The sequence below is a fragment of the Chitinophaga sp. CF118 genome (assembly GCF_900112615.1).
Classification (GTDB): domain Bacteria; phylum Bacteroidota; class Bacteroidia; order Chitinophagales; family Chitinophagaceae; genus Chitinophaga.
Genome location: NZ_FOMK01000014.1, coordinates 1 through 115343, shown reverse-complemented (window position 1 = coordinate 115343; position 115343 = coordinate 1). Strand labels below are relative to the sequence as shown.

At 40.5% G+C, this 115343-nt stretch carries 94 protein-coding genes and 1 tRNA gene (1 of these 95 running past the window's edge); 30 read left to right on the top strand and 65 right to left on the bottom strand.

Going from position 1 to position 115343, the window contains the following annotated elements; all coding sequences use genetic code 11:
- The 6 genes from BM176_RS30430 to BM176_RS30405 all read right to left on the bottom strand — a co-directional run.
- Positions 1-480 carry the 5' end (the start) of an outer membrane beta-barrel family protein gene (locus tag BM176_RS30430; protein ID WP_090108181.1) on the bottom strand. The gene continues 2331 nt to the left of window position 1, outside the view, so only the first 480 of its 2811 coding nucleotides appear in the window; it begins with the start codon at positions 478-480; its stop codon lies off the left edge, out of view.
- Positions 481-617: 137 nt separating this feature from the next.
- Positions 618-1070: a hypothetical protein gene (locus BM176_RS30425; RefSeq protein ID WP_090108180.1), complete on the bottom strand. Its 453-nt coding sequence runs from the start codon at positions 1068-1070 to the stop codon at positions 618-620.
- The gene (locus BM176_RS30420; RefSeq protein WP_090108179.1) at positions 1045-2223 is read right to left on the bottom strand and encodes a DUF4221 family protein; all 1179 of its coding nucleotides are present in this window, start codon (positions 2221-2223) and stop codon (positions 1045-1047) included. Before BM176_RS30420 ends, BM176_RS30425 begins: the two co-directional genes overlap by 26 nt.
- 84 nt (positions 2224-2307) lie before the next feature.
- Positions 2308-2514 carry a hypothetical protein gene (locus tag BM176_RS30415; RefSeq protein WP_090108178.1) on the bottom strand — a complete coding sequence of 69 codons (207 nt, stop codon included), beginning with the start codon at positions 2512-2514 and terminating at the stop codon, positions 2308-2310.
- Between the two features lie 456 nt (positions 2515-2970).
- Complete coding sequence (locus tag BM176_RS30410; protein WP_090108177.1) at positions 2971-3936, bottom strand: SRPBCC domain-containing protein; 966 nt, start codon at positions 3934-3936, stop codon at positions 2971-2973.
- The gene (locus BM176_RS30405; RefSeq protein WP_090108176.1) at positions 3933-4253 is read right to left on the bottom strand and encodes an ArsR/SmtB family transcription factor; all 321 of its coding nucleotides are present in this window, start codon (positions 4251-4253) and stop codon (positions 3933-3935) included. Before BM176_RS30405 ends, BM176_RS30410 begins: the two co-directional genes overlap by 4 nt.
- Before the next feature lie 141 nt (positions 4254-4394).
- Here BM176_RS30405 and BM176_RS30400 point away from each other — a divergent pair, with 141 nt between their 5' ends.
- Complete coding sequence (locus BM176_RS30400) at positions 4395-5231, top strand: sulfurtransferase (RefSeq protein ID WP_090108175.1); 837 nt, start codon at positions 4395-4397, stop codon at positions 5229-5231.
- Between the two features lie 69 nt (positions 5232-5300).
- On the opposite strand, the gene BM176_RS30395 is transcribed toward BM176_RS30400, so the two are convergent.
- Entirely contained in the window at positions 5301-5639 is a 339-nt protein-coding gene (locus tag BM176_RS30395) for a YegP family protein (RefSeq protein WP_090108174.1), read from the bottom strand.
- Positions 5640-5934: 295 nt separating this feature from the next.
- Between BM176_RS30395 and abc-f the strand changes: the two genes are divergently transcribed.
- A complete protein-coding gene (abc-f, locus tag BM176_RS30390; protein ID WP_090108173.1) occupies positions 5935-7521 on the top strand; it encodes a ribosomal protection-like ABC-F family protein in 1587 nt (528 codons plus the stop codon).
- Between the two features lie 18 nt (positions 7522-7539).
- Here the strand turns inward: abc-f and BM176_RS30385 are convergent, their stop codons facing one another.
- Positions 7540-9081, bottom strand: a complete 1542-nt coding sequence (locus BM176_RS30385) for a serine hydrolase domain-containing protein (protein ID WP_090108172.1) — start codon at positions 9079-9081, stop codon at positions 7540-7542.
- Positions 9082-9372: 291 nt separating this feature from the next.
- On the opposite strand from BM176_RS30385, the gene BM176_RS30380 reads away from it, so the two are divergent.
- Entirely contained in the window at positions 9373-10122 is a 750-nt protein-coding gene (locus BM176_RS30380) for a hypothetical protein (protein ID WP_090108171.1), read from the top strand.
- Positions 10123-10200: 78 nt separating this feature from the next.
- On the opposite strand, the gene BM176_RS30375 is transcribed toward BM176_RS30380, so the two are convergent.
- The gene (locus BM176_RS30375; protein ID WP_090108170.1) at positions 10201-10887 is read right to left on the bottom strand and encodes a DUF4397 domain-containing protein; all 687 of its coding nucleotides are present in this window, start codon (positions 10885-10887) and stop codon (positions 10201-10203) included.
- 64 nt (positions 10888-10951) lie between these two features.
- Positions 10952-11401, bottom strand: a complete 450-nt coding sequence (locus tag BM176_RS30370) for a DUF2141 domain-containing protein (RefSeq protein WP_177230596.1) — start codon at positions 11399-11401, stop codon at positions 10952-10954.
- A gap of 239 nt (positions 11402-11640) precedes the next feature.
- Between BM176_RS30370 and BM176_RS30365 the strand changes: the two genes are divergently transcribed.
- The 4 genes from BM176_RS30365 to BM176_RS30350 all read left to right on the top strand — a co-directional run bounded on the left by BM176_RS30365 (position 11641) and on the right by BM176_RS30350 (position 14423).
- Positions 11641-12522, top strand: a complete 882-nt coding sequence (locus BM176_RS30365; protein ID WP_255373617.1) for a helix-turn-helix transcriptional regulator — start codon at positions 11641-11643, stop codon at positions 12520-12522.
- Between the two features lie 80 nt (positions 12523-12602).
- Positions 12603-13010, top strand: coding sequence for a DinB family protein (locus BM176_RS30360; protein ID WP_090108168.1), 408 nt, complete (start codon positions 12603-12605; stop codon positions 13008-13010).
- Positions 13011-13030: 20 nt separating this feature from the next.
- The gene (locus BM176_RS30355; protein WP_090108167.1) at positions 13031-13321 is read left to right on the top strand and encodes a DUF1330 domain-containing protein; all 291 of its coding nucleotides are present in this window, start codon (positions 13031-13033) and stop codon (positions 13319-13321) included.
- A gap of 202 nt (positions 13322-13523) precedes the next feature.
- A complete protein-coding gene (locus tag BM176_RS30350; RefSeq protein WP_218162313.1) occupies positions 13524-14423 on the top strand; it encodes an NAD(P)-dependent oxidoreductase in 900 nt (299 codons plus the stop codon).
- Between the two features lie 47 nt (positions 14424-14470).
- Here BM176_RS30350 and BM176_RS30345 read toward each other — a convergent pair whose 3' ends face one another.
- The 5 genes from BM176_RS30345 to BM176_RS30325 form a co-directional block, all read right to left on the bottom strand.
- Positions 14471-14854: a winged helix-turn-helix transcriptional regulator gene (locus BM176_RS30345; RefSeq protein ID WP_090108165.1), complete on the bottom strand. Its 384-nt coding sequence runs from the start codon at positions 14852-14854 to the stop codon at positions 14471-14473.
- Between the two features lie 129 nt (positions 14855-14983).
- Entirely contained in the window at positions 14984-15862 is an 879-nt protein-coding gene (locus BM176_RS30340; RefSeq protein WP_090108164.1) for an NmrA family NAD(P)-binding protein, read from the bottom strand.
- 107 nt (positions 15863-15969) lie between these two features.
- On the bottom strand, positions 15970-16884 hold the full coding sequence (locus tag BM176_RS30335) for a helix-turn-helix domain-containing protein (protein WP_090108163.1): 915 nt from the start codon (positions 16882-16884) through the stop codon (positions 15970-15972).
- 107 nt (positions 16885-16991) lie between these two features.
- Positions 16992-18926 (bottom strand): T9SS type A sorting domain-containing protein, encoded by a 1935-nt coding sequence (locus BM176_RS30330; RefSeq protein ID WP_090108162.1) that lies wholly within the window; start codon positions 18924-18926, stop codon positions 16992-16994.
- A 342-nt stretch (positions 18927-19268) separates the two neighbouring features.
- Positions 19269-21260: a T9SS type B sorting domain-containing protein gene (locus BM176_RS30325; protein ID WP_177230595.1), complete on the bottom strand. Its 1992-nt coding sequence runs from the start codon at positions 21258-21260 to the stop codon at positions 19269-19271.
- A gap of 186 nt (positions 21261-21446) precedes the next feature.
- Here BM176_RS30325 and BM176_RS30320 point away from each other — a divergent pair.
- Positions 21447-21531 (top strand) — tRNA-Ser (locus BM176_RS30320).
- Positions 21532-22348: 817 nt separating this feature from the next.
- Here BM176_RS30320 and BM176_RS30310 read toward each other — a convergent pair.
- On the bottom strand, positions 22349-22924 hold the full coding sequence (locus BM176_RS30310) for a DUF6273 domain-containing protein (protein ID WP_090108159.1): 576 nt from the start codon (positions 22922-22924) through the stop codon (positions 22349-22351).
- A gap of 652 nt (positions 22925-23576) precedes the next feature.
- Between BM176_RS30310 and BM176_RS30305 the strand changes: the two genes are divergently transcribed.
- Both BM176_RS30305 and BM176_RS30300 read left to right on the top strand, forming a co-directional pair.
- Complete coding sequence (locus BM176_RS30305) at positions 23577-24023, top strand: Lrp/AsnC family transcriptional regulator (protein ID WP_090108158.1); 447 nt, start codon at positions 23577-23579, stop codon at positions 24021-24023.
- Position 24024: 1 nt separating this feature from the next.
- On the top strand, positions 24025-24450 hold the full coding sequence (locus BM176_RS30300; RefSeq protein ID WP_090108157.1) for a hypothetical protein: 426 nt from the start codon (positions 24025-24027) through the stop codon (positions 24448-24450).
- A gap of 607 nt (positions 24451-25057) precedes the next feature.
- Here BM176_RS30300 and BM176_RS30290 read toward each other — a convergent pair.
- The 5 genes from BM176_RS30290 to thiD all read right to left on the bottom strand — a co-directional run bounded on the left by BM176_RS30290 (position 25058) and on the right by thiD (position 28627).
- Entirely contained in the window at positions 25058-25420 is a 363-nt protein-coding gene (locus tag BM176_RS30290; protein WP_090108155.1) for a DoxX-like family protein, read from the bottom strand.
- Positions 25421-25460: 40 nt separating this feature from the next.
- On the bottom strand, positions 25461-25934 hold the full coding sequence (locus BM176_RS30285; protein WP_177230594.1) for a DinB family protein: 474 nt from the start codon (positions 25932-25934) through the stop codon (positions 25461-25463).
- Positions 25935-26005: 71 nt separating this feature from the next.
- Positions 26006-26839, bottom strand: coding sequence for a nuclear transport factor 2 family protein (locus BM176_RS30280; protein WP_218162312.1), 834 nt, complete (start codon positions 26837-26839; stop codon positions 26006-26008).
- 94 nt (positions 26840-26933) lie between these two features.
- Positions 26934-27797 carry a helix-turn-helix domain-containing protein gene (locus tag BM176_RS30275; RefSeq protein ID WP_090108153.1) on the bottom strand — a complete coding sequence of 288 codons (864 nt, stop codon included), beginning with the start codon at positions 27795-27797 and terminating at the stop codon, positions 26934-26936.
- Complete coding sequence (gene thiD / locus BM176_RS30270; RefSeq protein ID WP_090108152.1) at positions 27794-28627, bottom strand: bifunctional hydroxymethylpyrimidine kinase/phosphomethylpyrimidine kinase; 834 nt, start codon at positions 28625-28627, stop codon at positions 27794-27796. The genes BM176_RS30275 and thiD overlap by 4 nt, the downstream gene beginning before the upstream one ends.
- A gap of 167 nt (positions 28628-28794) precedes the next feature.
- Here thiD and BM176_RS30265 point away from each other — a divergent pair, with 167 nt between their 5' ends.
- The gene (locus BM176_RS30265; RefSeq protein WP_090108151.1) at positions 28795-29271 is read left to right on the top strand and encodes a MarR family winged helix-turn-helix transcriptional regulator; all 477 of its coding nucleotides are present in this window, start codon (positions 28795-28797) and stop codon (positions 29269-29271) included.
- A gap of 1 nt (position 29272) precedes the next feature.
- Positions 29273-29755, top strand: a complete 483-nt coding sequence (locus tag BM176_RS30260) for a GNAT family N-acetyltransferase (protein WP_090108150.1) — start codon at positions 29273-29275, stop codon at positions 29753-29755.
- Positions 29756-29759: 4 nt separating this feature from the next.
- Here the strand turns inward: BM176_RS30260 and BM176_RS30255 are convergent, their stop codons facing one another.
- Positions 29760-30215: a GNAT family N-acetyltransferase gene (locus tag BM176_RS30255; protein ID WP_090108149.1), complete on the bottom strand. Its 456-nt coding sequence runs from the start codon at positions 30213-30215 to the stop codon at positions 29760-29762.
- A gap of 121 nt (positions 30216-30336) precedes the next feature.
- On the opposite strand from BM176_RS30255, the gene BM176_RS30250 reads away from it, so the two are divergent.
- The 4 genes from BM176_RS30250 to BM176_RS30235 all read left to right on the top strand — a co-directional run bounded on the left by BM176_RS30250 (position 30337) and on the right by BM176_RS30235 (position 34610).
- Positions 30337-32556, top strand: a complete 2220-nt coding sequence (locus tag BM176_RS30250) for a GH92 family glycosyl hydrolase (protein WP_090108148.1) — start codon at positions 30337-30339, stop codon at positions 32554-32556.
- Positions 32557-32723: 167 nt separating this feature from the next.
- Complete coding sequence (locus BM176_RS30245; RefSeq protein WP_090108147.1) at positions 32724-33158, top strand: hypothetical protein; 435 nt, start codon at positions 32724-32726, stop codon at positions 33156-33158.
- A gap of 325 nt (positions 33159-33483) precedes the next feature.
- Positions 33484-33948, top strand: a complete 465-nt coding sequence (locus BM176_RS30240; RefSeq protein ID WP_090108146.1) for a GNAT family N-acetyltransferase — start codon at positions 33484-33486, stop codon at positions 33946-33948.
- A gap of 89 nt (positions 33949-34037) precedes the next feature.
- Positions 34038-34610 (top strand): DsbA family protein, encoded by a 573-nt coding sequence (locus tag BM176_RS30235; RefSeq protein WP_090108249.1) that lies wholly within the window; start codon positions 34038-34040, stop codon positions 34608-34610.
- 262 nt (positions 34611-34872) lie between these two features.
- Here the strand turns inward: BM176_RS30235 and BM176_RS30230 are convergent, their stop codons facing one another.
- From BM176_RS30230 to BM176_RS30200, 7 genes are all read right to left on the bottom strand, one after another.
- Complete coding sequence (locus BM176_RS30230) at positions 34873-36288, bottom strand: efflux transporter outer membrane subunit (RefSeq protein WP_090108145.1); 1416 nt, start codon at positions 36286-36288, stop codon at positions 34873-34875.
- 24 nt (positions 36289-36312) lie between these two features.
- Positions 36313-39465, bottom strand: coding sequence for an efflux RND transporter permease subunit (locus BM176_RS30225; protein WP_090108144.1), 3153 nt, complete (start codon positions 39463-39465; stop codon positions 36313-36315).
- Between the two features lie 116 nt (positions 39466-39581).
- Entirely contained in the window at positions 39582-40766 is a 1185-nt protein-coding gene (locus BM176_RS30220; RefSeq protein ID WP_255373616.1) for an efflux RND transporter periplasmic adaptor subunit, read from the bottom strand.
- Positions 40767-41096: 330 nt separating this feature from the next.
- Positions 41097-41978, bottom strand: a complete 882-nt coding sequence (locus tag BM176_RS30215) for a helix-turn-helix domain-containing protein (RefSeq protein WP_090108143.1) — start codon at positions 41976-41978, stop codon at positions 41097-41099.
- Between the two features lie 255 nt (positions 41979-42233).
- A complete protein-coding gene (locus BM176_RS30210) occupies positions 42234-42671 on the bottom strand; it encodes a MarR family winged helix-turn-helix transcriptional regulator (RefSeq protein ID WP_090108142.1) in 438 nt (145 codons plus the stop codon).
- A 298-nt stretch (positions 42672-42969) separates the two neighbouring features.
- A complete protein-coding gene (locus tag BM176_RS30205; protein ID WP_090108141.1) occupies positions 42970-43686 on the bottom strand; it encodes a LytR/AlgR family response regulator transcription factor in 717 nt (238 codons plus the stop codon).
- On the bottom strand, positions 43679-44746 hold the full coding sequence (locus BM176_RS30200; protein ID WP_177230593.1) for a sensor histidine kinase: 1068 nt from the start codon (positions 44744-44746) through the stop codon (positions 43679-43681). Before BM176_RS30200 ends, BM176_RS30205 begins: the two co-directional genes overlap by 8 nt.
- 212 nt (positions 44747-44958) lie before the next feature.
- Between BM176_RS30200 and BM176_RS30195 the strand changes: the two genes are divergently transcribed.
- Positions 44959-47169 (top strand): TonB-dependent receptor domain-containing protein, encoded by a 2211-nt coding sequence (locus tag BM176_RS30195; protein ID WP_090108139.1) that lies wholly within the window; start codon positions 44959-44961, stop codon positions 47167-47169.
- 62 nt (positions 47170-47231) lie between these two features.
- Here the strand turns inward: BM176_RS30195 and BM176_RS30190 are convergent, their stop codons facing one another.
- Positions 47232-49346: an endonuclease MutS2 gene (locus BM176_RS30190; protein ID WP_090108138.1), complete on the bottom strand. Its 2115-nt coding sequence runs from the start codon at positions 49344-49346 to the stop codon at positions 47232-47234.
- A 193-nt stretch (positions 49347-49539) separates the two neighbouring features.
- Between BM176_RS30190 and msrA the strand changes: the two genes are divergently transcribed.
- The 4 genes from msrA to BM176_RS30170 all read left to right on the top strand — a co-directional run bounded on the left by msrA (position 49540) and on the right by BM176_RS30170 (position 53321).
- Positions 49540-50187 (top strand): peptide-methionine (S)-S-oxide reductase MsrA, encoded by a 648-nt coding sequence (gene msrA / locus BM176_RS30185; RefSeq protein WP_090108137.1) that lies wholly within the window; start codon positions 49540-49542, stop codon positions 50185-50187.
- 135 nt (positions 50188-50322) lie between these two features.
- The gene (locus tag BM176_RS30180; protein WP_090108136.1) at positions 50323-51030 is read left to right on the top strand and encodes a hypothetical protein; all 708 of its coding nucleotides are present in this window, start codon (positions 50323-50325) and stop codon (positions 51028-51030) included.
- Between the two features lie 47 nt (positions 51031-51077).
- On the top strand, positions 51078-52139 hold the full coding sequence (locus BM176_RS30175; protein WP_090108135.1) for an SGNH/GDSL hydrolase family protein: 1062 nt from the start codon (positions 51078-51080) through the stop codon (positions 52137-52139).
- Between the two features lie 303 nt (positions 52140-52442).
- Positions 52443-53321, top strand: a complete 879-nt coding sequence (locus BM176_RS30170; RefSeq protein ID WP_090108134.1) for an AraC family transcriptional regulator — start codon at positions 52443-52445, stop codon at positions 53319-53321.
- 92 nt (positions 53322-53413) lie between these two features.
- Here the strand turns inward: BM176_RS30170 and BM176_RS30165 are convergent, their stop codons facing one another.
- The gene (locus tag BM176_RS30165; RefSeq protein WP_090108133.1) at positions 53414-53617 is read right to left on the bottom strand and encodes a hypothetical protein; all 204 of its coding nucleotides are present in this window, start codon (positions 53615-53617) and stop codon (positions 53414-53416) included.
- Positions 53618-53710: 93 nt separating this feature from the next.
- Between BM176_RS30165 and BM176_RS30160 the strand changes: the two genes are divergently transcribed.
- Positions 53711-54118, top strand: a complete 408-nt coding sequence (locus BM176_RS30160; protein ID WP_255373615.1) for a hypothetical protein — start codon at positions 53711-53713, stop codon at positions 54116-54118.
- A 138-nt stretch (positions 54119-54256) separates the two neighbouring features.
- Here BM176_RS30160 and BM176_RS30155 read toward each other — a convergent pair whose 3' ends face one another.
- The 5 genes from BM176_RS30155 to BM176_RS30135 all read right to left on the bottom strand — a co-directional run bounded on the left by BM176_RS30155 (position 54257) and on the right by BM176_RS30135 (position 61732).
- The gene (locus tag BM176_RS30155) at positions 54257-55273 is read right to left on the bottom strand and encodes a family 43 glycosylhydrolase (protein ID WP_090108132.1); all 1017 of its coding nucleotides are present in this window, start codon (positions 55271-55273) and stop codon (positions 54257-54259) included.
- 79 nt (positions 55274-55352) lie between these two features.
- Positions 55353-56876, bottom strand: a complete 1524-nt coding sequence (locus BM176_RS30150) for a SusD/RagB family nutrient-binding outer membrane lipoprotein (RefSeq protein ID WP_177230592.1) — start codon at positions 56874-56876, stop codon at positions 55353-55355.
- Positions 56877-56881: 5 nt separating this feature from the next.
- Complete coding sequence (locus BM176_RS30145) at positions 56882-60133, bottom strand: SusC/RagA family TonB-linked outer membrane protein (protein WP_090108130.1); 3252 nt, start codon at positions 60131-60133, stop codon at positions 56882-56884.
- A gap of 84 nt (positions 60134-60217) precedes the next feature.
- Positions 60218-61129, bottom strand: coding sequence for a FecR family protein (locus tag BM176_RS30140; RefSeq protein ID WP_090108129.1), 912 nt, complete (start codon positions 61127-61129; stop codon positions 60218-60220).
- 48 nt (positions 61130-61177) lie between these two features.
- A complete protein-coding gene (locus BM176_RS30135; protein WP_090108128.1) occupies positions 61178-61732 on the bottom strand; it encodes an RNA polymerase sigma-70 factor in 555 nt (184 codons plus the stop codon).
- 449 nt (positions 61733-62181) lie between these two features.
- Between BM176_RS30135 and BM176_RS30130 the strand changes: the two genes are divergently transcribed.
- Both BM176_RS30130 and BM176_RS32640 read left to right on the top strand, forming a co-directional pair.
- The gene (locus BM176_RS30130) at positions 62182-62940 is read left to right on the top strand and encodes a hypothetical protein (RefSeq protein WP_143097956.1); all 759 of its coding nucleotides are present in this window, start codon (positions 62182-62184) and stop codon (positions 62938-62940) included.
- Positions 62941-63167: 227 nt separating this feature from the next.
- Entirely contained in the window at positions 63168-63344 is a 177-nt protein-coding gene (locus tag BM176_RS32640; RefSeq protein ID WP_177230591.1) for a hypothetical protein, read from the top strand.
- A gap of 128 nt (positions 63345-63472) precedes the next feature.
- Here BM176_RS32640 and eutC read toward each other — a convergent pair whose 3' ends face one another.
- The 4 genes from eutC to BM176_RS30110 all read right to left on the bottom strand — a co-directional run bounded on the left by eutC (position 63473) and on the right by BM176_RS30110 (position 68350).
- Entirely contained in the window at positions 63473-64219 is a 747-nt protein-coding gene (gene eutC, locus BM176_RS30125) for an ethanolamine ammonia-lyase subunit EutC (RefSeq protein ID WP_090108126.1), read from the bottom strand.
- Between the two features lie 130 nt (positions 64220-64349).
- On the bottom strand, positions 64350-65726 hold the full coding sequence (locus BM176_RS30120; RefSeq protein ID WP_090108125.1) for an ethanolamine ammonia-lyase subunit EutB: 1377 nt from the start codon (positions 65724-65726) through the stop codon (positions 64350-64352).
- A gap of 214 nt (positions 65727-65940) precedes the next feature.
- Positions 65941-67257 carry an ethanolamine permease gene (gene eat / locus BM176_RS30115; protein WP_090108124.1) on the bottom strand — a complete coding sequence of 439 codons (1317 nt, stop codon included), beginning with the start codon at positions 67255-67257 and terminating at the stop codon, positions 65941-65943.
- 91 nt (positions 67258-67348) lie between these two features.
- Positions 67349-68350 (bottom strand): GlxA family transcriptional regulator, encoded by a 1002-nt coding sequence (locus BM176_RS30110; RefSeq protein WP_090108123.1) that lies wholly within the window; start codon positions 68348-68350, stop codon positions 67349-67351.
- A 129-nt stretch (positions 68351-68479) separates the two neighbouring features.
- Here BM176_RS30110 and BM176_RS30105 point away from each other — a divergent pair, with 129 nt between their 5' ends.
- On the top strand, positions 68480-68878 hold the full coding sequence (locus BM176_RS30105) for a VOC family protein (protein WP_090108122.1): 399 nt from the start codon (positions 68480-68482) through the stop codon (positions 68876-68878).
- Between the two features lie 129 nt (positions 68879-69007).
- Here BM176_RS30105 and BM176_RS30100 read toward each other — a convergent pair whose 3' ends face one another.
- Both BM176_RS30100 and BM176_RS30095 read right to left on the bottom strand, forming a co-directional pair.
- The gene (locus BM176_RS30100; protein WP_218162311.1) at positions 69008-70018 is read right to left on the bottom strand and encodes a hypothetical protein; all 1011 of its coding nucleotides are present in this window, start codon (positions 70016-70018) and stop codon (positions 69008-69010) included.
- Between the two features lie 72 nt (positions 70019-70090).
- A complete protein-coding gene (locus tag BM176_RS30095; protein ID WP_090108121.1) occupies positions 70091-70939 on the bottom strand; it encodes an isocitrate lyase/PEP mutase family protein in 849 nt (282 codons plus the stop codon).
- Positions 70940-71065: 126 nt separating this feature from the next.
- On the opposite strand from BM176_RS30095, the gene BM176_RS30090 reads away from it, so the two are divergent.
- Complete coding sequence (locus tag BM176_RS30090) at positions 71066-71881, top strand: acetolactate decarboxylase (RefSeq protein WP_090108120.1); 816 nt, start codon at positions 71066-71068, stop codon at positions 71879-71881.
- A 185-nt stretch (positions 71882-72066) separates the two neighbouring features.
- Here BM176_RS30090 and BM176_RS30085 read toward each other — a convergent pair whose 3' ends face one another.
- The 5 genes from BM176_RS30085 to BM176_RS30065 all read right to left on the bottom strand — a co-directional run bounded on the left by BM176_RS30085 (position 72067) and on the right by BM176_RS30065 (position 77741).
- Positions 72067-72432, bottom strand: a complete 366-nt coding sequence (locus tag BM176_RS30085; protein WP_090108119.1) for a DoxX family protein — start codon at positions 72430-72432, stop codon at positions 72067-72069.
- 188 nt (positions 72433-72620) lie between these two features.
- Positions 72621-74954 carry a T9SS type A sorting domain-containing protein gene (locus BM176_RS30080; protein WP_090108118.1) on the bottom strand — a complete coding sequence of 778 codons (2334 nt, stop codon included), beginning with the start codon at positions 74952-74954 and terminating at the stop codon, positions 72621-72623.
- A 557-nt stretch (positions 74955-75511) separates the two neighbouring features.
- Positions 75512-75829 carry a hypothetical protein gene (locus BM176_RS30075; protein ID WP_090108117.1) on the bottom strand — a complete coding sequence of 106 codons (318 nt, stop codon included), beginning with the start codon at positions 75827-75829 and terminating at the stop codon, positions 75512-75514.
- 49 nt (positions 75830-75878) lie between these two features.
- Positions 75879-76118, bottom strand: coding sequence for a putative antibiotic biosynthesis monooxygenase (locus BM176_RS30070; protein ID WP_090108116.1), 240 nt, complete (start codon positions 76116-76118; stop codon positions 75879-75881).
- Between the two features lie 177 nt (positions 76119-76295).
- Positions 76296-77741 (bottom strand): amino acid permease, encoded by a 1446-nt coding sequence (locus BM176_RS30065; protein WP_090108115.1) that lies wholly within the window; start codon positions 77739-77741, stop codon positions 76296-76298.
- Between the two features lie 463 nt (positions 77742-78204).
- On the opposite strand from BM176_RS30065, the gene BM176_RS30060 reads away from it, so the two are divergent.
- Both BM176_RS30060 and BM176_RS30055 read left to right on the top strand, forming a co-directional pair.
- Positions 78205-79467 (top strand): M57 family metalloprotease, encoded by a 1263-nt coding sequence (locus tag BM176_RS30060; protein WP_090108114.1) that lies wholly within the window; start codon positions 78205-78207, stop codon positions 79465-79467.
- Between the two features lie 415 nt (positions 79468-79882).
- Positions 79883-80890 (top strand): PDDEXK nuclease domain-containing protein, encoded by a 1008-nt coding sequence (locus tag BM176_RS30055; RefSeq protein ID WP_090108113.1) that lies wholly within the window; start codon positions 79883-79885, stop codon positions 80888-80890.
- A 223-nt stretch (positions 80891-81113) separates the two neighbouring features.
- Here the strand turns inward: BM176_RS30055 and BM176_RS30050 are convergent, their stop codons facing one another.
- Together BM176_RS30050 and BM176_RS30045 are read right to left on the bottom strand one after the other, a co-directional pair.
- Positions 81114-81569, bottom strand: a complete 456-nt coding sequence (locus BM176_RS30050) for a cold-shock protein (RefSeq protein ID WP_090108112.1) — start codon at positions 81567-81569, stop codon at positions 81114-81116.
- A gap of 194 nt (positions 81570-81763) precedes the next feature.
- Positions 81764-83932 carry a carbohydrate binding family 9 domain-containing protein gene (locus tag BM176_RS30045; RefSeq protein WP_255373614.1) on the bottom strand — a complete coding sequence of 723 codons (2169 nt, stop codon included), beginning with the start codon at positions 83930-83932 and terminating at the stop codon, positions 81764-81766.
- Positions 83933-84017: 85 nt separating this feature from the next.
- Here BM176_RS30045 and BM176_RS30040 point away from each other — a divergent pair, with 85 nt between their 5' ends.
- Together BM176_RS30040 and BM176_RS30035 are read left to right on the top strand one after the other, a co-directional pair.
- Positions 84018-84254, top strand: a complete 237-nt coding sequence (locus BM176_RS30040) for a VF530 family protein (protein ID WP_090108110.1) — start codon at positions 84018-84020, stop codon at positions 84252-84254.
- A 440-nt stretch (positions 84255-84694) separates the two neighbouring features.
- On the top strand, positions 84695-85903 hold the full coding sequence (locus tag BM176_RS30035; protein ID WP_090108109.1) for a multiheme c-type cytochrome: 1209 nt from the start codon (positions 84695-84697) through the stop codon (positions 85901-85903).
- A 1-nt stretch (position 85904) separates the two neighbouring features.
- Here the strand turns inward: BM176_RS30035 and BM176_RS30030 are convergent, their stop codons facing one another.
- The 16 genes from BM176_RS30030 to BM176_RS29955 form a co-directional block, all read right to left on the bottom strand.
- Positions 85905-87575 carry a cytochrome-c peroxidase gene (locus BM176_RS30030; RefSeq protein ID WP_218162310.1) on the bottom strand — a complete coding sequence of 557 codons (1671 nt, stop codon included), beginning with the start codon at positions 87573-87575 and terminating at the stop codon, positions 85905-85907.
- Complete coding sequence (locus BM176_RS30025) at positions 87572-89119, bottom strand: purple acid phosphatase family protein (protein WP_090108108.1); 1548 nt, start codon at positions 89117-89119, stop codon at positions 87572-87574. Before BM176_RS30025 ends, BM176_RS30030 begins: the two co-directional genes overlap by 4 nt.
- A gap of 420 nt (positions 89120-89539) precedes the next feature.
- Complete coding sequence (locus BM176_RS30020; RefSeq protein ID WP_090108107.1) at positions 89540-91549, bottom strand: aceric acid hydrolase; 2010 nt, start codon at positions 91547-91549, stop codon at positions 89540-89542.
- Positions 91533-93695, bottom strand: coding sequence for an alpha-L-rhamnosidase-related protein (locus tag BM176_RS30015; RefSeq protein ID WP_090108106.1), 2163 nt, complete (start codon positions 93693-93695; stop codon positions 91533-91535). Before BM176_RS30015 ends, BM176_RS30020 begins: the two co-directional genes overlap by 17 nt.
- Positions 93696-93697: 2 nt before the next feature.
- Entirely contained in the window at positions 93698-95590 is a 1893-nt protein-coding gene (locus BM176_RS30010) for a right-handed parallel beta-helix repeat-containing protein (protein ID WP_090108244.1), read from the bottom strand.
- A complete protein-coding gene (locus BM176_RS30005; protein ID WP_255373613.1) occupies positions 95587-96966 on the bottom strand; it encodes an alpha/beta hydrolase family protein in 1380 nt (459 codons plus the stop codon). Before BM176_RS30005 ends, BM176_RS30010 begins: the two co-directional genes overlap by 4 nt.
- 173 nt (positions 96967-97139) lie before the next feature.
- Positions 97140-99950, bottom strand: a complete 2811-nt coding sequence (locus tag BM176_RS30000) for a glycoside hydrolase family 2 protein (RefSeq protein ID WP_090108105.1) — start codon at positions 99948-99950, stop codon at positions 97140-97142.
- 232 nt (positions 99951-100182) lie between these two features.
- A complete protein-coding gene (locus BM176_RS29995) occupies positions 100183-100524 on the bottom strand; it encodes a hypothetical protein (RefSeq protein WP_090108104.1) in 342 nt (113 codons plus the stop codon).
- Positions 100517-102247, bottom strand: a complete 1731-nt coding sequence (locus BM176_RS29990; RefSeq protein ID WP_090108103.1) for a hypothetical protein — start codon at positions 102245-102247, stop codon at positions 100517-100519. Before BM176_RS29990 ends, BM176_RS29995 begins: the two co-directional genes overlap by 8 nt.
- A gap of 18 nt (positions 102248-102265) precedes the next feature.
- A complete protein-coding gene (locus BM176_RS29985; protein ID WP_090108102.1) occupies positions 102266-103501 on the bottom strand; it encodes a DUF1090 domain-containing protein in 1236 nt (411 codons plus the stop codon).
- 1 nt (position 103502) lies between these two features.
- Positions 103503-107099 (bottom strand): acetate and sugar kinases/Hsc70/actin family protein, encoded by a 3597-nt coding sequence (locus BM176_RS29980; RefSeq protein WP_090108101.1) that lies wholly within the window; start codon positions 107097-107099, stop codon positions 103503-103505.
- 10 nt (positions 107100-107109) lie between these two features.
- Entirely contained in the window at positions 107110-108618 is a 1509-nt protein-coding gene (locus BM176_RS29975; RefSeq protein ID WP_090108100.1) for an FtsZ/tubulin family protein, read from the bottom strand.
- Positions 108619-108636: 18 nt separating this feature from the next.
- A complete protein-coding gene (locus BM176_RS29970) occupies positions 108637-109008 on the bottom strand; it encodes a hypothetical protein (protein WP_090108099.1) in 372 nt (123 codons plus the stop codon).
- Between the two features lie 7 nt (positions 109009-109015).
- Positions 109016-110293, bottom strand: coding sequence for a hypothetical protein (locus BM176_RS29965; protein WP_090108098.1), 1278 nt, complete (start codon positions 110291-110293; stop codon positions 109016-109018).
- A gap of 308 nt (positions 110294-110601) precedes the next feature.
- A complete protein-coding gene (locus BM176_RS29960) occupies positions 110602-111612 on the bottom strand; it encodes an RNA ligase (ATP) (RefSeq protein WP_090108097.1) in 1011 nt (336 codons plus the stop codon).
- Positions 111613-111873: 261 nt separating this feature from the next.
- Positions 111874-114969, bottom strand: coding sequence for a TonB-dependent receptor (locus tag BM176_RS29955; RefSeq protein ID WP_218162309.1), 3096 nt, complete (start codon positions 114967-114969; stop codon positions 111874-111876).
- Positions 114970-115343 lie beyond the last annotated feature (374 nt).

The following is a 115343-nucleotide window of genomic DNA, read 5'->3' as shown; positions in this document are numbered from 1 at the left end:
CACCTGAATGCCAGGCATTTTTTTTAGCAGTTGCTCCACGCTAGCATTCGGCTGTGTTTTAAATGAACCGGCATTATATTGAATAGTATCTCCTATAAGTGTAACAGGTGGAGCTTCGGCAGTTACCTCTACTTCACGGAGCATCTTACTCCGGTCATGAAGTACGATGGCATTAAGGTTGATGTGAAGTGAGGTATCGCTGATAACAACAGGCCGGTTGGCATTATAATAGTTTACATGAGTTACAAGCACGCGATATTCCCCTCTGGTAATACCGGTAAGCTCAAAATTCCCCTTATTGTCCGTCATCGTAAAACTGACCAGCGAAGAATCTTTTTGTTTCAACAGAGTGATAGTGGCCGAAGCAACGGGTTCTCTGGCGATAGTATCAAACACAGTACCTTTGATGGAACCATTCTTTTGTGCGCGGACGGAGAGAGCTAAACAGCAAGCTATCAGTAGTAAGTAGTATTTTTGCATGGAGGTCTTTTATTTCATAAACTGCTTACGAAAGTAGTTCCGCCAATTGCAAAACCAGGTTAACAAGCCTTGCATTAATGTTAAGGAAAGTTAATAAACCTGTTATACTTATTTATTTTATCAGTATCGTTATATAGCTATTTACCACTTAGTAATTCTGTGAGTCCGTTACTGTCCGGACTCTGATAGGTAATATTAGTAATTCTATGGTTATGGACAGTTACAATCATAGGGTATATATCATTCTTTTTATCAGGATACTCAATAGTATTTGCGGTATCGAGCAACATTTTTCTGCTGGACATAATCTCATTACCCAATTTTATCTTCAGTAATTTAATGGATTGTATTCTTGTAAAGATATACCTGATACTATCTGAGTTTGCTATATTTTTTTTCACAAAAGCTTCTGCATGACTGATACAACCTTCACACCCCTGATTAGGAATGATTACATAATTTCCTGTAGAAAGCATATTAGCATCTAACGCATAAATACTTTTACGAAGAGATTCATTATTTTCTGAACAAGCACCCAGGATCAGAGCGCATAAAAATATCAGGCTATAGTTCAATTTTACATTGTACATACTGGGCAATATTTTGGTCTTTATTGTGCACATTCAAAAAATATATTCCATCTGCCGTAATAAAGAAATTATCTAATGCTAGTGCCTGGGGAAGAGAAGCCTCTCCAAGATATTTAAAGTCTTTATCAAAAGCTATCAGGCTGGCTTCTTTTTCCACCAATTTCCGGTTCACCATTTTATCTTCTGCCGGTGGCAATTCAAGTATTCTGTAATACCGGTTATGGTATTGATCATAAATTATATTGCGATAAGAAGGGGTACTGGTAAAGTATTGTAGAGCATACTCAGCATCTACCACTTTTTTATTGTTCTTTGCCAGGTTCATTGAATTGATACAGATCTTTTTCCGGGTACCTGCAGGAATTTCTTTTACCTGCCAGTTACTGTCAATTATCTGAAGATTATGATCAGCCGGCAGACTAAGCAATATTTTATTTGTTCGTTTATTATATGCCGTATAAGGTGTTCTCAGATGGGACCCACCCCAGTTGTTCTGCCAGTAGACCTTTGAATAAGGTATCCGGTTGCGGATATTACCTGCGGGAAGATGGATAATGGAACTGATAGTACGGCCAGCAGGATTTTCATTATCGCTCTCTCCTATCAGAAATCCAAAACCAATAACAGTATTGCCGATGAAAAAAACAGGCGATGTCGCACTAGCATATGGAGGAGCCGCATGACTCCGGTTGATACCCTTATTTATAAAAGTCAACCTTTTGTAGATAGAATCACTGGTTATAGAATAATACAAGAGTTCTGCTCCAGCATAAGTGTATAGAATCAGACTATCCGGAGAAGTATACCTGAAATAAGAGGTTTTTTTGTTAATCTTAATCTTGTGAACATTTTCCGGATATATGATATTTCGTGTAGGCTTAAGCAGATACTCCAGTAACCGGTTATTGTAATTATCAAATGTATATAATCGATTTTCTTTTTCATGATAATCAATAGGTGTTGTTATACCAAGCACCATCAAGCTATCGAGATAAAGGTTCAATGTATCCCCCATGTTTATAATAAGTGGGATAACGGAATCACTGGTAGATGCGCAGTTGGAATAAGGATTTACTGTTCCATTTTTACAGGAACTGAAACTGGTAATTATTATCCACAACAATAAAAAAATGAATACTGCTCTTCCTGGCATAAGCAAATAGGTGATACTTGTTTGGTTCGTGATAACTGAATAAACAGGGCAAACGCCCTATTTATTCAGTTATTTAATTGTCTTCTACTCTACATAATAAGTACAGTCAGTAACGTCCGGGTCAATGGCAGTCACACAATCATAGTGATAAACACCATTAACAACTGTGATTCTGCATTTTCCACGCAGACCATGATGATCGTCCGCACAAGCACTTCCTAAAGAAGTTCCAGATACAAAAAGAACAACTGCTGTAACAGCAATGCCAATGAAAACAAGGCTTTTTTTCATATTTATATAATTGAGGTGAAGGAAAAACAGGGTTTCAGTCAAACTAACATACTTTTTCCAATGTTTTGGTTGTCATGTTTGTCAAGTGGTTTTTATAGGTTAATTCTTATTAAAATATCAATACGCTATACAGGTTTCTAATGTTTTTCAGGTATGGAATATCTTTTAAATTATTTTGTTTGAAGCAAGTACACTTTCCGTCGCTAGGAATAAGCAAATTAATGGGCTAAATTTTGAATAGTATCAGAGTCTTCACAAAGGCAATATTACAAATGTATTTATACATTGTTTTCAAATGTAGATAAAAAAAATAATTTTCACAACATGTATTAATTTTCCTTTGTGCTATTCTTTTCAAGCTAGTGGTTTCATCAGGTAATAATCAAACTTACAACATTCAGCACCTGTTTTAATTCACAGGCACTGAATGTTGTAAGTTTGATTATCTGTCAGTATTTAGTCTTTCTTTTGGTAGTTAAGCATCCAGTTGATTCCAAATTTATCTGTAAAAGAGGCAAAGTATGCACCCCAAAACATGTCTTCCAAAGGCATGGTTATAACACCTCCTTTAGAAAGTGCATCAAATAATCTTTTGGTTTCCTCTCTTGATTCGGGCTCAAGGTTTATGTGCATATTGTTACCATGTTCCATTTTGAAACCCATGCTTTCAGGAGAATCAGTAGCCATCAATACATGACCTCCCATTATTTTTAGTTCAGCATGTATAATGAGTTTTTTGTCAGCATCACTCATTGGTGGCATTCCGGCAGGCATATCTATATCTCCGAATCTCTTTAAACCAACACCTGTAAATTCGCCATTAAAAACTTCTTTGTAAAAGTTGAATGCTTCTTCCGTATTTCCGGGAAAGTTTAAATAAGTTGTTACTCTTGCACCATTATTTGTTTTAAGTTCTTTGCGGATTTTAAACTGTGTGCTTAAATAATGATCAAGGTTACTCAAACCAGCAGTGAACCCTTCCTGGAAGCCCATCTTAATAATCGTTTCCATATCACTGTCTTTAGCAAAAGTGACTTCAACCTTTACAGTAGTGTCGTCGCCAGTTTGACTAAATTCCTTTCTCCAGTCCATAGCAGGGAAATCCCGGTTTTCATTACCATTTTCATCGCAAAACCGATCGGTACTGGTTATGGTCTTTAAAAGTTCAATCGTTTTGTAGTCTACTCTGCACCATGTTCTATCACCTTCGGGCCCTACCATACAATACAGCCAGAAACCACCTTCTCTGAAATCCATTGTTTTTGTCTCTGCCCTGTAAGGCTTAGGAGCCCACCATTGGTCAAGGATTTCACTTTCTGTCCATGCTTTCCATACATGATCCAATTGAGCGCCAAATGACCTTACAACAGTAAGTTTTCTCTTTTGCAAATCCTTTGTAAAGACTGCTTCTCTGTTTGTCATGATTTTTTATTTTTTAGGTTATCCAATAGATTGTCCAGCTGATTAAAGCGGTTTTCCCATAGTGTACGAAATTGCTCAACCCACGTATCCACCTCTTTCATCTTTTGAGCATTAAAATGATAATATATTTCCCTCCCGGTTTGCTTCTGTTCTAAAAGCTGGCACTCGGTAAGAATTTTAATGTGTTTGGATACAGCTTGCCTGCTGCTCCCAAAACGTTCAGCCAAAGCATTTGGAGTCATCGCCTGTAGGGCTAATAAGCTAAGAATCGCCCTACGCGTAGGGTCGGCAATAGCCTGGAATATATCTCGTCTCATTGGTTATGTATTAGCAACCGTTCAGTTGCAAATATATGCGCAACTAATCGGTTTCTCAAAATTTATTTTATTCGGGCTCAGCTAAAGATGATTGGCCGGGATTTAGCTTCTTTATATTTGAAGTAAATAAATCCAATTGTTATGTCACCACTTATTGAAATTACAGATCCGAAAATTTTTGATCCGGAAGTTATATTGATAGATGTACGTGCAGGAGCAGACGCGCACCAGCGCTATCTGGAAGGGCACCTGCCAAATGCAATTTATGCAACGCTTGATGCCGATCTGGCCAGTAAACCTGCTGATCCGGCTTACGGCGGAAGGCATCCGTTACCGTCTTTAGAAACCTTTGCTGCAACTTTAACTAAGTGGGGCGTTACACCCGATAGTCATGTAATTGTTTATGATGATAAATCTGCGGCAATGGGAGCAGCCCGTTTATGGTGGATGTTACATGCTATAGGCCATGAAAATGTGCAGGTATTAAACGGTGGATTAAAAGCCGCGACCGACGCCGACATTGAATTAAATACTGATGATTACCACCCTGAATCAACCTCAGCATATCCAGTTCCTGCTGAATATAAAGGCACCGCCGATATTGCCGAGGTTGATGCTGCTGCTAAAAGTAATGAGCAAATGGTTATTGATGTTCGCGAGAACGCCCGCTACCTTGGCCGGGTGGAACCACTCGATCTTATAGCAGGGCATATTCCTGGTGCGGATAATTTATTTTATGCCAAAAATCTGGATGAAGATGGTAAATATCTGCCGCCGGAACAACTTGCAGAGCTTTACCAGCATACTATTGGAGATATTAAACCGGAAGATGTAATTATACATTGCGGATCAGGGGTTACTGCATGTCATACATTGCTTGGCATGGCAAGTGCAGGTATTACGGAACCTAAGCTGTATGTTGGTTCCTGGAGTGAATGGTCCAGAAGAGATTTACCAATTGCCACTGAGAACAAATAATGGAAGGAGCCTGTGTTATCAATAACACAGGCTCCTTCCATTATTTATCCTCATTCATTATTCTTGAATTTAAGCAGTCGTATCGCTTATCGATGCATCCGGAGCATTCTTCTTTACAGAGGCAATCCCACCATCCCGACTGGATGAACCTCCATACATTTTACTGGTACCAATTATCTCGCCATTGGCTGTAGCTTTCAATACAAAATAGAACTTACCACTTGTTGACATCTTTTTCTCAAAGCTGTCAGAGTTTTGAGAATTCAGTTGTACAGATTCTATACCATTTGTACAATTGGCTTTAGTAGTATATCCTTCACTGGATAAGATAAGCTCATTATTCGCAGCTTCCAGTTTAAAATAATATTGATTATTCGCTTTGCTTTGGGTGAGAACAAATTGACTCATAATGTGGTGGATTTAGTTATTGAATATAATCAAAAATAATTGATTATCAATATTTTCACATTCCAACAACCCTTACTGGCAATTAGGCTGGCAGATAATTTATCCGGAATCTATGGATTTATAGATCAAAGACCTGCTAAATGACAGAATTTAAATTTTAATAACATTTTTTCTATCTTTGCCACGTAATCTAAATATTCATTAATTAATGTGAGATATAATTTCTTTCAGAAAAAATAAACAGAGCCAGATATAGAAGGCTCCTGTAATTTTTTACTCTCTACAGAAAGAAATTATGCTTATTCTACAAAGCGTTAATTACACGCATCCCAACAGAGATTTATTGTTTACTGATATAAATCTCATTATCAACAGGCAAGATAAAATTGCATTAATAGGCAATAACGGTATAGGGAAATCCACTCTTCTAAATATCTTAGCCGGAAAATTACATCCTTCAACCGGACTTGTAAAAACTGACCTGAGGCCTTATTATGTGCCACAGATTTTTGGCCAGTTTAATGACTATAGTATTGCTCAAGCCCTTCAGATTGAGGATAAACTAAACGCATTAAAAGAAATTCTCGATGGCAATGTAACAGATGCAAACCTTACATTGCTTGATGATGATTGGGCAATTGAAGAACGATGCAGAGAAGCCCTCACACACTGGAAGCTTGATGGATTGGATCTAACTCAAAAAATGGGAACACTTAGCGGTGGACAAAAAACAAGAGTTTTCCTTTCGGGAATCATTATCCATCGTCCTGAAATAGTTTTATTGGATGAACCAAGCAACCATTTGGATACACTCAGCAGAAGTATTCTTTATGATTATATAAAGTCCACTACAAATGCTTTAGTGGTGGTAAGCCATGACAGAACTTTATTAAATCTCCTTGATACCGTTTATGAACTCAGCAAGCGTGGTATAACTGTCTATGGGGGTAATTATGATTTCTACGTAGAACAGAAAATAGTTGAAAGTGATGCTTTAAATCAGGATTTAAAGAGCAAAGAAAAAGCACTCCGAAAAGCGAAAGAAACCGAAAGGGAATCTCTGGAACGACAGCAAAAACGGGATGCCCGTGGAAAGAAAAAACAAGAAAAGGCAGGGCTTCCTACCATTTCCATGAATACATTTAGAAACAATGCAGAAAAAAGTACTTCACGTCTGAAAGGCGTTCATACTGAAAAAGTGGATACCATTTCGCAAGAGCTGAATCAATTGCGAAAAGAGCTGCCCGATATGGACAAAATGAAGATGGATTTTGACAATTCCGGGCTTCATAAAGGAAAAATATTGATTACTGCAAAGGACGTTAATTTTGGATACGATGATCAATTGCTTTGGAAACATGCCCTGAATTTTCAAATCAGGAGTGGCGAACGTATTGCTGTTAAAGGCTTAAACGGTTCTGGTAAGACAACTTTAATAAAAATGATTTTAGGTGAGATCCATCCCCGATTGGGAACCATTGACAGAGTAAGTGTCAAAGCCGTTTACATTGATCAGGACTATTCATTAATTGACAATAAACTCAACGTTTATGAACAGGCACAACAATTTAATTCCGGGGCATTACAGGAACACGAAATAAAGATTCGCTTAAACCGGTTTTTGTTTATGAAAGCAGATTGGGACAAACCTTGTTCTGCGCTTAGTGGTGGAGAGAAAATGCGATTGATGCTTTGTATCTTAACGATAAGTAATCAAGCTCCTGATATAATCATATTGGATGAACCGACAAACAATCTTGATATTCAAAACCTGGAAATTTTAACCGCTGCAATTAATGAATATAAGGGAACGCTCCTGATAGTGTCTCACGATGAATATTTTTTGAAACAGACAAACGTGGAGCGTTCTATTACAACTTAAGTTTCCTGACGATTCCCCCTACTCCAACACATCTAAATGATACTCCTGTATCATTGGTGGGTTTTCGGGTGTTAGGGTAAAGCTTACTTTGATATTCGCCTTTTCGCCCTTTATAATAAAATAACCTCTCAACTGGTTTTCGGGCACTATATCGCTAATGCTCACTGTTTTACCAGCTTTAGCAAATGCTTCAGAGGTTGCGACTTTTAATTTATCTGGAAAGTAATCCATAAAAAAATTGTCGGCAAATATGCCACTTTCTTTGGCTTTGCTCCAGTCTGCAATTACTTTAAGGAGATCGTTCTTACGCTGGTCCAATATGGCAGAAGACGGCAGCTCCCTTGGTTTTATTCCCGATAAGGCAAGCAGTGTGTCAAGTGCCTGTAAATTGGGGTAGCTCGCACGGGCATAAGTTAAATTGGCGAACGATACTACACCCACTCCGTAATCCGGTAAAATGTTCCAGTTACTACCAAAGCCGGGCAAGCCGCCAGTATGACCTATGTAAACATGGTTATCACAATCCTTTGCCCAGCGCAGGCCATATGCATAAGCACTCACATTAGGACATGGACGACCGGTGGTTGTTTTAGCATTAGCCGATAAATAATTCAAGTCCCAGGGATACTGCATTTCACGGATGGAACTCCGTTTCACCGGACTATTTTCGGCATCATCCCGAGCAGGCCAGGCATCCATATGTACAGCGATATATCTGCTAAAATCCTCAATACTGGTAATAAGCCCTCCCATAGCACCATACGCGCCATCATGCAACAGAGGCTGCTCTACCCATTCATCGTTAAGCCAGCGATAACCGAGTGCCAGCTGCTCTTTGGGTACCTTAGTATATTCCCAATAGGTATGCGTCATTCCAAGCGGTTTCAGAATATTGTTGTTAATGTACTGTTCATAAGTTTCGCCCGACACTTTTTTAATGATATATCCCAATGTGGCAAAACCAAGATTGCTGTACTCATATACTGTACCTGGATTATTTGAAAAGGAAATACCTTTTTTGTAAAGGGCTATCAACTCATCATCACTAACAGCCAGCTGCCTGTCGCCCCAGGGGTTATCTTCAGGATAACCAGCGGTGTGGGTTAGCAGATTTCTTATGGTTATGGCCGTTGCATCTTTGGTTAAGTAATGTATATTTTTCATTTCGGGAATGTAGAGGTAGGCCGGGTCATCCAGCTTTAGCTTACCCTCATCGCGTAATTTCAATATAGCCATAGCGGTAAGGCTTTTCGTCATGGAAGCTATGCGAAAATCGGACCTGGAAGTAGCTGGAGTTTTAGCCTTAATATCCGTGTAGCCCAAACTACCGGTATGCACTAGCTTACCATCCACAATAATACCATAAACCAAACCCGGAAAATGGTTCTTTTCCGCATAATCTTTATAGATCCCATCAATCACGGGATAGGTAGCTTCGATCTTTTTTAACCTGTCGGGATCTGTGAATTTGGCAGGTTTGTAAATTTGAGCAAGTACTGTACCACAGCAAGCTGTTAATAATATAGAATAGATAAATTTATGGAGATTTTTTGAGATCATGCTGAATGTTATTAACGTCCTACATATATACGAAAAATTTCCCTGAACTGGAAGTTATTAAATAAGTGAGTTATTGATCATTATTCAAATTCAATTGGTATATCACCTATAATGCCAGCTTCTAAACCAGGATAACGAATACTTATAAGATACGATATCAACAGGTTAGAAAGTATCTAAAAATAATTTTTATCGTTCGATAGGAGTTTTCCGACATTCGCCGTCTTACTCATACGATACACAATAGTTTACCATTAAAATTAGTGTCCAAACTAAAAGCACAATTTAACCATGAAAAAAATTCTGATTACATTACTGACATGCACCTGCTTATTTTCCTGTACAAAAGATGACAACAACACCCCTGGTTCCGGGAATGAATCATACAAACCAGGTAATGTTATAACAACTGATGCACCTATCATGTATACTAAAAACGGTATAGTACACGATCAGACACTAATAAAGGATTATATAACGCGTATGGGGTTTATTTCATCATATTCATTTGATCAATCTGCTCCCTATGGAGGAACACTTTCATCATTTACGATGACTTTCACAGGTGATAAGAGTATATTATTAGGAAATACAAAGGCAGAAATTACAAGTAAAAATGATACGTTGATGATGATTGCAGCTGTAGAATCCTCCACTGATCAGATAGGTAAAAAATCGCTGACAGACTCTTTAATGGATCTGGTAAACAAGAACGGTGCCCGTGCAGAATGCCCCACTTATTACACCGCTCCATGTAGTTACAGGAAAAAATATCCTATGCTGATTGCTAATGGTAACTATTACATTCCTTATGTGATTGCGACTGTTTCAACAACTACTTCAACTCCTACCAGTTTTGGAGTTCCATATGTAAGTACCGTTTTCACTCATAAAGAAGGACAGATAATGCTTTTCAATGAGAATATAATAGCTGAGTTAGGAAAACAACTTTACGTAAAAGATGGTTCACTAACTTATATTGTTGACAGAGAGGATACGCTGGTAATTCAACGTGCACGTCAGCTCATGGTAAAACAATAATGAACAACTTTGTTAAGAATTTAGGTCACCCGCAAAAACGGGTGACCTTTTTTTGTTTCAAGGATTATGGTATAGTCTTTAATTATGCACGACCTCGTGAACACTGATGTTTGACGAAGACGATCCTATAATATAAATCGTATAAATTTTACCGGCTACCAAATCGGGTAGATCGAAAGTACCTACACTACTATTCAGTGCCGTATTTGAGATCTGTAAAGAAAGGGTACCGGGAGCAAAATCCTTATAGGTACTTTGTGTGTATCGGGTTATGTTTTCTACCAGATTGTCACCGTTGCCATTTTTAATTTTAATATTGGAAGGCGCACCCTCGCTTAGATGAACAAAGTTCACAGATGCTTTTCCGCTTCCCGGAGATGAAAGATCGTCCTGAAAATATTTAATTTTTGCATCTCCCCCCTCACCTATCAGATAAACCGTATAACTCAGTGTTCTCACGAGAAGAAGTTCTGCTGATTCATAAACTGAAGTAGATCCTTCATTTTTGAATTCGGCCACCAGCCTGCTACCCGCATTGGTGTTGATGTAATTGGACGACTCTGTAAAATTAAGACCACCGCTGACCAGTACAGTATTAGCAAGAGTGAAACTCTTAGCTATAGAATCAGGCGAGGCGTTCACTACTTTAACATTAACATACCCGTCTTCATCTATATCGTTTTTTTCGCAAGATGACATTAATGCGGCAAAGGCTAAAATCGCTGTTCCTGTTAACAGTTTCCCTGAAAATGATATTCTTCCCATTATAGTAATTTTAATTTTAAGAAATATAGGCCGGATAATGATCAGCAATCAAGGCGATCGCTGTTTACATATACTTTACTTTAATCCCGATTTTATTTTCAGTATTACTTTTTACTTCGATCTTAAAATCGTCGAATGATGGTTTTGACATTTTCGTCATATAGAAATTTGAAAAGCCAAATCCCTCTTTCGGTATTCCCAGCAGGTTCTTGTCAATATCACCACTTTTATTTTCATCATCCAGAAGTGTTATACCGTAGATACCCGATTCCAGTGTGCAGTTCAACACTAATGTTCCGTCAACAATATCTTTCTTTTCAAACAGCAATTTTTTATAGGGCTTCTGGTCATCATAACTCTTATTGTCTTTAAATACATTAAGAACGATCTGTCCTTTTACGGATTTGATACCAGTAACTGTTACCTGGGTGTTTTGAGCGAGAGCTGCAGATACATTCAGCATACAGAGCAAGCCAAACATGAGATTGGCATAAATGAAAATTATCTTTTTCATAATTGTACTTTTTAAAATTGAACATTCATTGAACGAAACGAAGGTAATTTTATGAAACATTGCGTCTTACACGAAACCTTATCAAACGGACAAAACAGCAAACGGAACGGCAATATTGGGTTTGAAGAGTTTCTGTCAGCTCAGGCGTAGAAGTTAGAGAGAGTTCCCTTGAAGGAGGTCCAATCAATATTACAATGTATATTTGTAGTGTAAAATATTGAACCTGAAAAAGGATGCCAATGAAAAAGGATGACGATAATTTATTTATGCTGGATGCGGATGTTCACATCCTTTATGAATCTGATTTTTACCGCATCCTGGATTTTAAATGCAAATGCAGGGAATGCGTAACGTCAAAGCCGGAGTACAGTAATTCTTTTACAGTGAGCTTTGTCAGAAAGGGGAATTTCGGCTTTAACGTATTCAGAAATTCATTTGATTCTTATACAGGCTGTATATTGATTACCAAACCCGGATATGAGCGAACCGTAACTCACGCTCATGCAATACCTGATGAATGCACAATTTTTGATTTTAAAAAGGAATTTTATGAAGAAATGATAAACCAATATGGCTTTCTTAAATTCTTTGATAATAACGACCTGCATTCTACATTGGTAAAAATAAGCGCTGAAACCGGGCTCCTCCACGATCTCATCATTGAAGGTTTGACAAGTAAAGAAAAAAACAAACTTCAAACGGACATCCTTGTTATGGATTTTGTAAAAACAGCATTCGGGAAGATAACAGACTATAAGCGCGATATTAAAATATCTGAAAAACTTAAACGGAACCACCTTGTTACCATCGAAAGGGCAAAGGAATATATTACAAAATCCTTTACAAATGACATATCACTCATGGAAATTTCAGAGTATTGCTTTGTTAGCCCATTTCATTTCAGTCGTATCTTTAAAACGTTTACAACATTTTCACCGCATCAGTTTCTCTTGAATACCAGATTGAAAAACGCAGAGATTCTTTTAAAAAACACTGCCCTACCCATTGTTGATATAGCTTTCGCTTCCGGATTTAACAGTATTGAACATTTTAGTGCGTCCTTTAAAAACAAGTTCAAAAGTGCCCCCTCCAATTTCAGAACTATAAATAGTGCAGATTGAAATTGATTGCTAAAATGAGCAGGATTTCTTAAGTCAATCATGTCCTGCCTCTTTAATTTTGTTTAAAATAAAAACAAGATATGAAAGAGAAATTATTAGCAACACTTGACAACTCAAAAAACTATACCATAGCTGTTGCAACGGCCATGCCTGATGATCGCTTTAAGGACAAATTAATTAATACCAGCTGGAGTTTCAATGAACTGTTATCCCATATTGCATATGGCATTTCCTGGTGGGAACGTAATTATATTGAGAAGGTCCAAACCGACTGGGATCCATTTCCCGCGGCTTCATCAAAGGCTCTTGCCCTCAGCCAGCTTAACCATTCCTTTGATTCGCTGAAAGACACTCTACAAAAGTTGGCACTTAATGATGATGTCATGTATGGTTTTAAAGCAACATTAGACCACATTACACATCACAGGGGACAAGCTGTATTATTCCTGAGAAATCTGGGCATTACTCCTCCAGAATACACCTATTAGAATCAATAAAAATCAGAAAAATGGATACTTACTATATTATCAGCTACGACATTAATGACATGGAAGACTTTCAACAATATCCGCCTCTTGCTCTTCCTTTAATAAATAAATATAAAGGAGAAGTCATCATTTCAGATTTGAAAGCTATTGCAGTAGAAGGCACTGCTAAAAAAATGAATGCTCTGGTTAAGTTCCCATCAATAGAATTGGCTTTAGCATGCTATAATGATGAAGAATATAAAGAAATAGCAAAAATCAGGTTCCGGTCAACAAGCAACTGTTCCATGATTCTAGCTGAAGCCTTAGTATAATTATAGGGAATTTTCTGACAAAGAAAGAGGGGGAAATTCATCTTAAATTTCCCCCTTTTGAGCCTTCAATATTTATTCCCTATTAAAAGTCAACAAGACATAGGGATAAATTTATCGCTTACCTGAATCTTTTATCCCGTATTGTTGGCGGATACTAAGGGAGCTAATTTGCAGCATCGTTCAAAACAAGTAAAAAAGAATTATGATGACTGCAACAACAAATAATCTTAGCGAAAAAGTAACGGTGATAGGCCTGGGTTCAATGGGCGCTGCGTTAGCCCGCGCATTCCTTCAGAAGGGATTTCAGGTAACAGTCTGGAACAGGGATCAGGCAAAAGCGGCTCCCCTTGTGGAGAAAGGCGCTCTGCTTGCCTCCGGTGCAGCTGCTGCTATTGAGGCCAGCCCGCTGTTGGTGATATGCGTATCAGACTACAAAGCAACAAAAAAAATATTCGAGACAGAGGAAGTGATAACTGCACTGCGGGGCCGCACCCTGGTACAGCTGAGCACTGGTACGCCCAAAGAAGCGCGCGACCTGAACACATGGGTACTCCAACAAGGATCTAACTGCCTCAACGGAGATATACTGGCCTGGCCTAAGCAGATCGGCACCGATGAAGCTACCATCACCATATCTGGCGACAGCAATATATTCAAACAGCATGAGGCAACATTGCATGCCCTGACTGGTACCCTGACTTATCTGGGTGGGGAACCCGGCGCTTCCGGAGCGCTCTTCTCTGCCGTGTTGGCATATCTGGCCGGTAACTGGATAGGCTTCTGTCATGGCGCGCTAATCTGTGAAAATGAAGGATTACGGGCAGATGAGCTTGGGCTGCTGATACAAAGTATTTCTCCAATCCTGGGGGCTGAATCAAAGCACATGGGCGAAGTGATCCAACACAATCGCTTTAGTGATCCGGAAAGCACGGTAAAAACAACAGGAGATGATCTTCAGTTACTGGTACAGCAAGCAGAAGAAGCAGGTATCAGCAAGGAACTGCCGAATTTCGCGGCCAACCTGTTCAAAAGAGCAATGGACGCCGGTTATGGCAAGGAAGAACATGCCGCTATTATAAAAGTCCTGAGGAAAACTGTCTGAAATGTAACGGTCAGACCCTGCCAATAACGGGGTCTGACTGTTTATATTTATGCATGCTTCTGCAATTCCGGGAGAAACTGGCAGGAATCTATTTTATTGCGATGAATATATTCCCTATGCTCGTTACCCCATTCCTCCAGAGTATTGATCACTGGCAGTACACTTTCGCCTACTTCAGTGAACCAGTATTCCACCCTGGCAGGTATCTCAGCGAACACTTTCTTGTAAATGATCCCATATTCCTCCAGCTCTTTGAGGTGCAGGTTGATGATCCTGGAATTCACCTCCTGCATTTCCCGGTGAATGGCACTCGGGCGCTTAATATCACGCTTTATACAGTCAATGATCCAGGCTTTCCATTTGCCACCTACCACTTTGATGGCTATTGCCAGTCCGCAATCCAGCATTTCAGGTATTTTCCTTTCGTACATAAGGGAACAATTTGAAGCAAAGATAAAGCTTGAAGGTTAACCGGGATTAGGGGAAAATTTTATCCCTATGCATTGACGAGGCTGCCCCCTTTTAGAAAACAGCCTCTTTGTACAAAGACAATCAACTTTTTAAAATGCGGCAGCAAATTCCTTTGCAAAATCTACCAGCTTTACTGTACCCATCGTAATTAGCTTATGCCTGTCATAATCCCCCCGCAATTCCCCGCTGTGAATACTAGCTCCCAATTCTATAATGTTAGTCATAAGATGGGCCGGCATTCCACTTTTTGTCAAAGCATCTTTCATTTGTTCATCACTAAATATTATCCATTTCAAATCCGGCTTACCAATAGCAGTTCCTAAAATATGAGCGACTTCGCTGCCTGTAAGGTCATCACTAACCACATAACGCAAGTTCCTCCCGGTAGCAGGTTTTTCTAATTCTTCTGCAGCCACAGCGGCAATATCGCTTGGCGCAACCATCACCATCTTATCATCGCCACCATAGTTTGCGCCAATAATGTCCTGCTCTTTGATCATATCAACAAAGCTGTACAGATTGTAATAAAAATAACCAGCGCGCAGATGGGTAATGCCCACGTCCGACAATTCGTTTAAAATACCTTCTACGTGGTGAGCTCCGAGAATGAACCCCGTACCTTTATCTAAATGTGCGCCGTAGCTGCTGAGATGAATCACACGTTTTATGCCCGACTGCCTGATGGCCTGCAGGTAGTTGCTACCTATTCTGCGATAATAAGCTACCTGATCTGTTTCAGAATAATTTGGTGGTACCATTGCAAAAACAGCATCGCATCCAGTAAAGGTAGACGTCAGAAAATCTGCATCATCCAGTGATCCGATAGCAGCGATAGCTCCCAGAGCTTCAATATCTTTTTGCTTTTCCGGCTTACTGCTGATCACCGTAACTGCATGCCCTTTTTGTATTAACTCCTTTGTCAATGGCTTGCCAATATTTCCTAAGGAACCTGTTACAATAACTTTCATAATTATTTTGTTTTTGTTTGCTGAACAAAGGTCCCTACTCCAGTATTTGTTCCTGTATCCTAATCTATTATTGTTGTAGCCATTTCTTTACTGATAAAGAATACTGATTAGTTGAAAGAATGCCTGAATTCCAAAGGTGAAAGGTTGGTTTTGCTTTTGAATAATTTACTAAAGGATTGCGAATGCTCAAACCCTAATTCATAGGCAATTTCACTTACTGATAAATCGGAGGTAGACAATTTTTCCTTCGCTTTTTCTATCAGTTTATCATGTATATGCTGTTGGGTGCTTTGCCCGGTCAATACTTTTAGCAATACACTTAAATAATTTGGAGATACATTTAATGCCTGGGCGATATATTGAACTGTGGGTAATCCAATTCTTGTTAAAGCATCGCTGTTGAAATATTCTGCGAGAATATCTTCCAGGCGAGTGAGGATGTTATGATTTGTAATTTTTCGGGTTATGAATTGGCGATGATAAAATCTTTCAGCATAAATCAGCAATAATTCAAGCTGGGCGATAATTACGTCCTGACTGAATTTATCAATATTTGAACAATACTCCTGTTCAATGTTTTGCATAATACTTGTAATTGTTGTTTCTTCTTTTTCCGAAAGATGCAAGGCTTCATTTACCGAATAACCGAAATATTCATATTGCTTTATTGTTTTAGCTAAAGGTGTATTCCATAAAAAATCCGGGTGGACGATCAACAGCCATCCCGAATGCTTTAACTCTTCATCAGCCTCAATTGAAAAAACCTGTCCGGGGGAGATGAAGATCATTAAACCTTCATCAAAATCATATTCCTGCTGACCGTATTTTATCTTGCCATTAAAATTTCTTTTAAGCGCGATGGAATAAAAATTATGAGTAAGAGGGTTTGGCTTGTCGCCTGGTAAACGTTTAATGTTTTCAAAATTGATTACGCTGACTAACGGATGCTCCGGCTTTTTCAAACCCATGAGCTGATGATATTCAGCTATAGTTTTAATCTTTTGAGGTTGTATTTTTTTCATTATTCTCTGAATTTACCGGAACAAAGATCTGTAAAGTAACAAAGAATTATTTAGTTAAATCTACCTTTATTGTAGCCAAATCCTGGTATGTTTGTAGCAACATCTTTTCATTTTACTATTAAACGACTGCTTATTGTGCTACCGTTAATAGTAATTTTTATTACGTACATACCCGACTTAAGGTTTGCAACATCAACAATAATATTATTTGTACCTGCCTGAGAGTTACTATTAGCAACTGATTTCACTTTCAGTCCTGCCATATCGTAAATATCAACTGCAACAGGAGATTCTTTATTCAAAGTGAACTTTAAGTTAGTGTAACTGCTAGCAGGATTAGGATACACTGAAATAGTGCTTTGAGGAGTAAATTTGTTGTCTATGACGCTCATTCCCGTTACCGAAATTGTTCCTTCACCCTGAACAGCGACTAAAGATGTTTGATAGTTGACAATGGCCGTTTTCAATGCTGTATTTACATCGGATAAAGCATCATCAACACTATTATTGAATGTCCATTTAAAATCACCTCCTTTAAGTCTACCAGCATAGGTTGTAACAATACTCTGTACGTCACCGGGTAAATCCGGATTTGATACATACATGGTTGGACTTATATCAAAATTAGTATAGGAGAATTCACCTCTTAAAGATTTAACTGTACCAGGAACCTGTTCATTTCTTGTGTTTACCAGATATGCATCAAATTGAGTTGCATTTTGTGTCTGATAAACAAGCCTTTCTGCATTTTCTACTTTATTGTTGAATGCTTTTGTCATACCGCCATCCTGATCAGAGAATGTACCTTCAGCGGTATATGCGCCGGTAATAGAATTGTAAGTATCAGTACCTTGTCCGGAAATCATCATAGGACGCTTACAATTTCTGAAGTGGTTTGCTTCAACAAATGCAGAGCTTTGGGTTGTATTACCGATACCATATTTTGAGACGCCATCGTAATAGTTGTTATAAACATGAGCAGTAACATAATGCAGGCGTGGGTTTCTGGAATCAACATGGTCAAACCAGTTGTGATGAAATGTTATATACAAAGTAGGAACTGTTTCTGTAGGTCCGCCACAGCCCATTGATTTGCCTGAATCCCAAAAATGATTGAATGATATAGTTATATTTGAAGAGTTGTATTTCATATCGATAGAGCCATCACCCTTCACCTGGTCGGCATCAGAACCTGGTGCACCGTAGAAGAAATCGTTATTATGTATCCAGATATTTGAATTATCGGTTTCCAGGGAAACTCCATCATCGCCATAGAGCATAATTCCAACATTTCTTATTTCAATGCTATTACATCTCTTCGTATAAAAACCATATCCATATGCAGTAGCATCGTCTCCTACACCTTCAAAAGTAATGTTTTCCAGTTTTCGTGTTGTATTGTTGAATCCGGTAAAGGAAATATAATTTCCGTCCTTTAACCCGGTAATCTGAGAATCTCTGATGAGGCCAATCATACGGATAATCAATGGTGTCTTGTCATAACCTTTCCCAAGAGCAGTTAGAATATTCATAAGTCCGGTAGCAACAGTAGTTTTTCCTTTACTATCCGTAATAACAGTAGAGGTAACAGTGTTTACTGTAGAAGCTGTTATGTAAATTATTTTCCTACCACTTTTAGGAGTACCGTTTGCATTGTATGCTCCCGGAACTATATTACCTGAAAAAGAAAAACCTTCGCGAACATGTGGCTTAATAGTAAGGGATTGAGTAGTTGTAGCCAAAGTGGTATTTTCAGATCCGGCAATTACTGGAACAACTTTTAATGTATAGTTTCCTGCGGCAAGACCTAAAACATCCGCACGAAAATAAGTGCCATAACTACGAACAAGCTGATTATCGATCTTCTGATTGACAACACCTCCTCCGGTGTAATAAATGTTGTAACTACCAGCTCCTGAAACCGGGGCCCACTTAACATAAGCAGATTCTAACCATCCACCTGTTTCATTAATGATTACCTGTGCCTTTGAATAAAAAACAATTAGCAACAATAGTGTAGAAAATAATATTCTTTTTTTCATAACTCATCAAGGATTAACTTATATTTTAATAATTCATTCATACCACTTACAGGCATGAACTAGCCACTAGCCGATATTAATCGACTTTAAGACAAGACAGTTGTGTAAATAAATTATTGTAGCGGAGAAATTATGGGTGAATGGCGTGCAAACAGCACGCGAATAGCAAATAGGGCAAACATAATTGTCAGTTTTAGGGTAATTATTAATTAGAATATATAACCGGAATTCAAATGCATATTAGCATTTCTGTATAAAATGAGGTGTTTTTTTTACGCAATCGTTGCCGGTGAGTAAATCATTTCTTTAATGAAGAAGAGATGGTGTTTATTGCGCATGAAATCATCTTACGAGCACTGTTGTACCTTTCCGGAACACCTTTTTACCTGTATCTTTTCTTGTATAATGTAACATCCACACGTAGGTACCAATGTCTGCCGGGTTGCCTTTTACGGTGCCGTCCCATTTTTTTGTCCAGTCGGTTGTTTCGAATACCAGCTGTCCCACACGATTATAAACCGCAAAATTGAGATCAATAGCTTTATATGCATTCAATGGATACAGGTAATCATTCATCCCATCTTTATTCGGTGAAAAGGCGGTCGGAACATCAATGTAACAGCTGGTAACAGCCATAATATGATGGTCTGCTGTATCCCGGCAATTGATATTATCTGTAACGATCAGGCGAATCAGGAAGTCCTGTTCCTTACGGACAGGGAAATATTGCTGGGGGGAGGCATCAGGGCTGCTGGTAGTATTTCCGTTACCATAGTCCCAGAACCAGGAAACAATGGAGCCGAAGCTCTTGTTTTGGGCAATGACAATATCCAGTGGGCAATAAGGACCTGGATCTACATCGAACATTGCTCCAAGGGTCTGTTCGAGATAAACATTTTTGGCAACAGTATCGGAACAAACACCGTTGGATACGACCAGTTGGATTTGTTTATCACCAAATGAGTTGTCATATATTTTAGTCAGGTTCTGCAGGGAGGATTTTTCACCGTCATCAAAGCTCCATTTCCAGGAGTTCACTTTATGTGCACCATCGTGGTTGAGGGTGAAAATATAGATCTTACAATTTTTATCTAAAGTATAGCTAAAGTCTGCAGATACGGTATCGACTGTATGAAAGCTAACCACTTGTCCGGTAGCAACAGGCTGATGACATTCTCCGACTATGGCATTCCCATCGGTGCCGGACATGAGCACAATGGAATAATCGCCTTCTGTCTGGATAGCCTTATTGAGTTGTAATATTACGGTATCAGCCAGGTTATTGACATTACAATTGCCGGTAGCACTCACAATACTTATGGGAGAAGTCCCTGAAATACTGAAGTCACTACCATCTGCTGCAATAGATTCGCAACGTATAGGATTGGAGAGTCCAATCTTTATAATGTTTGGAGCGCAGCCAGCCACGACGGTGGTACGCAGCAGCACTACAGGAGGAGGGTCTATATGAAAACTAGCTGTTTGGCCAACAGGCAGGGCATTGCCGCAGGGATTCAGCAGGGTATTCCCATCGCTTCCAGATTGGGTAATGATGGTATAATCGCCAGTAGAGAGGGGAGCATTCAGTTGCAGGATTACCGAATCCATATCGAAGCCGTCGCTGCAACCTACCCCTGTGGCACCGGTGATCTGAGGCCCTGGTGTTGTGAATGCAAAATCGCTTCCGTCTGCAGCCAGGGTGTTACACAACAAGCGTTTGCTAAGTTTCACGCTTACAGTCATTGATCCGCAGTTGTACGACGTGGATACAAAATTTGGTATGACAGGATCTGTAATGTCGGCGGTACCTCCGCCGAACTCCAGGTTATAGCCGCTTTGTGAATCTTTTGAAAAGTGGCTGATCATAAGGAGATACCTGTGTCCTTTGATCAGGGTGGGCATACTGCTGAAAGTGGGCTGTCCCTGTCCGCCACAGACATTTGCGGCTGTTCCTGCGGAGGAGGCTCCTGTAACACCCCCTTCGCCAGACCAGTTCATGCATAAGAACAAGTTCCTGTTTGTAAAGACGTCGTTAGGGGAAGTATTGGTAATATCGAAGATTTGCCAGTCGTAATCATCTGTGATTTCGTTTGGAGTGATCTTAAATCCCAGTGTACCAGCGGTATAACAAGTAAACTTGTACCAATATGGATTCATATCTATATGAACGCCATCATCCGGATTATTACATGCCGGACCAGGGATCACACGATCCCCGCAATAAGGTACCGATTGCTGGTAAAAGGTTTTTGTACCACAAACAGGGAATGCTGTGGAAGGGGTTTGGCCGATACCTGTACATGATTGTGCATCGGCAGTGTTAATGAATGCCAAAAACACAAAAGGGTAAAGGATAATATCTTTAAAGCACATGGTTAATCCGTTCTGGATACTATTTATAAACTTAAAAATAAGTTTTTTTTATGATGAAACCCTATCTGCTTATGGTTTTTAATTGTTGACTCCCCAATATGGAAAAGTTTTTTTTTGAAAATTGAATCAGTTTTATACTTTTGCAGCGGAGAAATGGCAGAGCGGTCGATTGCGGCAGTCTTGAAAACTGTTGACTGTTACAGGTCCGGGGGTTCGAATCCCTCTTTCTCCGCAAGCTTTAAGCCTTCAAATCGAAAGATTTGAAGGCTTTTTTGTTAGACATCTGCTTAATATGTGCAGCGATTATTCAATAGTCTGTATATGATAAGTGAATGTTTTCGGCAGACATTGCTTTATTGCGACCAGCGCAGTACGTTTGTTCTGTGATTATATTTGAAATCAACTTTAGCGTTAAAAATATAGAGTACACTGCAGAGGTTACGCAGACGGGTAACTTGTACTGCATTTCTTTAGATGATGATTTACTTGCTAAATACGTCAGTAAAATTCATTTGGAGCTTAGAGCTGACGGGGAATTTTGGTGGAATTCATTCAAAACAATGAACAGCCTTGAAATGGATTTTATGATAGCTATAGTTCCAGCTATTAAGAAATATATTGCTGATCAGAATAGTTCCTCACGAACATACCTACAGGATTAGCGAAAACTCTAAGATTGCCTGCCGCTAACAAGGGCTTTCAATTGTCGGGCTGAAGTGCTAAATTGAACATTTGGAAACCCCTATAAGCTATAATCAATCCTCAGTATCGTTGAAAGAAAAAATACTCTCATCAATAAGCTCACTGAATACATTGGAATAAACAACACGGCCGTTACGTCCAAACACATAGCTTTTCCAAAAAGATTCAAAATCTAAAATATTCCATAACCGGTACCTATATATCTTATACAGTTGATGGATTTACAGTAGAACAAAGTGGCGGATTTCAGATAAATTATCTGCAAACTGGTTCGAAAGTTGTAACCTATAACCCGCAAGCTTTAAGCCTTCAAATCGAAAAATTTGGAGTCTTTTATGTTTAAAGTGTTAATCTAGCTTTAGCCACAAGGCTGGACGAACCCCTCCCCCGTCTCTAGGCTTACCATGAACCCCATTACCCCGAACATAGACATGGCCATGCGAATTGATGCTCGCACCGGTGCGTCCATAATAGCCGGGCGACCTTAGGCGCCACCAGTGCAAATCATTGCCGGATTTTGCCTGTCGTTTGCTATTATTTTCATCGTCTATAGACCATGTCTGCCGTCCCTTATTCTGCAACTTTGATACACTGTCACCAAAATATGTGCAAACCTCCTCCAGGCTTAGCAAAAATAGGTGGTCATGGGTATCACTGCCACCTTTCGTTTTGAACCACGGGTTATCTGGGTTAGTGTTGATAACCCCAATAATCTTTGCTTTTTCGCTTTGGCTAAATTGATTGTAAATTTTATTGTTTAGGTATGTTCTTAACTCACAATCTGCCCAGGTGATATCTGTAAACCTACTATGATACCACCTAAGTTCGATGATATCTTCTGTGATGATGAGGGCTTCACAGTCTTTGATATCAAGAATCTGCCAGCTATACTTGCCGAAAATTATTATGTCGTCTTTTACCATGTTTATATTTTATTCAGTGATGCAAAAGCTAGCAACCATATTCAATTCCCGTATAAGGTATTATCTAATCCGGACTTTAAAGAAACCTCATCCTGTATTAACCCTTTTTCTTTTCGCTTTGCCATGATTATTTTGCACAATGGAGTCGTTTTATTTGAATGATATCTTAAAGTTCTTTTGATCACCAGCTTACTGTATCCCTTACACCAGGTTTTCTATGACTATAGCCGCCTGGATAAAAAATGTCGGTAAAATCTATAGCTCCTTTAAGCCTGGCCATATAGTAGTTTGTAAGTACTACAATTTGCCTAAAATCTATTATTAAGACAAATACAAAACCCATATAAGCCCTCCTTATATAAGGGGGACTTATAGAGGGGTTATAGAGGGGGTGTATAGGGCTTATAGTACAAGGAGCCATGAATCTAACCAGTATGTCAATAGGTGGTAACCAGGTTTATTCACAACAAATTTCATGGCAAAACCGCCCCACTCCCTGAATTTCTATGGCATCACGATATAGATCTTGCCTTTTTAAATAGCGGATATTAAGTATTTTTTGTATTATATTAATACTTGCTTTAGTTTTCTGAAATTCCTTATATTAAATACGGAGTTGGTTAAATTTGTTAATCAGTTATATAGGAAAATCATGGATGCATATGATAGTAAAATACTACGGTTATTAATACAGAATTCACGGATCACTGGTGCGGATATCGCCAGGGAAATAAATCTTTCTTTGCCTGCAGTTACTGAAAGATTGCGAAAGCTTAGCCGGTCTGGTGTAATAGATGGTTACACTATAAAAGTAAACCGGGAAAAACTTTCACTTCATTTAATGCCCTTTATTAATGTATGGATTGATCATACAAAAAATGTAAGTGTAAAAGATCTGATCATTTCGATGGATGAGGTACTGGAATGTCATCATATGGCTGGTGATTGTGACTTATTGTTAAAAGTACTGGTAAAAGATACCGCCGCATTGGAAGATCTGCTGGTACATAAGATAAAATCCATAAAGGGTATCACCAGAACAAGCACTACCATTATCCTAAGAAGCTATAAAGAAGAAATAAACTCAAAAGCATTTTAATATGAAACTGGAAAAAGCCAGCTGGCTGGTGCAGGAATTTGAAAACTGTACTTTCCCTAAAGAAGAGTGGACGCACGTGAGCCATTTTATCATGGCCTTCTGGTATTGTGTAAAGTTCCCATTACCACAGGCTATTCAAAAAATAAGAAGTGGTATTATGAAATACAATGTAAGTATCGGAGGGAAAAATACAGATATATCGGGCTATCACGAAACGATTACTTTATTTTACACAACTGAAGTTGCCAACTACCTGGTCACTGCAGATCTCACTACCCTAACGGATGAAACCATTATGGTTTTCTTGCAGCAGCCATTTCTTGTAAAAGATTATATCCTTAAATTTTATAGCAGGGAGCTGCTCATGAGTAAGGAGGCACGGCAGAACTGGGTGTCTCCGGATAAAATGGGTATGCATACTATCTAAAACAGGCAATTTGCGCCAATTCCGCTGCAAATTTGTTCGAACTTCGTCTCCTCCAGCCCGCTCATATTAATAGAATGCTCACAGTACAAACTGTGGGCATTTTTTCTCGTTTCTTGAGCCAGAAAAAAACTATTATACACAACCTCTGACTTATTATAATAACACAACACAGGGTAAGAATAAAGAAGAACCCGGATTCATCCCCAATAAATAATAAAAAACACAACACTAAAATAAGTCCACAGAAACGAAAATACAACATGTACAGTCGTTTCGAATAATTTCCCTTTCCACAACTCAGATGAGTAGACAAAGAATTGAAAAATCAACCGTAATCCCCAGAAAACAAACAATCCTAAAGCTAGTTGCTTACCTAATTTCGTATGAACAATATCTGCCGGACAACAAATACAAAACACCCCCATTAAAAATACTATCAACGCAACGAAGAACGTATGCACATACATGATTTGCCTGTTCAGACGACTCCGCGAAGATAACTCCTTCTGCCAGTTAAATTTTTTAGGAAAAATGAGATGTATTAGTGACAACAGAAGTGAGTACAAGCGAACTTTCAAAAAAAGCAGCTACAGGAAAAGGATGATTTTTAAGGAAGTTTAGCATCAGAGATAAATTCATTCAAAAAAATGACCAGGATAAAACAGGATGCTACTACAATATTGAAATGCCCAAACAATAACAGATCCGGAACAAGGATAAATTCAAGGATATTCATTATTGCTACTACCAACATCTGAGTAACTGCACATAACCGCGATTTGATCCTGGTTAAGATCCAGACTGCCATTAGTATTTCCAATATTCCAATAGCAACTGTATAATCATCTCCCAATATCCTGGTTACGATCATCTTATGGCGGGGTACAAGATTTAATACTTTGCAGAACAGACCGTTAATGAGCCACACCAGGGAAATACCTACATTTATAACAACCCGCCATACTTTCATAGATAACGAATATAATAATATATTAAGGATATAAATACTACTACCGGATTATATCGGTATCAACCGGGATATACCCCATATGTCTGCTCATGGAAAGGATTTGCCCCTTATGATGGAATTCATGGGTGGTAACATGTGTAAAAGCGGCCAGAGGTGTAGCAGTAGTTGACTGCTCCCTCCGGAAAGAAGTAATAGCTATTGCATAGGCATCTCCAAAATGATTGATAAATTCCTCTATAAGCAGATTGATTGCATCAAAATAAATCCGGCAGTCATTCACCGTAGTAAAATTACCATTCGGAGGATATGTGACTGTTCTTCCAAAACAATGATGCCCTATCCAATACTCATAAGTATTGGCAATATGTACCAGCAGGTTGCGGATACTGCCATCATGCCCGAAACCGGGAGTTTCGGCAATAAAATGCTCTGGTGTTAGTGTTTCACAGTAGTCAAGTAATACAGATCTGGAACTTTTTATCAGGTCATATTGCGATATCCATATTTCTTTCATAATAGTAAATTTAAGCAAAAAAGCCTGCATCATAGGTATGATACAGGCTCTCACTTTTAAATTCCGGTTAATTAGAATTTGCCGTTACTATTTTTCCATTGTGCTTTAGCAGGAATTTCTTCTATTGTATCCCAATGTTCTGCAATCTTACCGTTCTCTACCCTGAACAGATCATAGAAAGAAGAATGTTTCCCTCCTAAATGCCCTTCACTTACAATCAGTACAAAGTTACCTTCTCCTAATACCTGGTGAATCTGATCGTATTTCATAGTGATTCCCTGTTTCGCCATAGCCTGCAAAGCAGCTCCTAAACCGGACAACTGATCAGGAATTAAAGGATTGTGCTGAATGTAGTTATCGCCATTAAAGTACCCTGCCAGTTTCTCCATCTTACCATTTACGAGAATGTCTTCAACGAAGTGTTTTACCAGTGTTTTATTGGCTGCCGTTTTATCCAGATCCTTTACGTCTGTGGAACCGTCTGTCATCGTATGTCCGCTGGGGTTTGCAGTCGCTGGTTTTTCCTGCAGATTATCCCAGTGTTCTACTATTTTACCCTCTTCAAATCTAAAGATATCAAACCCTGTTTTAGGTCCAAAAAAGTTATACTCCGTATGGGCAAAAACGTAATTACCATCCTGGAATACTCTTACAGTATTTACCTTTGCAGATTTAGGTGGCAGTTGTTGTAACAATGCCCCAAAACCGGCTAAGCCATCTGCAACACCTAAATTGTGCTGGATGTATTTCTTAGGATTAATGACAGCTACAGGTGCTGTTTCTCCGGTTTCAATTGCTTTCAGCAATTGTTCTACTTTAATTTTGTTATCCATATTTTTAGTTTGAGCGAAAATGATTTGCGCAGGAAGTAGCGCTGCCGTTAACGCAGTTACGATTAATTTCATGTCAATTGCTTTATTGTGACACAAAGGTCAGCAGAAGCAATGGCTGGGGAAAGATCAAAATAAGTGGAAGAATGATACTTTTCGGAAAAAGGGGTTAGATGGACTCTTTAAACTCCATGGGCGTACGGCCTTCATGTTTGCGGAAATATTTAATAAAATTGGTAGGCTCTTCAAATCCCAGCATGTAAGCTATCTCTTTGATGGAATTGGCCGTATGTGCCAGTAAGCGCTTGGCTTCCAGCATCACCCGTTCATCAATTACCTGCTTGGGTGTTTTACCCAGCACCTGGTTGGTGGCCTGCGTTAATCGCTTTTCGGAGGTATGGATCAGGGAAGCATATCCGCTGACCGTCTTCAGGGTTTTATACTGCTCTTCCAGCAAGTCTTTGAATAAAGTGGTATAGTCCAAATCCGGTCCGGCTTTGATCTCATTAAAGCCCTGGTTTCGTCTTTCCCGCTCTGCTAATAATAAAAATGTACTGAGAAAGTTATGCAAAACATCGTAGTGGAATAAGTCGCCATTTTTGTGAATCTCGCTTTCCAGCTGCCGAAAGATGGTGACCAACTCCTGATTGCTTTTATTGATCCGGATAACCGGTACATCCAGCAGGTCATTAAAAAGAATAGAACTTCTCAGAAGTTTATTGTTATCATCCGTCTTATTAAAAAACTTATCTGTGAACAATAATACCTTACCATCATATTTGCCCGCCTGGTCAAACATCTGCACCCACCCCTTCTTTACAAACAGGAAAGAATCAGCCAATACCTTTACGGGTTTAAAATCCAACACATGACTGGCAGTACCTTTCTGGAACCAGAAAATATGGTAGAATTCAGCTCTGTGCGGCGTTGTAAGTTCCTGAGTATGGCTGCTGAAAATATCAGAAATGGTTGCGATCTCAATCTCATGTTGAAAGCCCGGCTTGAACTCATATTTTTTGATCTCCTTACTCATTGAATCAAAATTTGCTTAACAGGATCAAAAAAATGATTCACAGGTCCGTGGCCTTCTCCTGTTTTTACATCCCGGCCTTCTTCTATGGCAGTATGCATATAAATGCCTGCCTGTTCTATAGCAGCTATTATGTCAAAACCACGTGCCAGAAAAGCTGCTATTGCAGATGATAAAGTACATCCTGTTCCATGTGTATTATGAGTAGAAATGGAATCACTGGTGATGATATGTTCCTTGCCTGATTTATCCAGGTACAAGTTGTACAACTTTGTACCGGCTAAATGACCACCCTTTATAAGTACTGCATTGCAGCCCGTTTCCAGGATCTTAACAGCGGCGGCTTTCATATCATCCAGATGCCTGACAGGCATTCCAGATAAAACGGCTGCTTCATCGAGATTAGGAGTAATCAGTGTTACTAAAGGGAATAATTGTTGCTGCAAAACAGTGATCGTCTCATTTTCAATCAACTGACGACCACTACTGGAAATCATAACAGGATCCAGAATGATGGGAACGCCCTTATAAGCCTTTAAAACGTCCACTATTGCGCTGGCGATATCAGCACTATGGATCATTCCTATTTTAACAGCAGCGGGCTTAATATCGTCCATCACTGCCTTTATCTGGCCTGTCACAATATGAGGGGGAATAGGATGAATATCGGTAACACCAGTCGTGTTCTGCACAGTAATTGCGGTAATGGCAGAAGTACCAAAACAGCCCAGTGCTGCAAATGTTTTCAGATCTGCCTGAATCCCTGCTCCCCCGCCGCTGTCAGATCCGGCGATGGTTAATACGGATATATATTTATACTGTTGCTGTTTCATATGCCTTGAGCAACTGAGTGCAAAAAGTATTTCTCAGGCCCGGTCAAAATTAGGAAACGCCAGGATATATCCAACGTTGTTTTTACTTCTTTATATTTCCATCATCCGAAAAAAAAATAATTTATATATCCGTAGTCAACTACGTACATTTATACTATATTTGTTTCATGAACGTAATTGACCAGGCTGGGATACTCGCCATCTCTACAAGAATGCAAAGACTCGGGGATCAGATCCGTAAGGATGGCCTGCTGATTTATAAGGCCAGCGGGATCGATTTCGAACCTAAATGGTTCCCGGTAATCTATACCCTTCACCAAAAATCTACCATGAGTGTGGTGGAAATCGCGGCCGAAATAGGATATAGTCATCCTTCTACTATCAGCTTACTGAAAGAACTGGAAAAGAAAAAACTGATCCGTTCCAAACGCGATAAAACAGATGAAAGAAAACGCCTGTTATTATTAACAGAAAAAGGAGAAGCTTTGATTGAACAGATGAAACCTGTTTGGAAAATTATGACGGAAGCCCTTACATCTCTTACAAATACCACCAATAACCTGATGAAGGCTGTTGAAGAGGTGGAAAAAAATATGGAACAACAAAGTTTTTATCAACGTGCTCAATCAATAAAGGATAAATAAAATGACTATCAGGAATATTGAAATAAAAGATAATCAGGAACTGGCAAAGATCGTAAGAGATACATTCATAGAATTTGACCTGCCAAAGGAAAATACTGTTTATTCTGATCCGGAAACTGACAAACTGTATGAACTCTTTCAATATCCGGGGAGTACCTATTTTGTGGCAGAAGAAAATGGTGTGCTGCTGGGCGGTTGTGGCATCTACCCTACTGATGGTCTTCCGGATAAATGCGCTGAACTTGTTAAGTTCTATCTTACCGGGGCTTCTAGGGGAAAAGGGACAGGAAAAATGTTGATGGATAAATCTATTGAAGCAGCCGCAAAAATGGGTTATAAACAGGTCTATCTTGAATCTTTCCCTCAACTGGCGAAAGCTGTCAGCATGTACGAAAAAGCAGGTTTTAAAATGCTGCCGGAACAAATAGGTAACTCAGGACATCTGGCGACTACCATCTGGATGCTAAAAGAGCTGACTCATTAATATACTATACAACACACTCAAATACCTTTTGCTGCTTGTTCTCTGTAAATCCGGATTTGAGGTAAAACTCGTGTGCGCCTGCTCTTATAACGTTGCAGCGCACACGCAGCTTGCTGATGTTTCTTTCGGCAGCCCATTTCCTTGCCTTTTCCACCAACAACCGCCCAACACCTTTTCCATGTATATTCCTGGATACTACCAGCCCTCCTATTTCACAAAAAGGCCCCGTCTCTAAACGGATAGTGTAAAATACATGAATCCATCCCACAACAACCTCATCCAATACAGCAACATAGGCAACGTCGCAGATACTCTTGTCCACCGTGGCTATGTTCGCTATAGTTTCGCTGACTGTCATGGTATAGCCCAACTCTAAAGACAGCGCAGTTACCGGCACCGCATCTTTCACCGAAATATGCCGGATATAAATGGTCCCACTCATTTGCACGTTAAATTTCATGAATAATACAAAATTTTGTGATAACTAAAAACTCGTCGATAACATATTTATTATCATACCTGCTATAGTACAGGGTTCTATTTTTATTTTTATCTTGTTCCCGCCAATATAAGTCCAAGCTATGAGAATATTTCTTACATCGTCATTTATCAGCATATTAAGCCAGGCTGCAATAGCCCAGTTCCAGTCCGTACAACCACTATCCGGAACCGCTGCCAGCACTACTGCATCTGCATTAAAACATGGTACAGGTACCGAATCTTATGCCAATACTATTCCGGCAGTAACCCTTCCATTTGGGATGACACAATGGACACCACAAACAAACACTACAGAAAACAAATGCGTTCCTCCTTATAGCTATAAAGACAGTCTCATTAGTGGATTCCGCGCCTCTCACTGGCTGAGCGGCTCCTGCACACAGGACTATGGCAGTTTCACTATCATGCCCATCAGTGGGAAACTGAAAACCACCGACTACGCTATTCCATTCTCACACGAACAGGAAATGAGTACTCCTGCCTGGTATCATATTGACATGCCCGGATTAAGTACTGAAATAACAGCGACAGCTCGCTGCAGTATGATGCAATTCACTATGAGCCGGACAGACAGCTTATACCTTCTCATTAAGCCTAATAGCGATAAAAACAAGGGATTCGTGCGCGTGGATCCTGCCAGAAATGAAATAACCGGATATAATCCCGTTTATCGTATTTACCAGGGCTGGGGTAAACCGGCCGGCTTCAGCGGTTATTTCGTTATTCAGATAGAACGACAAACCAAAACCAGCGGTACCGCAGCCGGAGCACAACTCTTTCAGACAGATAGCATCAAAGACCTGGCAGACATTGGCGCTTTTGCAGGATTCCACTTACAAAAAGGAGAAATACTACGGATCAGAACAGGTACTTCCTTCACCAGCATCGAAGCTGCAAGAAAAAACCTCCAGGCAGAAATCCCTGATTGGGATTTCAAAACGTTGATGAACAATAACAGAAAAGTGTGGGATGAAGCCCTTGGAAAAATTAAAGTGGCGACTGAAAACGAAAAAGATAAACGCATTTTTTATACTGCTTTCTATCACGCAATGCAGCATCCGCGCCTCTTTAATGATGTGGATGGTACATACCCAAAATTTGCGGGTAATTACCAGTCAGCACATCTGGCTAAAGGGAATTATTATGATGATTTTTCTATGTGGGATATCTATCGTGCTCAATTACCTCTGTACGAAATACTACAGCCTGCACTGGTGAATGACCTGGTGAGATCATTAATTTTAAAAGGGCAGCAAGGCGGATGGCTGCCTATATTCCCCTGCTGGAACAGTTATACTTCTGCCATGATCGGGGATCATTCTACCGCCTTCATTGCGTCTGCCTATGCCAAAGGGATCCGTGATTATGATGCGCAGGAGGCTTACCGCCTGATGCGTAAAAATGCTTTTGACATCGCTCCGGAACAGGACTATGCAAACGGAATGGGACGACGTGCCCTTCCTTCCTACTTACAATATGGCTATATCCCGATGGAAGATAGCGTTCCGATGGCTTTTCATAAAAAAGAACAGGTAAGCCGCACTCTTGAATATGCATATGATGATTATGCACTGTCTGTAGTGGCAAAATCTTTGGGTAAGACAAAAGACTATAAGGAACTATCATTACGCGCAAAGAATTACCGTAACATCTTTGATACCACTACCGGACTGGTAAGAGGCCGCTATGCAAATGGCAGCTGGTACACTCCATTTCAACCTGATCACAAAGAGCCTTATGTTACGGAAGGCACTCCCCGTCAGTATAGTTTTTATGTGCCACAGGATGTGCCCGGCCTGACAAAGTTAATGGGTGGTCCGGCAAAACTGGAAGCTGCATTGGATTCCCTCTTTATCAAAAACGAATACTGGCATGGCAATGAGCCTGGTCACCAGATTCCGTTTCTATATAACTATACACCAGCTCCCTGGAAAACACAGCAACGGGTAAGACAGATCCTGGCAGATGAGTATTCTGATGGTCCTGGTGGATTAAGTGGAAATGATGATGCCGGCCAGATGTCTGCCTGGTACATTTTTGCTGCAATGGGTTTTTATCCTGTAGATCCGGTGGCGGATCAATACCTTTTATGCGCTCCCTTGTTCGACCAGACCACCATCCAATTACCTGGTGCTAAAAAACTGGAGATTACCTCTCATAAACAATCAAAAACAGCCTTGTATATCCGTGCTGTAAAATTAAATGGTAAAACACATGCCACAGATCGTATCAGTCATCAGGAACTAATGCAGGGAGGTAAACTGGAATTCTTCTTACAGGATGAACCGGCGAGAAAATAACTCTCTTTTGCTGGTATTACATAAGATATTTAATATATTTGTTATCACTATTGTCCGGTGGGGGTACAGCCCGCCATTGTCCACCTGGACCTAAAGTGAGAGCATAATCCTTTTCCGGACAGGAATGATTTGTTATGTAATAACCTGAACTAAATAAGAGCATTTCTATGAGCAATGAAGCAGACAACACACCTATTCAGAATGCAATCGCAGCCGCCTGTTCTACGGATTTACCGGAAGCTATCAAGATAATGGCGACTAATAATGATGTAGATACTGATACGTTAGAAGAAGAATTAAGGCAACAAGTCAAGTTCATGGAAATGGTATGGGTGGATGCGAAAGCGGGAGGACAACTATATAAAACGATGTATAGTGGTGTGACCTATGAACAGATTATAAGTGCTGGCCGTCCTGGTACACATGCTGAAGTACTGGCTGTAAATGAGGTAATTAAAGCATTAAAAGAGGCTGGAAAATTTCATTCTGCTGAAGACCTGAAAAAAATATCTGTAATGGCAAAAGAAGGCGACCTTAATCTGGCACGCTGTGTACATTGCTTTTATCTGTTACAGGGAGTAAAAACAGTTGGTTTCGATTAACAACATAAAAAGGATAATGTACAAATCCCCTGCTGGTATTTTACCAAAAGGGGATTTGTACATTTAATGGGAAAATTGTAGAAACCAGTCGTTAATTATACAACAAGTCCGATAATCCGTCAATTGATTTTGTTACACCACAGCTATATTTTTGGCTCAGATTACAGTTAAAAATGCCTGCGGTATATGTTGCCTACCACGTTCTATGATAAACGCTACCAGTGTTTGGTTAATTCTATACTACCTGCTATACAGTATTAATACCGATATCACTTCCCGGTAGAATTAACGCAGTTATTTTTCTGCATATAAAACAAATACGAGTATGAGTACTTCATATAGATTAGCGCGGTTAATGGATGCAGAAGAACTAACCATAATGTCAATGGAACTATACAATGAGGTAATTAGCCGGAAAGATCTTAAAGAAAACCGGGTTGTTGCCACCATCAGGTTTTATGAGGAGAACGCCAATATGGGAGAAGTGCTGATGATTGAATACAATGGTGTACTGGCAGGCTACTCAATGATCTTCAGATTCTGGAGTAATGAATATGGCGGATTGCTGGTTGGAATAGATGAATTATTTATCAGGAAGCAATTCCGTCATAATGGTATTGCCAGTGCATTCGTAAATGCACTGATCAATGATGAAAAAAGAAAACCCAATTTTGTGGGCATCGAACTGGAAAGTCATCCGGATAATAAGGACGCAAACAGACTCTACATGTCTCTGGGATTCCCGAAAAACGAGAACACATCTTACATAAAACTATTCCGGAAAAAATAATCCATAATCAATACAAGTTATTCCTTTATCCAACCATTGTCCGGCATCCTCCATTACACCATCTTTGTATTGTTGCTTAAATGATAAATATGAACAACAACAAAGATATTCCGATTATACCATCAAAAGATATGCTGATAGGCGATCCGCAGGCTCCGGTAACATTAGTGGAATTTGGTGATTATGAGAGCAAAACTAATTTACAGGCTCACCGGGTAGTGTTGGAACTACTGGAAAAATACCCTGACAAGATCAATTTTAACTTCCGTCATTATCCATTATTACAGATACATCAGAGGGCACATAAGGCTGCTGAAGCAGCTATTGCCGCGGGGCAGGAAGGAAAGTTCGCAGAGATGCACGAACTCCTGTTAAACAACCGTACCAATCTGGGGGTGATCAGCCTTACCAGCTATGCAAGACAAATTGGAATTAAAAGCAAACAATTCCTTGATTCGCTGGTAGGCGGCAGGTATGGATGGCAGGTACATGGGGATTTAGCTGAGGGAAAACGGCTGGGGATAAAACATATCCCCGCGTTTTTCATCAGCGATAAACAACTGGACGGAGAGATCACTTTCAACAATTTTTCTAAACATATTTTATCTGTTACAAATAATAAAAAGCTCATCGATAATTACTATACAGTTGGCATTGGTTAGAACGAATGGCTGTTTCTCTTCAGAGACGGCCTTTTTTTTACCCATAAAAAAAACGCCGCAAATTGCGACGTTAATTTTCCTTTCTATCGATTCTTCAAGCCTTTCTGTACTTACAAGTAACTCTTTAACTGTTCATTTTTTTATGGGTTGATTAAAAGTTCCATCTCCGCGAGAGAGGCCCTTTTAGTCAACCTCAATTTTTTTGTAACCTTCAAATAAAGTTTTGGGGTATAACAAAACGTATATACCTATTACAACTGTTTTATTGATAACCACCTCCAAGACTTCTGTACAATTCTACAGAAGCACTGAGTTGCTGCCGGGTGATATCGGCCTGTGTAAGCCCTGCCTGTAAGGATTTACCCTGTGCAGTGATTACTTCCAGGTAATTTGCCATACCGCTGCGGAAAAGCATCTGTGCCTGTTGCGTAGCCAGCAACAAGGTATTCACCTGATCTGTGGCAATCTGCTGTTGTGCTTTCAGCTTATCCAGTTTTACCAAGGCATTGGTTACTTCTCCAATAGCTTCCAGTGCCAGCTGCCGGAAACGGATCACCGCTTCTTCTCTTTCAATACGCGCTACTTCCAGCTGCGTTTTCAACTGTCTGTGCTGGAACAATGGTTGCGTAATACCAGCTCCTGCCATACCAAACAAAGATGCTGGTAAAGTAAACCACTTACTGGCTTTAAAAGCATTCACACCGCCACTGGCTGTAATATTCAATGAGGGATACATACTTGCCTGCGCTACTCCAACATTTGCATTGGCAGCTACCAGCGCCATCTCTCCTGCCCGTACATCCGGCCTCCGGCTGATCATGGCTGCAGGAATACCTGCTGTCAATGAATCACGTAAGGTCACATTGTTCAATTCACTGCTCCGGGCAATAGTACCTGGCAATTCTCCTGAAAGAATGCGAATAGCATTTTCCTGGATAGTCTGTGCCTGTTCCAACTGAGGAATCAATAATGCTGCTGTCTGCAACTGAGCTACTGCCTGTTGAACAGCGAGCTCTGTTACTTCACCGGCTGTTTTCTGTAACCGGATCATCTGCACAATCGTATCACTCAAAGCCACATTTCTGCGGGCAATTTTCAACTGCTCATCCAGCATCAGCAGGTTATAATAACTGTTGGCTATATCTGCCACCAGCCCTGTCTGTACAGTGCGGGCACCTTCGTATGTTTGCAGGTAGCTGGCCAATGCTGCTTCCTTACGGCGACGGATCTTACCCCATATATCAATTTCCCATGACAATCCTGCATTCAAACTATAATCTTCTATATGGTCTGTTCCTAAAAACGAATTCAGACTTGTACCATTCAGACTGTTCTTGGAAGGAATAGAAGTGGAAGCTGATGCCTGCAGATTCACAGATGGTAACCATCCCACTTTCGCCTGTTTCACATATGCATCTGCACTTTCTATACGCTTCAATGCCAGCTGCAGATCGTAGTTACCTGTCAGTGAACGGGAAATCAATTCCTGCAATGCCGGATCTGTAAAAAACTTTTTCCATTCCAATCCCGCCACACTACTATCTGAGGGTGCGGTACCGCTGAACTGATCCGGCAGAACCAGGGCAGGACGTTTATAATCACGCCCTACCCGGCAAGCTGCCAGTCCTACAACTATAAATAATGAAATGAATGAAAGACTAAAATATTTTCGTTGCATTATTAATTACTTTATTATTAAGGATCACACTACTGCCTCATCACGTTTTTCTGGTTTGCCACTAATCTTTTCCTGGAGAAACTGGAAGATGATGAACAATACCGGTATGGCGAATATCCCGAGCAATACACCCGTTAACATACCACCCGCTGCTCCTGTACTGATAGATCGGTTACCCTGTGCAGACGATCCCGTTGCTCTCATCAGCGGTGTTAAACCAGCAATGAAGGCGAAGGAGGTCATGAGGATAGGACGTAAACGCAACTTCGATGCTTCCAATGCTGCGGCCAGCAGCCCCATTCCACTACGGCGTCGTTGTACGGCGTACTCCACAATCAGGATCGCATTTTTTGCAAGCAAACCTATCAGCATGATCAAACCTACCTGCACATAAATATTGTTATCAATACCAAACAGATTGATGAATACGAATACTCCGAAAATACCCAGTGGTATTGATAAGATTACAGAGAACGGAAGGATGTAACTTTCATATTGTGCAGACAACAGGAAATATACAAACACAAGACAAAGCAGGAAGATAATCCCGGCCTGTCCGCCGGCAGATATTTCTTCTTTGGTCATCCCTACCCACTCGTAAGAATAACCACGGGGCAGGTATTGTGCTGCTACTTCTTCTACTGCCTTAATTGCATCTCCGGAACTGTATCCTGGTTTAGGCTGACCATTAATCGTTACCGCATTAAAGAGGTTATTACGGGTCACTGTTTCAGGACCATATACTCTTTCCAGTTTCACAATAGCATTGATAGGTACCATCTGTCCGGCACTATTCTTCACAAAGATATCGTTGAGTGTAGCCGGATCTGCACGGGAGGCCATATCTGCCTGTACAATCACACGGTAGTATTTACCAAAGCGATTGAAGTCAGAAGCGAAAGTACTACCATAATATACCTGCATAGTTTGCAGAACATCGGTAACGGATACGCCTAACTGTTTTGCTTTATTCTCATCAACTTCCACATTATACTGAGGGTTACCCGCATTGAAAGTGGTAAAGGCAAAGGCGATCTCCTTTCTCTTCATCAGCTCTCCGATAAAACCGTAAGCCGTTCCTGCCAGTTTATCCAGCGGTCCGCCGTTACGATCCTGCAACACTACTTCAAAGCCGTCCACATTACTGAAACCCGGTACGGTAGGCATATTGAACATGAAGATGTTTGCTTCTTTGATCCCTGCCAGTTTGCCCTGCATGATACCCATTACCTGTTTCAGGTCTTTCACCTTTCCTCTGTCTGCATGCTGTTTCAGTTTCACAAAACCTACTGCATAACTGGAACTGATAGAGCTTGTCATGATATTTAAACCAGATACGCTCAGGTAACTGTTTACAGATTCCAGATCATGCATCTCTTTTTCTACCTTGGCTACTACCTGACGGGTGCGTTGAAGTGAAGTACCTGGAGGCATGGTGATGGAGTATACCACGAAACCATTATCCTCTGTGGGTATAAACCCGGTAGGTGTTTTCCTTACCAGCCATACTGTTATGCCAAGTATAATTACCAGAGCGCTAAGCGGTACCCATTTATGTCTTACCAGGAAACGCAGGCTGTGAATATATTTGGAACTCACTGCTTCAAATCCTGTATTGAAGGCTGAAAAGAAACGGCTACCAAAACCTTTCTGTACATGCTTGCCATCAGGCCCGTCATGATGATTGTTCTTTAATAACAATGCACATAACGCCGGACTTAAAGTCAATGCATTCAATGCAGAGATGAGGATGGCGATAGCCAGTGTGAAGGCAAACTGTCTGTAAAATACCCCGGCCGGGCCCTGCATAAAACCTACAGGAATGAACACCGCGGCCATCACCATCGTAATGGAAATGATAGCACCGGAAATCTCCTGCATACTGGTAATAGTGGCATTCCTGGGCGACATATTAATCCGTTCCATCTTTGAATGGACGGCCTCCACCACCACAATCGCATCATCGACGACTATACCAATTGCCAGTACCAGTGCAAACAGTGTTAACAGGTTAATGGTAAACCCAAACAACTGCATAAAGAAGAAGGTACCTATGATAGCAACCGGCACTGCGATGGCAGGAATTAATGTAGAACGGAAATCCTGCAGGAAGATGAATACTACTATAAATACCAGTATGAATGCTTCTATCAGTGTATGTTTTACCTGGTCGATTGATTCATCCAGGTATTCTTTAGTACTATAAATATTGAAATACTCTACACCTTTTGGAAATGACAGGGCTGCCTTTTTCATCAGCTTATTAACCGCTACCTGTATATCATTCGCATTGGAACCTGCGGTTTGATAGATGGCAAGACCAATACCCTCTTTATCATTTACTCTGGTATTACTGCTATAAGTAAATGAGCCAAACTCAACATTCGCCACATCTTTCAAGCGGAGTAAAGAACCATCAGCATTTGCTTTCAGCACAATGTCTTCATACTGCTCATGCTGGTTCAGTTTACCTTTATACTTAATGATGTATTCAAAAGCTTCCTGGCTGTTTTCTCCAAAACGGCCGGGAGCTGCTTCCAGATTCTGTTCTTTGATAGCAGTCAGTACATCCTGCGGCGATAAACTATTCGCAGCCAGCCTGTCCGGGCGCAGCCATATACGCATAGAGTAATCTTTACCACCGAATACGGAAGCTTGTCCCACACCAGTTACACGTTGTATTTCAGGGATGATGTTAATCTTCGCATAGTTCTGCAAAAATGTTTCATCATAGTCTGGCGATGTACTTACCAGGTTTACCACCTGGATCATACTGTTCTGTTGTTTCTGTGTGGAGATACCGGCATTTACTACTTCTACCGGTAAGATGCTGGTAGCTTTAGCCACACGGTTCTGTACGTTCACAGCAGCCAGATCGGGATCTGTACCCAGTTTAAAATATACGTTCAGAGTCATGGAGCCATCATTGTTAGATGTGGAAGTCATGTATGTCATGTTCTCCACACCATTCACGGCTTCTTCTATAGGAGTAGCTACTGAACGGGCTACCACTTCGGCATTGGCCCCGGGGTAAGAGGCTGTAACAGCCACACATGGCGGAGCAATATCAGGGAACTGTGTTACCGGTAAAGTAACCAGCGACAATAATCCCAATAGTACCAGTATAATAGAGACCACTGTTGCCAGTACTGGTCTTTCTATGAATTTTTTTAACATAATCTTTTTTGAATGAGCTGATAGATCCGGTCATAGGATGTCCTTACCGTGTTCCGGGTATGATCCCCGGACTACAGCCGTAACAGCATATATCCTCTTTCTTTCTGTGATTTTGATTAAAGCGGTTTCAGCTTCAGCAAACTATCCATTGACATGGCTTGCGGTGCAATAACAGCACCATCACGTAAACGGTCCAGTCCTGTGTAAACAACCCTTTCGCCTGCCTGTACGCCTTTCTCTACAAAATAGTATGATCCATTTCTGCCGGAGATTGTGATGGGTTTGCTCGCCACTTTGTTACTATCTCCCACTGTGAATACAAATACTTTATCCTGTAATTCGAAGGTAGCTTCCTGCGGAATCACCAATGCGGCAGCAAACTGTTCAGGAATCTTTACGCGGCCGGTATTACCGGAGCGCAATAAACCTGATCCATTAGGGAATACAGCACGGAAGCTGATGGCACCGATGTTCTTGTCGAACTGCCCTTCCATTGTTTCAATACGGCCTTTTTCAGAGTAGATGCTATTATCAGCCAGCACCAGTTCTACAGGAGGCAGTTTCTTTACTTTGTCTGCAATGGTTTTACCTTCTACTTTATTTTTAAACTGAATGAAGTCGACTTCACTCATGGAGAAGTAAGCATATACTTCGTTGATGTCAGACAGCAATGTTAATGGCTGAGTTTCTCCTCTTCCTACCAGGCTACCTGTTTTAAAAGGAATTCTGCCAATGTAACCACTCACCGGAGCTGTGATCAGCGTATAGCCCAGGTTGATACGTGCATTGCTGACCATTGCCTGTGCCTGCGAAACATTTGCTTTCGCTGCCTGAAAAGCGGCGGTGGCTGTTTTCAGTTGAACATCAGATACCACATTGTTCTGTACCAGTGGAGTAAGACGGCTTACTTCAACAGCTGCTTTTTCTTCATTGGCTTGTGCAGCCAGCAAACTTGCAGAGGCATTGCTCAACTGCTCCTGGTAAGTGCGTTCGTTGATCCTGAATAACGGCTGACCGGCTTTTACATAAGCGCCTTCATCTACGTATATTTTATCAAGATAGCCATCCACCTGTGGACGGATTTCCACATTCACCTTGCCTTCCAGGGAAGCATTGTATTCGCGGTAAGTAGTGGCAGGAACAGCAGCTACTTTAAATACAGGCAATTCTGCAGCAGGCTGACCAGCCATTTCTGTTTTAGCAGTAGATGTAGCACAGCTGCTTAATACTGCCATGAAGAGTATAGTATAAATAAAGCCTGCTGGCTTATACATGTTGTTGTGTTTGAGTAATTGGTTCATACGATGATATTTTATTTTTTTTGCAATAGATGCCCATCCTGCAAACAATGCAGTTAATGATAAATCAATATTGACAGCTATTGGATCTAAGAGGTCATCTCTCCAGGCTGATACAGGAAAGAGATAGTAAAGCCGGAACATAGTTACGTACTACGAACAGGCATCAATTTGTTTTACTGCTAAGGAAATAAATCAGAAAGATTAGCAGGCGCGATAATTATACTTCATGGGCTTGCGATTTTATGACAACGTTGTAATGACGTTATACTATTAAAGAACTGTACAAAAGTACTATGTATTAAAAAGAATTGCATTTAACTAATTACGGTATTAATTGTACTTTTCACGGATACTTTTTTGGAAAACAGCGGGTGTATGACCTGTATGTTTTTTAAAAAAGCGATTAAAGTAACCATCATCCTCAAAGTTAAGCTGCCACGCGATTTCTTTGATGCTATGTTCATTCCAGAATAACAAACGTTTTGCTTCTGTGATACGTTTTTCATCAATGATCTGTTTCGCAGTTTTACCCACAACAGATTTAATCGTATCGTTCAGATGCCCTGGTGTTACATACATCATATCCGCATAATGCGTTACCTGTGTCTTATCCTTATAGTGTATGTCTGATAGTTCCTTAAACTGACGTACAATGCGGTTCTGCACATTATCGGCCTGCACGGTTTCAATTTCACGTTGTGGTAAACGGGCGCATGCTGCCAACAGTGAATTTAGTAAATTACGTACTATCACTTCACGTAATGGCTGCTGTTGTTCTGTTTCTTTCAGCATCAGTTTTGCAAACGCCATCAGTTCCTTCAGCTGACCATCCGTTAATTGTATAACAGGTGTCTGGAATACACAGGCTGCCCAGCATACCATTCCGCTCAAAGGTTCTTCCATCAGGAATTCCTGCTCAAAAGAAACTGTAACGCTCTCGCATAAACTATCCCCCATAAACTGATGAATCTGATCCGGTGAAAGCAGAATCAAAGCAGGCGCTTTTACGGTGTATTTTTCGAAATCTATAAATTGGGTAATCTCACCTGAAAGGACAAGTGTGACACTATAATTAACACGACGATGAGGTTCCGTCACACCACTCGGTTTTACGAGATAAGTAGTACGGTTAATGTTGAATCCTTTGATAGGATTTGCCACATCAGCGCATTCAACATAGTTATAAACAGGTATGATTACATTATTCTTCATAATACTAACCGTTTGTTTTAAATAAGGGTATTGCAGTAAATCACATAGTGGTTGGACAGATCAGATGACATGATCTCTAAAAAGCAGCAGGTAGAGTTGGTATTAACCTTTGGTACAAATCATAATAGTGCAAAAATAAAGTTTCCGTTCAATTTTCATAATATTTCTCTACTCTTGATAACTTAATTATCCGGAATCTTTACCTGATTAATCATTAGCCGGCTAATTAATATTACAAAAAAAAGCCGGTAAGCCCTATTCTTCGTCCAGATTCTCCAACACCTGCATTAGTAATCTTTTTAATAACATACGTTCTTCCATGCTCAGGTCTTTTACCATTTGCTGTTCCAGCCGGTTCCAGGTCTGTTCTGTGATGTGTTTAGCAGCTTCCTCCCCCTTTTCGGTCAGAAATACCTGTACAACACGTTGATCCTTATTACATTTCTCCTTTTTTAAAAATCCTTTCTTTTCCAGTCGCTCCGCCATCCGGGTCACCGTTGCCGGCGTTACCTCCATATTATCTGTCAGTTCATTCATCGTGATCCCCTGCCGGCATAGTACCTGCTGAAGAAAGATTTCCTGTCCTGCATGCAAATCATAGCAGGCCAGCATCTGGTTACCCTTATTACGGTGCGCTTTACTGATCTGTACCAGCAGATGACTGATGGTACTGCACATAAGCGGTTTGTTCATGGTGCAAATATAATAATTAGCCGGCTAATTAAATAAAAAAATAAAAAGACTTTTGACTCAAATATAAAATCCGGCCCAGGTATCTCTTAAATATTTGATTCCTTTTAAGGCTGTGGCGGTTAAAGTCCGCCATATATTAGTTATATTGAAATCTGATGCTCAATAAATAAAAAGCATAAGTAAAGGGGAGATATAGTCATCCTACGTTCATCCTACGTTTTAAACGTAGGATGAACGTAGGATGACTATATCTCCCCTCTATTCTTTCTTATATTATATAGAAAGCGATCAGGGGACTTTATTTAGAAAATCCCAGTTCTTTCAATAAAATCTCTTTGTAATTAGTCCCGATAGGAATTTCTGTATTATTAATAAATACCCGGTTCCCTTCAATATGCCCTATTTTAGATTTATTGATGATAAAGGACCGGTGACTGCGCAAAAAAAGCGATCCGGGCAATAACTCCTCAAAGTTAGAAAAAGGCATTTTCGGCAATAAGATACTCGTAGTAGTAACTATTTTCGTATAATTTCCCTGAGCTTCTGCATACAGCAGATCATCATGATAGATCTTATAAATCTTACCATCCGTTTTTATAAAAATGAAATCTTCGGCTGGTTTGGAGCTTTCAGAAACAACCTTCGGCTGGTTTCCATTTAATTTTTCCAGTGCTTTGTCAACAGCTATAATAAAACGATCAAAAGAAAAGGGTTTCAGGAGATAATCACATGCTGCCAGATCAAATGCATCTACCGCATACTCTTTGTAAGCCGTTGTAAAGATAATCTGCGGAGGATTCCTCATGGTTTTCACAAAGGATATCCCATCCATTACAGGCATATTAATATCCAGAAACATTACATCAACAGCCTGCGCCTGTAAAACCGCCTTGGCTTCCAGTGCATTCCCACAAGAGGCTATTACGTTTAGATGTTCCAGATGCCCGCAATAGTTTTTGATAATATCCCTTGCTATAGGTTCATCATCTACAATAAGACAATTAATCTTATTCATTTGATTTCATTTTTAACTGCAACTCTACCTTGTAAAACATTTCATCACTACGTACACTCAGCTCATGGGCATTGTGGTAAAGTAATTCCAGTCTTTTAGCTACATTGGGAAGCCCCATCCCACTGCTTTTATTCAATATATTATTGTCCTGTACTTCTTTTCCATAAGTATTTTTTACAGAGAACAGAATCGAATTCCCCCATGTTTTCAGTTTGATATCTATAAATATGTTGTCCGTTGCTGTATTCTTTGAATGCTTAAAGGCATTCTCTATGAATACAATCAGCAACATAGGTGCAATCTTCACATCAGCATCCATCATCTCTTCTACATCAGTCGTTAATACCAGCCTGTCTCCTATTCTTATCTTCTCAAATTCAATATAATTTTTGATGTATGTTATCTCATCCTTCAATGGCACATACACATCGCTGGCATCATAAACGGAATACCGCAGTAATTCTGATAGTTTGAGCAATAATGGCGGAATCTTTTCATGATTAGTGATGGATAAGCCATATAAGTTATTAAGCGTGTTAAACAGGAAATGCGGACTAAGCTGTGATTGCAGTAAATGCAGTTCGCTTTTACTCTGCGCCACCTCACGCTGTGCCTCTTTCAACTGATGTTGATTAACCGCATGCACCATTTTGATTAATGCTCCTGTTGCAATACTGATCATCACAAGAGGTAACCAGAACAACATCAGGTTAATTGCCACCCTCTCTCTCAACGGGAAATCTGCATGAAAGAACACCCAGGCGGTACAGGCAATAATCAACAGGATCATTCCTGCTGAAGCAGCTTTAGGAAGCGTTTTTGTATTCGCCATCCAGATGCCCGCAATATACCGGCCGGCAAAAACACCCAGCATAAAACATACTGTGGCGGCAAAAGAAACTGCCTCATCTTCATGTATCCCTACCGATTTCACATACGATTCTACCGCTATGAAAATGGGAATAGAAACCACCATTGCCAGTATAAAATACCAGAAACTGCCAAAAAAGCCTTCTATTATTCCGCCGCTTACGTTGCTGTTTTCGTTCATTTTAACCATAGATACAAATTTGAGCTCATCCGGGGTACGAAAAAAATTGCGTGGCCCAAAAGGCTTCCTCCGGTGACAAACGAACAAATACAGGGTTCCAATCATTTCATCACCCTATAAGCCGTTTCTATCCTCCTACAACCAATTTACAACATATTATTTTTAGCAGGCAAAGAGATCTGTCAATATTTGCTTCATTAACAGACGATAAAATTCTCAATATGAAAACTTACTACTTCTTTCTCTTTGCTTTATTGCTGCCAGCGGTTACCCTTGCGCAAACAACGCCTGTAGCCAGTCAACAACAAAAGGATACAACTAAAAAGATAAACCTGAATGAAGTGGAAGTGAAGTCTAAACGCCCTTTAATCCAGATGGAGATAGATAAAACCGTTGTAAACGTTGGTTCAATGATCAGCGCAACTACCAGTAATACCCTTGAAATACTGGAAAAAACGCCCGGGGTATTAGTGAATAATTCAAATGGAGATATCAGCCTGAACGGCAGAGGTGGTGTATTGGTACTGATAGATGGCAGATCAACACATATGTCTTCACAGGACCTGGCCAATTACCTTAAAACAATACCGGGTGGATTGCTGGATAAGATAGAATTGATAGATAACCCACCTGCAAGATATGATGCTGCAGGCAATGCTATTATTAATATCCGTATGAAAAAGAATAAAGCCGGCGGCTTTACCGGCAGCCTTGCATCAGGTATTAGTCAGGGTAAATTTACAAGAGGCAATCATTCATTAAATCTCAACTACAACCATAAGAAAGTAAACATCTTCGGGAACCTCGGTTATACTCATGAGAAAAACTATTCGCTGGATAATTACCAGACAAACTTCTACGATGCAAATGGAGTATTAACATCTAATGTAGCCTTGAATAATGAACTGCAATCTCATAATAAAGGACTAAATACCAGTTTGGGGATAGATTATGCAGCTACTGAAAATACTACTTACGGCGTACAATTCAGCATCGGTAAAAACAGGAGAAATGACAACTTTAATTCAGCAGGTACAAACTACAGCAACAATGAGCCGGACAGCATAAGTAAAGGATACACCATCAGCCAGGAAAATAAAACTAACCTGGGTGCCAATCTGAACTTCCTGCATAAATTTGGTAAAACCGGCAGAGAATTATCTGCCGACGCAAACTATCTGAAATACCGGGCTCGTGGAGATCAGTCATTGCAAAACTTTAATTATCTGCCCGATGGATCGCTGACCGGCAACGATGATTTTTTATACCAGTTGCCTTCAGATATAAATATCTATAGTGTAAAGGCTGATTACGTCCATCCGTTTAAGAACAAAGCAAAATTCGAAGCCGGTTTTAAATCCAGCATCGTTGATAATGATAATCTTGCCGATTACTACCAGATCATCGACAAACAATCTCTCATCGATAACGGCAAATCCAATCATTTTAAATACCATGAGAATATCAATGCAGCCTATGTAAGTGTCCAGAAAAGCTGGAAACAGTTGGGTATTCAGCTGGGACTGCGGGCTGAACATACCGTTTCAAACGGGCATCAATTGGGAAATGCGGAAGTAGCCGCCAGCAGCTTTCATAAAAATTATCTGCAACTTTTCCCCAGCTTGTTTATACAATATAAGCTGGATACGCTTTCCAGGAATAGCCTCGCTTTCAGCATTACCAGAAGAATCAACAGACCAAATTACCAGTTACTCAATCCTTTCCGGTTTTTCCGCGACCAGTATACCTACACATCAGGTAATCCATTGTTAACTCCCCAATATCAATATCGTTATGAGCTTAAATATCAATACAAACAAAAGTTGCGGATGACGTTAAGTTATAACCGGTTTACTGATGTTATTTTTCAAACCACAAATGTGGTGGATAAGATCCTGATCACGAAACCGGAGAATGTCAATCAGGGTTTTATGCTCCTGTTAAATACCGGCTTATCCTTTACCCCTGCTGCCTGGTGGAATCTTTATACCGATATTCTGCTTTCTCGGATCGGATTGAATGGCGTAACTTATGGAGAAAAGCTGAATCCCAGAACATATGTTGCCAGGATCAATGTATCAAACCAGTTTCAGTTTGGAAAAACATGGAGTGCAGAACTTGGGGCATATTATGCCAGCATAGATTTAAACGGGCAGACTTTTACCGATGCCATGTTCCGGGCAAACGCAGGTGTACAGAAAAAAATCCTTAAAGGGAAAGGAAGTATAAGGATTTCAGTTGATGATATCTTTCATTCATGGGTATATCACAATCGCTCCATGTCTCTTAAACAAACCCAATATTACCAAATCAGTGAATCAGATACGCAGAGGGTAGGATTGTCCTTCTCCTATAGTTTTGGTAAGGATACGTTTACACGGAAAAGTAAACACAGGGATAATGCGCTGGATGAGGAAAAGAGTAGAATGTAGAAGGCAGAATTATGGGAATAAGCATAAAAAAAGGCTCCGTTCAGGAGCCTTTTTGACTATATCTATTTAGCAGTTTCTTCTTTAGGCCGTTCTTTCACCAGCACCAGATCCGTAAGCGGTACGTTCATCGGGATATTACCCAGCTTTACAATCCCGCGTTTATCGCGGATCTCCAGCAGCTTCCCTACCTGACCGTTACTCCTGATCTTTACCTGGTCACCTACTTTACAGGCCCCTCCTATCTCCAGGAATTTATCCTGAACCTTTTTCTCCATGCGCTCATTGATCTGTTTTTCCTTTTTACGGAACAGCAATGCTTCTGCCTGTTTCAGTACTTTGGGCTTATCTTCTGTACGTTTCCATTCCACCACTATCTGCTTCATTTTGCGCTCCATATCTTTCAGGTACTGCAATTCCTCTTCCTTAATCTGATTCTGTAATTTAAGAACGGTTACCTGCTGGGTTTTCCGTTCCTTATCCGACAAAATCTCATATTCACGTTTTAAGCGCTCATTTTCCTTCAGTAACTTCTGTAGCTCCTTCTCTTTGCTTTCTACCTTTTGAAGGTCCTGTTCAGCCTTATTCAGCAGTTTATCAAGTTGGAAGTGTCCTTCATCCACCAGATTCTTTGCCCTTGAAATAAGAGCGGGATTAAGTCCTATACGTTGTGCAATCGAAAAGGTGTACGAACTACCAGGCTTTCCTACAATCAGTTTATACATGGGTGACAGGTTCTGTTCGTCAAAACCCATCGCTCCATTAATAATACCTTTCACTTTATTGGCCATCACCTTCAGGTTCAGGTAGTGCGTGGTTACGATCCCAAAAGCATGCTTTTTAGCCAGTTCTTCCATGATTACTTCCGCAAAAGCTCCTCCCAGGTTTGGATCGGACCCACTTCCTAATTCATCTATGAAAAACAGCGTTTTACCGTTGGCGTTCTCCATGAAATACTTCATGTTCTTCAGATGGGAACTATAGGTACTCAGCTCAAATTCCAGCGATTGCGTATCTCCGATGTGGATCATCAGTTGCCGGAAGATACCCAGTTGAGAACTGGGATGTACCGGTACCAGCAAACCAGCCTGTAACATCAGCTGGATAAGACCAATGGTTTTCAGCGTGACCGTTTTACCACCGGCATTCGGACCACTGATCACCAATATATGATTGTCGTTATCTAATGTCAGGTTCAGGGGAATGGTGGGCTTCTTGTTCCTGCGGTTGTACAATAACAGCAAAGGATGATACGCTTCTACCAGGTGAGCCTGCGAAGTAGCCGAAAGCATGGGATAGTTACCATCCATGTCCAGTGCCAGCTTTGCTTTACCCCGTATAAAATCGTAGATGCCCAGGATATCGTGGTAGTTGTTCAGCAGTTGTGCATGCTGACTAAGTGCCGCCGTGAGTGCCCGTAAAATCCGGTATACTTCTTTATTCTCTTCTCTTTCCAGAGAAGCGACATCATTGTTAAGTTCTATCGTTTCTTCCGGCTCTACAAATGCTGTTCTGCGGGTATCAGACTCTCCGTGAAGGATTCCTTTCACCATTCGTTTGTTCTCAGCAAATACGGCCAGTACTCTCCTGCCATTCAGGAAAGCCTCCTCTGTATCTGCAAGATAACCCAGCTTGCTCAGTTTGGACAGCGCACGGTCAAATGCACGGCGTAACTCATTACGTTTACGGTACAACTGCATACGGATCTTTTCCAGTTCCGGAGATGCATTGTCCCTTACCTGTCCGGATTCATCCAGAATTTCATCAATGAGAATGACGATCTTTTTCTCATAATGTGTGTGCGTGATTACACTGAACAATCCTGAATACTGAATACGTCTTTCGTGGTCAAAGAAGCGGACAATACTGTGCATGCTTTCTGCCAGCTTACGCAGCAACATTACCTGGTCTCCGGCCAATACCGCACCCTGGATACCTAACAACCGCAATTCATTCTTCAGGTTCAGTATATAGTCGTTCGGAAAATGTTCCTGGAGTAAAGTAAGCTGCTTATATTCATGCGCCTGCTGGAGAGCAGTCTTTACATAATCGATGTGGGTATGCAGCCGCAGCTCCGCTGCCATCTGTTTGCCGAGCTCTGTTTTACAATGTTCCTGTAACAAAGCCTGTACCTTGTCAAATTCCAGCTGCATAAGCGCTGAATCGGGAAAATATTTCATTTTTTCTATTCCATACAAAGTCTATGACCTTTATCATAGACGGTTAAAATTGACTTTTAGCTACCCGGAGGCGCCAAAAAAGAATGTTAAAGTTACTTATATTGCTGATCTAATACATCATTCTTGTCGTAATTTAACTTGACGAAGGTACCTGAATAAGTGCTTTCAGACTCCACCTTCAAACAATTACATCATGCGAAGATACTCATTATTAAGCTGTTTACTGGCCATAACCTTCTATGCGTGTGCCCAGGGAAAACAAACAAAAGAACCGGGAGATATGGAAATTCCCAAAAATGCGAAGACGGCAACGGCCACCTTTGGCGGAGGCTGTTTCTGGTGTACAGAGGCCCAGTTCCAGTACCTGGACGGTGTACTTAAGGTACAATCCGGCTATGCCGGTGGTACAGTGGCCAACCCCTCTTACGAGGAAGTATGTACCGGCACTACCGGTCATGCAGAAGTGATCCAGGTAACTTACGATCCCGCTAAAATCTCTTACGAAGAACTGCTGGAAGCTTTCTGGCACAGTCATGATCCTACCCAGTTAAACCGGCAGGGAAATGATGTGGGTACACAATACCGCTCCGTAATCTTCTATAGTAATGAAGAGCAACATAAACTGGCGGAATTGTATAAAGACAAGCTGCAGAAATCAGGCGCTTTTGAACAACCTATCGTAACACAAATTGCTCCGCTGACCAATTTCTATAAGGCAGAGGACTACCACCAGGATTATTACCGGCTGAATGGATCACAACCATATTGTCATATGGTAATTGCTCCGAAGATTGAAAAATTCAAAGAGGTGTTCAAAGATCATTTGAAAAAAGATAACTAATTGCTTATCAATATAATTAAAGAGAGGGTTAGATCAATGTTTATCTAGCCCTTTTTCTTTTTTAGATAAACTAAACATATTTGAAAAAAGCGTATATTGTATAAGCATTCCATTCCTGTGTAAAGCATTACTACTATGATGTACGTACCGCAATCTTCCCGGCAGGCATGTCCTGACGAACAGGTTTTTTATTCACTAATCAGCAAAGATCCTGTTCTCTCTCATTTCCTGGAAACTGGTAACATGCAAACCAATGCACATTTTACCGCCAACAAACTGTACAAAGATCCTGATTTCCTGCATTTTATTGCTCCTTTTTACGAGCAGGCCTTTACGGCAGCCATCATCCAATGCTTTAATACCGGCAACACTGGTATGATGAGCGATATTACCGGCAATCCTATATTGCTGGACGATGGATACCAGGAAAAGAGTTATTGTACTATACTGGACTATCTTCAGGAAAAACAACAAAAGCTGCTTTCGATCTGGAACGATCTGCAGCTAAAAAATAAAATTGATACCACCGAACTGAAAAATCTTGCCAGTCCCACTTCAATCTCACTACTTAATTACCTCCCCGATGAATTTGAAGGATTCCGTAGTGAATACTGTAATGAACTGGTGAAATTGACCAGGCTACTGGTGCGCACTGATTATGATATGGCACATGAGCTAATCATTAATACTCTGGAGCTTCATTGCCTTCCACAATCCCGTCAAAGAGCTACAATCTGTTTTCAGGAATTACAAAACATAGAAGAGCATGCAAAACCAACTGGCATTAATCAGCGGCCTACCTTCATTTTATTACGCCTCATAGCCGCTATGAGTAAAAAATAGTACCTCTATTTCTTTTTTCTTTATTTTTCCGGGGAATTAGTCGCGTTATGAAACAAATATTCCCCTTGTTACTTCTGATCGTATATAGCTTCCAACTGAAAGCGGAAGACACTACTTTTTTTAAAGCCGATCATCCCTATATTCAATATACCGGACGTACTGATATATCGCAGCCCGATGCTCCGCGCTTCTGGCAGCCAGGTGTGTATATCCGGATAAAATTTAAAGGCCGTTACTGTAATATTATTATTGATGATGAGGTGCGATATGGCAAAGAGCATAACTATCTGGCCATACAGGTAGATAATTTGCCGGTTAAACGCCTGCAAACAACAGGTGCACACAATATTATTAATGCTGCAGATGATTTGAGTAATAGCGAACATATCCTAACCATTTGTAAGAATACTGAAGCGGCCATTGGCTACCTCAAATTCATCGGCGTACAGTGCAGTGCAATATTACCATTGCCGGCCAAACCTTCAAGAAAAATAGAATTTATTGGCAACTCCATTACCTGCGGTACAGGAAGTGATCAATCTGTAGTGCCATGTGAAAAAGGCGTGTGGTACGATCAGCACAATGCATGGATGAGTTATGGCCCCACTACAGCACGGGCACTGAAAGCACAATGGCACTTAAGTTCCGTATCAGGTATTGGTCTTACACGTAGTTGCTGCGATATGAATATTACAATGCCACAGGTATTCGACAAAATAGACATGCGCACTGCTGAGCTCAACTGGGATTTTAAAAGATATCAGCCGGATGTGGTGACTGTTTGTCTGGGTCAGAATGATGGGAAACAGGATTCTGTAATCTATTGTAAGGCTTATCTCCAGTTTATTGATACCCTCAGGAAAGAGTATCCGAAGGCAACCATCATCTGCCTGAGCAGTCCGATGGCAGATGCAGATTTAACAGCAGTAATGCAACGTTATCTGAAAGCGATTGTAACAACTGCACATGATAAAAATGTTTACCGCTATTTCTTTTCCAAACGCTATCATCATGGATGTGGAGATCACCCGGATCTGGAGGAACATAAACAGATAGCGGCGGAACTAACAGCCTATATCGGGAAGATCAAAAAATGGCAAAGGAGCTGAAATTTTCAGCCCCTTCATTGTTCACCTGTTGATCTATAGGATTGCCAATTGGCATGGTTATTCACATGTAATTTTATATCTGATATCTTCCATTAAAGATAGTCCTGCCATCTATATGAGTATAATACTTTCTTATCGTTTTTTTCTCTTTTAATACCATTTTTTACTCTCCGGCCTCCATTTTCCACTTAAAATGATTGATAATTAAGTATTTTATAAGAAAGAATATTTGAAAATTATAATAGTATTATTTTATCCCTTAACTTCGAATCCTTATGCTTTAACTAGTATAAATACTACGTTATGACCGATACTAACATCCTTAGAGAAATCACTCCACTTACCCAGAGTGATTGCTTTATGATCTTTTCACGTACTAAAAAGAAGTTTGACTTTCCCCTTCATTATCATGAAGAATTTGAACTTAACCTTATCATCAATGCAAAAGGTGCACAAAGAATAGTGGGAGATCATATTGACCAGATAGATGATCTTGAACTGGTGCTGGTTGGCCCAAACCTGAACCACGGCTGGTTTACACATGAGTGTAAAAGTCCGGAGATCACTGAAATAACTATACAGTTTAATAAAGATTTATTTGAGGATAAGTTACTTCGCAAAAACCAACTCCGCTTCATGCGAAGTATGCTTGAAAATGCAGGCAATGGCATCCTCTTTTCACAGGACACTATCAGACATCTAACACCAAGACTGCTTTCTCTTAACCAGAAAAGCGGTTTTGATTCCGTACTGGAACTGATGTCTATACTGCACGATCTGTCCATTTCGCGCAACACACGCCTGCTGTCTGATACTACTTTCCATAAAGGACTGTTCAATCATAACAGCAGAAGAATAGAAAAGGCTTTCGAGTATATGAATAATAATTACGATAAACAGGTAAGTTTAACTGATATAGCAAAGCTGGTAGGTATGACGGAAGTATCTTTCAGCCGGTTTATCAAGAAATGTACAGGAAATACTTTTATTGACAGTTTAAATGAAATCCGCCTCGGGCACGCCTGCAGGATGCTGGTGAATACTACCCACGCAATAGCGGAGATCTCCTATAAATGCGGGTTTAATAATATCTCGAATTTTAACAGGCTGTTTAAGAAGAAAAAGGGCTGTACACCTAAAAATTTCAGGGAGAGTTTATCCGGAGTGAGAACGTTTATATAGAATTCCGGGGGCTGGTACAAAAATTACCTGTTGCAGGATGTAGCTTAAACTATCATACCCGCAACAGGTAAAGCGTAAAGAACTGACTCATATTACACCAGATTTTCTTCGTGTAGTATATTATTAACCTTACTCCTGGTGTTCTGAAGATGACCTCTGGCTTGCTCACCGGCATTTCTTGCTTTCGTAGCTATCTGATTCATTAAATCCTTTGCACGGCTACCTTTTGATAGATATATGATTGCTCCGGCTGCTGCTGCGCCAATAATAGTGGCGGCTACTAATGCACTTTTCATGTTCTTTATTTTTAGTGTAAAATAGATAGCACAAGAGTTGTACCAATTGATGCTGGCATTTCATATTTTTGCCCCTTCAATTAAGCACCAATAATGCCTGAAACCACACCATCGCCTGTTTACAGTATTCCATTAAAATACCGGAAAATGGAGAATCTCCATATCGTTTTCTGGTTGTTCAAAGACATCAGTTGGTGCCTTGTATGGCACACATTGGGAATCATTATGATCTTCCCTACCCTTATTATCTCTATTATCATAGCCTACCGTACCCGGCAGTTTATGTCTGAGTTATGCCATAACCTGGCTATTACCGTATGGATCAGTGCAAACTCCTACTGGATGATCAGTGAGTTCCTGCATTTTGATTCAATTACAATCATGGGAGAGATTACCTATAAACATCTCGCGGTGATCCCATTTTTCATGGGCGTGTTTATCCTGGCATATTATTACCTGTGGTACAGAAGGAAACATCCGGAAGAACTGGAAACAATGTAGGGGCTTTAGGTTTTTCTATTTATCAGGAGGCAAAATAATAATCAAGAGGTTCTGGGGAACCTCTTGATTATTATTTTGCCTCCTGATATTTGGCTCCTGATGGAGCCTTCTGTTTGCAGGATATCTAAAATTCTCTACTTATTTAGCAGGTAACCAGAAGTCAAACGGGGCATCCCTGTCACAAACCAGCGTACCGTTTTCAAATTTCAACTCTGCCACCTGAATTGAAGAGCGGCGGCGGGAATAAGGTACAATTCCATCTTCATTCACCTTATCTTCGCCATGGAATTTCCTCCCCGGATGGGTAAAATAAATCACATAAGCTTTATCGTCCACCACTACTACATCTCCATGTGCACCAGTAGGAATATCTTCCGGACGTTTTCCCGGCACATCCAGGATCATGCCCTGCTTGGTCCAGGTAAGCATATCTTTTGACCTGTAAACACGCATTCCTTTCCATTCGTCGGTCACCATCCAATACCAGTCCTTAAAGTGGAATACTTTCGGGCCTTCCTGTGCCCTTTCACCAATGGCTGGCTCAGTGTTAAAGGTCCATTTAAAAAGGTCATTACTTTCTGCCATCATAATATGACTGCCACGAGCCTCATCTTTATACCAGACCCGCCACTTTTTATCCTGCATCTGGATGAGGGTAGGATCAATTACTTTTTCTGAAGATAACTCCGGGAATCCCTCAAATTTCCAGTCCCACATATCCTTGCTGGTATAATGCGCGATCCGGGCATTACCGCCCCAGTTATTACGCACACCCTGGATATAGGATACGAACATATGATAGGTACCATTATTAAACACCACATCGGGCGCCCAGAAAGTATTCATTCCCTTTTCAAATTCCAGGTTCAGCGCTCCCCTGTAAATCCAGGTGTGCCCATTATCTTTAGAGGCTGCAATACCAATAGCAGAGCCATAACAATACGCAACATTCATTGCATCCACATTCGCCCTGCGCTGAGTATAGAGCATCCACCAGGCTTTTTCAATATCATTCCATATCACGACAGGGTCTGCAGCGCCGTCATAGATCGGATCTCTGAAAAGGGGTGCCGGCGGGATATGACGATCCTGCGATTTTACTACAAAAGATGAGCAACAGAGAAGCAGCAGAAAAACGTGGAGACTTTTTATCATAGACAATCAGATTATCTATGTAAAATCTAAAAAAAAATCCGGATTATAAAATCAGTATCTGCCAAAGGACAATATATCATCACTGATTCCACCATACCCTTCGTAATCTGTCATCCTTCCCTTCCATGCGGTTAAGTGCCTCCTGGTAATGAACCGGATTATTAAGCGCTTCTGCAGCAGGATACAATAAACGTTTAGGTAATACACCACCCGTTTCTGATTCGCCATTAACATCGACTATAGGAGCTAATACCGGAAAACCTGTACGCCGTTGGTTAGCATATGCTTCAAATCCATTGGGAAATAAGGCCACCCATTTCTGCATGTTTATCTTTTCAATAGCATGCTCCGCTGTTAAAGGATGGGCAGTTACAAAATCATTGATCGCCTGTTCACTCACAGCATTCATACCGGGATAAAGTAATAGTTGCGCCATAGCAGCGCGGATGCCCTCCTGATAATGTATATTGGCGTTGTCGCCCGTCCACCCCCTGGCGGCAGCTTCTGCCAGCAGGAATCTTACTTCTGCATATCCCATGTGCAGGAAGGGAGACTGCAACTGGTAAAAGGGTTTATTGATAGTACAGTATTTATATGCATGTGGGATAACAACTCCATTCGTTCCGGTAAAGTCTTCTACCTGCTCCCAGAAATACAAACCCGGCTTAATAGGAATATAGTGGGTGATGGCCGTAATATCATTATCATTTTCATCGAAATTAACGAAGAACGAACCAAGGCGCGGATCATTTTCTGCTTTCAGATAATTAACAAATGTAGCACAGCCAGATGTATGCCTGTAAGTCTCTTCCTCTTGTAAAGCCTGCGCATATCCATTGCCCCGCAAATCAGGATATGCATAGTTTTCATGCAGCATCTTAAAATTATCATCCGCGCTCTGCATCACTCCTGCTGCAATAGCCGCCTGCACTTCCGCCTTTGCCTTTGCAGGATTTGCGGCTGAGATGCGCATGCCTAAACGCAGTTGCAGGGAAGCTGCCAACCGTTTCCATTTGATGATTGCACCGTTATAAACAATATCATTTAAGATGGGTAACTGCCTGTCGTCAAACTGAAGAATCGCCGTATCCAGTTCATTAAAAAAGCTATTGTAAATATCCTGCTGATAATCGTACTGTGGTGTATATATTTTGTTATAATAGGCCATACCAGCCTGTGAATAGGGAATATCTCCAAATGCATCTGTGAGCAAAGAAAAGATATATACTTTCAGTACACGTGCAGCGGCTATATAATTTATCTGTGCCGTATCTGTTTTATTTTTTTCGATGAGATCTGCCAGTTGTTTGATACTCTTACTGTAATAGATATCCCACATCAGTGTGTTATAGAAATCATTCCTGATATATTTGGAACCATATCCCATGCCTGTGGTACCATTAATATATTGCACCATAGGTTGTAATAACAGCAGATTGGGATAACCGGTTTCTCTTCCTCCATCCAGGAAATAAGCAGCAGCGGCCAGTTGCTCTCCAGGCGCTACTGATGACCCTTTCTTGGGATCAGTATTAATCTTCCCAAAATCTTTTGTGCAACCGATTAACACAGGTAATATAAAATACAGTATGCGTATTTTCATCTTCATCAGAATTTGGCATTCAGGTTAATTCCGTAAGAGCGGCGTGTAGGCAGGGCACCATATTCAAAGCCCTGTCCATTCAAATTATTATAACTCGATTCCGGATCTACATTAGGAATATGTTTACTCAGGATAAAAGGATTGCGTGCAATCAGTGAGAACGTCACGGTTTTTATCACTGTCTTTTCAAAAAGGTAATGCGGTAAACTGTAATCAATATTCAGCTGTCTTACTTTCACAAAGGAAGCATCATAAACAGATGCCTCTGGAATGTTATATGCTACCCGCTGCCAATATACCTGCGGATCTACATATACCGCTACTTCCTTGTACAGAGGTCTTCCCAAACCTCCCCCGGCGGAATTCTGCTGCACACCTTTTAAATGCAATCCACCGGTAGGTACCCAGGTGGTTTCATCTGTACCGGATGCCATCCGTTCCTGTTCTGAACGTACCCATTCCTCCCTGCCTTCAAGTGTACCTTTTTGCTGTCCCGTGGCATATGCCAACAGGTTAGTCATAGAGAAAATACTCCCTCCCTGTTTGATATCCACCAGTACACTCAATGCAAGATTTTTATAGGAGAAACGGTTGGTGATTCCTCCTATCCATTTATACTGGCTATTCCCAAGCCTCGAATCTCTTTCACTATATTGAGGCAGCATTTTAGTATCAAGGATCATCCTTCCCAGATTATCACGCAGAAATGTTCTGCCCATGATAGTGCCATACTCCTCTCCTGATTTCGCTACGATGGTAGCATTACCCCAACGGGCAGACGATAATGTATAATAATCAGATACCAGTGCATTCAGCGCCAGGATCTTATTCTTATTGCGGGCGAAGTTGATATTCACATCCCAGTTGAAATTGCGGGATACAACAGGTTTTATACCCAGTGTTACTTCCAGTCCGTGGTTCAGTACATTGCCGGAATTAATTACCGCACTCGTATATCCGCTACTGGTAGATACGGGTGCATTCAGTACCTGGTTCCTGGTATTGGAACGGTACCATGTTGCATCCAGACTGATACGGTTTTCGAAGAATACCAGGTTCATACCCACCTCATAAGATTTGCTGATACTGGGTTTCAACTTTTCAAACGGCACACTGGTAGCAGCTACACCACCAATAAGAAAACCTCCTACGGAAGGGAGCTCCGGATCTGCTCCATAAGTCAGTTTCAACTGATAAGGATCGATGGCATCACTACCCGTTTGAGCAATAGAGAAACGTATCTTACCGAAAGACAACACTTTGTTTTCTTTCATCAGTTCTGAAAATACAAAGCTGGCAGAAGCAGAAGGATAAAAGAAAGAATTTTGTCCTTTTGCCAGTGTAGACGACCAGTCATTTCTTCCTGTCAGGTCCAGGTAGAGGTAACTTTTATAGGATACATTAAAAGCCACATATACGGAGTTGATCCGCTTTCTCCGGATCTGTTCATTGCTTAGTTTCGTCTGAAAATTATTGATGCTTTGCACACCCCGGGTATTCATATTCCGGCCATTGGTATTTAACAGCGTCTCATTGTAATCCATCCTGTTGGCCCCGGCATTGACTCCTATCCGGAAATCACTGAACTGCTTCCCATAGTTGATCAGTATATCTGAATTCATTTCCCTGAAGTTGCGATCTTTCAGGAACAAAGCACCACTCTGATTAAAGGGGGTGGAGTAATTCATGAATTCCCGGAAGCTGAAGCAGGAATAATCCATGCCTGTGCGGGCCTGGAGAAAGAGTCCTGGCGCTAACTGGTATTTCAGCAGTACAAAATCCGTCAGCCGGTTCTGTACGCTTACATTCGGTTGTTCATAAATAGCCCAGTATGGATTTACCTGGTATACGTTATTATTCCAGTTCACATAATCGCCGGTAATAGGATTTTTATAATCCTTTAGCCAGTTGATATCAATGTTTGGCGCAATACCGCTGAGCACATAACCAATGTTATTAGAATTATCCGAGAGTGCCGGCCGGTTGTTCACCCGTTCGTTCATGTAGGTGATCTTTGCATCCATACTTATCCTGCGGGTTAGCTGCGAAGTGGCCCGGATAGATAAATGATGCCTGTTCAGACCACTGCCAGGGATAATATCTTTATTGCTGATATTCGTATAGGTAAAGCGCAGTCGTGTTTTCTCATTTCCTTTGGAAAAGGCCAGGGAATTAGTGAGGGTAACTCCCTCCCGGAAAAACCGGCTGACCCTGTTTTTAGCATTCACATAGGGCACACGCTTTCCGTTCCAGAGCCATACCAGGCTATCGGGATTCATTTTAGGCCCCCAGCTCAGTTGTGGAAAGTCGCGGGCCGCCGCGGCATTTGCTGGCAAAAGGCCGTCCCTGCCACTACCATATGTTTCCTGGAAATCGTAACTGTCATTAATCCGTTCTATAGTGGCATTGGAGGAGAAAGTGGCTTCAAATCCCTTGCGGATTCCTTTTTTGGTGGTGATGAGGATGACACCGTTGCCCGCACGACTGCCATACAATGCACCGGCAGCCCCACCTTTTAAAACGGAGATAGTTTCTATCTCGTCCTGGTTAATGATACCAGTACCATCTCCCAGATCATAACCACCATATTTATCTGCCTGTCCCGGAGAAGAATTGTTGATTGGGATTCCATCAATCACATACAGCGGTTGGTTATTCCCTCCAATGATCTTAACACCCCGTAAGGTGACCTTTGTAGCACCTCCCACCCCGCTATTTACCGGGTTTACATCCAGTCCGGCCACTCTTCCGCTCAATGCATTAACCGGATTTATTTCCCTGGCCATTGTTAATTCGTTGCCTTTCACATCGGTATATGCGTATCCAAGGGAACGCTGCTGCCGCCCTATTCCCAGTGCGGTTACCACTACAGTATTCATTTCCACCAGCTTATAGGGCACTAATGTATCTTTAACAGGTTCTTTTATAACTGTTTGCGGTTTGATAATGATCTGCTTACCAATGGCTTTTACCTGGTATAAAGCAGATGGGAAAAGTTTATCGAGAATACCCTTCAGGTTGGTACGATACCCGATGAAAGTAACATTGGGCCTGTCTGCAAGTATTTCATTCGCATAAGCAAAGGAAACACCGGTTTGCGTTTCAATTAACTGCAACAGTCTGCTGATGGGTTGATTGCTTACATCGATGGTGAGCGGTTTGTTCAATACAGAAGGGACCTGCGCTCTTACGGCTACAGAGATGAGGAATGTGGTTAAAAACAAATAATAGATCCTTATGACGCCATTGCGATTCATAATTGCCGGTTAATCTTTGTATGGTTATCGGCATCAAATTATGAGAAAAAAATCAGATATGGAGGATTAATTTATAGAGTTGTCCTATTTATCTAAAACTTCTGCCAATACAGCTTTAACTTCTTCAATAGATGAATTAGAGAACTTCACGGTAATTCTGCGTTTACGAAGAGAGTCATCTATTTTGATCTCTGTATGATAATATTCGGATAATACGGCTGCTACAGTAGCGGCTTCCTCATTTTTAAAGGCAAAATCCCCGTTCACCCATCCGCAGTTGTAAGAATAATTACCAGGTATTTTATTAACAGTAGCAGCAGATGCGTCCAGTCGGCCCGTTTCTCCTTTGGTTAATACCACAGGTGTTTCACTATTATCAGCATTCATACTGATCTTTCCGTCCAATACGGTTACATCTGTTACAGTTGTACCTACTTTTATATTAAAGCTGGTACCCAGCACGGTTACTTTCCCTTTTTCCAGATCTATCACAAAACGGATCTGTTCATTTTTAACCACTTCAAAGAAAGCTTCTCCCTTTTGCAATTTCACCACTCTTTCTTTGTTATAGGCCAGTGTAGTTCCCGGCTTAGCATAAATAACAGAACCATCGGGCAACAATAGACTATCTTTTTCTGATCCATGTGCTGTAAAGGAAGTCCAGTCATTATTACGATTATTCGTGTTATGCTGCCACCAGAAAGCTGTGGCAATGCATAATGGGAGCAAGACTGCCGCCACACTCCTCCAGGGGAATAATCTTTTTACTTTTACCGGAGTGGAGATTTGTTGAGACAGCGCCGCCCAGCCCTCAGCGGTGCTGAAAGGAGTAGCAGGAATTTCTTCCGCCATATCCCAGATGCGTTTTGTTTCAGCATACAGTACCTGATTTTCTTCAGATTCCTGTAGCCATTGAGCCAGCGCAGTCTGTTTGTCCCTATTGTCAGGATCTGCTAAACAATCAATAACAAATTCCTGTATATCCTCGTTACTCATGATCTATAGTATTAAGACAATACTAAATGGTTAAACTTTGATGCCGTTTCAACTTTTTTTCCCCTGCTGTAAATGTGTGCGGAGATATTTGAGTGCTACTGCCAGCTGAAAATATACAGTATTGAGAGTAATGCTCAGTTTAGCGGCTATTTCTGACGGAGTCAGGCCCTGCACACGACTCATCATAAATATTTCCCTGCATCGCGGTGCCAGCCCCTGTAAATGACTGATTAGTTCCTTTTGCAACAGAATATAGTCTGAAATCTCATTCAGTGAACTTGGATCTGCCTGCCATTGTAGTAAATCCTCACTCACAAATCTTGATCTTCTTTTTAATTCATTCAGGCATCTGTTAGTGATAGCCCTGAACAGGTAATGCCGCACATTTCCAGTAATAGTCAGCGTATCTCCTTTTTCCCAAAGGTGTACAAACAGGTTATGGACCAGGTCTTTAGCAAGATGTTCATCCTTTACCCAACGGCTGGCCAGTAAAAAAAGCTCTTCACTGTAAGCAAGATATATTTGTTGAAAGACATCCACGTTATGGTTACGGAGCCCTTCATTAGCTTGTTCTGCAGAAATATTGAATCCGTCCTCTGGCATCTTGATTAATGAAGTATGATGGGCAAAATATTATAAATCTCAAAATTAAAGAAACTTATTTGGAATAATGTACACAATAATTGCCTCCTTCTGGCTCACAGTCAGCATCAGACGTAGTTGGTAAATATTGTGACATGCATAGCTGAACGCTAAAACAGTAGCTATCTCCTAAAGCGATACCATTATATTCCGGTTAGGAATAAACAGTCCGGCGGGGAATGGACGATTACTAAATATTTTTGCAATTAGTAAAAATTTTTTATTTTGCATTGATCCACGTCATAACATGCTTTTATTTTTATTGTTTCTTTCTGGAAACAAGTGAATATTATCGAAGTGAGAACTCCCCTAAGAACAATTTAGTCTGATAAAATTTTGGAAGTAACTGTTGTTGTTAAACTCAGGCTATATAAGCATGCGCTTATCTATCCTAAAAACCTGTAAATAGTATGGGATCTTTTTATGATTTAGATTACATGATTGAAATTAACGAGAAAAGGTTAGAACAATATTCTGGTTTTTATCAAAAGAATATGGATGCGTTTACTAACATTATGATCTTGTATTCTGCATTAGCTATTTTCATAATCCCCATTATTCAATCTCTTTTCTTCGAAGCATCTGACTGTTATTGGTTAGATTATGTTTGCTTTTATGTTTTTATCATTTTGTTTATTGCATCACTTATTAATACTGCTTTGTTATTAATGCCTGTAGATATACCCTACTTAAAGGAGCCTAAAACATACTATAAAATATTCAGATCAGGCAACAGATACGAAAGCAATGAAAAAGCTACCCTTAATTTTATAATTAAGGGAGCCTATGTAGATGAACTTGAGGAGTCTGTTAATACCACCTACAATATATTTAGACGAAAGGCTTTATTTCATTACAGAGCTTTTACTTATGCGATGCTATCATGCATTCCATATTTATTTTGTGTTGGTTTTCAAATTTCCACAAAAAAAGACAATGTGCAGAAAGTAGAAATCATAAATAATTTAAGTAGTTTCAATAAAACAAAGTATATGGATAACTCTCAACGTATTTACAGCAAACGTACCAGAACATTAACGGATTTACCAGGAGTAGACAGCAGTAAGGTTATGCCTTCATCTCCAAATTACATAAGGTATTCGCTCTTTGATTTTAATTTTAATTTCAAATTCTGGAAGAGAAAGAAGAAAAATACAGAAGAAAAATAGGGTATTAAATTAGAGAATAAAGTTGCTGTTAATAGTTGCTTTATTCTCTAATTTATTATTGAAATATTATTCTGAATTTTATTGATAATAAAAGGAGATTTTTTCTTCTATTTAGTATTTTGTTACCCTTATTTATTTAGCATTTACTTTCATATTTCTACAAAAAAAGATAGCATTCAGAAAGTAGGCAACACAATAATTTAAGTAATTTTAATAAAACAAAGTATATGGAAATAAAACACGAAATTTACAGCAGCCGTACCAAACCATTAACTGAGCTGCCAGGAATAGACAGTAGCGAGGCTATACCTTCATCTCCAAATTACATAAGGTTTTCGCTCTTTGATTTTAATTTTAATTTCAAATTCTGGAAGAGAAAGAAGAAAAACACAGAAGAAAAATAGGGTGTTAAATTAGAGAATAAAGTAGCTGTTAATGGCTACTTTATTCTCTAATCTATTGTTGAAATATCATTCTGAATTTTATTGATAATAAAAGGAGGTTTTTTGTTTAGTAATTTGTTAAACACGTTCTAACTATTCAACAATCCATGATTATCTTTCAACTCCACACCTGATAATTGTAATCTCAATGCTTCCTGCAAGAGGTAAAAAATCTTTCCTGCAGCAGCAGGATATTGCAATCCTTCCTTACGAATGTTTGAAATACAATTGCGGGCTTCATCTGTAGTACCGGGTTTAGGTGCATAAGTAAGATAAGCACCCATACTATCCGCAGCACTTAATCCCGGGCGTTCACCGATCAACACTATGGTTACTTTTACCTTTAGTAAAGCACCTATTTCGTCCCCGATAGCTACCCTCCCCTGCTGTACAAGGCATATGGGCCCTACGGATATACCGGAAGCTTTTAACATCGGTAACAACTGTTGTAATAAAGGATTGGCGTGAATATTAACGGCTGTGGCAGATAAGCCATCAGCTAAAATAATAGCGACATCTGCACCATGTTCTAAAGCAGATAATGTTTCCACACTTTCGGCATTCAGCGCCCGGCCTTTATCTGGTCTTTGCAGATATTCATAGCGATCTGTGGCCCGGCTGTGCAACAATGGAACAGGCAAATGAAAAGGTTGCAACTGCTCCTGCAGTAAAGACGTTTCAAGTTGAGAATATACGGCATCACGTGCATGCGCATGAGCCATTCTGAATGCCAGAACCTCCCGTAAGGGAATCGCCGTACCTGTTCTTCCCAGGGCAATACGTGCTGTAGTAAATGCTCGTAATGACGACCACGGATCTGACTGTATTAATTCCATTTACAAGAAGTTTACTTATAAAACGATAATGTTGTGCAATAGATAATGATAAAAATATTACCCGGATTAATTAAACAAATCACTTAGATCATTTAGCGGATCCATAGATTTTTATTATGAAAATATCCGGTTACCCTCCACTATATCCAAGCAATCTATGTGTATCTCCTACAGGTAATAATTGTCCCGCGGGATTCATTATACCCTGTTTTTGCAGCCATTGTTCAAACTCCGGAGCAGGACGCAATCCAAGTACTTTGCGGGCGTATAATGCGTCATGAAAAGATGTGGACTGATAGTTCAGCATAATATCATCCGCACCAGGTACTCCCATAATAAAATTACAGCCTGCTACACCTAAGAGAGTGAGTAATGTATCCATATCGTCCTGATCAGCTTCTGCATGATTTGTATAACAGATATCCACTCCCATTGGTAAACCCATCAGCTTCCCGCAGAAATGATCTTCCAGTGCTGCACGGATAATCTGTTTTCCGTCAAATAAATATTCCGGTCCTATGAAACCAACAACGGTATTCACCAGCAGCGGTGCAAAGCGGCGGGCAATTGCATATCCTCTTACTTCGCAGGTTTGCTGATCTATACCGGCATGTGCATTGGCAGATAAAGCGCTCCCCTGTCCTGTTTCAAAATACATCACGTTATTGCCAATAGTACCACGTTTTAAAGATAACGCCGCTTCATGTGCTTCCTGCAATAATGCAAGATTGATCCCAAAGCTGCTGTTCGCTTTTTCTGTACCGGCTATTGATTGAAATACCAGATCTACCGGAGCCTGTTGCATTATTTGCAAGGCTGTGGTAACATGACATAATACACAGGATTGCGTAGGGATATCAAATTGCTGCCGCAGATTGTCCAGCATCTGTAAGAGAGTGATCACCGCCTGCGGACTGTCTGTCGCGGGATTGATCCCTATAACAGCATCTCCACTACCGTATAATAAACCGTCAACAATACTGGCGGCTATTCCTTTGGGATCATCTGTGTTATGATTTGGCTGCAATCGCACTGAGAGATGACCTTTTAAACCTATCGTATTGCGGAATCGGGTCACAACTTCACATTTGTGTGCCACGCTGATCAGGTCCTGGTTCCGCATCAGCTTTGATACTGCTGCTACCATTTCAGGTGTGAGACCAGGTGATAATTGTTGCAATGTGGCTGTATCAGCAGTATCGCCTAAGAGCCAGTCACGGAATTCACCTACCGTAAAATGACTTACTGGTGCAAAGGCAATAGCATCATGAGTATCTATAATAAGGCGAGTCACTTCATCCTTTTCATATGGAATGATCACTTCATTCAGAAATGCTTTAAGCGGCACATCAGCCAGAGCCATCTGTGCTGCTACCCTTTCTTCATAACTGTCTGCCGCCAATCCGGCGAGGGCATCTCCTGAACGGAAAGGCGTTGCTTTCGCCAGCAGTGTACGCAGGTCGTTAAAATGATATGTTTTATGATGTATGGTACTCTTATAAGCCATGTTATATTATATATCCTGATACACTTTTGTCCGGTAAAAATGTAAGCTCAATAAACAATTGATTAAAGGCAATACTAACAATCGCTCTGCGCATAAGAAGAGAGACAGGAATATCGGAGGATAATCTTTTCCCCGGAAATGCCTAGCTATAAATACAAAGTAAAATGCTTCACTTTTAAAACCATTTATATTGTAAATTAAGATGTAGTATTTGTTAAGTTGTATAAACTACTGCTCCAACTTTATGCCTTCCCATAGCGACAAAAATAACCAGGGCAATTGCCATGCCGGCAAAGAATAAGATACTCAGCCAGACATTGTAATAGATGATGGCGATAAGGGATACTACCGATAATATTAAAGCGATAGCCGGGAACCAGGGATATAAGGGTGCTTTAAACGGACGTTCCAGCTCTGGTTCTTTCTTCCGTAAAATAAACAGGCTGATCATGCTCAGGATATACATCACCACTGCCCCCAATACAGAAAGGATTACCAACTGATCGGTTTTACCCAAATACAATGCAATAATCCCTAACAATCCTCCCACGATCAACGACCAGTGAGGTGCCTGCCGTTTAGGACTCAGCGCGGCCAGGAATGAAGGCAGATAACCACTCCTTGCCAATGCAAACAATTGGCGGGAGTAACTGAGGATAATACCGTTGAAAGAGGCTATCAGGCCAAAAAGGCCAATACCGGCGAAAATCTTGGCAACCCCGCTCTGCTTACCCAATACAATACCGATAGCTTCCGGTAAAGGATAATCAATTGCTGACAACTGCTGCCAGTCGGTAATCCCACCGGTAAATACCATTACCCCAATTGCCAGGATCATCAATGTGAGAATACCGGAGATATATCCTTTAGGAATGTTTTTGGAAGGGTCTTTCACTTCTTCTGCCACCATCGCAATGCCCTCTATACATACGTATAACCAGATGGCAAAGGGCAATGCGGCAAATACACCAAACCAGCCGGCGGGCATTGGGTTATGCATAAAATTCGACACTTTGAAAGACGGAGCCACAATCCCCATGTAGATAAGCAGTTCAAAAACTGCCAGCAGGGTAATAACCAGCGAAAAAAGCGCTGATTCCTTAATGCCCAGCAGGTTCACACCAGTCAATAGTACATAAAAGCCAATACCGCAGCCCAATACCGGCAATGCAGGATGCAGAAAGTGCAGGTAATTGCCCAGCGCGAATGCTATAGCGGGAGTAGCCAGCAGGAACTCCACAGCGGTGGCATATCCGGCAATCAACCCTCCCAAAGGACCGAGTGCACGATGTGAATAAGTGAATGGTCCTCCTGCCTGCGGGATAGAAGTGGTAAGTTCTGTGAAGCTGAAGATAAAAGTGATGTACAATAATGTAATAATCAGTGTGGCAATCAGGAAGCCGACGGTACCGGCCACTCCCCAGCCATAATTCCATCCGAAGTATTCACCGGAAATAACTAATCCTACACCAATAGCCCAAAGATGAACAGGCTTGATTACTTTCTTTAAAACTGTGTGTTGCTCTGACATAATGTAACGGGATTACCGGTAATGCGATTACCGTATATTATCAATTATTCCCGTTTCCCTCGTGAAGTGCGATCAAGATACGGTATTATTTTTAAACCTCCTCTTCCCTTAATATCTTCCGGCTTCCCCCTGAAAACTTAACCCGGTATTCTGTAGGTGTTAATCCTACTTCCTTCCTGAACACCTTGCGAAACGCTTTAATATCGTTATAGCCACAATCCAGCATCACTGCCAGAATACTATTGCCGGTTTGTTCCAGTAATCGCTTGGCAGCCTCTACGCGCGTTTTTTGCAGATATTCTATGGGCGTGATACCGGTAGCATGTTTAAAACGTCGTACAAAGTTCCGGCGACTGGCAGGGATATCTTCCATAAATGCTTCTACCGTATTCGCATCCTTATATCCCTTTTCCATTCGTTGCTGTACTTCCGTAATAAGGTCATCGGTATGATGTTTTTCTGGAACGAACACACTGAAATACGCCTGTGTATACCGGTCCATATCAATGGCAAACACTTTGGCAGTGCGTATAGCTACCGGTCTTCCACAATATTTTTCTACCAGGTACAACAGCAGATGAAAGGTGCTGGTTGCTCCCCCACTGGTGTAAATACCTTCTGCGGCAGTTAATACCTTATCTGATTGTAAGTTCACTTCAGGGAAAACTCCTGCAAAAGCGGACCTGGCCATGACATGTGTAGTGGCAGGTTTACCATTTAATAAACCGGTAGCCCCCAGCAGAAATGCCCCTGTACAGAAACTCGCGATCTCTGCCTTATTCCGGTATTGTTCCCGAATCCAGGGCACGAATCCACAGTTGGCGGCTAATGCCTGCTCAAGATCTTCGGCTACAAATGCAGGGATTAATACCAGATCTGCCGCATCTGCATCAGACAGGTTCACAGAAGTATAATGTTCGTAACTGGGCAACAATGCCCGTTCGTCATTATCCGGTACTACCAGTTGAATGTTAAAAAATGGTGGCTGTTGAATAGCAGCATAGTAACTGTTGACAGTGTCAAAGACATCCAGAATCGCAGCGATACTGATCAGTCTGTGTTTATGAGTAACAAGTAATGCCAGCTTTATCATCACGATAGGTTTATTACAACTGGGTTAATTTACAAAATTTTGTCTCAAATTCCCCCTTTAGTTGACTTTTTTAACCCTCTTCCTTAAACATATTCATATCTACTTTTGTTTCTCAGAATAAACTGCCGTATGAAACTGATTCCTTATCTGCACTTTCAGGGTAATTGTGAAGAAGCACTTAATCACTATAAAAAGGTATTAAACGGTACAGCCGAAATTGTGAGTCGCTATGACGATCCCAATATGAAGGCACCGGAAGGCTATAAGAACAAAGTGTTACATGCTCTTTTCACATTTGAAGATAACAGTATTATGGCATCTGATAGTTATCCGGATCAGGAGTTAAAGGCCGGAGAAAATGTGGCATTATCACTTTCACTTAAAGGAGATGTGGAAGCCACACGGATCTTTAATGAACTTTCGGAAGGAGGTCAGATCCTCATGCCACTGGAAAAACAATTCTGGGGAGATCTGTTCGGATATTTCGTTGACCGCTATGGTATAAGATGGATGGTGAATGCCAGCTAAATATATGTAAACAATCCGCTATTCTAATCTGTTTGCATACTGAAAATACAAAAAGGGCCCGTGAGAATGGGCCCTTTAGTATTTTCAAGACAAAGTAATAATTCTATAATCGTAGGCAGATGTTCGTTATTAATACGTCTTATAATAAATCAACTCCCCCGCCTCTCCTGATGCAGAATTCTCGCTGGGTACGAACAACGTAACCAGAATAGCATTCTGACCATTGATGGTTATTTTCGTAAAAGTAGGGTTAGCAAAAGCAGCACTACCACCATCCGTCTGGATATTTAACTGTTCTGCATTGCCCGTCGAATAATCATAAATGAAAGTTCTCCAGGTGCCAAAATCTCCTTTAGTGAATTGCCCTTCTATCAATCCGAAATTATAACCCTGATAATTCAGATACCCATCGCGATCGCCGATATTACCTGCTACACCCCAATATAAAAGAGCATTGTCAAAATTTGACTGCGTGGCTGCACTCCAGCTGTTAAAGTTCGTCAGTTTTCCTCTTGCCTGCCTGTCTACATCACAATTTGCGTAGTAATGGAATCCTACATCCAGAGTAGTACTGCTGGCGGCATATAGATTAGGAGTTCCTTCTGCACAGGAAGAAAGCGTGCGGGATGCTTCATAACTTTTGTTGACAACGCCGTTTTGCAGATCCGTCCAGTTTCTGAAGTATACAAATTTCAGGTGATTGCTGGGCTCCTGCTCCCATGCCATAACAAAGCCGCCATCGGAAGCTACTTTTATAGTGGGCTGAGAGGCAGATCCGGTGTTACTTCCTGCCAGTTCACGGATCCAGGTCCAGGTGAGCAGATTGGAGGAAGTAGCCAGGTTTACTTTTGCCTGCCCGTTCACATAGGTATGATATACGGCAATAAAACCACCACTGGGATTCGCAATGATCTTTGCGCAATCCATTGTATGCCCTACATTATCTTTTGCATTGTAAACCTTTGCAGTAGCTGTTTTCACATTAGAGATCAGGCTTTTTAAAGCAGCTCTGGCAGGATCTGAAGGAGCTCCTGCTGAGGCAGCGGCTACAGTGGATAATTTCAGCGATTCTGTGCTTTTGGCACAACTGGTAAATAATAGGCTAACCGCTGCTAATACAGCGCTTGAAAGGATTTTCATACGGGATTTTGTTAGTTGGGTTAAAGAGTATTCTATCAGGATAAAGTTAACATTCTTTTCATTGTCTTATTTTTAAACTGATTTCATTATTTCGTTGACACTTGCATATGAAATATTAGTTTCTGCAAAAGTGAATGTACCTTTTTGCCGGATCTCTTCCGCCGCATTAAAGAAACCACTATAGGCAGCACGTGCAAGTGATGAGCCCAGGCTTACACGTTTTACACCGAGATGAGCCAGGTCATCCAGTGAAAAAGTTACATTTCCCAGCCCCATTACCACACTCACAGGTGTTGGAGCTACAGCCTTTACCACGCGTTCAATTTCTTCACGTGTTTTTAGTCCCGGAGCAAAGAGCACATTTGCACCAGCAGCTGCATAGGCTTCCAAACGACGTATAGTATCTTTAAGATCCGGGCGACCATGTATGAGGTTTTCTGCACGTGCAGTTAATGTAAAAGGAAATGGTAAACTCCGGGCTGCTGATACAGCTGCTCGTATACGCTCTACAGACAATTCAAACGGATAGATAGGATCGCTGGGCCTCCCGGTAGCATCTTCTATTGAACCTCCTACAAGACCTATCCTGGCTGCCTGTAAAATTGTTGCCGCGCAAGCTTCGGGCTCGTCGCCAAAACCATTTTCCAGATCGGCTGAAACCGGAAGATGGGTGGCCATGATAATATCCTGTACATTTTTTAATGTTTCTTCACGGGTAACCGCACCATAACCATCAGGTTTTCCCAGCGCATAAGCCAGTCCCGCACTCGTAGTAGCCAGTGCTTCAAACCCAAGTCTGGTAAGTAATTTTGCAGAACCTGCATCCCATGGATTGGGGATAACGAATATTCCTGCACGCTCATGCAATGCTTTGAGGGTTTCTGCTTTGCTATGCTGTGTATTATTAGCTATTGATGGCATTATTTTATGGGATTTCGAAAGATATTAAAAAGGAAGTTACGGCCAATGCTAAGGTACAATCTATCCCGAGCAAAAAAAAGTACTCTTTAAAATGCTATCTTTATTCCCTTGAAAAAATCACAATCTATGCGTCTTGTCAATAAGTTATCTATCATCATCCTGGCTATATGTATATCTGCATTATCTGCCAGCTCTTATCCAGGTGTTAAAAAAGACGTTCCTCCGGATAGTTCCCTCTTCACTGTAGGCATCGGCGCTGGTCTTATCGGTGGTCTTTACGATGGGTTTTATCCGTTTAAATCTCTCAAAAAACATGGGGATTTTGGTCTTGGTGCACCCGATAAACTGGATGGAGAAATCATGATATTCCAGGGAAAGATCTACCAAACACAACACACGGGTAAAACCTTTATTGTTGATGATAAGCAGCTAACTCCTTTTGCGATGATCAACTTCTTTCATCCCGATATTAAGATAACTCCCAATATGCCAATGAACAAGGCGACCCTTTTCCACTACCTGGATAGTATCTTAACCAATATAAACGGGATGTACGCTATTCATATCAGTGGAAAATTCAGTTATGTTAAAACAAGGGCTTTCCCACCAGTTAAAGAACACGAACATACGCCCTTGGCTGATATGCTGAACCTGCAACACTTCTTTGAATTTGCAGACTCTCAGGGCGATATGATAGGATACCGTTTGCCCTCATTCATGGACAACACCAATATTGCAGGTTATCATTTTCATTACCTGTCTCAGCAAAAGGATGCTGGTGGGCATATCATAGATTTAAAAACAGATAATATAGTTATTGAAATAGATATCCTTGATAATTATACTATACAAGTGCCCGCAACAAAGGACTTCGAACATTTTGATTTTAAAAAGAACAGAGAGCAGGATATAAAAAATGTTGAGCGGGGAGGTAAAAATTAGAGTTTAAATTCTTATTGCAAGTCCTATTCTTCAGGGATTAACAAACAATGCTCCAATTCATTTTCAATAATATAAAAAGGGCGTATCAAAAAATATGATACGCCCTTTTTATATTTGGGTCCTCTTGTGAAAAGAGCACAGCATCAGATACAATGTTGACAACATGTATCTAATCCAAACTCATCTTAACTGTGGATCTTATCCTTATTGATATAAGAAGCTGCCAGAATCCCTAAAAATATTACCGGCATAATGGCGTGCTGGATACCATCTCCAGCTGATAAATGGGCCACAAATGCTGATATAAAAACGAATGTAAAACCTGCATAGGCCCATTCTTTAATTTTTGCTGGTATTCCCGGAATTAATAAAACCAAAACACCTATAACTTTTGCAATCGCTAATTCAATCCTAAAATGAAAAGGATATCCAAGATGCTGCTCCAATGCGGCTTTCATTTCATTATTCGTCAGGTAACTATATGCACTAAATAACATCATAAATGCAATAATGCCTGTACTTATCCAATAGATAATTTTGTTCTTCTTCATTTTTTCTGGTTTACTTTATTTAGTAATGCAAACTTACAGACATATTACTATACTTTATATAGTACTATCCCGCATGATAGTAACCTCTGTATACGATGAAAACTGACATAAAAAGAAAATCCCGGTTACATAGTGTAACCAGGATTATTCTTAACCGTCAACTCTTTCAGGAGCGGTTCAATACAAAATTACATAACAACAAGCTTCTGCGTGGTGTTCGTCTTAGAGTTCTTAATTCTCACTAAGTAGAAACCGCTCTTAAGATTCTTCGTATTAATGATATAGTTTTTACCTACTGTCACAGTCTCAAAAACTCTCTCACCAGTCATCTTAATAATGGTGATAACAGTCTTTTCCATTTCCGCATTAGTAAATTCAAGCTTTAAATTAGTGCTCTCTACAACTGGATTTGGATACATCAGAAACTCAGCAGGATTAACTATCTTTTTCACTTCTGCAACCTCACGGGTATTCTCAAATGAATGATTGCAATACTTAGACCAGTCAATACCTATTTCATCAGCGGTATCATCACCAGCTGTCCTGGCACTTGCTAATGTGGCTGAATTATACCATTTGGTGTTAACACTTGCAGTACCTGTAACTCCGGTAACCAATCTTAAACGGTAATCATAATGAGCCTTACGGGTAGTTTCTCCATTATAGATGTAATCAGTATTTGTAATAACTGCAATGACTACTCCACTTGCAGGAGGAACATCCAGCTTTAAACTACAAGTACCGCTTGAAACGAACTGGCTATATACAGGTACGCCTGTTGTGGAACGATAAACCAGCTGACATGTCATATTCGCACCAATCGGTTCAAAGTTAACAGTAACCATATTTCCTGTTACCTGTAAAGGGATCTGATTTGCTCCGGACCATCCTGGTAATGTGGTGGTATCGGGGGTAAGCAATCCTGCATTGTTTGTAGTTTTAACATATGGTGTAGCAATCCATGCTGCAGGTTTTAACCAGGAAGGTTGCCACTCTGCACCAATTGATTGTCCGAAGTGTCCATTCAATAATCCCAGTATAGCTTTATTCCATGGGCCGAAATCTACGAGTGCCTGTTTTGCACGGTATTCTGTAATTAACCTGCGCATTTGTGTTGCACCAACTCCGGAAGCAATACCTTCAAGTACGCGACCTGGTGCATTTCTCCATATCCAGGGCACTGCTCCATCACCAAGTGTATTTCCTAAAAAAGTGGGGAACGAACTGCTGTATTGGTGTCCTCCTAAAAATGTACGCCATGTACAAATCTGCTGATTACCGTTAAACATGTTAACACCTTCTGCTGATGGTCCACCAAAACTACCATCCTGTAACCAACCTGAGTAACACTCAATTGGCATAAAAGGAGCGATGAAATCTGTACCATTCAGATCGCCCATTGTATTAAAGTTATTGGATCTCCTTGCATCGGCAGTTTGCTGTAACCAAACGTTACCACCTTCCTGGAACCATGCAGACTTTTTTACACCTGGTAAGTCGGCCAATAAAGCATGAATACCTTCATGCACCATTGCACCTTTCTGGAATTCGCGGTCACTATATGTACAGGCAGGATCATAACTGTAGATAGGATAATAGGATGCAAGTACCATTGGCCAGCTAACTCCGTTATAGTATATAGTACTCTGCCAGCCACCCAATTCTGTATTAGGCGCATTATCAGTACAAAGTCCTGAACCATACAGATATACTGAACTGAAATAACCTTTCTTCGCACGTAAATCCGGAGGCCAGCCCATCTGATCGCGGAAGTAGGCAAAATCTGTGTTCATTCTTGCAAGCAGCGGTGTAATGGCAGCTGTTGTAACCAGTGAATTTTTATTTGGTCCCCAACGGAAAGCCCACCATTGTGAAGATTGAGTTCCTGCAACCTGAGGACAATCATTTAACGCACTGGAAGGAGCTGGTAAACTAGGAAATTCATCTCTGAAATTATACTTGATGGTAGGAGAATACGCGGGCCATACATAAGCTTTTCCTCCGGTAGTAGTAGTATCTACTGGTCCTCCTACGGTAGTGCCAATTACGCGCCACTCAAGTAATCCGGTGGATTGGCTCTTGTTAAGCATCGATACCCGTATCCTGTTTGTACTAACCGACGCTACAGACAATACGTTAAATGCATTGGTCTGCAGAGGTATGTTACCCAGGCGAATCCAGGAGGAGCCATTCCAATAATCTGCATACGCTGTAGTAGGAGTCAGCACCCCTCCTGCATCATTGAACCAATACACTTCAATGGAAGTCACTGTATAATTCTGTGACCAGTCGTACTGCACCCATTCGGTTGTGTTAGGATTGTTCCAGTTGCCATAAGCACCATGGGATTTATCATTAGAATTCGCCGGGGTAAAATTGTCATTTAAAGCAGCAATAGTTTCCCAGGATGATACGTACGAAGTGCTCGATGTTGCCTGTGGGGCAATGTTTGTCTGAGCTCCCGCTAAGGAATAATAAAAAAGTAAGCACAAAATTAGGATAGTAGATTTTACTCTTCTCATAAAATAGGTTTTCTTAGGTTTTCTAATTGGTAAATGGGTTTCTTGTTTGTAAATGGGTTTCCTTGTTAGAAAATAGTTTTCTTGTCAGTTAATGGTTTTTTTGTTCGTAAATGGTTTTTGTTTGTAAATGGTTTTTCTTGTCAGCAAATAGTTTTTTGATGGCATATAGGTTTTCTTGCCAGCAAATGGGTTTTCTTATTAGCAAATGGTTTTTGTTGGTAAATAGGTTTTCTTATTAGTAAATAGGTTAAGTTGATTTACTTCTTATGGATAATGTATATAAAAAGGCTGGTCAGGTTTTTTTCATATGGTTATCTGAGAGTATTTTCTATGCCGCAAAACTAACTTAATAACACAACGCTTGTTTCTCTTATTTTAACAATACTTAATAGCATTTTATCAATCTGAATTATTGGTTAAAATGAATTCGATACTAATATACCTCTCATTACAACAATGTTTATTAAGCCAATGTTAATTTATTTTACAAAGCAAAAAAGCGGGATTGACTAGTCAATCCCGCCGCAGCAATATATTTTTAATTATCTATTCTGATATCACTGTTGACTGAAAATATCATTTGAAGATGCCGCCATTTTCATTACGTCTATTTGAGGAGCGCCTTCAAGCCCACTTTCATCTCTTTGTTTCTGAAATAACTTAAATGATGGTACGTTAAGCAAATACTTTTGTATTTCTTCATTCTGATAATGGGAAAGATGAACAAATGTTTTTCCATCTTCACATAAATAGACTGTGTAACGAAAGTCTTTACTACCAATTTTGCGGAATTCATCCATAAACAGGTTAATGTTTTCCTGGTTTTGGGAAATAAATGCTGATTTTACTGTGTAAGTTACTTTTACGGTTATCATGATTTTGTATTTTATGAATTATATAAAACTGTTTTTCTTTTTACAAATACTACTTGTTGAACCAGCTACTGAATAGTTTGGTATATAGCGGTACAAGAAAATAAACCATAGTAGGTACAACTATAATTGTTAGTATAAATGTTCTTAAAATAAGAGGGAGTGGTAGTAAAATATCTCCCAGCAAACAGAGTAAAATCGTTATTAAAGGGAAGATTGCCAGCCAAACAATGAAAGCTCTTTTATGCTGCTCATTCTTGTTTGTTTCCTGATTTGAATGTTGTTGTGTCATACTTATCGTTTTAGTACTATTAAAACAAATAAGCAGAACGAAACGTGACAAGAAAGGGAAGATTATTTTTTGAGATTACAAACTCGATTGATACTGATGTGTTTAACGAGGTATGAAGATACAAAAAAGCGAAGAGATAGTTATAAAACCATCTCTTCGCCTTATAAAAAGAATATCTTATTTTCTCTGCTCCTGCCCCAGCTTGCTGTTTTTCTTCCCATATCCGAAATAGATAGCAAAGCCGATCAGCAACCACACTATCAAACGGATCCAGGTATCCAGCGGTAAAGCCACCATCATAGTAAGACAGGTGAGAATACCCAGGATAGGAACCACCGGCACAAATGGTGTTTTAAATGCGCGTGGCAGATCCGGTTGCGTTTTCCGTAAAATCAGTACCCCCAGGCATACCATGACGAATGCCAGTAAAGTACCGATACTGGTCATTTCACCAACTACCCCTATGGGAACAAGTCCGGCGAACAGACTAATGAAAAGACACAATACAATATTGGATTTAAACGGTGTATTAAACCGGGGATGCAGTTGAGAAAATACCTGGGGCAACAGGCCATCCTTACTCATGGAATAGAACACCCTGGATTGCCCCAGGAGATCTACCAGGATCACGGAAGTATATCCTATCAGGATAGCGGCGATAACGGCAAGGAACAGCCATTCATATGGCGTGTTCTGAATAGCGATTGCTACGGGCGCAGCACTGTCCTTAAACGCAGTATAATGTGCCAGCCCGGTCATCACATAACCAAACAATACAAACAGGATAGTACATATTACCAGGGAACCGAGAATGCCTATTGGCATATTCCGCTTGGGGTTCTTTGTTTCCTGCGCCATTGTGGCTACAATATCAAAGCCGATGAATACAAAGAATACCACTCCAGCTCCGCGCAGAACACCACTCCATCCAAAGTGACCAAATTCCCCGGTGTTGGCAGGAATGAACGGTTTATAGTTTTCCGGATTGATATAATGCCAGCCCAGTGCAATGAACACCAAGACTACACTCACCTTTAATGCTACCACGATGGCATTGAAAAGTGCAGATCCTTTTGTACCCCATATAATGATCGAAGTGATGAACACAATGATCAATACCGCAGGCAGGTTGATATACCCGTGAATCTGTGTACCATCTGCCAATGTGATCAATTCAAAAGGAGAAGCGACCAGCTGTGCCGGTAAGTGAATATTGAATTTAGCGAGAAAAGTAACCAGGTATCTCGACCAACTGATGCCAACAGTAGCTGCACCAACAGAATATTCGAGGACAAGATCCCAGCCTATGATCCAGGCGAACAGTTCTCCCAATGTGGCATATGCATAAGTATAAGCACTTCCTGCCACAGGAACCATAGAAGCCATTTCGGCATAACAGAGCGCACTGAAGGCACATCCTACCGCTGCCAGGATAAAAGACAGGATCACTGCCGGACCAGCATTATTAGCCGCCGCAATGCCCGTTAATGAGAAAAGGCCGGCTCCAATAATAACTCCAATGCCTATGGCTATCAGGTTAATACCTCCCAAACTCCGTTTCAACGTATTGCCGCCTGTTTGTGCTGCTTCCAGCTGAAGACTTTCAATTGACTTTTTTATCACAGGTATAGTTTGCGGCGAAGTTATAACCTTGCAACTACTCTACAAAATTAATAGACTTATTTAATAGCTCCTACTGTCTCAATACTTGGGAAAAGTCATTATTGCAATAAGTGGGCTGGGAGATTGGACAGATTTCGAACCAGTAAAGGCGATGAAAACCTCCGCTTACAGGTCAATACCAAAAGTACCCCTGTTTGTTTCGTACTAACTAGTGGTCAATTTATTGATTAAAACTGGCATATTTTATAGCAATCATCGGTAAACTTTTAAAAACCGCTTTTAACAATAAGTCTCTTTTGAGATCCATACAGCCTACCACAGCTAAAATGGAATAACCAGTATCCATCTTTTTTATTAATTTTTACGCGCAAATCATTAAACCCTAACTTTTAAACATTACCTCACCCCGGCGGGCCTCACTTACCGTTAGTTACTATGTCTTTTAACCCAAATTAACACACACATGAAGCATCTCTTGAAAGCATTGTTATGCACCCTCGCATGCAGCTTAATACTTTTCTCCTGTAAAAAAGATCAGGTACGGGAGCAATCCAAAAATGAGATCACACAAGACGTGGTCGCACAGATCAAAGCCATGGGATTCAACACCCAGGAAATAAGAAGAGTAGAAAATGGTTATGTGGTGGAAGGCGACATCTTCCTGCCCGACCATTCACTTAAAGAAAAAGTAAATGGCAGAGAACTGGTGATCGCTAAAACAGAACAGTACCAAACCTGGAACATTATTGCCACTTCCGGGCACCGGGTGATCACTGTTTCCGTTACTAACTTACCTGCAGCATATACCACTGCGGCAGATGAAGCCATTGCCCGCTATAACGCGCTTGGCCTGCGTATATCTTTCCAGCGTGTAGCCAGCGGAGGAGAGATAGACATCATCAATGCCAACCTGGGCACGGGCGTACTGGGACAATCAGCCGGCTTCCCGGATGCTTATGGCAACCCACCCAGTCCTATCAAGCTTAACGCCTCTTATATCGGCAGCACTCCTAACCAGGGATGGATGGCTACAATCATTGCGCATGAAATAGGTCATACCATAGGCTTCCGTCATACCGACTATTTCAACCGGGCGTACAGCTGCGGTTCCGGCGGTAATGAAGGCGAGGCCGGCGTGGGGGCTGATCATATACCCGGCACTCCTACGGCAGGCGATCCTAACAGCTGGATGCTGGCTTGTATAGGCAGTACCGTAAACCGCCCCTTTAATACCAATGACCAGGTAGCCCTTAACTATCTGTACGGTAGCATCAGTGGTGGCAACCCCATAGCTGACGGCACTTACAAGATTGTGAGCGAAGCCAGTGGAAAGGTGGTGGATGTTGATGCCAACTATATTACCGAGAATGGCACCAAAGTACAACAATGGAGCTGGCTGAACGGCGACAACCAGAAATGGTCGTTCGCTTACCTGGGCAACGGTTATTATCGTATCACCAGTGTGGCCAGCGGAAAAGTACTGGATGCAGACGCCAATATAATAGCAGCCAACGGCACCAAGATACAGCAATGGGACTGGCTGAGCGGCGATAACCAGCAATGGCTGGTCCAGCCTCAATCCAACGGCACCTTTGCCATTATCAACAAACGGAGCGGAAAAGTATTGGATGTAGACGCCAATTATATCAATGATGATGGCACCAAAATGCAGCAATGGGCATGGCTGAACGGTGCTAATCAGCGCTGGTATATACAGGCGCCCTGAGCCCTTTGAAACATAAGCGGTGTGAGGCCCGCTTTTAAAATGTACTATTGATTCACAAATAGAAATTTCTTTAAACCAAGGACCCTTCAAATCCAACGATCTGAAGGGTCCTTTTTGCCACGCCCTCTCTGATTTTTCTCTGATACCGGTCCCTGAATTTTCTAGCCGGCTGTTTAATTTGTCCATTTCACCTCCAGGTCTAATGACTTGAAGGCTTTTTAATTTGTTGGTTGGGGTGAGCGGACAGATTTCGAACATTCTAATGAAAGATTTAAGGAAAGTTGAATCTTTAAATATCCATATAAACATTAGATAATCAATATGTAATAAGGTAAAAATGGAACAGAAATAATGCTATGATCTTATAGTTACGCTTCATATTTTTTGTAGTTTTACAGAATTCAAAATTCTTTACATGCTACTCAATCAATCTGTAATAGCAGATATTAAAACCATTATTCACAATGCGAAAGACAAGGCTATCCGGTTGGTGGATCATGAGCGTACCATAATGTACTGGCATATTGGCCAGCGTATTTTTGAAGAGGAGCAGGTAGGAAAAGACCGGGCAGATTACGGCAATTACCTTACTAAATTCATAGCTGAACAATTAGAACCTGAATACGGAAGCGGCTTTTCTAAAAGACAGGTAGAGCTAATCCGGCAGTTTTACCGGACGTTTCCAATTGCGAATACAGTGTATTCGCAATTGAGTTGGAGCCAGTACAAACTACTAATACGAATTGATAATCAAGACAAAAGAGATTTCTATATGGCAGAAACCGTTAAAAACAATTGGACTGTGCGCCAGTTAGAACGCCAAATTCATAGCGGTCTATGGGAACGACTACTGATGAGTAATGACAGGGAAAGTGTATTAGCCCTAGCCAAAAACGAAAAACAGATGTCTGACGCTAAAGAAATTATCAAAGATCCTATGTATCTTGAATTCTTAGGATTACACAGGGAAGCATCTTATTACGAAAAAGATCTGGAGCAAGCTATTATTACCCATTTACACGACTTCCTACTAGAACTCGGCAATGGTTTTGCCTTTGTTGCAAGACAGAAACGGCTGAACATTGAGGGAGATGAGTTTTTCATTGACCTTGTTTTTTACAACCGTCTTTTGCAATGTTTTGTCATCATTGAAATAAAGACTACAAAACTTACACATCAGGATATCGGGCAATTGCAGATGTATGTTAATTACTATGATCGCTATGAAAAGAAGGATTTTGAAAATCCTACCATTGGAATTCTACTCTGTGCCGAAAAAAATAATGCTGTCGTGAAAATTTCCCTGCCAGAAAATAACAAGACGATTATCGCAAGTGAATACAAATTGTACTTGCCAACAGAACAACAATTGATAGAAGAGGTGAAAAAGGAAATTGAAAAACAGGAGAATGAACATGTCTGATCACCTACTCAATTGATATTTGGGAATTTTTGAAAACTTCCGGGATATCCTCTATTCCTATCAGACTTTCATATTTATCAAAATGACAGAAATCAATGCAAAAAAATAAACCGTCCATGAGGACGGTTATTTAACTATAATTTTCTCACCTGATGTCAAACTCGTGCCATTATGATATTTCGATACCATAAGAGGGATACTAAAGATAAGACAAGGTTCGTGCTTAGCTACTCTTTTTCACAGATACTGCATTCGGGCCTTTATGTCCCATCTGCACTTCAAAGGTTACTTTGTCATGCTCTCTGATCGCATCTACCAATTCGTTGATATGTACGAAAATGCTCTCCTGTGTTTGCAAATCTTTGATGAAGCCATAACCTTTGGATTCATTAAAGAATGTAACCACCCCTTTTCTGATCAGATCAGCCTCATCCATCGGTTGCTGCTTAGCAACTCCGATCTGGATATCTTCTGTTCTGATGACTTTCATTTTCTTAGGGTCCGGGGGAGTTGATGAAATGTTACCATTCTCATCAATGTACGCCATCATTTCTTCCAGTGTTTTTCCTGGCTTAGAATTGGCTTGTCTTTCTGCCTTCTTTTCTTCCTTGTCCTTTTTCTTTTTTAATCTTTTCTTTTCGTTTTCTTTTTTACTAAATGTTTCTTGTGATCTACCCATAGTGTATTTGCTTAATCATTTATATCCGTTTCGGGTGAAATAAAAATGTGTGAAACGGACAACGTGATTTATATGAAGGTACAAAAAAATTAAAACTTTTTCAAGCACGCTTCAATAATACAGCCCTCTCAACCGTTACTGAAATCATCAAAACATCATATGTTAATTTTATCGTATCCCTTAACAGGCGGCATTCAGATGTTTAACCAATACACCAGTTTTATTACCAATGCGCGTGTCTTAATAGCTAATGGTGCGGGCAAATAATTGTCAGTATATACAACGAACAGATCAGATGCAGGGCGATAACGCCACTGGAAACGGGTATTCAGGTTCATATTCTTCAATTGCTCATTGTACTGCATAAAACCTGTAAAAAAGAGCGTATTGGTCATTGTAACATCCAACCGTGGCCCTACCAGCAGAAAAGCATTCCTGCCCCAGGGCTGCGGCAGCCGGATATCATTATAAGTGGTACTCATCGCAATACTTACATACGGCTGAAAGCGGTAGCCCAATTCCCCTCCCAGTGTTAGCCGTGTGCCATCTGCATAATAACCTCCATAACGACCGGAAAAAGAATACGTGAAAAGGCTCTGAGGCTTGGATACATAATCAACGCCCACAGTATTCCAACTGTGTTTTGTGCCAGTTGCCAGACTGTCCTTCCCGGTATTGGTGGGATCAAAAGGCTGTAACAACCGCACATAACTATTGGTACTCCATATTGTTAATGTATTCCGCTTACGAAAAATAATACCATAAGAAAGCAACAGTTCATTATCCGTACGATTCATATGCTCATCATAGAAATTAGTGAGTTGCACCTGTGGACCATGACTTAACACCGCTCCTGTTTTAGGAAAAAATAAATGAGTGATCTGTGGCAACAACTTAATATATCCCTGCCTTGGTACATATCCCACCTCGGCATTATAATTACGCCCTACGTATTCATGTTGCCAGCTGATATTCCAGGTGCGGCTGGTATACTGAAGGTTTGCCGCATGCACCCAGTCGTGCCCGGACTTACCCGGACTGGCAGATTTCAGCAGCAACGCTTTGCCTGTCCAGAAGTTATTAGAGGAAGCCAGGTTGTATTCCATTCCGAAATTGCGGTTATAACGGGAATAGACCGGCTTATCTGTGATCTTGTCAGGATTGTAGTTAAGAGATTCTTTGTTGATGAACAACAGCCCGACATTAGAACGGGCAAACACACGCCGTTGCAACGCCGCTACGGTAAAATTCTGGGAAGGTAAACCCAGGGAAGATTCAGCATCCGTTTGCATATTCATTAACCCCAGTCGCCAGTTCCGGTTTAGTTTACCACTCAACCGGGCTCCGAACAGGATAGGCACGCCAAGTCCTATTCGTCTTGAAAAGAAAGGCCGGATGTTGGTGTAACCAAAGTTGGTGAACTGATCACCATTTTCAAGGAAGAACTGCCGCTTTTCCGGAAAGAACAGTTCAAACCGGTCCAGATTCGTGACCTGCTTATCCACGTCTACCTGAGAGAAATCGGGGTTTATAGTGAGATCCAGGTTCAGGGAAGAGGTGACTGCGATCTTTGCATCTACTCCTGCATCGCCCCGGTATTTTTCTGGTTTGCCTGCCTGGTAATCCTTATTGACTCCACCAAGCAGATATGGGATCACAGAGATATTAGGACCGGGATCGGGCGGTGGAACATCCCATACCAGCACGCCTGTGTAGGCCAGTGAAGCGGAAGGGAATTGCCGGGGAACGGGTGCCCAGCTACTTTTTTCAGTCGTTTTCAGATCATTGCGCCCGAAATTGATCCCCCATTTGCTGATCCCCTTTTTATAACGGATGGTCTTAAAAGGAATGACCGCTTCGAAGATCCATTTATCAGGATAATTCTTTACTACAGAGCTCCACTTATTATCCCAACTAAGGTCTACCTTCCCACCGTCGTACATAATCCCATCCCATTGGGCACCTGCAGCATTAGCTCCAAAAGAGTAACCATTGGTCTGGTCGTCGAAAGGGTCCATGAAGAGCAGGAAGTTATCATTCTTGAGAAAAGCAAAATCTCTCCGTAATGATTCTACCATATAAGGACCAGGAACCCCGTTATAGTTCACCACCAGCAGGTAAATATGCTGATCGTCGTACGTCATACGCACGTCTGTACGCACTTTAGCATAACTGGTATCCATAGGTAAGATCATATGGAAGTCAGTTGCCATCTCTGCATCCTGCCAGGCCTGCTCATCCATAACACCATCTATCTTAACGGGAGAAGATGCCCGATGAATATGCAGCTGAAAGGGTTCGTTCTTCTTTTGTGCCATCACCATCATAGGTAAAACAGACAGCAGGCAAAGTATGATTCGCAAAATAATGAGGTTTCGGTTATGCATATCAAAGTACAAAAAACAAATACTAATTCGCATACATACTATTTAATTTATCTTTGCAGGTATGAAGTTAGAAAGCATGTCCAATGATCCGTTACACGGACTAACACTTGAAATGATTGTTACCCATCTTGCAGAAAGCTATGGATGGGAAGAATTGGGCCGGCATATTAACATCAATTGCTTCACAAGTAATCCTTCCGTTCAATCCAGTCTCAAATTCTTACGCAAAACTCCCTGGGCAAGAACCAAAGTAGAAGACTTCTATAAGTATTCAATGAGGAAGAATAAGCTGAAATAATATCAGAACTGCTTCTCATCGTCTAATATGGATGATTAATTCCTCAACCCTGCCAGGACAGCACGATTAGGGTTTAATCATGGTTTGATAATAGGTTAACCGTGGTTTGAAAGCCTGAAGACGAACTAAGGGTGTCCAACCTACGTCCAAAGGGTGTTCAACCTACGAAGCAACTATAGACTCACTACGAACTTACTATCAACTTGCCCTCAAGGAGGACATGACTGTTATCGTTATTACAATATAAGTATTCATTCAATTCCTATTCCGGAGAATTACACGGGCATCGCAAAAAAACTACATGAATACCCTAAAAAGCTGCACGAACGTTTTTTCACTGGCAATTAAACAGCTTGTCTTCCTGGAGGATCAAATTGTTTAACCAAATCATCATATTATTTGTTTGTATCATAGTCACCTTCGGCATTCAAACAACAGATATGCGAGTTCTTGTTTTCCTCATTATAGTAGTTATCATTATCGTGGGCAGTGTGATGTGCTCTTCTCTGAATAATAGTACATCGGGAAAAATAGCTGAAAATCCTGCATTTGCGGGCTCAACATCCTGCCAGTCCTGCCATAAAAATATCTTTGACAGCAGTCGTCATACCGCGCATTACTTTACTTCCAGACCTGCATCCGAAGCGTTTATCAAAGGAAGTTTTGAACCTGGAAAAAATGAATTCATATATAACAAATGGATGGAAGTATTACTGGAAAAGCGGAAAGATGGTTTCTGGCAAACAGCTTATGTTAATGGGATTCCTACAGAACAGCGGGCCTTTGGTGTTGTAATAGGCTCCGGCAGAAAAGGACAGACCTATCTGTACTGGGAGCAGAATAAGTTGTTCCAGCTACCGGTTTCATATTATACGCCAAACAATGACTGGTGTAACAGTCCCGGCTATCCGGTTAATTATGTGAAATTCAACAGACCAATTGAGGGTGCATGTATAGAATGTCATAGCACGTATGCATCAACAACCGTTAAACCCGAAGGCACTATCTTCAATAAAAAGAAAATCATTTACGGCGTGGATTGCGAAAGATGCCACGGCGCTGCTGCTGCACATGTGGCATTCCACACCAAACATCCGGAAGAAAAGACGGCACAAAACATTATTGGTATCAAAAACCTTTCCCGTCAACAACGGCTGGATGCCTGCGCATTATGCCACTCAGGTATGCGAAAAGCTATTAAACCTGCCTTTTCCTTTATAGTGGGCGAGCCCCTGAATGATTATTCCAGCCCCAATTTCAAAGCGGATTCCCTGGATGCACTGGATGTTCACGGCAATCAATATGGACTGCTCACAGCCAGTAAATGCTTTAAAATGACAGAAAAAATGGATTGCGCTTCCTGTCATGATGTGCATGTAAATGAAGTGAATAGTCCGCAGATCTTTTCACCACGATGTATTAGTTGTCATAATGAAAATGGTATGGCACATAATACCTGCACGTTTAAACCTACCAATGGATTAGTGTTGAGCAAGAATTGTATTGATTGCCATATGCCGTTACTGGAATCGAAAAAGATTACTTTAAAACTAGCCAATGCAGACAATGTAACACCAGACCTTGTACGAACACATAGGATTGCTATTTACAGGGAACAAACAAAGGCATTCCTGGATAAAATAAAATGAGTTATTGATCTGTGAGTGCTTCCATAAAAGCGATGATGGCTTTCTTTTCGGACTCTTCCAGATGAAGCTGACTGGCAGAAAGTGTCTGGTTCGTTAGTTTTAATCCAATGCCGGCTCCTCCCCCTTTATCGTAAAAGGCCAGGACCTGTTCCATACTACTGAAAGCACCATGATGCATATATGGACCAGTTACGGCCGCATTCCGTATAGTGGGTGTTTTAAATGCTCCTTCGTAGAACCCTATCCTAAAAAAGGAATAACGCCCCTCATCAGCATCTTTAAAAGGATGCAGGAGATCTTCAGTTTGCGGAGTGCCTAATACTTCGAATTCTGTTCTGTTATATAAGGGTGGTATTAATCCATTAAACAGTGGGGCGAAATGACAGGTACCACATTGCCCCTTGCCCATAAATAAGTTAAATCCATGCTGCTGTTGTGGTGTTAATGCGGAATGATCACCTGCTATATAATGATCAAATGGAGAATTAAAAGGTGCTAATGTGCGGAGATAAGCAGCCAGTGAATTCACTACCTGATCCATGGTAATATTTTTAAGACGATGGATCACAGTATCATCAACAGCATCCATTTCCTGTTTACTATGCATCACCATTACAATCTGCTCTTCCAGGCTCTTTGCTCTACCATCCCAGAACTGCGAATACTGGTAACTGGCATATAATAAACCGGGGGTATTTCTCGGTAGTTCTCCACCTTCTAACGAAATATTTCTTGCCATTCCATCGATAAAATATTTATCAGGCTGATGGCAGGTAGCACAGCTCCGGGTACCATTACCCGATAAAGCCTTTTCAAAAAACAATCGCCGTCCCAGGCTCGTATCACCGGTTTGGTTTGCTCCGGGAAATGCTGACTTATTTAAGGCGTCTTTGCTGAATAAAGTAGTATTTCCGTTGAGCGCAGGAGTGGTATTAATACCTTGTAAGATATTCAGTTGCCGTTGTAACGGCAATGCATAACCGGTTAAAAATTCCAGCCGGTTAAATGTATCGAAGTCTTTGTCTTTTTGAAGATATTCTATCGTCCTTTTCAGAGAATAACGTATGCTATCGTTCACATAAGGCGATACAATTATGTTGATGGCTGTCATCGCAGCAGCAGCTTCTTCTATTCCACTCTTGAGATTAGGTGCATCGTATCCGGAGATATACAGCGTCATGATACGGATCAGTTCCAGTTTTACACTTTCGATGATCTGTCCGTCAGTCGCAGAAAAGTGATATAATAAAGAAGGCAGGTCAGCCGCAGAACTGGCTACAACTTCTGCTTCTGCCATCAATTCCGTTTTATGAGTGTATACGGCCGAATCGTATAACAGTGATTCTATCTGTTGTAATCCTACCGGTGCTTCGTATTCTATATACGGCTCGTCAACTTCATATTTAGGGGGTGCATTAAATACATGAGCCTCGCTGGTAAAGAAATATTCGAGAAAGAAAGCCAGCTGTTTATAACTGACCCTGCATTGTTTCAGCGACTCTTTCGCATATTGTAGTGTAGCCGGATTTTTCGCATCTATCAATGCGATGGCCTGTTGCATAGAAATAGCCTTCGCGGCAAAGATGACCTGCGTTTTTCTGAAATAGTCTGTCAACGGTTTTTCTCCCGGCAAGGCTATTGCGAGCAATAAACAAATGCAGATGAGCTTCATTTGGTGGCTATAATGGTAAAGGAGTCTTTAATGCAACTTTCCTTATCCTGCACATCATAAGTGGTAGTTCCTGCATTTGGTACTACCGTAATGCTTTGCGTGGTTTGATCCTGATCACTCCATTTGTAATCACCAATAAAAGATGCTGTGAGCGTCACCTTCGTTCCGGCTTTCGCTTTAATTACCTTACGCTGGTTCACATTCTTCATCATCGTAAAATGATCTCTGATCACACCATCTGCGCAGATCCATTTCAGATCCAGCCGGTTGCCCTGTACTTCAAGTAAACTTGCGCCTCCTTCTGTGGCATTAGAATACTGCATAGCATTGTGCGGGAAAGCAGGCTGCGTACCACCCAGCTTGCCGGAAGAACCAGTCACTACATAAACAGTTCCCCCATGACTGGCATCTTTTACATAAGGGCAGGAGCTATCACTTCCGTCGTATAAGCCGGAAGATGTGCTGAGATTATGCTTAACTGCGCTGAAAGTATTTTCCTTTCCGTAGTGTCCTTTCATTAACCCGGAACGCTCGTAATCATGACTGTGACCACATAATACCAGGTCTACACCGTTACGTTCCAGGATGCGGATAAAATTCTCCCGGATAAGAATCAGTTCTTTATTTTCATCTGAGCTGTGAGAACCCATTGTATAGGGAGGATGGTGCCAGTAGGCTATTATCCATTGCTTGTTTTTATTCGCTTTCAGATCACGTTTTATCCATTGCACTTGCTGGCTTAATGTATCAAACAGGCGATATTGTTCTGCTTCCTGTGGATAGGAGTTCAGTGATAAAAAGTGGATGTTTCCTATGTCGAAAGAATAGAACGCCGGTGTATTCGAGGCAATTCCTCCACTCTCTCCATGCGTGGGCATGGAAAAATTCTTGTAATAGGCCATCTTGCTGATACGTTCTGCCATCTTTTCCGCACCGGGAAACATTTGATTACTGTAATCATGGTTACCAGGAGAAGGAAATACCGGGTTTTGTTTCAGCAGATCATCTTTGTAGATATTGAAGAATTTGGACTGGTATTCAGCATCTGTACCATTTTCATAAGCATTATCTCCCAGTAGTAACCAGGCGTCCATATAATTCTCACCCAGGTATTTCAATACCGACTGCTTTATATTCCGTTGATTAACGGAGTTATTCCCGCAGTCGCCAAATACACCGATCCTGTATATACCTGCTTTGCCAGTTTCCGGAAGTGTGTAGAAATAATTGGAAGTATCCCCCTGCAATACCTTTGTCAAATCTCCTATTGTATAGGAGTAACGGGTATGTGGCCGTAATCCTGTAAGTCTTACGATGTGTTCCGTAGTTAAAGCAGTATCCTCTTTTAACTGGCCGTCTCCGTATTGCACCCTGCTGGTGGTAGCCGGATCAGTACGCCAGCGTATAGTGATGCTGGTTGGTGAAGCCACCTGTAAATATGGGCCACGGAGTAAAGCTGTAGGATTGTCATCTTTCTGAGCAGTTGCAATAAGGGAACCCATCAGAAGAAGCACTAACGGAAAACATGAACGTACGAACATCATGAGCTGATTTGGATGCGAGGTAAGAAATTTCTGACTAATATCGATATAAAATTATTATTAAGAATTACTGATGGTAAATTCAGAATCTTTTCTTTTCAGGAAATAGATTCTCTTGAGATTTAAGTGGATTGCGGGCTGTACCCATTTGGCAGTAATTTTATATGACGGTATCAAGTGTGTGACAAATGGCTAAGAACCGGATGTTTATTGAGTTTGCATTTTACATGACAATAGTGATTCTGAATAAAGAAACTGTAGATGTATCGCTAATAATGGAGAGTGAAATATATTAACTTTGCATTAACGCAAAAAACTCCACTGCCCCAATTTACGTTAATTAGGGCAGTCGACTAACCTAATTAACGTAAATTGGGGCAGTGGAGTTTTTAAATTAACAACCAATTATCATGAAGAATGTTTTTATCTCCCCACTGGCAGCCATACACTCATATCGCTTTTGCCACGATTTGCCCAGGCATAATAAGGAATCCATTTTATCATAACAGGCTGCGAGCTCTTGTTCATTTCTTTATACAAAGTACCATTCCAATTATTATGTTGTAATAATCTGGCCTCACCTTCCAGCGCCATTACTTTGCCATTATCTATTTTTAAAGGCTTAGGCTGTAATTGTATTGCGGCTGGTACAATGATATCCGACAATTGCTGATCCTTCTTTAAATCGACAGATTCCAGGCAATAAACTATAGGACCCCGCTTAACAGCTACCTGGTTCCGCGTTTCTTCTACCAAAGGGTTCGCTTCAATTAAAGTAGCAGGCATGTCTAACACAAGTACAATCTTATCGCCCTTTTTCCATTGCCGTTTGAGTTCGGCATAAGCAGCCGTTACAGGCATGCTCTTACCGTTTACACTCAGAGTGGCTTTATTACACCAACCCGGGATTCTCAGGAAGATAGACGTTTCTTTAAGAGGCGCTTCCTGTAAGGTAATCCCGATGTTTCCATCCCAGGGATAATTAGTTTGTTGCTCCAATTTTATAGGAGAGCCATCTTTTAATTTTGTTGTTAGTACATTACCTCCATACATATCAATATATAATCCTTCATCGGATACGTTATACATGTAATTGCTTATTTCCGCAATAGTTCGCACTGTATTTGGCGGACAACAATTAGATAATGAGATGTATTTTTCTCTTCCGCCAGACCAGCGCAGACTGTAAGGATAATTTGCAGAAACAGCCAGTGGATTGGTGTAAAAGAATTTATCACCATCCATACTAACGCCACTCAATACACTATTATATAAGGCGAGCTCCACTACATCAGCATAACGGGCATCGCCCGTTAATTCCAGCATCCGGCGGTTCCATAATACATTGCCAATGTTGGCGCAGGTTTCATTGTGTGCAGAGAAGTTAGGCAGCTGATAATTTTTGCCATAAGCCTGATGAATCTTTTGCACTGTATCCGGGTTATAAGAAATACCATCTACAGATACCCCATCATACAAAGCCCCACAGCCACCGGTAATGTACATCTTCCTGTTCACCACATCATCCCACATCGTATTTAAGGTATGTAATAAACTGGTGTCCCCTGTTTCTGCATATACATCTGCCACTCCTGCAAATAAATAGTTCGCTCTTACAGCATGACCCACTACCCTTTTCATATCTCGGAACGGAACTCTGTCCGAATTATCATCTGTTCCTTCTGTCATTCCTCTAACGTCGATCAGCTTTTTAGCCAACGCGAGATATTTTTTGTTGCCGGTTGTTCTGTAAAGTTCTATAATGCCCATGTAATGAGACGGACAAATAGCATTACGCGTCTGCTCCGGCGTGGCCGTGTTATAAAATTGAATCAGGAAATCCGTGGCCTTTTCTGCAACATGCAGCAAAGTTGTTTTGCCTGTGGCACGATAGTGTACACAGGCGGCAGTCATAAGATGTCCGAAATTATAAGCTTCAAAACTTAGCTTATCATCAAACATCTTTCTTTTACCTGTTTGTTTTTGTTCGATGATTGCCTTAGTATATACATATCCATCCTGCCGCTGTGCTTTTGCTATCACGGCAATGGCGCTATCCATCATATTGTCCAGCTGAGGATCTTTTGTAACAGCATATAAACTGGCTACTGCTTCCAGTGTTTTATAAAAATCCCCATCATGAAAAGAAGGCCCTTTAAAAGATCCGGTATCCAGTCCGGCGGCAATTTCAAAGTTCTTAAAAGAATGACATTTCCCTGCATCATGGTAGGTTTCCCATAAATGTGGCACCATGGCATTCTTACATACTTCGAAACGCTCTGCCCAGAATCCCTGTGTCCATTGTACACTTCCCATATCCACACTGCTTAGCTTTGCATATGGGCTTGCGGCTGTATTGACTAATCCTTTCTGTGCGAAAGTATTTATAGAGATAATAATGAATACACTCAGTAATTTATTTCTTAGCTGCATAACTTACAATATAAGTTTGATGAGGTTGAAGGGTTAATTCATAGCAGTCGTCTTTCTTTTCTATTACGGCGGTTTTACATACTGGTTTTACAGTACTCCGGAAACGTAATGTTCCAATTCCTTCCGCTGTATTGATGGTAATTTCTTTAGTGCTGCATTTTACAGCAATCTCACCTTTAGGTGTTGGTACACGGCCTTCCATCCATTGCAGACCGCCTAACACAGGCTGAATCGTATATGTTTCATAACCAGGTGCTGTTGGTTTTACCCCGAGATAATATTTACCCAACAAATAAAGAGGGCTCGCTCCCCATGCATGGCAAAGGCTCTTGCCGAATTCCCTGCCATACATGGCATAATGTGCAGCGCCTTTCAAAGAGGGTTTGTATTCTTCCCAGAAGCTGGTGGCTCCCAGTTTTAACATCCCTCCCCAATAATCCTTCATTTCCTTCAATACATAATCCTGTTCACCCATTGCACACAATGCTTCCAGTTCATAGAAACGCATATAAGGTGTGGTAATGCGCTGAATACTGTCATTCAGTAATACTGATTTTTTAACGTCGTCTTTCTGTTGCTGGTTAAAATAATCAAAGAAGATGGCGAACATATTGGCATAACGTGTTACGTTTTCTGTTTGCCTCCCATCAATGCGACTATGTACTAATGCCTTTTTTGATTCATTCCAGTAAAGTGAGAAAAGTTTTGTTCTCAGCTCAGCAGCATACTGTTTATATTTTGTGGCATCGGTTTTCTCATTGGTGATATCTGCACAGAGCGCCATTGTTTCCAGGCTACGGCATAATAATAATTGTTCAAAGCTGACTTCACCCTTTTTACTCAGTTTATCTGCCCAGTCAATAAAGATCCAGTCGCCCGGCATCCCTTCCATCAACCCATCTTTATTTCTTCTACCCAGGCAATACTCCATCAGCCCCTGCATCCGTGGGTAGAATTGTTTGATAAAATCTTTATCTCCGGTATATAAATAGTAATCATAGATCCCCAGGAACCAGTAAAAACTATAATCCATAATGGTATTGATATGACCAGTTACGGGGTCTTTACCTCTTAATGCCAGCATGGTTCTGGATACAGTTTCATTATCAAAAAAGAGGTAATAATTCATCAGATAACTCTGATAAGCATCTCCACTCCATACCCATCTATCCCGCTTAATACCATCGATAAAAAATTCCCTGGTATTTAACCGGAAAGTATATTTAGCTACATCATAGATCTTATTAATTTCTTCATCAGAACATCTGAAACTACCTTTCTCTTTTACATCAGCATATTCATACAACATTGTAACAGAATCTACCTGTATAGTTCCATCTGTCACCACATTCACATAACGGAATGCTTTTGATAACGGCATTACGGAATCTTTCTTTACCGGTTGCTGAAAAGATAATCTGTCCAGCGTTACAGCGCCTTCTACACTCAATGCTTCCTCTTTACTTTCTCCGTAATATAAGGTGATGTTACCTGTGCCACGTATACCATTCAGTTTTACGAATCCAAAAGTTTCTTTACCGAAATCAATAAGATTTCCATTTTTACTAACGGCGTTTTGCGGAGTAACTGGTAATTTAAAAGTAGATGGCGGATTCACTGGATAATCAAAATTCCACTTTCCTGCATTCAGCCATTTTGTAGCTGAAATGTCCGAAGTTTTACCGGTTTCATCAATCCATTCTTTATCTTCAAATGTAACCAGCCAGCTATTATCAGAGAAAATCGTTTTCCCGGTTATGTAGATTGCAGGCACATTTGCCTGATTGAAAACCTTTACATTGATTTTATGTTTTCCGGCAGGAATGATTATTTTCTGTGGTGCTCCTTCAAAAGGTTTTCCATCTAACTTTACGTTATAATTTCCTTCTGCATAAATACTGACTTCTTCCGGCTGAGAGATATTAAACTCCTTATGAAAATCTACCAGTGGGTAATGACTGTCAACTTTCCAGAAAACAGGAAAAAACGTTCCTCTGTCGGTACGACGATTCTGCATCTGATTACTTAACCAGATTTCAAAATCACCTGGATACCAGATCCATGTAGCATGTGTTTGTTGAGATTGTGCAAAAGAGCATTGCCACAGTATAAGCAGCGTAAACAGAAGTATAAGGTTTTTAGTCATAGTTAGTTGATGTTTATTTCCCCATTATGTTGTTCTATATTCTCCGACAGCATATGTTTATATGCCTCTTCTAAACCGGCTGTCTGTTTGATACTGTCGGCTACCCGCGGACCATTATTCTGCCATACATTATTGGGACCATTTGCATTCTGTAAGAATTTCTCCGAAGGACACCAGTTGTCTTTCACTGTATAATAAGATGTTCCTTCATCGGTGTATAAATAGAACCAATGCGTGGGGATATGTGCGTAAGGTGCTTTATAGATGCTGTCGATATAATTCTCACCAATCACAGAACCTGGTTGCGCAGATAAAGTATACACACCAGCAACATCATACATATGTTTAGCATAATGATGGATTTTGTTAGACAGTATTTTATTATTGCTCATCACATTGATGGTCTTAGTCCATCCCCAGCCAATACTAATACCGGAATACGATACTTCATTCACTTCATTATGCGCAATAGTTACATCTTTCACATATCCCGCACTGATGCCCAACGTGCCCCAGTCTTCATTTGTAACATTAGTAACCAGGTTATTCGTGATCTGTGTATGACTACATACTTCTCTCAGATCTGCAGGATGATAAGGGAGATGCGCTTCAAATGCCTCATCTGAATACACGCCCAGCTGAATACCCGTACCACCGATATCGCGGAACAGATTACCGTTAATAAGATCGTTATGATTCCCTCTTTTATAGTCCAGTCCTGTAGAAGCCAAATGTTCAAACCGACAGGATTCAAACCCTGTATGCTCAGTATAAGTTACTTCCACGGCAGCCGCTGGTCTGCCTACCCAGGCCTGATTCTCCAATCCTTTTTTATCCGGTGTACCTGGAACATTCAACTTATAAGCATCCAGCAGATACATCCCGGATTGTAAAGGCACATGCCCTTGGCGGGAAGGACGCAGCCAGCCTGTATGCTGAAAAGAGATCCCTTTAAAAAACACATAAGATACCGGCTGATCAATAGTACCACTCATGGTTACCAGTGTTTCCAATACAGGAGCTATTACGGTGGCAGTTGACAGGTTTTCATTTGTACGGGGCCAATAATAAAGTTTTTGTGCTTTCTGATCTAAGTACCATTCCCCCGGTTCATCTAACAATTGCAAAGCATTCGTTAAATAGAAAGCAGAGTTACCAGACTCTTTTGATTCCCAGGGAGCAGGCCAGGGATGAGCTGATTGAATTCTGCTTTCAGGCTGATAAAATGATAGTAGTGAACTATCACCATGCATTTCAATCTTTTTAATCCGCAGCATTGCTATGGCCCACCACTGATGAATGAACATTTCCAATCCTGCGGCCTGTTTCAGATCAGGTGTTTCAGGTGTTGGAATCCAGCATTGTTCTGTTTGATGATTCCAGGAGAGGATGCGGTGCATACTATCGCCATTGTTATCCTTTGCTCTGATAGCCTTCCGGTTATTCACCCAAAGCTGTCTGAAATTAAATGGCTCTTCCAGATCAGTTACCCATACCTTTCCTTTCGCTATCGCAGGCAGGCCATTTAAAGCCGTTTTCAGCGGCTTCCAGCCTTTTACTACTATTCCCCCACTCAATACCGGAATTTCACCTTTAGCGGCTTCTATCAGCGTTGGACTATCAGCTGTTCCGGCATCCTCCGGACGAATAAATACAGTGGCATCAAGGAAGTAGGTGCCTCCTTTTAAAATGATATGAATACCCCCTTTTATGGAAGGATCGTTTAATCTTCTCAGTTCCCTTGCCTGTTGCAAAGCCGCTGCTAATGAGGCTTTAGGTTGTGCTACCGTACCTGGGTAATGATCATTACCAGTCACCGTCACATAAATATCCACAGCACCTGCATATGGTATACAGATAAACAGACAGGTTATGATCCACGTTAGTATTTTCATTTTGTAATAGCTGCTTTCCATACTTTTTCCAGTTGCGCAAAGCCATGAATAGCATTGGCTGGAAGTTTCTCTCCTTTATCACCGAATACATACATAGCGGATTCCTTTTCTATTGTAATCTTCGATTCATCTGTATCATTTTGCAGGCCCAGGTATTTTATCATAAAGGCATATACTGCTTTTCGTTTGTTGATACCGAAATCATGTCCTTCTGTGGGCAGATGTACATTTTCTACATTCCCTGTTTTGTTGTAATAACCATAGATCTTTTGCAGATAGGGAAAATCATGCTCAGGTGTTTTGTCGGTCCAGTCTCCCCCATCACTCACCAGCAATTGCGGTTGTGGAGCCGCCATAGCAGCTATTTCCACATTATCAGTCCTGTTACCACAGGCATGAATGGGCATCCCGCTTTCACAGGGACAACCTCCGTAGAAATACGAACTGATGGCTACCACAGGAGCGCTGACCTTAATACGATTGTCAAGCGCCGTCATTAACACAGTATGACTACCGGCTCCGGAACCTCCAGTGATACCTACTCTTGCCGTATCTGCATCTTTCAGGGATAACAGGTAATCAAGAATGCGAATGCTGCCTAATGCCTGGATGGTCATCGCCAGACTTTTCTGATGGTCTTTTATGTCAAATTGTAAGAGTGACTCTCCCCAGGCAAACAGGTCGTAACTAAATGTCATAGCACCCATACGGGCCAATACGGCACAACGGTACTGGCAGTCGGACCTGTAACGCTGATGTTCCCAGTGACCATCAGGATTGAGGATTACAGGAATCTTTCCTTTGTATTTAGCAGGTTTATACAGAGAGCCATTGATGTATAATCCGGGTAATACTTCAATGGCGATATTGCGTACAGTATAACCGTCATACTTTCTTTCAGATGTGATAATAGGTTTTGAGGCAGGAGCAGCAGGTAAAGGAGATAATTGCAATGCCTCCAGCAGACATTGTTTCAGTTGTGTTTTTCGCTGTTCCCATTCAGGCAGGGTATTGTATTGTGTGGCTATTCTGTCCAGCTCGGCCCATCCTTCTGCTACCGGCCAGCGGTAATATTCATAGTTACCCAGCTTGTATACTTTCTCTTTGTCTTTCCTTGCTTTCAGGTCCAGCGGCTTTAGTACATTATCCAATGTAGCTTCCAGAGTGGGTCTGTAACGCCAGTCGGCATATGTAACCCACTTGTCCGCTACTTGTGGCTCTGTATACCTGATCTTTACATCAAATCGCTGTTCAATGTCAGCCAGTACTACTTTCAGTGGTCTTTTATAAGCACTGTCTGAAGTTTGCTGTGCCAGCAAGCATTGTGTGCTTAACAGGCACACGGTTAACAGGGCTATTAATTTGTTCTTCTTCATGGGTTATAATTGAAACCTGTATGTACTATACTTTCTATTTTTTCATAACATCAGAATACGTGGTTATAACTATGGGTTATTCATATATTCATAACGGCCTAATAAGTGTCAGTAAGATAATTAAAAATACGAAAACATTTACAGAGTATTCCATAAGTGGCATTCTTATCTCTTTATTTACCTGAGAAATCAAAGTATAACACCATTCTCAATGCCCTTGAAGGATCTTTTTCATAATCGTAGAAGATATTCTTCATCCCCATTGGGCCGGTTGTTTCGTTACGCTGGGTTTTAGTACCAATGCTACTGATGCCTTGCATAAAGGAGAGATCACCATTCGGAAAAACAGGTTCGTAATTATGCCATTGGTCCGTTTTCCCGGCTGGTGTAAATAACCGCAGGAACAGATCTTCATTTTCTGTATACACGGTAAATGGCTGTGTTGTTGTGATGAATTTACACCAGTACATTTTAGCATGATATCCTTTAAACTCTGGGTAATTCCAGCTTTCACCGGTTTCTGTATCATTGTAATCTTTATGCCATACTCCAAAACTGGTGCCTTTAAGTCTATTCTTCCAAACGCGGTAAGGACCGTTGCCCATATATTCTACAGCCTTCATTTCCCGTTCAGGGAAAGAGAAGTTTACCCCAACAAATGAAGTAAAATAAGCCCCAGGAAAATATCGTACTTCCATCCTTACAATACCTGATGGATAGATTGTCCATTGTAAAGTATTAAAGCTAATTTTCCTGTCAAAGGAAGAGTTGATCACCAGCTTCTTTTCTTCAAAACGATAAGAGAATCCTTTAAAGTTATTCTCTCCTTCCTGCAATACAGGGCCATCATGAAAAGGAATAGTGGTTGTTCCATTTTTGACATCACTCAATAATCCGTTTTTGTTGTTGAATGATAAACTTATATTACCAGCAGACACCAGCCATAAAGAATCCTGTTCTTTCAATATAACACTAGCTTTACCTAGTGTATCCAGCTTACTCATGGCTATTTGAGAGGGACTTGCTACCGGGAAACTCCATGTAAATATTTCATGCTGATGAACGTCTTTTGCTGTTACATACAATACATCGTAAGTACGCCAGTCGGAAGGTAATTGTAACTGTAATACACCTTTCTCAAAAGGGTTGATATGCGGAGCTTTAATTATACCAGTAATCTCTTTGGCTATGTTCTGTTTCTGTTCTTCCTGCAATGCTTCGTTTGCTGTAGTTGCCTGGGATCCATCCAGTTTTTTCAGTTGCCAGCTAAAGCTGCATTGGTCTGTGTTCGTAAAACAATATCGGTTTTCTATGTTCAGTCTGCCATCAAAAGCAGGTGTTATTTCTTTACGTTCAAACCAGATGGGACTCCACACTTCTTTGATTGTAAAAAAGCTGCCCTCCTTTTCATGATGAGGTCCTACAATACCATCTGCTCCTCTGTGTTTATCGGTATCCAGTGAATCGTGTTTATCTTTCCGCACCACACCCTGATCTGCAAAGTCCCATAAAAAGCCACCTGCACTTAAAGGGTTATGCCACATCTTTTCCCAATAGTCTTCCAGTCCTGCACCATGTCCGCCATCGAATTGCCCATGCAGGAATTCCGTGGGCATCACAATTTCTCTTCCGTTCTCATAATTACCGATGCCATAATTATACTCACGATAATGCTGTGTTTCAATACCATTAAACAATTGCCAGGGATGCACCACAGGGCGCTGTTGTGGATCCAGCTCAGGAAACAGGTGATCAAGTGCCAGGTTATGGCCGCCTTCATTACCATTGGCCCAGAACACAACTGATGGATGATTCACATCATGCACAAGCATTTCCTGTACCAGCTTAGTACCCGTAGGAGTATCATAATTGCCGTGCCATCCCGCCAGTTCATCCATAACGTATAGCCCCAGTGAATCACATACATCCAGGAAATGCGCATCAGGAGGATAATGCGACATGCGGACAGCATTCATGTTCATTTCTTTGATCAGCAACACATCTTCTATACTTATCTGCTTGCTGGTCGTTCTCCCGGTTTCCGGACGAAAAGAGTGACGGTTCACTCCTTTGAATTTAACTTTAACACCATTCACATAGACGCCATCCCGTTGTTTCACTTCTACTGTACGAAAGCCGAAACGCTGTTTTATGGTATGTATTATTTTCCCTTCATCCAGTAAAGAAATTTCAGCCATGTATAAATTAGGAAATTCGGATGACCAGAGTTGGATATGATCATATGAGGTATGAATAATGGATTCATGATCATTCACAGTCTCTATAACCTTCTTTCCTATTACCTTTCCGGCCATATCATACACCTGAACAGATACCTGCTTTGCCCCGGATGCATTTACCAGCAGTTTTGCATTAAAAGAGCCATCGGCCTTTGCTTCAATTGCTACTTCTGCAATATGTTCTTCGGGTAGGGCTTCTAAAAATACGGGACGGAAAATGCCACCAAAGATCCAGAAGTCTGCTTTACGCTCGGCTTCATTTACAGATTTATTAGCGGAATGCTTGGCTACTTTTACTTCGATCTGGTTCTTACCTGGATAGTTTAATAATCCGGTGATATCATATTTAAATGCATAAAAAGCGCCCTGATGCACCGCTCCAGCGGATTTACCATTTATCTTTACCTCCGCATCTGTCATTACTCCTTCAAAAACAATATTGATCTTTTTGCCTTTCCAGGCGACAGGAACATTAAAAGCATATTTATATAAACCGGTTTCTTTACCCCGGATACTGTCTGCAGTAAATCCATAATCATATTTACCAAAACCCTGTAACTCCCAACAGGAAGGTACCGGGATGGTTGTCCACTTACCAGCATTACTACCACCGGTACAATAAAATTGCCAGTCTATAGTCTTATCACTACCAGTACCAGAGAGGTACTGCAATTCCGTGGATTGGGCAACAACTCCATGCATTGCCAACGTCAACAATACAAGGAGGGTTATATTAATTTTCATCTCTATCAGTTTATCTAGTGGAATCAGACCTAAACAAAAGGTGCAATTTTCATTACACCTTTTGTAAAACCAATATAGGTAAAAATTAAATGTTAATAAAACACTTAATTTAAAATACGCTGTTTCTGTACAACTGTATTCAGTTGGCAAACTTAAATCAAGCAGGAAGCACCCAATGGATTATGTAACTTTAATAAGAAAAATCAGCAGGCAGTATGAATAGTGGAGGATTCTATACCTTATTAATGAGCAGACAGATTAAGATAAATAAGGTTAGTCCTCCAACAGGATACAATACCCATTTAGCATCAAGGTTATATTTTCTTCTGGCAGCCCATGCACCATATATAGCACCCACAAATATTCCCAGGATAGCCCAGAGTACCTGATTGGGAAGTGCTCCCCCAGTATTAAATAGTTTACTAAAGAAAAGGAAGAAGTTGACACTAAAAATGGAAACCGGCTTAATCATTATTAATGCCAGAATAATAATCACTGCTGCCCATACTTTACGTTTGCGATTGCGTTTATTTTTCTCAAGCTCCGCAATTGCAGTAGAAATTAAATCAGTCATTTACATTTGTTTTGTATTTCTGTTTAATAAAGCGATAAGAGTACCATAATCCGCTAATCAGTAAGAGGAAAGTAAACAGGAATCCAAGAAAACCCGGTGGCAAATCAGAGATCGATGTATCCTGTGAGAAATAATTGACATCATCAGGATAATTATATAGTACAGGTGCAATGGATATTATGAGCATGAAAAACAAAGCACCTATCGCACTAAACTTCATCATCTCCAATATGTAGGCTCTCTTAGGGAATGTAACAGAAATCGTTACCGGAATATGGACCTGTTCATATATTGAAGTAACAACAATGTTCACATTATAAATTCTGTCTTTAACCAGCATCATCGGTTGAATGCGCAATTTTATTTCACCGGTATTATTATCGACAAGACTATAGAATTTTATAAACTCTTTATCGATGCTAACTCCTTCAAACTCCTCATCCAGTTGCACCTTCACTTTAACAAATCCACTACCTGCCAACCTTAGCTGTATAACCTGCTCTACAGGTTTGCTGGCCTCTGTATTCAGAAATGATAACGATTCTGGTACTGCCTTTACAGATGGTATTGGAGAAGCAGGATCTACCAGGTTGATCAACGTTTGTACAGTAGCCAGCTTATGTTCTTCTTCACTATAAAATCCTGAACTGGTAATCGTTGAAATCCCATGAACCAGCTGATCGTTCCAATGTTGATTATTCAGTCCTGCAAACCAGGTTTGCAGATGCCCGGCATTAATAGCAGAAAATATTTCAGGCCATACTACCCCTGTGTTTTTTGCGGCCTCAGTTAACTGCACAGGTGAGTTATATCTTTTCCCATTCAGGTAATAAGGATATTGATTATTTACTTTATACAGGAAGGTCAGAAATCCGTTTTTATCGTTTTGTTCTGTCAGGAACTTCTCCTGTTCAGCGTTGACTTCCTTCAGCCAGATATGCATATGCCCTTTCCCATAGAGTGCTTCCATCTGAAGAAATAATTCATGGGAGTCACAGCCATCATTCAACAGCTCTGCTACCGTATTATACGTTTTACCATGAAAGCGGAAAGGCAGATTGTTATTAAGCCGGTATATAATAGTAAGATATCTCTTCTCCAGGTCTTTCTCTTCTTCAAAGATCCGTTCAAATGATTTTGTCCGCGACACGTTTCTTGTCAGCAGTGTTACAAGCGGTGGCAGATAGAGTTTATTCTCCAGATATTCCATCGCTTCCTCTTTTTTACGAAAGGATATTTCTCCTATTTGTTCCAGGGTAGTAGCTTTCACATCACACCAGTAAACAGGTTCTACCTGTTGCTGGTAACGTTGCCACGCCTCATCATGCATCCAGAAATTACGGAAAGAACTCCAATCCGGCGGGGTAAGGTCACGTGGTTCAAAATTATATGGTTCTTTGCTGATGATAGAAATGATATATGGAATTACTTTCTGCGCAGGTAAATCATTCTTTACACTTTCGATAATCTGTTTTGCATCCTTATCAAAAAAAGCCCCTCTAGCAACAGTCTCACTTGCATTTAACTGTTCGTAAATACGATCATATGCCCGCCAGTCTGTCTTTCCATATACTTCACTCACAAGCACCGCTAATGCACCTGTATCGAATCCCAGTTCTCTTGCATTGCTTATCAGATCAGGGTAATTATGGATGTTGACATCCCTGTTATTGAGGATCAGCAATTCCCGGATATCCTCTTCCAGTTCCTCCAGCGTTTTCATGCTAACGATTTAACGTGTTTAATTAAAACTGAGCCGTGCAGGCTTATGGATTACCCATTTATTGCCCTTCAATAACAATACTCCCGGTTCATTCGTAATAATAGTGCTGTCTACGGATGGTAAAGAGTCGTACAAACATGTATTACTCAGAAAATAGGAAGCGTTTGACAAGGCATATTTCTGCGCCTGCTGATTACTGGTAACCTTGTAAGTTCCTGCATCAGGGGCAGTAATCGTTATTTCAAAGATTGTTTCACTATCATGGTTATCTAACAAATCTTCTGATGAAAATCCATCACCAAGATCCGCATATCTTGCATATTTAACAATCGGACCAAAACCTCTGGGGCGATCAGATACAGCATCTTTTGAGAATTTGTCTTTCGGAATTTCTTCCCGGGCCTCCCTTACTTTTTGCTGATAGGCCTTTCTTTCTTCTGCCTGTTTATCAGACACCTGTGCCAGGCGTTCTTCCGTTTCGCTTATTTTTTCTTTCAAAGACTTTACCTCTACCCTCAGATTGTCAATATTCGCATCTCTGTTACGAATCACATCTTTAAGTTCTTTCTTTAATTTGTTTATTTTCTCCCGATTCTTTCTTCCTTCTATAAAGAAATATAAGGTCAGGAATGCAAGAAAAGCACCGCCTGCAAGGTAAAGCCAAGGTATTTCCTGCGGGTCATCCTCTCTTCCGGCACCTTTATTATCATTAGTAATCCCACTACCTTTGTTAACCAAAGCAGTATTCTTCGTTTCTTCTTTAGCAGTATCCGCTTGTTGTGCAACCAGAGGTGTTGCGCTATCTCCATTTATAACAGTAGCATTGGAATAATCATCTATAGTCTTTCTGACATCATCCCTGTAAGCACCATAACTATCAATAGTAATCCTTTTGCTTCTTTTTTTATTATCAGAGGAGTTCGTAGTGATCTTTCGTAATAATAGCGTATCAAATTTCTCCAGTGCCCTCTTATTTGGCAATACTTTTTTATCACGCCACCCATCAATCAATAAATCAACATTCTTAAGACCATTATCCTTTGCAAACTGTTTCAGCGCTTCATAACTATTACCAATACAGCTTTTGCACTTATTCTCTTTAACTTCTTCGAAACTGGCAGTATCAGTAGAAAGAAATTCAACGGTACGCTTAATAATATCGTATTTGGCCTTGCTGATCTTTTTTTCAACAGGGGTCTGTGCAAATAATTCCGTACAAAAAAGCAGGGGCAGAACAAATAATAATTGTTTCATCTTATACGGTTTTGTTACTAACAATATGTTTTGATAATTTATACAATGCTTCTTTGAATGCAAAGAAGAACAATGATTGCGGTAGAGGTTCATCCTTCTCTTTTCCATTCAGATCATTTAATACCTTCCTGTAGCTATCATAGACCAATCCTTCCCCATTATCTATATTACCATCCCAACGGAGCAACTCCAATGTGCTTTTCAGATTCTTAATTTTAAACTCTCCCAGAAAATCTATGACCTCACGATTGTTCAATGTTTTATCCAGGAAGGCATTCAGATTCTCCAGTACTGCTATGTTCAGCGGACTATTAACCTGCTGTACATCTTTTACCAGGAATCCGGTTTTAGCATCCTTTATTACTATTTCTGCAAACGCAGGGTTTTTAAGCGGATCAAATCCGGGATGTACAAATTCCTGTACACCATTATACTTCTCCGTTTCGATTTTTTCTGCACGTGCATACAATACAGAACCATTGGCAGTAACCTCCTTCGGATTAGGATTAAGAATCACTTCAAAGCTCTTCTGCACCTCCTTACCAGCATATATTCTGATCAACAACCGTGTAAATTCTTCCAGTTCAGGTTTACCTCCACCACAGATCATCTTGATATACTGACTACCTTTTCCTGTAAAAGAGAGGTACCTTGGAAACGGGTATTTTTTCAATTCCACGATTTCCACAATATGATAGATGATTGCGCAGTAATGCAAATACATCACCGTAAGCATACCAGGATTACCTATCGTAATCGAATCACTGAAGCGGAACTTATGATCATACTTAAAGAGTAAACTGATCAGGTCATCAGATCTCAGGCTGCCATCTTCCTGCGCCTTATTAAGATACTTGATTTCGCTGGCCGGGCTAATGTTATTAGCCTTCTGATAATTGAAATAATTAGTGATAAAACCATTGTCTTTCAACTTACCATTGAATCCGCTTCCCCACAGATCATTACCTGCAAAACGGAATGATGTACTGATATATTTATGGGCTATCTGCCCGGCAGATTCCATAAACATCATGATATCTGTTGTACCACCACCAATGTCAACATTAATGATGTTAGCCATATCGTGTAAGGCATTCTCTGTTTTGGTCAGATAGAAATAGGGGGCAACAGATTCAGGAATAGATTCGAGTAAATTCGCACCTGTGCCTTCAAAGACTTCCTTAAAAGTAGCTGATAATATGTCCCTCAATATTACCCGGTTCCCCCTTGTCATACTAAGCGGAAGTGACCAGGCAACCTGCAGCTTTTTGAGATCTCCGTTATTCAGTATTGTTTTTACTTTAATCTGTACCAGCAATTGCTTAAGAAAGAATCTAACCCTGTTCTTATTCGCATTATCGTTATTATTCTCAAGCAGCCATTTAAGGTTAGTGGTATAAATCACATCCCCTTGTGTTTCTTCCTGGTCTATGTAATAACCGATATTGATGTGACTGAACAGGTCATAATTTGAATCATCACCTTTGCCGAAATTCGCCACTTCACAGGTAGCAGTTTTGAAGGGGAAAGAAATACTGTTTTTCCCTTTGTCAGTTATTACAGCCGGTAAGAACTCGCGACGCAATGTAAGGTCAATGGCAGGAAACTGCCCGTAAAAAGAAAATTTTGAGCTGGGGGTGGTCGTATCTGTACCAGGGGCATTCAGCAATACCATCTGCTGATCTGCTTCTTCAATCTCAAAGGGCAGAGGCAGACTATTAGTATTCTCCATATATGCAACATGCGTATTAGAGGTACCAAAATCGATCGCAAATGTATAACCCTTTGTCTGATTAAGACCAAAGGTCCTATTCTCGAAATTGGGGACGATTAACCCATTACATTTACTTCCATTAGAGTCTTTGTAAGACATCGTTATGTAATCAAACGATGCCCGCAGCTTATAATACCTGGAAGTTGCAGTAGCTCCACCCTGATCAAATACAGACCTCAACGTGGTTTTTCTTTCCAGCTGATTAGTATCCGTACTGATCTTGTCATAAGAAAAGAAATGTAATGATACTCGTTCTGCTCCATCCTGTTCTATACGGTTGGCAAGCAGGATATCATAATCGTTCAGTGCCTTTAATGAAGCATCACTGCCTGCAATCTTATAGAAAGGATAAATCCCCATTCCCACACGACAGTCAATAATGGTACCTTTTGTTTTATTATACTCCTTGACGAACAGAATTTCTGTAGTGGTCTTTTTATTCTTTATAGGAACTTTCAGGGTAGCTCTGACTACACCATTCGTTAAAGTAATGGTGAGTGCATTTTTAAGATCCGCAAATGTGAAGAAATTGAAATATTCCTTCTTTATAGGAAGCAGGTATTTAAAATCTCCTTTAAAGCCGGAAAAGAATTTTGTACTATTAATATTATAAGGCACTTCCAGCAGATAATCTTCCAGAAAGTCTTCCGTTGTAATGAAAGGATAAACAACAGTAGAACTATTCCCCTGTGGAAGTTTTCTGTCATACAAAGGAATGGATCTGTGATACAGATCCCGGATGATTGTGATAGGATTCCAGGGGATATTTTTCTCAATATAATCCCCATTTATATTCATTCCGTTAATCAAAACTAGTGGAGGATATACTAATACCTCTTCATTCTTTTCATTGAACTGTTTCCTGTATTTATCAGTTGTTGCATTGATAATAAAATCACTTGTATTCAGTATTTTCTCCCTCTCCCGTTCTTCCTTCTGACGATAGAAATACAGTCCGTTGATTGTAAGCAATTTATTCTCCACATTTGTCATGATCTTGCTATACTCCTCTTCCAGTATGGAAGAGGTGACAGTGATCCTTTCGTTATTAAACAAATCTGAGAAACGCTTATTATTCTTAATGGCCTTGTTTATATACTTCCTTAGTCCGGCGGCTTTTTCGAAAGCTTCCTTGTTTTGCCGGCATAATGTAAAAAGGTATTTTACAAACTCTTCATCCCTCAAATGTAATGGTCTGATATCGCTATCAAAAAACACATCCCCATCTGAACTCTGCGGGATATTTATAATAGCTCCGTCTCTTATCTGACGTGACCAGTTAGGGCTGGTAAAAAACAGCGTGAGAGGGGAAGTACCACCAAGTAATGTATTCTCATAGTAAATCAGAAAAATGCTGCCGGTATTAGCGAAAGCAGTATTATCCTTATCAAAGAAGATTTGTCCCAGCGACTTTCCAAGGAGATAGTTGGGATGTTTTTCTCCTTTTGCTTTCAGTTTGTCAATATTTTCCTGGACTTTCCATTCTTTAAACCAGATCTTTTTCCCGGCACCAATATCTTCAGACCGTGTATTAAACATCATCTGAAATACATCCAGACAATCGGAAACAAGCTGGTGGTAAATGGTATTCCCTTCCAGGTTCATTTCATCTGAAGCCAGAATATTAAATGCCGTATCAAAAAGCTCCATTCTTGCCAACGGAGAAGGGATAGCTGTTCCTGCTTTGGAAGATCCTTTAGAGGTAGTGATATTATCGACTACAAAACTGTCCGTATTAATACCCTTGCTAAGGCTCCAGCACTTTATTTCATTAGGGTTATATCCCTTATATTTCCTAAAAACATGCGCGATCTTTTCTGTCATACTTCATATTTTAGTTCATAACCGGAAGGTTCTCCAATTTCTCAAAACATTCATCTGCCATACGATTGAGTAACTTTAAAAAGCGTTTACCCTTTTCGGAATCAGGCAAACCTCTCTTCAGCTCATCCTCTATCAAACCAAATTTCTTATTCAGGAACGAATCCGTGATACCACCATTCACTTTAAAACCAAATTTCCGTTCCACTTCAATCTGCTTCCCTCTCACCATCGAGTTCAAATCAAGATCAATATTAAAAGGCTGAAATTTCCTTTCATTGTCCATCATCTCCAATAACCAGGATCTGTAGTGATCTCTGAAAAAAGAAGACAGATGTATAAAGAATGGATCATTTCTCAGTTTATCGTCCAGTCCTAATTCCTTATAAAAAATTTCATCCTTGAATTTTGGGATAATATCCAGGTACAATTTCTTTGCATAAGTAAACAGGACCAATGGTTTCATAATCGTGTCCCTGGTCTTATCGTAGAAATGCCTGGTATCAATAATCTGGTCTTCCTTTTTGATAGCAAAATCAAAGTATTCTGTCTTATCTCTGGATTTAAAATTCTCATCCGGCCTGTTCACAAAATCTATGATGGAAGTTGCGCCCAATAACTCAAGCAGATGCGCATTATTTTTCTGTTCTTCTCCACCTTCTTTATTTTCATATTGCTTCATTGGGTGATCCCATAACTGGTAGAAGCAGTTAATTTTCCCTTTCAGATATTTCGCATAATAAGTAAGTGCAGCTTCTGTTTTAGCATCAAACCGATCCGAGTTAATAGCGCTTTTCTTATCATCAGATACTTTATAATAAGGCATCATGGTAAGCGCGCCGAAAATATTATTCCGCAGTCTTTCTTCTTCCTGTAATAATCTCACTAACTGCGGAAAACCGGAAGAACCTGTTCCACCGAAAATAGAACTGACAATAAAGATCCTGTCATTCTCTCCTATGCTCTTCAGGATAAACTTAAACTCCTTTGTTGAAGCCAGGTTATTAAAAATAACACAACCTATATTGGGGTTCCCTTTAAACCCCATATCCAGCCGTAGATTCAGCTCAGTATGACTATAATCGGGATGATTAGAAGGTGTATTATCATAGAGTGCTTCCAGCAGATCCATATTAATATCTCCTACCAGTTCTTCATCAGGATCTATATACTTAATAAAAGATGTTTGCAGGTTCTCAAATTGCAGCTGAAACGAATCTTCCATTTTCTCTGTAACTTCCGTATCAGGTTTAATAGAGCTTAATGTATTCAGATTAGCATTAAAAAAGCCGGCAGTCATTTCTTCCCTGTTACCATATCCATGCTCTCTGATAAACTTGTACGATTCCAGAGCCTTCAGCGTACGTGTGGTATCTGCATTCTTTGCATCTACATCAATAATGATCGGAATGATCTTATTCGTATCTTTTAATTTCACACCGGAAGCAAGTAACATGGTGAGGGAGCGAAGTACTCTTGCACCTGTTCCTCCCACACCAAAAACAAATATATTCCTTGTCATATTCAATGATTTGGTCTGTTAAAAAGGAGTTCTTTTGGCGAAAATGGAAGCACGCTTTAATATAAAAGACAGGATGATAAAATAGACTACAGCATATAATGCATTGATAAATGAAAACGTGACCATATAAGCATCCGTATTCTCTTCTGTTATCATTCTAGCCATGTTAAATGCGAGCAGGTTTGTTGCAATAGCGAGTACAACAATGGTAATCAACCAATGTTTCAATTTATCCCATACAGGTCGCCATCTCCCTAAAAAAAGGTAAAATACAGATGCAAAAATGATGGAAATAATAAGTGTTGTCAATCCTACAAAGGAGTATATACTCTCCTCATATGCAGGATTGGCATTTTTTCCTCCTAATAATTCGTAGAGTATGCTAAACATGAGGGGGTCATTTTTTTATTGGTATGGAAATATTGATAAAGTTCTGGTTGTTATTCTGGTATGCTGCTCTTACACCATCTATCAGGTGTTTTAGTGCGAAGGTTTTCCCACCGATATCTGCCACATTTCTATCATCCATGATAGAGAGTGTTTTATAGGTAGTATCGTATTCCAGCGGCAGGTTTATTGCGGCCGTACCGGACTGGAAGATATTATTCAATCTGAAAACAAATACGTGAGTGCCTTTATTAACTTTGTCCTGTTCTTTATTTTTTAGTTTTACGATATTAATATTCTTAGTCAGTTCTATTTTCTCAATATTAAAATCCAGATTGCTCTGATTTTTTTGAAGATGTTTTCTCAGATAGTTTGTATCCTTTGCATATTCCGGCAATGAAGAAAGATCTACTACCATAGCAAATGCAGCAGTTTTCTTTGCATTGGCAGTGGCATCTTTCAAGCCAGAAGTACCATCAACAGACCACTCCCCTTCCTTATCATATCCAAAAAGTACGTCTCCGTGTTGTATAGGATCTCCGAAAAGTCCGAAGTCCATTTCCATTGTATGTGGCTGGAAGCTTTCAAGACCATTCAATTGCTGGTTAAACCTGATCAGCAGATCTCTGTTGCCAATTACCCAGATGTAATATGGACGGGATACGCTACCGTCCAGTTTGATTTTATTATTCTGATAAGTATAATAGTTACCCGTAAAAGCAGAATTGAACCCAAATATGGAAGCACACATATTATTTTTATGCTGCAGGTCGATGAATGCTGTGGTCATTGTAGACTTCAGTTCTCCTTCCGCATTGTCTCTGTTCAGGTTCTCATTTCCTTTCTTACGAAGTACATCATCAGGATAGGAAAGGATACAATCTGATACAAATATGGAGATATCATTAGAGTCTGTTTTCGCTGCGATCATTTTAAAGATCTTATGCATCTCAGAGCTTTTCTCTTTGGCTGGCTGTTTGATCGAAATAGCATTAATAAAGTCCTGTGTAGTACCTGGGAATTTTACAATTGAATCGGCGATATAGTAATTATAAAGCGGAACCTTACCGGAATCTATCTTCCCTCCTATATTCACCAACAGATTAGGTATTCTGTTCCTGAAATCTGTAGAACCCTGGAGATAACCAGCCATACTGCCGGAAGTTTCCATAAAGAAATTGATCTTCGTTATCTTTTTCTCTTTTACAGCAGTTTGGGCAACATGAGGTTTTGAGGAACAGCCGGATAATACGACCAGTAAAAGGAAGTAAATAACTTGTTTGCTCATTAGATGGAATTTTGATGTAGAAAACCGGGGATCCTGTTTACGTCAATGGCAGCTCAGAATTTACCAATGCGAGGTATAAGTTATATAATAACATGGGGTACACATTTATAAATAATCACATGAAAACAATCAGATATTTATTGGATTGCGCTTAATTATCCAGTATTGCAATGATAAGGATTAAGAAAATAAATTCAGTTAATGCAATGTTAACGGCAGATAGATTTTCATATTAATGAATTCGGTATTATCCCAAATTACAAGAGCCTGTACTTATGGTACAGGCCCCCCTTTATAAATCCCAACTCTTACTCTCCATACTTCAACAAAAACTCCGGATTAATGGCTTTGAATGTAACCCTGCCATGTATGAAATATCCATTGGATATCTCAAACTTCTCAGCAAGCGGACGAATGATAATACCTTCAGCCCAGGCATCAGGACATATACTGCTTTTAATAGTCGCCATTGCCACAAGTGCATCAATATCATTAACAAGTTCGTAGTCTGTTGAAATAACAGGAACACTTGGTAATTCCAATTGATTCAGCAATTCCATAAACTTATCAAACTGCAGGTATTCAGACTTGTCAATATTAAAGGCATTGAAAAAGCGCACCTGTTGTCCTTTCAATTTTAGTTTATTGCTCTGAATCCCCTCTCCTACCAGCTCTCCCTGCAATGCATAATTACCATCCAATGAACGCAGCTTGTTTTCAATATCCAATTGTCTGGCTACTTTCCATAAGCTATTCTCATTATTCTCAAGTAATTCAAGATTACGGCTGCAAACACCAAACTCTCCGTTATTCAGAAAATAGGTTGCACTACTACCATCCAGCTTTTCTGTGATGTAACATTTTTCGCCTTTGTATTTATCTAATACGGTTTGTAATACCTGTACTCTTGTTTCATCTGTCTTCGGAATAAATGAAGGGAATTTACCTTTGGCAATACCGCCTAAACAGGCTGGGATAGCAGGTTCGTACTTAATAATTCCCATCACATCAGTGCAATCTGTATCTTCCTCCGCATTAAAACCATCAGGCAAAAACGATAACGGGAAAGCAATACCCTGGGATATTTGTCCCCTGAGCCTAACTGTTCTGATCCTCATCCCTCTCGGTTTTAGAAACTCAAATTCTGGTTTGTCTGGCATCAGACTATCAATCTCACAATAAATACATAAATCATCCACTTTAAATTCTCCTTTCTTTACTACTAATTGCCAACCCAATACATGGGCCTTTTCAATAGCATCCGCACCTTCAATACTTTCCAGGTGTTTAATTCTCTGAATGCTTGCTAATTTTCTCATTGTTATATTTTAGGATTACGCAAAAAAAAAGCCCCGCAATTTCTTGCGGGGCTAATGTTATTATATTGAATCAGTTATCAACTTACTCCATGATATAACATATCCCGCAAAAGGAATCGATACCTTTTTAGGATTAGTAAATATTTAGGAGCCATATTTAACTGAGTATTCTTCATTTCTTCTATGTGCAAATTATTTTAACCGTGCAAAGTTGTGGATTTTTTTCTATACCAACAACTTTATATGTAAAATTTATTATTATCAGAACCCATATCTTACGCCTATCTGTACCTGATAAGGATTACCACTTAAAGCAGAAACCCCGGCATTGGTATTAACCGCATACTTGTAAGTGTTGGTAGTCGCGTCAAAACTCCTGATGGTATATAAGCTAGCTGAGGTTACGTTGTGATTTACGCCCCATGACTTATTAAGGAAGTTACCAACGTTAAACAGATCTGCAGAGAGTTCCACATATTGCTTTTTGAATGTCTTGATCTTTTTAGCCAGCCTTACATCAAATACACCATAAAAAGGATTGACACCACCATTTCTTTCAGCGATCTTTCCGAAGTTATTACGGATATAATCTTTCATGCTTTTCTCAACATTATCATTTGCCAGAATAGCATTGATACCATCTTTTAAGTATTGAGGACTGGTAGCACTTTTTGGATCATATACATAAGCAAGATCGTTCGAAGCAACGAAATCTCCGTTTACGTTTCCGTTTACGATAAGGGAGTAACGTGTTCCTCCGATTCCTGAAAAACGAACACCTGCGCTGATACCCCAAATAGTAGGTGCGGTACCGTAAACTACGATCTTATTCCTGAACTGGTTATCAGAATATGTCATCTTGCTCAGGTCGCGCGGATCATCCTTTACGTACTGAACAAGTGTTGCTGTATTGGCTACGTTACCATTATAAGATGTATTATCCTTGCTCTCGTTCCATGTATAGGAAAATGCGATCTCTCCATCTTTATAGTAGCGGTAATTTCCATCGATCACAAATGCCATCTGGTTTACCTTTCCTGTGCTTTGCAGTTCCAGTACACGGCCTACTTCTGTTGTTTTGCGACTCTGGGTCCAATCAGCAGAACCGTTGCTGGCATTAATGGTAGCTGCAGGTACATATACTCCGCGGTTAGCCTCATCAGCAATACGGAAATAAGGCTGATCTACCATGTTGCGGTCTACGTAGGTGTAGTTGTTGCGACCATAAGTCAGGTAACCGTTCACGCTCATTCTAAACGTTTCTGTGAAGAAGTGAGAGTAAGAAGCATTCATTTTATAAACGGTAGGCACTTTAACGTCTTTACCATTCATATTGATAGTAGCCAGTTTAGGAATATTAGGATTGTTTAACAAATCCATACCTGGAGCCGTTGAAGGATTCTGGCGATATGACGGGAAATTCGGAGTTGGTACCTGGCTACCTGTTAAATCAACACCTATAATATGTGAACCATCGAACAACATATTGTTGATCATGGAATAAGGATTGAGAGCCGATCCGAAGATACCAGCACCAAACCGGATAATATCACGTTTATTCTGACCTAAATCCCAGCTTACCTGAAAACGGGGTTGTACCTGTAAAGTCCTGAGTTTGTTAGAGGTATTCAGTCCAAGGGTATTATAAACTGTCTGATTGAAATTGGCTTCCTTGAGATAATCTGTATAATCCACACGTACACCTGCGGTTACATCAAATCCGGGGAATAATGTTGTCTGCATTTGTGCATACACGTTAGGAACCAGGATATTGAATTTTATATTATGATCATCTGTTAAATAAATATCCCTGGCGTAACGGTATGGAGTAAGGTTATCGAAATTAGTCAGACCGGTAAAGTAAAAGCGTCCGTTAGTCTCACTTCCGTAAATAGAATTTTGATTAGTGAAAGTAACACCACCACCAAATGTAAAGTGGGATTTACCTACATTCCAGTATACATTATCTACCAACTGTACAAGGTTATTATTGAAATAGTCACCACCATAACGTTGTCCTCCCAGTTGAATAGCAGTGGTCACAGTAGAACTATCGCTTGCTTTAGATTGAATACTCTGTACAATGGCCCTTGGGATATTATCTGCAGGCAGCTGGGGATTAGCAAACATTTTATTGTATTCCCAGTAATGCTGTAATTTCAATTCATTGGTCAGGTTAGAACTAATAGAAGTACGTAAAGATGCCATTACGCTATTATTAATACTTTTCCTGGTGCTATACACTTCATACATGTTGATAGCTGTATTATCACCATCTGATTGATTATCCATATCATAGATAAAATTATCTCTGATGGTCAACAGGTTTTTAGTATTCAATTGCCAGTCAATCCTTCCAAAAAGGGCATGTGTATTTTTCTTCTTATCAAATTGTCCGAACTGAGGAGAGTTGGCAACGCCATATTTGTTCCTTGCGATGGTCTGGAATTGGTCCAGTGTAGCCTGCGTTACGTTAAATCTTTTCTCATCGGCAGGCGACTGGATACTGGCAATATATAGTGGACGGGAATCTTCCTGATGATCCCAGGCAAAGAAGAAATGCGCTTTGTCTTTAATAATAGGACCACCTATCGAAAAGCCATACTGATAGGTAGAAAATGCCTGATTACGTTTTTGCCCGTTTAAACCATACTGACTGGACAACCAGTTAGTACGAAGAAATGAAAATGCACTCCCTGTTAATGTATTTGTACCTGACTTGGTAACAGTACTTATTGTACCACCACCAGCATTACCATAAGTAACATCATACTGGTTGGTAACCACCTGGAACTCGCGTACTGCTTCCATTGTAATAGAATAAGCACCAGTAGGCTGTCCACCTGAGATAGTACCTCTTGCCGACATACCGTCAATGGTAAAATTGGTAGCAGATGCCAGTTGTCCTGATAAATTGCTTCCACTGCTCAATGGGGAAAGATCCATCAATGATGTGAAATTACGGCCATTTACAGGTAGTTTGGCTATATCCCTGGCCGTTACAGCTGTAGCAGATCCTATATTTTCTATCTTGTTCTTTAAGGAACCGGTAGTAACGACAACCGTTTGAAGGTCGGTCGTTTTTTCTGTCATTTTGAAATCGATCTTAAGAAGGTCTCCCTGATTCAAAGCATAACCAGTTTGTTTCTGAGATACCATTCCCATTGCATCTACAGTAATGGAATAAGGAGAACCCAGCGGTAATTCTTTCAGGAGAAATTCCCCTTTGTCATTGGCTACAGCCCTCGTTTGAAAGCCTGTAGACTCGTTTCTTACAAGTATGAATGCACCAATCAATGGAGCGCCATTAGTCCCGTTTACCTTACCGGAAATGCCTGCAAGGTTGGTTTGAGCCATTGAATAAAAAGCAATTAAACAAAAAATAATACTAAAGAAAGCTCGCCGTTGACAATTGTACATCTTAATGTAGTTTTTATTTGCAGTACATGAAAGCGCAAATGTCAAATACGTATGTTATGAGAATCTTAGCAAAGCGTTAACTTTTTATAAAGGAATTATTCCTTAAACAAGTATATCCTCCCCTCTGATAAAAATCGAAAGTATTCCTCTTTAGCTGTAAAAAGTGAAGAATCAGGTGAAAACAAATCACTGGAAGGCCTCTGCCATGCTCATTTACAGAGAGATAAAGCATATATAAAGCATATGTGAAGCATATATAAAGCATAAATGAAGCATACTTCTAGTCACCCAATAAGGGACTGATGTTTCGC

Bases quoted from the DNA above. Each gene is read 5' to 3' on its own strand.
- BM176_RS30425 (WP_090108180.1), bottom strand. From the start codon at position 1,070: ATGTACAATGTAAAATTGAACTATAGCCTGATATTTTTATGCGCTCTG.
- BM176_RS30420 (WP_090108179.1), bottom strand. From the start codon at position 2,223: ATGCCAGGAAGAGCAGTATTCATTTTTTTATTGTTGTGGATAATAATT.
- BM176_RS30415 (WP_090108178.1), bottom strand. From the start codon at position 2,514: ATGAAAAAAAGCCTTGTTTTCATTGGCATTGCTGTTACAGCAGTTGTT.
- BM176_RS30410 (WP_090108177.1), bottom strand. From the start codon at position 3,936: ATGACAAACAGAGAAGCAGTCTTTACAAAGGATTTGCAAAAGAGAAAA.
- BM176_RS30405 (WP_090108176.1), bottom strand. From the start codon at position 4,253: ATGAGACGAGATATATTCCAGGCTATTGCCGACCCTACGCGTAGGGCG.
- BM176_RS30400 (WP_090108175.1), top strand. From the start codon at position 4,395: ATGTCACCACTTATTGAAATTACAGATCCGAAAATTTTTGATCCGGAA.
- BM176_RS30395 (WP_090108174.1), bottom strand. From the start codon at position 5,639: ATGAGTCAATTTGTTCTCACCCAAAGCAAAGCGAATAATCAATATTAT.
- abc-f (WP_090108173.1), top strand. From the start codon at position 5,935: ATGCTTATTCTACAAAGCGTTAATTACACGCATCCCAACAGAGATTTA.
- BM176_RS30385 (WP_090108172.1), bottom strand. From the start codon at position 9,081: ATGATCTCAAAAAATCTCCATAAATTTATCTATTCTATATTATTAACA.
- BM176_RS30380 (WP_090108171.1), top strand. From the start codon at position 9,373: ATGAAAAAAATTCTGATTACATTACTGACATGCACCTGCTTATTTTCC.
- BM176_RS30375 (WP_090108170.1), bottom strand. From the start codon at position 10,887: ATGGGAAGAATATCATTTTCAGGGAAACTGTTAACAGGAACAGCGATT.
- BM176_RS30370 (WP_177230596.1), bottom strand. From the start codon at position 11,401: ATGAAAAAGATAATTTTCATTTATGCCAATCTCATGTTTGGCTTGCTC.
- BM176_RS30365 (WP_255373617.1), top strand. From the start codon at position 11,641: ATGAAAAAGGATGACGATAATTTATTTATGCTGGATGCGGATGTTCAC.
- BM176_RS30360 (WP_090108168.1), top strand. From the start codon at position 12,603: ATGAAAGAGAAATTATTAGCAACACTTGACAACTCAAAAAACTATACC.
- BM176_RS30355 (WP_090108167.1), top strand. From the start codon at position 13,031: ATGGATACTTACTATATTATCAGCTACGACATTAATGACATGGAAGAC.
- BM176_RS30350 (WP_218162313.1), top strand. From the start codon at position 13,524: ATGATGACTGCAACAACAAATAATCTTAGCGAAAAAGTAACGGTGATA.
- BM176_RS30345 (WP_090108165.1), bottom strand. From the start codon at position 14,854: ATGTACGAAAGGAAAATACCTGAAATGCTGGATTGCGGACTGGCAATA.
- BM176_RS30340 (WP_090108164.1), bottom strand. From the start codon at position 15,862: ATGAAAGTTATTGTAACAGGTTCCTTAGGAAATATTGGCAAGCCATTG.
- BM176_RS30335 (WP_090108163.1), bottom strand. From the start codon at position 16,884: ATGAAAAAAATACAACCTCAAAAGATTAAAACTATAGCTGAATATCAT.
- BM176_RS30330 (WP_090108162.1), bottom strand. From the start codon at position 18,926: ATGAAAAAAAGAATATTATTTTCTACACTATTGTTGCTAATTGTTTTT.
- BM176_RS30310 (WP_090108159.1), bottom strand. From the start codon at position 22,924: ATGGTAAAAGACGACATAATAATTTTCGGCAAGTATAGCTGGCAGATT.
- BM176_RS30305 (WP_090108158.1), top strand. From the start codon at position 23,577: ATGGATGCATATGATAGTAAAATACTACGGTTATTAATACAGAATTCA.
- BM176_RS30300 (WP_090108157.1), top strand. From the start codon at position 24,025: ATGAAACTGGAAAAAGCCAGCTGGCTGGTGCAGGAATTTGAAAACTGT.
- BM176_RS30290 (WP_090108155.1), bottom strand. From the start codon at position 25,420: ATGAAAGTATGGCGGGTTGTTATAAATGTAGGTATTTCCCTGGTGTGG.
- BM176_RS30285 (WP_177230594.1), bottom strand. From the start codon at position 25,934: ATGAAAGAAATATGGATATCGCAATATGACCTGATAAAAAGTTCCAGA.
- BM176_RS30280 (WP_218162312.1), bottom strand. From the start codon at position 26,839: ATGAAATTAATCGTAACTGCGTTAACGGCAGCGCTACTTCCTGCGCAA.
- BM176_RS30275 (WP_090108153.1), bottom strand. From the start codon at position 27,797: ATGAGTAAGGAGATCAAAAAATATGAGTTCAAGCCGGGCTTTCAACAT.
- thiD (WP_090108152.1), bottom strand. From the start codon at position 28,627: ATGAAACAGCAACAGTATAAATATATATCCGTATTAACCATCGCCGGA.
- BM176_RS30265 (WP_090108151.1), top strand. From the start codon at position 28,795: ATGAACGTAATTGACCAGGCTGGGATACTCGCCATCTCTACAAGAATG.
- BM176_RS30260 (WP_090108150.1), top strand. From the start codon at position 29,273: ATGACTATCAGGAATATTGAAATAAAAGATAATCAGGAACTGGCAAAG.
- BM176_RS30255 (WP_090108149.1), bottom strand. From the start codon at position 30,215: ATGAAATTTAACGTGCAAATGAGTGGGACCATTTATATCCGGCATATT.
- BM176_RS30250 (WP_090108148.1), top strand. From the start codon at position 30,337: ATGAGAATATTTCTTACATCGTCATTTATCAGCATATTAAGCCAGGCT.
- BM176_RS30245 (WP_090108147.1), top strand. From the start codon at position 32,724: ATGAGCAATGAAGCAGACAACACACCTATTCAGAATGCAATCGCAGCC.
- BM176_RS30240 (WP_090108146.1), top strand. From the start codon at position 33,484: ATGAGTACTTCATATAGATTAGCGCGGTTAATGGATGCAGAAGAACTA.
- BM176_RS30235 (WP_090108249.1), top strand. From the start codon at position 34,038: ATGAACAACAACAAAGATATTCCGATTATACCATCAAAAGATATGCTG.
- BM176_RS30230 (WP_090108145.1), bottom strand. From the start codon at position 36,288: ATGCAACGAAAATATTTTAGTCTTTCATTCATTTCATTATTTATAGTT.
- BM176_RS30225 (WP_090108144.1), bottom strand. From the start codon at position 39,465: ATGTTAAAAAAATTCATAGAAAGACCAGTACTGGCAACAGTGGTCTCT.
- BM176_RS30220 (WP_255373616.1), bottom strand. From the start codon at position 40,766: ATGAACCAATTACTCAAACACAACAACATGTATAAGCCAGCAGGCTTT.
- BM176_RS30215 (WP_090108143.1), bottom strand. From the start codon at position 41,978: ATGAAGAATAATGTAATCATACCTGTTTATAACTATGTTGAATGCGCT.
- BM176_RS30210 (WP_090108142.1), bottom strand. From the start codon at position 42,671: ATGAACAAACCGCTTATGTGCAGTACCATCAGTCATCTGCTGGTACAG.
- BM176_RS30205 (WP_090108141.1), bottom strand. From the start codon at position 43,686: ATGAATAAGATTAATTGTCTTATTGTAGATGATGAACCTATAGCAAGG.
- BM176_RS30200 (WP_177230593.1), bottom strand. From the start codon at position 44,746: ATGGTTAAAATGAACGAAAACAGCAACGTAAGCGGCGGAATAATAGAA.
- BM176_RS30195 (WP_090108139.1), top strand. From the start codon at position 44,959: ATGAAAACTTACTACTTCTTTCTCTTTGCTTTATTGCTGCCAGCGGTT.
- BM176_RS30190 (WP_090108138.1), bottom strand. From the start codon at position 49,346: ATGAAATATTTTCCCGATTCAGCGCTTATGCAGCTGGAATTTGACAAG.
- msrA (WP_090108137.1), top strand. From the start codon at position 49,540: ATGCGAAGATACTCATTATTAAGCTGTTTACTGGCCATAACCTTCTAT.
- BM176_RS30180 (WP_090108136.1), top strand. From the start codon at position 50,323: ATGATGTACGTACCGCAATCTTCCCGGCAGGCATGTCCTGACGAACAG.
- BM176_RS30175 (WP_090108135.1), top strand. From the start codon at position 51,078: ATGAAACAAATATTCCCCTTGTTACTTCTGATCGTATATAGCTTCCAA.
- BM176_RS30170 (WP_090108134.1), top strand. From the start codon at position 52,443: ATGACCGATACTAACATCCTTAGAGAAATCACTCCACTTACCCAGAGT.
- BM176_RS30165 (WP_090108133.1), bottom strand. From the start codon at position 53,617: ATGAAAAGTGCATTAGTAGCCGCCACTATTATTGGCGCAGCAGCAGCC.
- BM176_RS30160 (WP_255373615.1), top strand. From the start codon at position 53,711: ATGCCTGAAACCACACCATCGCCTGTTTACAGTATTCCATTAAAATAC.
- BM176_RS30155 (WP_090108132.1), bottom strand. From the start codon at position 55,273: ATGATAAAAAGTCTCCACGTTTTTCTGCTGCTTCTCTGTTGCTCATCT.
- BM176_RS30150 (WP_177230592.1), bottom strand. From the start codon at position 56,876: ATGAAAATACGCATACTGTATTTTATATTACCTGTGTTAATCGGTTGC.
- BM176_RS30145 (WP_090108130.1), bottom strand. From the start codon at position 60,133: ATGAATCGCAATGGCGTCATAAGGATCTATTATTTGTTTTTAACCACA.
- BM176_RS30140 (WP_090108129.1), bottom strand. From the start codon at position 61,129: ATGAGTAACGAGGATATACAGGAATTTGTTATTGATTGTTTAGCAGAT.
- BM176_RS30135 (WP_090108128.1), bottom strand. From the start codon at position 61,732: ATGCCAGAGGACGGATTCAATATTTCTGCAGAACAAGCTAATGAAGGG.
- BM176_RS30130 (WP_143097956.1), top strand. From the start codon at position 62,182: ATGGGATCTTTTTATGATTTAGATTACATGATTGAAATTAACGAGAAA.
- BM176_RS32640 (WP_177230591.1), top strand. From the start codon at position 63,168: ATGGAAATAAAACACGAAATTTACAGCAGCCGTACCAAACCATTAACT.
- eutC (WP_090108126.1), bottom strand. From the start codon at position 64,219: ATGGAATTAATACAGTCAGATCCGTGGTCGTCATTACGAGCATTTACT.
- BM176_RS30120 (WP_090108125.1), bottom strand. From the start codon at position 65,726: ATGGCTTATAAGAGTACCATACATCATAAAACATATCATTTTAACGAC.
- eat (WP_090108124.1), bottom strand. From the start codon at position 67,257: ATGTCAGAGCAACACACAGTTTTAAAGAAAGTAATCAAGCCTGTTCAT.
- BM176_RS30110 (WP_090108123.1), bottom strand. From the start codon at position 68,350: ATGATAAAGCTGGCATTACTTGTTACTCATAAACACAGACTGATCAGT.
- BM176_RS30105 (WP_090108122.1), top strand. From the start codon at position 68,480: ATGAAACTGATTCCTTATCTGCACTTTCAGGGTAATTGTGAAGAAGCA.
- BM176_RS30100 (WP_218162311.1), bottom strand. From the start codon at position 70,018: ATGAAAATCCTTTCAAGCGCTGTATTAGCAGCGGTTAGCCTATTATTT.
- BM176_RS30095 (WP_090108121.1), bottom strand. From the start codon at position 70,939: ATGCCATCAATAGCTAATAATACACAGCATAGCAAAGCAGAAACCCTC.
- BM176_RS30090 (WP_090108120.1), top strand. From the start codon at position 71,066: ATGCGTCTTGTCAATAAGTTATCTATCATCATCCTGGCTATATGTATA.
- BM176_RS30085 (WP_090108119.1), bottom strand. From the start codon at position 72,432: ATGAAGAAGAACAAAATTATCTATTGGATAAGTACAGGCATTATTGCA.
- BM176_RS30080 (WP_090108118.1), bottom strand. From the start codon at position 74,954: ATGAGAAGAGTAAAATCTACTATCCTAATTTTGTGCTTACTTTTTTAT.
- BM176_RS30075 (WP_090108117.1), bottom strand. From the start codon at position 75,829: ATGATAACCGTAAAAGTAACTTACACAGTAAAATCAGCATTTATTTCC.
- BM176_RS30070 (WP_090108116.1), bottom strand. From the start codon at position 76,118: ATGACACAACAACATTCAAATCAGGAAACAAACAAGAATGAGCAGCAT.
- BM176_RS30060 (WP_090108114.1), top strand. From the start codon at position 78,205: ATGAAGCATCTCTTGAAAGCATTGTTATGCACCCTCGCATGCAGCTTA.
- BM176_RS30055 (WP_090108113.1), top strand. From the start codon at position 79,883: ATGCTACTCAATCAATCTGTAATAGCAGATATTAAAACCATTATTCAC.
- BM176_RS30050 (WP_090108112.1), bottom strand. From the start codon at position 81,569: ATGGGTAGATCACAAGAAACATTTAGTAAAAAAGAAAACGAAAAGAAA.
- BM176_RS30040 (WP_090108110.1), top strand. From the start codon at position 84,018: ATGAAGTTAGAAAGCATGTCCAATGATCCGTTACACGGACTAACACTT.
- BM176_RS30035 (WP_090108109.1), top strand. From the start codon at position 84,695: ATGCGAGTTCTTGTTTTCCTCATTATAGTAGTTATCATTATCGTGGGC.
- BM176_RS30030 (WP_218162310.1), bottom strand. From the start codon at position 87,575: ATGAAGCTCATCTGCATTTGTTTATTGCTCGCAATAGCCTTGCCGGGA.
- BM176_RS30025 (WP_090108108.1), bottom strand. From the start codon at position 89,119: ATGATGTTCGTACGTTCATGTTTTCCGTTAGTGCTTCTTCTGATGGGT.
- BM176_RS30020 (WP_090108107.1), bottom strand. From the start codon at position 91,549: ATGCAGCTAAGAAATAAATTACTGAGTGTATTCATTATTATCTCTATA.
- BM176_RS30015 (WP_090108106.1), bottom strand. From the start codon at position 93,695: ATGACTAAAAACCTTATACTTCTGTTTACGCTGCTTATACTGTGGCAA.
- BM176_RS30010 (WP_090108244.1), bottom strand. From the start codon at position 95,590: ATGAAAATACTAACGTGGATCATAACCTGTCTGTTTATCTGTATACCA.
- BM176_RS30005 (WP_255373613.1), bottom strand. From the start codon at position 96,966: ATGAAGAAGAACAAATTAATAGCCCTGTTAACCGTGTGCCTGTTAAGC.
- BM176_RS30000 (WP_090108105.1), bottom strand. From the start codon at position 99,950: ATGAAAATTAATATAACCCTCCTTGTATTGTTGACGTTGGCAATGCAT.
- BM176_RS29995 (WP_090108104.1), bottom strand. From the start codon at position 100,524: ATGACTGATTTAATTTCTACTGCAATTGCGGAGCTTGAGAAAAATAAA.
- BM176_RS29990 (WP_090108103.1), bottom strand. From the start codon at position 102,247: ATGAAAACGCTGGAGGAACTGGAAGAGGATATCCGGGAATTGCTGATC.
- BM176_RS29985 (WP_090108102.1), bottom strand. From the start codon at position 103,501: ATGAAACAATTATTATTTGTTCTGCCCCTGCTTTTTTGTACGGAATTA.
- BM176_RS29980 (WP_090108101.1), bottom strand. From the start codon at position 107,099: ATGACAGAAAAGATCGCGCATGTTTTTAGGAAATATAAGGGATATAAC.
- BM176_RS29975 (WP_090108100.1), bottom strand. From the start codon at position 108,618: ATGACAAGGAATATATTTGTTTTTGGTGTGGGAGGAACAGGTGCAAGA.
- BM176_RS29970 (WP_090108099.1), bottom strand. From the start codon at position 109,008: ATGTTTAGCATACTCTACGAATTATTAGGAGGAAAAAATGCCAATCCT.
- BM176_RS29965 (WP_090108098.1), bottom strand. From the start codon at position 110,293: ATGAGCAAACAAGTTATTTACTTCCTTTTACTGGTCGTATTATCCGGC.
- BM176_RS29960 (WP_090108097.1), bottom strand. From the start codon at position 111,612: ATGAGAAAATTAGCAAGCATTCAGAGAATTAAACACCTGGAAAGTATT.
- BM176_RS29955 (WP_218162309.1), bottom strand. From the start codon at position 114,969: ATGGCTCAAACCAACCTTGCAGGCATTTCCGGTAAGGTAAACGGGACT.